The sequence below is a fragment of the Pseudomonas sp. St316 genome (assembly GCF_018325905.1).
Lineage (GTDB): Bacteria > Pseudomonadota > Gammaproteobacteria > Pseudomonadales > Pseudomonadaceae > Aquipseudomonas.
On the sequence record NZ_AP021901.1, the window covers coordinates 1089885 to 1202139 of the forward strand.

At 60.6% G+C, this 112255-nt stretch carries 109 protein-coding genes, 1 other RNA gene and 2 pseudogenes (2 of these 112 only partly in view); 63 read left to right on the top strand and 49 right to left on the bottom strand.

The window, feature by feature from the left end; translation table 11 throughout:
- Both KI237_RS04790 and KI237_RS04795 read left to right on the top strand, forming a co-directional pair.
- Positions 1-450, top strand: partial view of a hypothetical protein gene (locus KI237_RS04790; protein WP_212799012.1) — the 3' portion only. The gene continues 36 nt to the left of window position 1, outside the view; 450 of the gene's 486 nt are visible here — the last part of the coding sequence; the start codon falls outside the window, past its left edge; its stop codon occupies positions 448-450.
- A 61-nt stretch (positions 451-511) separates the two neighbouring features.
- Positions 512-799, top strand: coding sequence for a PA4642 family protein (locus tag KI237_RS04795; protein ID WP_212799013.1), 288 nt, complete (start codon positions 512-514; stop codon positions 797-799).
- Positions 800-915: 116 nt separating this feature from the next.
- On the opposite strand, the gene mqo is transcribed toward KI237_RS04795, so the two are convergent.
- Positions 916-2424, bottom strand: coding sequence for a malate dehydrogenase (quinone) (mqo, locus tag KI237_RS04800; protein WP_212799014.1), 1509 nt, complete (start codon positions 2422-2424; stop codon positions 916-918).
- A 737-nt stretch (positions 2425-3161) separates the two neighbouring features.
- The gene (locus KI237_RS04805) at positions 3162-3395 is read right to left on the bottom strand and encodes a hypothetical protein (RefSeq protein WP_212799015.1); all 234 of its coding nucleotides are present in this window, start codon (positions 3393-3395) and stop codon (positions 3162-3164) included.
- Positions 3396-3600: 205 nt separating this feature from the next.
- Between KI237_RS04805 and KI237_RS04810 the strand changes: the two genes are divergently transcribed.
- Positions 3601-4185, top strand: a complete 585-nt coding sequence (locus KI237_RS04810) for a YajG family lipoprotein (protein ID WP_003205489.1) — start codon at positions 3601-3603, stop codon at positions 4183-4185.
- 131 nt (positions 4186-4316) lie between these two features.
- On the opposite strand, the gene KI237_RS04815 is transcribed toward KI237_RS04810, so the two are convergent.
- Positions 4317-4523, bottom strand: coding sequence for a hypothetical protein (locus KI237_RS04815; protein ID WP_003185312.1), 207 nt, complete (start codon positions 4521-4523; stop codon positions 4317-4319).
- A gap of 201 nt (positions 4524-4724) precedes the next feature.
- On the opposite strand from KI237_RS04815, the gene KI237_RS04820 reads away from it, so the two are divergent.
- On the top strand, positions 4725-5006 hold the full coding sequence (locus tag KI237_RS04820) for a hypothetical protein (protein ID WP_212799016.1): 282 nt from the start codon (positions 4725-4727) through the stop codon (positions 5004-5006).
- A gap of 177 nt (positions 5007-5183) precedes the next feature.
- On the opposite strand, the gene KI237_RS04825 is transcribed toward KI237_RS04820, so the two are convergent.
- Positions 5184-6350: a 1-acyl-sn-glycerol-3-phosphate acyltransferase gene (locus tag KI237_RS04825; RefSeq protein ID WP_212799017.1), complete on the bottom strand. Its 1167-nt coding sequence runs from the start codon at positions 6348-6350 to the stop codon at positions 5184-5186.
- A gap of 138 nt (positions 6351-6488) precedes the next feature.
- Here KI237_RS04825 and KI237_RS04830 point away from each other — a divergent pair, with 138 nt between their 5' ends.
- From KI237_RS04830 to KI237_RS04840, 3 genes are read left to right on the top strand one after another with little or no spacing between them, the layout of a single operon-like run.
- The gene (locus KI237_RS04830; protein ID WP_212799018.1) at positions 6489-6671 is read left to right on the top strand and encodes a CPXCG motif-containing cysteine-rich protein; all 183 of its coding nucleotides are present in this window, start codon (positions 6489-6491) and stop codon (positions 6669-6671) included.
- A gap of 14 nt (positions 6672-6685) precedes the next feature.
- Entirely contained in the window at positions 6686-6946 is a 261-nt protein-coding gene (locus KI237_RS04835; RefSeq protein WP_072344436.1) for a putative signal transducing protein, read from the top strand.
- 39 nt (positions 6947-6985) lie between these two features.
- The gene (locus tag KI237_RS04840) at positions 6986-7609 is read left to right on the top strand and encodes an SOS response-associated peptidase (RefSeq protein ID WP_212799019.1); all 624 of its coding nucleotides are present in this window, start codon (positions 6986-6988) and stop codon (positions 7607-7609) included.
- Between the two features lie 117 nt (positions 7610-7726).
- On the opposite strand, the pseudogene KI237_RS30310 reads toward KI237_RS04840, so the two are convergent.
- From KI237_RS30310 to algW, 4 genes and pseudogenes are all read right to left on the bottom strand, one after another.
- Positions 7727-7894, bottom strand: a pseudogene (locus KI237_RS30310) (IS110 family transposase); the annotation flags it as partial.
- Positions 7895-7980: 86 nt separating this feature from the next.
- Complete coding sequence (locus tag KI237_RS04845) at positions 7981-8700, bottom strand: DUF4198 domain-containing protein (RefSeq protein ID WP_212799020.1); 720 nt, start codon at positions 8698-8700, stop codon at positions 7981-7983.
- Positions 8701-8713: 13 nt separating this feature from the next.
- Positions 8714-10818, bottom strand: a pseudogene (locus KI237_RS04850) (TonB-dependent siderophore receptor).
- A gap of 279 nt (positions 10819-11097) precedes the next feature.
- Entirely contained in the window at positions 11098-12258 is a 1161-nt protein-coding gene (gene algW / locus KI237_RS04855) for a Do family serine endopeptidase AlgW (RefSeq protein ID WP_072344423.1), read from the bottom strand.
- Positions 12259-12362: 104 nt separating this feature from the next.
- Here algW and KI237_RS04860 point away from each other — a divergent pair, with 104 nt between their 5' ends.
- The 3 genes from KI237_RS04860 to cysN all read left to right on the top strand — a co-directional run bounded on the left by KI237_RS04860 (position 12363) and on the right by cysN (position 16198).
- Positions 12363-13121 carry a Nif3-like dinuclear metal center hexameric protein gene (locus KI237_RS04860; RefSeq protein WP_212799021.1) on the top strand — a complete coding sequence of 253 codons (759 nt, stop codon included), beginning with the start codon at positions 12363-12365 and terminating at the stop codon, positions 13119-13121.
- Between the two features lie 251 nt (positions 13122-13372).
- Positions 13373-14290 carry a sulfate adenylyltransferase subunit CysD gene (gene cysD, locus KI237_RS04865; RefSeq protein WP_003178041.1) on the top strand — a complete coding sequence of 306 codons (918 nt, stop codon included), beginning with the start codon at positions 13373-13375 and terminating at the stop codon, positions 14288-14290.
- Positions 14291-14299: 9 nt separating this feature from the next.
- Positions 14300-16198 (top strand): sulfate adenylyltransferase subunit CysN, encoded by a 1899-nt coding sequence (gene cysN, locus KI237_RS04870; RefSeq protein ID WP_212799022.1) that lies wholly within the window; start codon positions 14300-14302, stop codon positions 16196-16198.
- Positions 16199-16384: 186 nt separating this feature from the next.
- Here the strand turns inward: cysN and yihG are convergent, their stop codons facing one another.
- The 3 genes from yihG to KI237_RS04885 are packed head-to-tail and all read right to left on the bottom strand — an operon-like array spanning position 16385 to position 19790.
- The gene (gene yihG / locus KI237_RS04875; protein WP_212799023.1) at positions 16385-17293 is read right to left on the bottom strand and encodes a 1-acylglycerol-3-phosphate O-acyltransferase, YihG family; all 909 of its coding nucleotides are present in this window, start codon (positions 17291-17293) and stop codon (positions 16385-16387) included.
- Positions 17294-19393: a phosphate acetyltransferase gene (pta, locus tag KI237_RS04880; protein WP_212799024.1), complete on the bottom strand. Its 2100-nt coding sequence runs from the start codon at positions 19391-19393 to the stop codon at positions 17294-17296.
- 58 nt (positions 19394-19451) lie between these two features.
- Positions 19452-19790, bottom strand: a complete 339-nt coding sequence (locus KI237_RS04885) for a DUF3565 domain-containing protein (RefSeq protein ID WP_082534492.1) — start codon at positions 19788-19790, stop codon at positions 19452-19454.
- Between KI237_RS04885 and KI237_RS04890 the strand changes: the two genes are divergently transcribed.
- The 3 genes from KI237_RS04890 (at position 19759) to KI237_RS04900 (ending at position 22197) form a co-directional block, all read left to right on the top strand.
- Complete coding sequence (locus KI237_RS04890; RefSeq protein WP_003178049.1) at positions 19759-20244, top strand: FKBP-type peptidyl-prolyl cis-trans isomerase; 486 nt, start codon at positions 19759-19761, stop codon at positions 20242-20244. The genes KI237_RS04885 and KI237_RS04890 overlap by 32 nt on opposite strands.
- Before the next feature lie 121 nt (positions 20245-20365).
- Positions 20366-20848 carry a glutathione peroxidase gene (locus KI237_RS04895; protein WP_212799025.1) on the top strand — a complete coding sequence of 161 codons (483 nt, stop codon included), beginning with the start codon at positions 20366-20368 and terminating at the stop codon, positions 20846-20848.
- A gap of 245 nt (positions 20849-21093) precedes the next feature.
- Positions 21094-22197: an NADH:flavin oxidoreductase gene (locus KI237_RS04900; RefSeq protein WP_212799026.1), complete on the top strand. Its 1104-nt coding sequence runs from the start codon at positions 21094-21096 to the stop codon at positions 22195-22197.
- 138 nt (positions 22198-22335) lie between these two features.
- Here KI237_RS04900 and KI237_RS04905 read toward each other — a convergent pair whose 3' ends face one another.
- Positions 22336-23535: a glycosyltransferase family 4 protein gene (locus KI237_RS04905; protein WP_212799027.1), complete on the bottom strand. Its 1200-nt coding sequence runs from the start codon at positions 23533-23535 to the stop codon at positions 22336-22338.
- A 40-nt stretch (positions 23536-23575) separates the two neighbouring features.
- Complete coding sequence (gene cysZ / locus KI237_RS04910; RefSeq protein ID WP_046063556.1) at positions 23576-24331, bottom strand: sulfate transporter CysZ; 756 nt, start codon at positions 24329-24331, stop codon at positions 23576-23578.
- Between the two features lie 310 nt (positions 24332-24641).
- Between cysZ and trxB the strand changes: the two genes are divergently transcribed.
- A complete protein-coding gene (gene trxB / locus KI237_RS04915; protein WP_212799028.1) occupies positions 24642-25604 on the top strand; it encodes a thioredoxin-disulfide reductase in 963 nt (320 codons plus the stop codon).
- Between the two features lie 187 nt (positions 25605-25791).
- Here the strand turns inward: trxB and KI237_RS04920 are convergent, their stop codons facing one another.
- The 7 genes from KI237_RS04920 to KI237_RS04950 form a co-directional block, all read right to left on the bottom strand.
- Entirely contained in the window at positions 25792-27042 is a 1251-nt protein-coding gene (locus KI237_RS04920; protein WP_212799029.1) for a 2-aminoadipate transaminase, read from the bottom strand.
- A 295-nt stretch (positions 27043-27337) separates the two neighbouring features.
- Positions 27338-27676 carry a HopJ type III effector protein gene (locus KI237_RS04925; protein ID WP_207964417.1) on the bottom strand — a complete coding sequence of 113 codons (339 nt, stop codon included), beginning with the start codon at positions 27674-27676 and terminating at the stop codon, positions 27338-27340.
- Positions 27669-27965: a DUF1244 domain-containing protein gene (locus KI237_RS04930; protein WP_003205454.1), complete on the bottom strand. Its 297-nt coding sequence runs from the start codon at positions 27963-27965 to the stop codon at positions 27669-27671. The genes KI237_RS04925 and KI237_RS04930 overlap by 8 nt, the downstream gene beginning before the upstream one ends.
- A gap of 101 nt (positions 27966-28066) precedes the next feature.
- Positions 28067-28447, bottom strand: coding sequence for a dihydroneopterin triphosphate 2'-epimerase (gene folX / locus KI237_RS04935; protein WP_025211888.1), 381 nt, complete (start codon positions 28445-28447; stop codon positions 28067-28069).
- Positions 28448-29008, bottom strand: a complete 561-nt coding sequence (folE, locus tag KI237_RS04940; RefSeq protein WP_212799030.1) for a GTP cyclohydrolase I FolE — start codon at positions 29006-29008, stop codon at positions 28448-28450.
- Between the two features lie 20 nt (positions 29009-29028).
- The gene (gene folM, locus KI237_RS04945) at positions 29029-29739 is read right to left on the bottom strand and encodes a dihydromonapterin reductase (RefSeq protein ID WP_212799031.1); all 711 of its coding nucleotides are present in this window, start codon (positions 29737-29739) and stop codon (positions 29029-29031) included.
- Positions 29740-29974: 235 nt separating this feature from the next.
- Entirely contained in the window at positions 29975-30535 is a 561-nt protein-coding gene (locus KI237_RS04950) for an antibiotic biosynthesis monooxygenase (protein ID WP_212799032.1), read from the bottom strand.
- 219 nt (positions 30536-30754) lie between these two features.
- Here KI237_RS04950 and KI237_RS04955 point away from each other — a divergent pair, with 219 nt between their 5' ends.
- Complete coding sequence (locus tag KI237_RS04955) at positions 30755-31714, top strand: MerR family transcriptional regulator (RefSeq protein ID WP_212799033.1); 960 nt, start codon at positions 30755-30757, stop codon at positions 31712-31714.
- Positions 31715-31745: 31 nt separating this feature from the next.
- Here KI237_RS04955 and KI237_RS04960 read toward each other — a convergent pair whose 3' ends face one another.
- Both KI237_RS04960 and KI237_RS04965 read right to left on the bottom strand, forming a co-directional pair.
- Positions 31746-32351 carry a hypothetical protein gene (locus KI237_RS04960; RefSeq protein ID WP_212799034.1) on the bottom strand — a complete coding sequence of 202 codons (606 nt, stop codon included), beginning with the start codon at positions 32349-32351 and terminating at the stop codon, positions 31746-31748.
- A 54-nt stretch (positions 32352-32405) separates the two neighbouring features.
- On the bottom strand, positions 32406-32879 hold the full coding sequence (locus KI237_RS04965) for a PAS domain-containing protein (protein WP_212799035.1): 474 nt from the start codon (positions 32877-32879) through the stop codon (positions 32406-32408).
- A 154-nt stretch (positions 32880-33033) separates the two neighbouring features.
- Between KI237_RS04965 and KI237_RS04970 the strand changes: the two genes are divergently transcribed.
- The 10 genes from KI237_RS04970 to KI237_RS05015 all read left to right on the top strand — a co-directional run bounded on the left by KI237_RS04970 (position 33034) and on the right by KI237_RS05015 (position 45496).
- Positions 33034-33489 (top strand): flavodoxin, encoded by a 456-nt coding sequence (locus tag KI237_RS04970; RefSeq protein WP_212799036.1) that lies wholly within the window; start codon positions 33034-33036, stop codon positions 33487-33489.
- 136 nt (positions 33490-33625) lie between these two features.
- Positions 33626-34408: a class II aldolase/adducin family protein gene (locus tag KI237_RS04975; protein WP_212799037.1), complete on the top strand. Its 783-nt coding sequence runs from the start codon at positions 33626-33628 to the stop codon at positions 34406-34408.
- The gene (locus KI237_RS04980; protein WP_212799038.1) at positions 34408-35310 is read left to right on the top strand and encodes an alpha/beta fold hydrolase; all 903 of its coding nucleotides are present in this window, start codon (positions 34408-34410) and stop codon (positions 35308-35310) included. The genes KI237_RS04975 and KI237_RS04980 overlap by 1 nt, the downstream gene beginning before the upstream one ends.
- A gap of 337 nt (positions 35311-35647) precedes the next feature.
- A complete protein-coding gene (locus KI237_RS04985; RefSeq protein WP_212799039.1) occupies positions 35648-36559 on the top strand; it encodes an SDR family oxidoreductase in 912 nt (303 codons plus the stop codon).
- A 728-nt stretch (positions 36560-37287) separates the two neighbouring features.
- The gene (locus KI237_RS04990; RefSeq protein ID WP_212799040.1) at positions 37288-39081 is read left to right on the top strand and encodes a DUF1302 domain-containing protein; all 1794 of its coding nucleotides are present in this window, start codon (positions 37288-37290) and stop codon (positions 39079-39081) included.
- Positions 39082-39103: 22 nt separating this feature from the next.
- On the top strand, positions 39104-40471 hold the full coding sequence (locus KI237_RS04995) for a DUF1329 domain-containing protein (RefSeq protein WP_212799041.1): 1368 nt from the start codon (positions 39104-39106) through the stop codon (positions 40469-40471).
- 291 nt (positions 40472-40762) lie between these two features.
- Positions 40763-43318, top strand: a complete 2556-nt coding sequence (locus KI237_RS05000) for a helix-turn-helix transcriptional regulator (RefSeq protein ID WP_212799042.1) — start codon at positions 40763-40765, stop codon at positions 43316-43318.
- Positions 43319-43406: 88 nt separating this feature from the next.
- Entirely contained in the window at positions 43407-44096 is a 690-nt protein-coding gene (locus tag KI237_RS05005; RefSeq protein WP_212800554.1) for a helix-turn-helix transcriptional regulator, read from the top strand.
- A gap of 104 nt (positions 44097-44200) precedes the next feature.
- Positions 44201-44572 (top strand): VOC family protein, encoded by a 372-nt coding sequence (locus KI237_RS05010; RefSeq protein ID WP_212799043.1) that lies wholly within the window; start codon positions 44201-44203, stop codon positions 44570-44572.
- Between the two features lie 222 nt (positions 44573-44794).
- Positions 44795-45496 (top strand): hypothetical protein, encoded by a 702-nt coding sequence (locus tag KI237_RS05015; protein WP_212799044.1) that lies wholly within the window; start codon positions 44795-44797, stop codon positions 45494-45496.
- Here KI237_RS05015 and KI237_RS05020 read toward each other — a convergent pair.
- Positions 45461-46282: an IclR family transcriptional regulator gene (locus tag KI237_RS05020; RefSeq protein WP_212799045.1), complete on the bottom strand. Its 822-nt coding sequence runs from the start codon at positions 46280-46282 to the stop codon at positions 45461-45463. The two genes, KI237_RS05015 and KI237_RS05020, sit on opposite strands and share 36 nt — an antisense overlap.
- Positions 46283-46433: 151 nt before the next feature.
- Here KI237_RS05020 and hmgA point away from each other — a divergent pair, with 151 nt between their 5' ends.
- Genes hmgA through maiA form a run of 3 tightly spaced genes read left to right on the top strand, consistent with a single transcriptional unit; the run spans position 46434 to position 49695 of the window.
- A complete protein-coding gene (hmgA, locus tag KI237_RS05025) occupies positions 46434-47738 on the top strand; it encodes a homogentisate 1,2-dioxygenase (protein WP_212799046.1) in 1305 nt (434 codons plus the stop codon).
- Between the two features lie 3 nt (positions 47739-47741).
- Positions 47742-49046, top strand: coding sequence for a fumarylacetoacetase (fahA, locus tag KI237_RS05030; RefSeq protein WP_212799047.1), 1305 nt, complete (start codon positions 47742-47744; stop codon positions 49044-49046).
- 10 nt (positions 49047-49056) lie between these two features.
- Positions 49057-49695, top strand: a complete 639-nt coding sequence (maiA, locus tag KI237_RS05035) for a maleylacetoacetate isomerase (RefSeq protein ID WP_212799048.1) — start codon at positions 49057-49059, stop codon at positions 49693-49695.
- Between the two features lie 159 nt (positions 49696-49854).
- Here the strand turns inward: maiA and KI237_RS05040 are convergent, their stop codons facing one another.
- The gene (locus KI237_RS05040; protein WP_212799049.1) at positions 49855-50658 is read right to left on the bottom strand and encodes a SirB1 family protein; all 804 of its coding nucleotides are present in this window, start codon (positions 50656-50658) and stop codon (positions 49855-49857) included.
- Between the two features lie 187 nt (positions 50659-50845).
- Between KI237_RS05040 and KI237_RS05045 the strand changes: the two genes are divergently transcribed.
- Positions 50846-51865: a Glu/Leu/Phe/Val dehydrogenase family protein gene (locus tag KI237_RS05045; protein ID WP_212799050.1), complete on the top strand. Its 1020-nt coding sequence runs from the start codon at positions 50846-50848 to the stop codon at positions 51863-51865.
- A 116-nt stretch (positions 51866-51981) separates the two neighbouring features.
- On the opposite strand, the gene glyA is transcribed toward KI237_RS05045, so the two are convergent.
- From glyA to KI237_RS05070, 5 genes are all read right to left on the bottom strand, one after another.
- The gene (glyA, locus tag KI237_RS05050; RefSeq protein WP_212799051.1) at positions 51982-53220 is read right to left on the bottom strand and encodes a serine hydroxymethyltransferase; all 1239 of its coding nucleotides are present in this window, start codon (positions 53218-53220) and stop codon (positions 51982-51984) included.
- 11 nt (positions 53221-53231) lie between these two features.
- Entirely contained in the window at positions 53232-54485 is a 1254-nt protein-coding gene (gene thrC / locus KI237_RS05055; RefSeq protein ID WP_212799052.1) for a threonine synthase, read from the bottom strand.
- Positions 54486-54579: 94 nt separating this feature from the next.
- On the bottom strand, positions 54580-55011 hold the full coding sequence (locus KI237_RS05060) for a Rid family detoxifying hydrolase (RefSeq protein WP_003205417.1): 432 nt from the start codon (positions 55009-55011) through the stop codon (positions 54580-54582).
- A 29-nt stretch (positions 55012-55040) separates the two neighbouring features.
- A complete protein-coding gene (locus tag KI237_RS05065) occupies positions 55041-56213 on the bottom strand; it encodes an NAD(P)/FAD-dependent oxidoreductase (RefSeq protein ID WP_212799053.1) in 1173 nt (390 codons plus the stop codon).
- Positions 56210-57415: a benzoate/H(+) symporter BenE family transporter gene (locus KI237_RS05070; RefSeq protein ID WP_212799054.1), complete on the bottom strand. Its 1206-nt coding sequence runs from the start codon at positions 57413-57415 to the stop codon at positions 56210-56212. The genes KI237_RS05065 and KI237_RS05070 overlap by 4 nt, the downstream gene beginning before the upstream one ends.
- A gap of 342 nt (positions 57416-57757) precedes the next feature.
- On the opposite strand from KI237_RS05070, the gene KI237_RS05075 reads away from it, so the two are divergent.
- Positions 57758-59149, top strand: coding sequence for an aminotransferase-like domain-containing protein (locus KI237_RS05075; RefSeq protein ID WP_212799055.1), 1392 nt, complete (start codon positions 57758-57760; stop codon positions 59147-59149).
- A gap of 66 nt (positions 59150-59215) precedes the next feature.
- Here KI237_RS05075 and KI237_RS05080 read toward each other — a convergent pair whose 3' ends face one another.
- Entirely contained in the window at positions 59216-59476 is a 261-nt protein-coding gene (locus KI237_RS05080; RefSeq protein WP_212799056.1) for a YebG family protein, read from the bottom strand.
- Between the two features lie 321 nt (positions 59477-59797).
- Here KI237_RS05080 and KI237_RS05085 point away from each other — a divergent pair, with 321 nt between their 5' ends.
- Positions 59798-60298 (top strand): phosphate-starvation-inducible protein PsiE, encoded by a 501-nt coding sequence (locus tag KI237_RS05085; protein WP_212799057.1) that lies wholly within the window; start codon positions 59798-59800, stop codon positions 60296-60298.
- On the opposite strand, the gene KI237_RS05090 is transcribed toward KI237_RS05085, so the two are convergent.
- Entirely contained in the window at positions 60295-60612 is a 318-nt protein-coding gene (locus KI237_RS05090) for a DUF3509 domain-containing protein (RefSeq protein ID WP_212799058.1), read from the bottom strand. The two genes, KI237_RS05085 and KI237_RS05090, sit on opposite strands and share 4 nt — an antisense overlap.
- Positions 60613-61120: 508 nt before the next feature.
- Between KI237_RS05090 and KI237_RS05095 the strand changes: the two genes are divergently transcribed.
- Positions 61121-61531 carry an HPF/RaiA family ribosome-associated protein gene (locus KI237_RS05095; RefSeq protein WP_212799059.1) on the top strand — a complete coding sequence of 137 codons (411 nt, stop codon included), beginning with the start codon at positions 61121-61123 and terminating at the stop codon, positions 61529-61531.
- A 226-nt stretch (positions 61532-61757) separates the two neighbouring features.
- On the opposite strand, the gene KI237_RS05100 is transcribed toward KI237_RS05095, so the two are convergent.
- The gene (locus KI237_RS05100; RefSeq protein WP_212799060.1) at positions 61758-62633 is read right to left on the bottom strand and encodes a helix-turn-helix domain-containing protein; all 876 of its coding nucleotides are present in this window, start codon (positions 62631-62633) and stop codon (positions 61758-61760) included.
- Between the two features lie 136 nt (positions 62634-62769).
- On the opposite strand from KI237_RS05100, the gene KI237_RS05105 reads away from it, so the two are divergent.
- Positions 62770-63672: a DMT family transporter gene (locus KI237_RS05105; protein ID WP_212799061.1), complete on the top strand. Its 903-nt coding sequence runs from the start codon at positions 62770-62772 to the stop codon at positions 63670-63672.
- 56 nt (positions 63673-63728) lie between these two features.
- Here KI237_RS05105 and KI237_RS05110 read toward each other — a convergent pair whose 3' ends face one another.
- The 5 genes from KI237_RS05110 to norR form a co-directional block, all read right to left on the bottom strand.
- A complete protein-coding gene (locus KI237_RS05110; protein WP_212799062.1) occupies positions 63729-64700 on the bottom strand; it encodes a 2-hydroxyacid dehydrogenase in 972 nt (323 codons plus the stop codon).
- A 208-nt stretch (positions 64701-64908) separates the two neighbouring features.
- Complete coding sequence (locus tag KI237_RS05115; protein WP_212799063.1) at positions 64909-65658, bottom strand: YkgJ family cysteine cluster protein; 750 nt, start codon at positions 65656-65658, stop codon at positions 64909-64911.
- A 79-nt stretch (positions 65659-65737) separates the two neighbouring features.
- The gene (locus KI237_RS05120) at positions 65738-66067 is read right to left on the bottom strand and encodes a hypothetical protein (protein ID WP_212799064.1); all 330 of its coding nucleotides are present in this window, start codon (positions 66065-66067) and stop codon (positions 65738-65740) included.
- A 118-nt stretch (positions 66068-66185) separates the two neighbouring features.
- On the bottom strand, positions 66186-67088 hold the full coding sequence (locus KI237_RS05125; protein WP_212799065.1) for a chemotaxis protein CheV: 903 nt from the start codon (positions 67086-67088) through the stop codon (positions 66186-66188).
- 221 nt (positions 67089-67309) lie between these two features.
- On the bottom strand, positions 67310-68866 hold the full coding sequence (gene norR / locus KI237_RS05130) for a nitric oxide reductase transcriptional regulator NorR (RefSeq protein WP_212799066.1): 1557 nt from the start codon (positions 68864-68866) through the stop codon (positions 67310-67312).
- A 152-nt stretch (positions 68867-69018) separates the two neighbouring features.
- Between norR and hmpA the strand changes: the two genes are divergently transcribed.
- The 7 genes from hmpA (at position 69019) to cyoE (ending at position 77192) form a co-directional block, all read left to right on the top strand.
- The gene (gene hmpA, locus KI237_RS05135) at positions 69019-70200 is read left to right on the top strand and encodes an NO-inducible flavohemoprotein (RefSeq protein WP_212799067.1); all 1182 of its coding nucleotides are present in this window, start codon (positions 69019-69021) and stop codon (positions 70198-70200) included.
- An 859-nt stretch (positions 70201-71059) separates the two neighbouring features.
- The gene (locus KI237_RS05140; RefSeq protein WP_212799068.1) at positions 71060-71569 is read left to right on the top strand and encodes a disulfide bond formation protein B; all 510 of its coding nucleotides are present in this window, start codon (positions 71060-71062) and stop codon (positions 71567-71569) included.
- Between the two features lie 776 nt (positions 71570-72345).
- Positions 72346-73293 carry a ubiquinol oxidase subunit II gene (gene cyoA / locus KI237_RS05145; protein WP_212799069.1) on the top strand — a complete coding sequence of 316 codons (948 nt, stop codon included), beginning with the start codon at positions 72346-72348 and terminating at the stop codon, positions 73291-73293.
- Between the two features lie 3 nt (positions 73294-73296).
- On the top strand, positions 73297-75327 hold the full coding sequence (cyoB, locus tag KI237_RS05150) for a cytochrome o ubiquinol oxidase subunit I (protein ID WP_212799070.1): 2031 nt from the start codon (positions 73297-73299) through the stop codon (positions 75325-75327).
- Positions 75328-75330: 3 nt separating this feature from the next.
- The gene (locus KI237_RS05155) at positions 75331-75957 is read left to right on the top strand and encodes a cytochrome o ubiquinol oxidase subunit III (protein ID WP_003205395.1); all 627 of its coding nucleotides are present in this window, start codon (positions 75331-75333) and stop codon (positions 75955-75957) included.
- Positions 75958-76293, top strand: coding sequence for a cytochrome o ubiquinol oxidase subunit IV (gene cyoD, locus KI237_RS05160; RefSeq protein WP_003205394.1), 336 nt, complete (start codon positions 75958-75960; stop codon positions 76291-76293).
- An 11-nt stretch (positions 76294-76304) separates the two neighbouring features.
- The gene (gene cyoE / locus KI237_RS05165) at positions 76305-77192 is read left to right on the top strand and encodes a heme o synthase (protein ID WP_003178131.1); all 888 of its coding nucleotides are present in this window, start codon (positions 76305-76307) and stop codon (positions 77190-77192) included.
- Positions 77193-77388: 196 nt separating this feature from the next.
- Here the strand turns inward: cyoE and KI237_RS05170 are convergent, their stop codons facing one another.
- The 4 genes from KI237_RS05170 to KI237_RS05185 all read right to left on the bottom strand — a co-directional run bounded on the left by KI237_RS05170 (position 77389) and on the right by KI237_RS05185 (position 81203).
- Positions 77389-78093, bottom strand: a complete 705-nt coding sequence (locus KI237_RS05170) for a hypothetical protein (protein ID WP_212799071.1) — start codon at positions 78091-78093, stop codon at positions 77389-77391.
- 139 nt (positions 78094-78232) lie between these two features.
- Positions 78233-78976, bottom strand: coding sequence for a DUF72 domain-containing protein (locus KI237_RS05175; protein ID WP_212799072.1), 744 nt, complete (start codon positions 78974-78976; stop codon positions 78233-78235).
- A 91-nt stretch (positions 78977-79067) separates the two neighbouring features.
- Positions 79068-80081 carry a sensor domain-containing diguanylate cyclase gene (locus tag KI237_RS05180; RefSeq protein ID WP_212799073.1) on the bottom strand — a complete coding sequence of 338 codons (1014 nt, stop codon included), beginning with the start codon at positions 80079-80081 and terminating at the stop codon, positions 79068-79070.
- A gap of 204 nt (positions 80082-80285) precedes the next feature.
- Positions 80286-81203: a LysR family transcriptional regulator gene (locus tag KI237_RS05185; RefSeq protein ID WP_212799074.1), complete on the bottom strand. Its 918-nt coding sequence runs from the start codon at positions 81201-81203 to the stop codon at positions 80286-80288.
- Positions 81204-81302: 99 nt separating this feature from the next.
- On the opposite strand from KI237_RS05185, the gene KI237_RS05190 reads away from it, so the two are divergent.
- Complete coding sequence (locus KI237_RS05190; RefSeq protein WP_212799075.1) at positions 81303-82478, top strand: aspartate aminotransferase family protein; 1176 nt, start codon at positions 81303-81305, stop codon at positions 82476-82478.
- A gap of 151 nt (positions 82479-82629) precedes the next feature.
- Positions 82630-83364 carry a YiaD family glycine zipper/OmpA-like lipoprotein gene (locus KI237_RS05195; protein ID WP_003205385.1) on the top strand — a complete coding sequence of 245 codons (735 nt, stop codon included), beginning with the start codon at positions 82630-82632 and terminating at the stop codon, positions 83362-83364.
- Between the two features lie 458 nt (positions 83365-83822).
- On the opposite strand, the gene KI237_RS05200 is transcribed toward KI237_RS05195, so the two are convergent.
- Entirely contained in the window at positions 83823-84257 is a 435-nt protein-coding gene (locus KI237_RS05200; RefSeq protein ID WP_046063603.1) for a Z-ring associated ZapG family protein, read from the bottom strand.
- Between the two features lie 147 nt (positions 84258-84404).
- Here KI237_RS05200 and KI237_RS05205 point away from each other — a divergent pair, with 147 nt between their 5' ends.
- From KI237_RS05205 to zapE, 3 genes are all read left to right on the top strand, one after another.
- On the top strand, positions 84405-85034 hold the full coding sequence (locus tag KI237_RS05205; protein WP_212800555.1) for an alpha/beta hydrolase: 630 nt from the start codon (positions 84405-84407) through the stop codon (positions 85032-85034).
- Between the two features lie 24 nt (positions 85035-85058).
- On the top strand, positions 85059-86414 hold the full coding sequence (locus KI237_RS05210; RefSeq protein ID WP_212799076.1) for a tryptophan--tRNA ligase: 1356 nt from the start codon (positions 85059-85061) through the stop codon (positions 86412-86414).
- Between the two features lie 90 nt (positions 86415-86504).
- On the top strand, positions 86505-87599 hold the full coding sequence (gene zapE / locus KI237_RS05215; protein WP_212799077.1) for a cell division protein ZapE: 1095 nt from the start codon (positions 86505-86507) through the stop codon (positions 87597-87599).
- Between the two features lie 183 nt (positions 87600-87782).
- On the opposite strand, the gene KI237_RS05220 is transcribed toward zapE, so the two are convergent.
- On the bottom strand, positions 87783-88679 hold the full coding sequence (locus tag KI237_RS05220) for a GlxA family transcriptional regulator (protein WP_212800556.1): 897 nt from the start codon (positions 88677-88679) through the stop codon (positions 87783-87785).
- Between the two features lie 244 nt (positions 88680-88923).
- On the opposite strand from KI237_RS05220, the gene KI237_RS05225 reads away from it, so the two are divergent.
- Positions 88924-90060 carry an acyl-CoA dehydrogenase family protein gene (locus KI237_RS05225; RefSeq protein WP_003205367.1) on the top strand — a complete coding sequence of 379 codons (1137 nt, stop codon included), beginning with the start codon at positions 88924-88926 and terminating at the stop codon, positions 90058-90060.
- A gap of 109 nt (positions 90061-90169) precedes the next feature.
- On the opposite strand, the gene KI237_RS05230 is transcribed toward KI237_RS05225, so the two are convergent.
- Positions 90170-91210, bottom strand: a complete 1041-nt coding sequence (locus tag KI237_RS05230; protein WP_212799078.1) for an NADP(H)-dependent aldo-keto reductase — start codon at positions 91208-91210, stop codon at positions 90170-90172.
- A gap of 245 nt (positions 91211-91455) precedes the next feature.
- Here KI237_RS05230 and rplM point away from each other — a divergent pair, with 245 nt between their 5' ends.
- The 7 genes from rplM (at position 91456) to KI237_RS05265 (ending at position 96333) form a co-directional block, all read left to right on the top strand.
- Positions 91456-91884, top strand: coding sequence for a 50S ribosomal protein L13 (gene rplM / locus KI237_RS05235; RefSeq protein ID WP_003205365.1), 429 nt, complete (start codon positions 91456-91458; stop codon positions 91882-91884).
- Between the two features lie 14 nt (positions 91885-91898).
- Complete coding sequence (gene rpsI / locus KI237_RS05240) at positions 91899-92291, top strand: 30S ribosomal protein S9 (protein ID WP_003205364.1); 393 nt, start codon at positions 91899-91901, stop codon at positions 92289-92291.
- A gap of 256 nt (positions 92292-92547) precedes the next feature.
- The gene (petA, locus tag KI237_RS05245) at positions 92548-93141 is read left to right on the top strand and encodes a ubiquinol-cytochrome c reductase iron-sulfur subunit (RefSeq protein ID WP_212799079.1); all 594 of its coding nucleotides are present in this window, start codon (positions 92548-92550) and stop codon (positions 93139-93141) included.
- Positions 93141-94352 (top strand): cytochrome b, encoded by a 1212-nt coding sequence (locus tag KI237_RS05250; RefSeq protein WP_212799080.1) that lies wholly within the window; start codon positions 93141-93143, stop codon positions 94350-94352. The genes petA and KI237_RS05250 overlap by 1 nt, the downstream gene beginning before the upstream one ends.
- Positions 94352-95134: a cytochrome c1 gene (locus KI237_RS05255; protein ID WP_212799081.1), complete on the top strand. Its 783-nt coding sequence runs from the start codon at positions 94352-94354 to the stop codon at positions 95132-95134. Before KI237_RS05250 ends, KI237_RS05255 begins: the two co-directional genes overlap by 1 nt.
- 151 nt (positions 95135-95285) lie before the next feature.
- Positions 95286-95903: a glutathione S-transferase N-terminal domain-containing protein gene (locus KI237_RS05260; protein ID WP_003178195.1), complete on the top strand. Its 618-nt coding sequence runs from the start codon at positions 95286-95288 to the stop codon at positions 95901-95903.
- Between the two features lie 16 nt (positions 95904-95919).
- Complete coding sequence (locus tag KI237_RS05265; protein ID WP_212799082.1) at positions 95920-96333, top strand: ClpXP protease specificity-enhancing factor; 414 nt, start codon at positions 95920-95922, stop codon at positions 96331-96333.
- A 1001-nt stretch (positions 96334-97334) separates the two neighbouring features.
- Here KI237_RS05265 and KI237_RS05270 read toward each other — a convergent pair.
- From KI237_RS05270 to KI237_RS05290, 5 genes are all read right to left on the bottom strand, one after another.
- Entirely contained in the window at positions 97335-98282 is a 948-nt protein-coding gene (locus tag KI237_RS05270) for an IS110 family transposase (RefSeq protein ID WP_212799083.1), read from the bottom strand.
- 723 nt (positions 98283-99005) lie between these two features.
- The gene (locus KI237_RS05275; RefSeq protein ID WP_030139689.1) at positions 99006-99584 is read right to left on the bottom strand and encodes a BON domain-containing protein; all 579 of its coding nucleotides are present in this window, start codon (positions 99582-99584) and stop codon (positions 99006-99008) included.
- On the bottom strand, positions 99581-100174 hold the full coding sequence (locus KI237_RS05280; RefSeq protein WP_007928463.1) for a phosphoheptose isomerase: 594 nt from the start codon (positions 100172-100174) through the stop codon (positions 99581-99583). The genes KI237_RS05275 and KI237_RS05280 overlap by 4 nt, the downstream gene beginning before the upstream one ends.
- 102 nt (positions 100175-100276) lie before the next feature.
- Positions 100277-100639 (bottom strand): YraN family protein, encoded by a 363-nt coding sequence (locus tag KI237_RS05285; RefSeq protein WP_058545587.1) that lies wholly within the window; start codon positions 100637-100639, stop codon positions 100277-100279.
- Positions 100639-102450 (bottom strand): penicillin-binding protein activator, encoded by a 1812-nt coding sequence (locus KI237_RS05290; RefSeq protein WP_212799084.1) that lies wholly within the window; start codon positions 102448-102450, stop codon positions 100639-100641. The genes KI237_RS05285 and KI237_RS05290 overlap by 1 nt, the downstream gene beginning before the upstream one ends.
- Before the next feature lie 300 nt (positions 102451-102750).
- Between KI237_RS05290 and rsmI the strand changes: the two genes are divergently transcribed.
- The 10 genes from rsmI to murD all read left to right on the top strand — a co-directional run.
- On the top strand, positions 102751-103656 hold the full coding sequence (rsmI, locus tag KI237_RS05295; RefSeq protein WP_212799085.1) for a 16S rRNA (cytidine(1402)-2'-O)-methyltransferase: 906 nt from the start codon (positions 102751-102753) through the stop codon (positions 103654-103656).
- Positions 103657-103730: 74 nt separating this feature from the next.
- Positions 103731-104083: RNase P RNA component class A (gene rnpB, locus KI237_RS05300), an RNA gene on the top strand.
- 308 nt (positions 104084-104391) lie between these two features.
- Complete coding sequence (mraZ, locus tag KI237_RS05305; RefSeq protein ID WP_003205355.1) at positions 104392-104847, top strand: division/cell wall cluster transcriptional repressor MraZ; 456 nt, start codon at positions 104392-104394, stop codon at positions 104845-104847.
- A complete protein-coding gene (rsmH, locus tag KI237_RS05310) occupies positions 104844-105791 on the top strand; it encodes a 16S rRNA (cytosine(1402)-N(4))-methyltransferase RsmH (protein ID WP_003205354.1) in 948 nt (315 codons plus the stop codon). Before mraZ ends, rsmH begins: the two co-directional genes overlap by 4 nt.
- The gene (gene ftsL / locus KI237_RS05315; protein ID WP_003178214.1) at positions 105788-106081 is read left to right on the top strand and encodes a cell division protein FtsL; all 294 of its coding nucleotides are present in this window, start codon (positions 105788-105790) and stop codon (positions 106079-106081) included. Before rsmH ends, ftsL begins: the two co-directional genes overlap by 4 nt.
- Complete coding sequence (locus KI237_RS05320) at positions 106081-107820, top strand: peptidoglycan D,D-transpeptidase FtsI family protein (protein WP_212800557.1); 1740 nt, start codon at positions 106081-106083, stop codon at positions 107818-107820. Before ftsL ends, KI237_RS05320 begins: the two co-directional genes overlap by 1 nt.
- Entirely contained in the window at positions 107820-109283 is a 1464-nt protein-coding gene (locus KI237_RS05325; protein WP_212799086.1) for a UDP-N-acetylmuramoyl-L-alanyl-D-glutamate--2,6-diaminopimelate ligase, read from the top strand. The genes KI237_RS05320 and KI237_RS05325 overlap by 1 nt, the downstream gene beginning before the upstream one ends.
- Entirely contained in the window at positions 109276-110643 is a 1368-nt protein-coding gene (locus tag KI237_RS05330; RefSeq protein ID WP_212799087.1) for a UDP-N-acetylmuramoyl-tripeptide--D-alanyl-D-alanine ligase, read from the top strand. The genes KI237_RS05325 and KI237_RS05330 overlap by 8 nt, the downstream gene beginning before the upstream one ends.
- A complete protein-coding gene (gene mraY / locus KI237_RS05335) occupies positions 110643-111725 on the top strand; it encodes a phospho-N-acetylmuramoyl-pentapeptide-transferase (RefSeq protein WP_212799088.1) in 1083 nt (360 codons plus the stop codon). Before KI237_RS05330 ends, mraY begins: the two co-directional genes overlap by 1 nt.
- Before the next feature lie 5 nt (positions 111726-111730).
- A protein-coding gene (gene murD, locus KI237_RS05340; protein WP_212799089.1) for a UDP-N-acetylmuramoyl-L-alanine--D-glutamate ligase crosses the window boundary here: on the top strand, positions 111731-112255 show its start. The gene runs 822 nt beyond the window's last position; 525 of the gene's 1347 nt are visible here — the first part of the coding sequence; it begins with the start codon at positions 111731-111733; its stop codon lies beyond the right edge, outside the window.

The window sequence follows — 112255 nt, forward strand, 5'->3', positions numbered from 1 at the left end:
TTGATCTCCAGCCTGTCCTTGGCGGCCGAGGCGGCGCCGATGCACAGTCAGTTTCTGCCGCCTGATGACCTGGTAGTGCGCCAGGAGCAGCCTGAACAACAGCAGTTGTTGCAAGTGACCGAGTATTCGGTGGTGCTGGGTAACCAGCGTCAGTCCAATCAGCAGCCGATCCCCGTCACTTCTACGCTGCTGGTCCGTCTCAAAGGCAAGCCGATGAACAAGGGCGCGACCATCAGCCAGGTGATCCTCAACTTCGACGGCGAAAGCAAAAGCCTGAAGAAACCGGTTTTCGACGAGGCGAGCAAGACCCTGACGCTGTCTTATCCACAGGCCCAGTACCGGGTGGTCATCGATCTGCTGCGCAACAACACGGTCTATGTGCAGTTCCTTACCTACGCCAACGGCCATGTCTGGGCCGACCTGCACACCGGTGCCGAACGCTCGCGTTGAGCCCTGGGGGCCGCCGGGGGTACACTGCCTGCCCCGTGAACTGTGCGAGCTGGAGCCGGCAATGCGTAAAGACAAGAAACAGGTGATTGGCGACGAGATTGGCGATGAACAGATCAAGCTGTTTCTCAATTTCGAACCGGTCGATGCCACCTCGCCGTCGCTGCACAAATTGATCAAGGCCTACCGTGGCCTGCGGGTCGACGATTTCGAGCGTTTCCTGACGTTTTTCATCGCGGCCGGTCATGACCTCAATGGCAAGGATGAGCACGGCAACGATTTCGTCGCGCTGGTTCGCGACCAGCGTAATGCCGAGGATTACATCGAATTGATCGAGAAGGCGCGTGGCTGATTGATCCTGGGCCTGCTTCGCAGGCCCGCGGGAGCAAGCGCCCTCGTCACGAAAGCGTCACCCATGAAAAACGCCCCGCTCTCATGGAGAGCGGGGCGTTTTTTCATGCGGTGCAATCAAGCGTAGCTTTGGGTCTCGCTGCTTTCTTCAACCAGTTCCAACGCGATGTTGTTCTGCGCATTGATCTTGCGATACAGCGCCGCGTCGGTTTCCAGCACTTTTTCCCGGGCCGGGAAGATCTCCGCGAGCTTGGTAGCCCACTCGCCCTTGGCTTTGTCCGGGAAGCAGCGCTCGATCAGTTCCAGCATGATCGACACGGTCACCGAAGCACCCGGCGATGCGCCGAGCAGGGCGGCGAGAGTGCCGTCCTTGGCCGCCACCAGTTCGGTGCCGAACTGCAGGACGCCACCTTTCTTCGGGTCTTTCTTGATGATCTGCACCCGCTGGCCGGCCACTTCCAGGCGCCAGTCCTCGGCTTTCGCCTCGGGGTAGAAGCGGCGCAGCGATTCCAGGCGCTGTTCCATGGACTGCATCACTTCGCTGATCAGGTACTTGGTCAGGTCCATGTTGTCCCGGGCCACGGCCAGCATCGGGCCGATGTTGCCGGCACGTACCGACAGCGGCAGGTCCATGATCGAGCCGTGCTTGAGGAACTTGGTGGTGAAACCGGCGTACGGCCCGAACAGCAGGGATTTCTTGCCATCGACCACACGGGTGTCCAGGTGCGGCACCGACATCGGCGGCGAGCCCACGGCGGCCTGGCTGTAGACCTTGGCCTGGTGGTGCTTGACCACTTCCGGGTTGTCGCAACGCAGCCACTGGCCGCTGACCGGGAAGCCGCCGAAGCCCTTGCTTTCCTCGATGCCCGAGGCTTGCAGCAGCGGCAACGCCGCACCGCCGGCACCCAGGAATACGAACTTGGCGTCGACATCGCGGCTGCTGCCGGAATTGACGTCCTTGATGCTCACGGTCCAGCCACTGCCGTTGCGCTTGAGGCCAGTGACGCGCTTGCAGTACTTGACCTGTGTGTCCGGGGCGCTGGTCAGGTGCTTGAGCAACTGGTTGGTCAGGGCGCCGAAGTTGACGTCGGTACCGTTCATGACGCGGGTGGCGGCGATGACCTCATCGGCCGGCCGGCCAGGCATCATCAATGGCATCCACTCGGTCATCTTGGCTTTGTCTTCGGTGTATTCCATGTCGGCGAAGGCGTGATGCTGATGCATCAGCTCGAAGCGCTTCTTCAGGAACGACACGCCTTTCTCGCCTTGCACGAAGCTCAGGTGTGGCACTGGGGCAATGAAAGACTTGGAGGAGCCGAACGTGCCTTTTTTGGTCAGGTACGTCCAGAACTGCTTCGACACCTCGAACTGGGTGTTGATGTGTACGGCTTTCTTGATGTCGACATTGCCGTCGGCCGCCTGGGGCGTGTAGTTGAGCTCACACAGCCCGGCGTGGCCGGTGCCGGCGTTGTTCCACGGGTTGGAACTCTCCGCGGCACCGGAATCCATCAGCTCGACGACTTCCAGCGAGATCGCGGGGTCGAGCTCCTTGAGCAGTACGGCCAGGGTGGCACTCATGATGCCGGCCCCTACCAGAACTACATCGACTGCTTCGTTATGCGCCATTTAACGCGTCTCCAAAATCTGCAGCACCAAATTGTCGGCATAGCGGCCAGGAGTGGCGGGGCAGGTCAGTTGCGCCCCAGTTATCCATGGCCAGGATCGCCATGTCCGAATCTTCGCAATTTTTCGCACCTACTGCGGATGCATGCAGCCTGGCCTCAAGAGTCACATGAACTCATTTAAGCGCCGGGCAGGCAATTCGACTTATGGCCGAGACATCCGTTCGTGCAACCAAATCCGTAGCGGACAGGCTTCAGGCGCCGGTTCTTGAGCGATATCCGGTCCTGTGTCGTTGGGCTGTTTCAGACGCCAATGGTGCTTGTTCAGACGCAAAACTCTTCATTTGCTCGCCACACTCTCGTGAAGTTGTGAAAACCCGTTTTTTCACGCTCTTTTGAAGACGTGAACCTCAAAAAAGGGCTGTCCCAGCCTGGCACTGCGCCCGGTTTGGTTGCCCTCATGTAGTACATGACAGGCAAAACGGGCAGACAGCTCAGTGACCGAGCGTAATGACAGCTCTGCAGATTCGCGAAAAGTGGGGTTTTGCCTGAAGAACAGCAAGCACGCCAGCTTCACTCGATCTGTGTGGGCGGCTCTCTGTGGGCGTTGCGGGGTGCCAATACCAGCGCATCAGCGGTGTTGCGAGGCCCGATCAGGAGACGTCCTTATAATCGGGGGGAGATTGTATCGAAGAAACGCAGGGAAATGGTCGTGTTTAATGACTTTTATTAGCCGTCCGGTCAGATGGTCAACAGCTGCCGGTTACGTGCGCGGGCCGCAAGTGGTTGCACGCGGGCGCTGGCGGGCAATGGCTGGTGCAGCCAGTTGAGACGGATCTCTTCGATTTCCACCCAGCCTTCGCCCATGGGCTGCAGGCTGCACTGCTTGAACGCCTGGCAACGGCCGTTGCGATCGAGCAAGGCGAAGCTGCGGTGATGAGGGCGCGGGGTGAACAAGGAAATAAGGAAGCGCATGATCGGATACCGGGTCAGGGAGCTTGGAATAAGCCTGACAGCGGGCCATGACATGCCGGTGTAAGGACCGTGACAATGGGGTGACAGGAACCGGCAACCATGGCCCGTGTCAGACATTTCAGTATTCATCGCAAGTCTCTAGTTCACCTCGATAGCGCACCGCTATACTGCCGGCCTGTTTGTGCCCGATTCTGGAGAGAAGAGCATGTTGCAACGCCTGTTGTTCGGTTTGATCGCTGTGACCAGTCTGACCCTCGTCGGCTGCGCCCACAGCCCGCAACAACTTAACCCGGAGCCCAAGCTCAATGCCCAGCTGGCGCCTGTGGGTCGTGGCCAGCCGGTGGTGGTGCGGGTGGTGGACGGTCGCCCGTCGCCGACGCTCGGCACCCGTGGCGGGCTGTATCCGGAAACCAGCGTGATCACGGTGCAGGGTGCGCAGATCCTGCCCAAGCTGCAGGCCCAGGCTGAAGCCGCGGTGCGTTTGCTGGGCTTCACCCCGACTGCGAACGCGTTGAATGCACCGCAACTGACCGTAACCCTGGCCGAGCTCAAGTACCAGTCGCCCAAGGAAGGCATGTACGTGACCGAAGCCACCATCGGCGCGACCTTCCGCTCCGACGTGCAGAACGCCAACCGCCGCTACAGCGGTCGTTACGGTGCTTCCCTGGACCAGCGCTTCGGCATGGCGCCTAACCAGGACACCAACACCAAGCTGGTCAGCGACGTCTTGAGCGATGCCCTGACCCGGCTGTTCAAGGACCCGACCATTGGCCAGGTCCTGGCTGAGTAAGTCACAAACCCCGTATCCCCTGTGGGAGCGAGCTTGCTCGCGATAGCGCAATGTCAGCCACTTTGATGTTGGCTGATATACCGCCATCGCGAGCAAGCTCGCTCCCACAGGGGTTTTTCATGGGCGAGATCTCAGGCAGCCTGTGAATAAAACTCCAGCACACTGATCCCGGTCAGCAGGTCTGTCTCCGGAAGGTCGGCATGTTGATGGCCGCCCAGGGCGCAATACACCAGCCAATGTCGGTCCTGCACGTTGAAGGACAGGCTGTCGACGAGGTTCTGCTGTTCGTCGCTGGGGCTGATGAGATAGAGGCGGTCCTGGTTTTCGGCGTGGAGCATGATGGGGTCCGTGCAGGTTTGAAGGGCGACAGGGTGGCCTATCCAGATGACGAAACCGTGACGGAGGAAATTAATCGGTCGCCCAGGCCTTGTCCCCACAGGTCGGAAAAAGCGGCGCAGGGCGTCAGGCTTTCGGTAGAATCCGCGCCCTGTTTGTAGGTCACGGACGTGCACTGTCCGTTTTTTCGCTTGAGGTTCGTGATGTCGTCGCATCTGCTTTCGTTGTTCGCCGCCCACCCCGCCAAACTGATCAACCTGTTCGCGTTGCTGTTTGCCTGTCCGGGCGGCTGGGTGCTGCATGCGACGCGCCGCCGTGAACAACGGGCGCGGGCCTGCCTGCAAACACGCAGCGGCGATGGCGAGGAGCGCTTCGAAGCGTTGCTGGACCTGGCGACCCAGCGCATGAACCGGTTTTTCTACCGGTTCGGTTTTGGCTGCCTGGCGCTGGCGTTGCTGGTGTCGTGGATCAGCACGCAGTTCTGATGAAGTAGCCGTGGCAAGGGCGTTTGCTCCCGCTGGGCTGCGCCCGTAGAAGCTGTCGAGTGCAACGAGGCTGCGATCTTTCCCCAGGCACTTGAGTCTCAAGCGAAAGATCAAAAGATCGCAGCCTTCGGCAGCTCCTACACAAACCCAGTGGGAGCAAGCCTCCTCGTCGTGGCTTTACAGCGCCAACCCTGCCTTGACCCGATACTGATTACGCACCGGCGTTGCGTATTGCAGCACCAGGAACGGCCGGTGTTCCGCCGGGCAAGCGTCCAGCCTGCGCTGCCATTCCTGCTCGGCCTTGACCAGCTCTTCGGCACCAAATATCTCGGCCGCCGTGGGCACCTGCAACTGCGGGTCGGCGTCGGCCCATTGGGCGTAAGCCAGGTAGTGCACCGGGAACAACCGATAGCCGCCGAGAATTTGCCGGTCCATTTCCACGGCCAATTGCTTGGTGTCTTCGAAGTATTCGGTAATCGGCGTGGCGAAGTTCACATGGACCCGGCCCTTGTAGCCGGTGATGCCCTTGGCGATGCTCACGTCGTCCTCGCCAGGCGCCTTGGTGTAGGTGCCGGTGGTGGCGCGGATGTACAACTCGCGGGCCTTGGCCTGGTCGCATGGGTCGTATTCGTAGCTGATCGACACCGGCGTGAGGTTCAGCGACTGGATCACCTCGCCAAACGGCTCGTCCTTGCGGCTCATGTGGAACATCTTGAGGATCGCCGATTCGGTGCGGTCGTCACCGTCCTTGGCCCGCCCTTCGGCCTGGGCGATCCAGATCGAGGCGCAGTCGTTGCGGATCGAGTGGTTGATGTACGCCGACAACAACTGGTACGCCGCCAGTTTTTCCCGCCGCCCGGTGAGGGAGCGGTGCACGATGAAGCTCTTGTTCAGGCGCATCAGGTCGCTGACAAAGGGCTTTTGCAACAGGTTGTCGCCAATGGCGATACGTGGCGTCGGCAGGCCGGCGTGGTACACGGCATAGTTGACGAAGGCCGGGTCCATCACGATATCGCGGTGGTTGGCGATGAACAGGTACGCACTGCCGGACTTGAATTGCTCCACCCCGGTATAGGTCACGCCATCGGTGGCGCGCTCGATGGTGTGGTCGACGTAGAACTCCACTTTGTCCTGCAAAGTGGCAACCGACGTCACACCGGCGAACTCACGGCGCAATCTTTGCGCTATAAGGGGTTTGAGCATCCAGCCGAAGGCGCCGGCCAGGCGTGGGAAGCGGAAGTGGGTGAGGATATCTAGAAACGCCTTGTCGCCGAGCAGCCGTGCCAGCACCGCTGGGACTTCGCTGTCGTCGTAAGGTCGGATGGCATCGAATTCGCCCATCATGCTCTCTTGTTGGAAACGGCTAGGGTAAGTAAAGGTTCGAACGAAAAACGACAGGGCACGGGCTGGAAGATAAGCCAGACAAAAGAAGCCCCGCAAATAGACCGGCGATTATACGCACAAGTCACCTGGGAGACCGCGATGCTGGAAAGCGCTCGTTATGATTGTCCCTATTGCGGGGAGGAAGTTGAGACATCCGTGGACTTGTCCGGCGGCGACCAGACCTACATCGAGGACTGTCAGGTGTGCTGCCGGCCAATCACCTTCGTACTGCAGGTCCATGGTGAGGAATGGCATCTCGAGGTCTTCAGCGAAAACGACTGATGGGGGCAACACCGATGCGGCGAATCTACGAGCTGGAAAACCTGATGGAGGGCGAGTTGCTGCAAGGCATGCTTGCCAGCGAAGGCATCACGGCACATCTGGTGGGGCGCGATTTGCTGGGCGGTGCGGGGGAGTTGCCCATGCAAGGCCTGCTGGGGCTGGCGGTGGAGGACGACCAGGCGCAATACGCCCGGGAGTTGATCGCCGCGTACAATGCCGCGCTGCCGTTGCCCGGCGATGAACCGGACAGCTATCCCGGCACGCTGGTCTGTTAGGCTGGCGGCCGTTTGTTCGATCAAGAGTCATGTTGCCCCATGTGTGGACGTTATGCCCTGTTTCGCTGGAACCCCACCTTCGCGGCCCTGCCCGGTTTTCCCGCCGATCAGAAGGCCCAATGGAATATTTCGCCCAACGATTCGGTGCTGATGCTGCGGGCCGGTGCCGACGGCCAGCGTGAACTGGCCAGGGCGCGCTGGGGCCTGACGCCGCCGTGGTTGACCGACCTTTCCCGCACCCCGGCTCATGCCCGGGCCGAAACCGTGGCCGAGCAGCCGATGTTCCGCGAGGCCTTGCGCCTGCGCCGTTGCCTGCTGCCGGCCAATGGCTTCTATGAGTGGCGCGGCGGTACGCGCAAACGTCCGTACTGGTTGACGCCGGGAGAGGGTTCATCGTTGTTTTTCGCCGCGATCTGGGAGGCGTATCCGGTTCAGGAACAGGTGTGGCTGAGCACGGCGGTCATCACCCAACCGGCAGCGGGTCAACGCCGGCCGTTGATCCTGGACGAAGAAGGCCAGCGCCTGTGGCTCGACCCCGAGACACCGCTGCATGCCTTGCAAGGGCTGCTGGCAAGCGAGCCGGCGCCATTGCGCGAGCGGGTGTTGGCCAACATGGTCAATGATCCGAAACTCAATGGGCCGGAGTGCTTGACCCCGGCTTGAGTCTTTCGGCGCGTGTAGTGGCCTCATCGTCGGATTGCCGCCCGGAGCAAGCTCGCTCTCACATAGGCTGCGGATGTTCACGAAAATGTGTCCACCGCCTATCCCCTGTGGGAGATTCTATGTTGCAGGGCAACCCTGCAACATAGGCTTCGTCTGGTATTCGCTCTGATTTTTCATCAAGGCAAATGCCACCCGGCAGAGCTTGCGAGCAAGCACCACCAATGCCTGGGTTTTTGAGAAGCCTCTGACCAGGTATGACTCATAAAACGGTTTCCATCTAGGCGAGCTTGCTCGCGATGGGGTCGTGTCAGGCAACTGCTGGCTGATCTGCCGTCATCGCGAGCAGGCGCGCTCCCACATCAAGTTCCGGGTTACTCGTGATGTGGCTCACCCAGGAAGGTCAACGAGGTAAACACGCCACGGGTGTCCACGTCCTTGTTGTCCTTGAGTGCAATTTCCATCTGCGCCGCGATCACATTCAAGCCTTCGTTGCGCACCAGCACTTTGGCCCGGCCTTCTGCGTCGGTTTCAGTCGATACGGTGTTCGGCGCGCTGCGGTAGTCGCCCACCAGTTTCACCCCCGCCGCCGGTTTGCCGTCCAGCAGCACCCTTACCGGCAATGACTGGCCCGGGCCAACGGTCAGTGGGTCGACTTCCGGCATTATCACGAACTTGATCGGTGCAAGCGTCGGCAGTTTCGCCCCCGGCTCATAGATCGCCAGGCTGTACTTGAACGTGTGGGTCGATTCGATCGCCCCGGGCACTTTGCTGCGGCCTTCGTTGATCCACTTCTTGTCGGCCGTCTGGGACCACATGCCGTTGTCCAGCGCCACGGCCAGCACAGCCGGTGGCTTGAGCGGTTGCAAACGGGCGTGGTCCGGCAGGCGCTCTACGGTGACGGGGATCATCTTGCCGCTCAGGTCATAGGCCCAGGCACCGCTGATTTTCCGCGCTTTGAAGGCATTGTCTTCGGCTCCATGGCCGTAGATCACTTCGATGTTGCCGCGCCGTTGCTCGGTCCACAGGCCGTGGGCCGAAGCCTGTGTGGCCAGGAAAAGACCGAGCAGGGCAAAGGTCTTGGGGTATTTCATGCTGATTTTCCTTTTACAGAGCGAGGGTAAGACTGACGGTGAAGTTGCGTGGCTCGCCGGGGGTGACCCAGTAGTTGCTGTAGGCGCGCTCGTAGTATTTTTCGTCGAAGACGTTGTTCAGGTTCAGCCCCACGGTGACGTCATCGCTGGCCTTGTAATGGGCCAGCAGATCCACGGTGTGGTAGGCCGGCAGTTCGAAACTCTTGCCCGCTTCGCCCGAGCGATCGCCGACATACGTGAACGCCGCACCAACATCCGAACCGCGCAGGTGCCCGTCCTGGAATTCGTAGACGCCCAACAGGCTGCCACTGCGTTTGGCGACGCCGAGGATCCGGCTGCCCGTGGGGATTTGCTCATCACCCTTGGTGACTTCGGCATCGATGTAGGCGAAGGCGCCAATCACTCGCACGGCGTCGGTCAACTGCCCGGTGACTTGCAAGTCGATGCCTTGGCTGCGGGCCTTGCCCATGGCGCGGCTGAAATCGGTCCCGGCGACCGGGCTCAGGACGTTTTCCTTCTCTATATGGAACGCCGCCAGGGTGGTGCTCAGGCGGTCGTCGAACAACTCGCTCTTGATCCCCACTTCATAGCCGACGCCTTCCTCGGGGCGAAGGATTTGCCGCCGGCATCCAGGCCGTTGTTGGGTTTGAACGAGGTGGAGGCGTTGGCGAACAGGCCAACTTCGGGCGTCAGCTGATACAGCAGGCCGGCCCGTTGCGTGAAAGCATCGTGGCGTTGGCGGCTGGTGCGATCGCGGGTGTGGTCGTCGATGCTCTGCTCGAAATGCTCGTAGCGCACACCGAGCATGCCCCGCAGTTTGTCGGTGAAGACGATCTGGTCCTGCAGGTTCAGTGCGCGGCTTTGCACATGTTCGAAGAAGTCTGTGCCGGTCCGAACGCCATTGGGTTTCGGCTGGCCGTAGATCGGCTGATAGATGTCGATGGGGTAGGTGCTGCCGCCCAGGGTGGTCACGCGCTCGTTCTTGCGGTAATCCTCGTATTCGCTGCCGATCAGCAGTTCGTGCTGCCAGGGGCCGAGGTCGAACAGGCCGCGCAGTTCCAGTTGGGTGATGCTGTCGTGCCAGTTGTTGTCGCGCTCGCGATAGCGGCGGTTCACCGTGTGGCCGTCGGCGTTCAGCGGGCGCGCTTCGGAGGCGAAGCCCCAGAGTTCACCTTGCTTGTAATGGCTGGCCAGGCGCAGTTGCCAGGTGTCATTGAGCTGATGTTCGAGGGCGGCCTGGAGCATGTTGTTGTGATTGTCGATGTCGCCGTCGTTGGGTTCGCCCAAAAAGGTCGAGCGGGAAACGCCGCTCCAGCGGTTGTTCGGGGCGACGATGCCCCGGTCGAACGTCGAGCTGTGGCGCACGATTTCGCTTTCCACCAGCAACCGGGTGTCGGGGTTCAATTGCCAACTGACGGACGGCGCGACGAAGACGCGCTGGCTGTCGACGTGATCGCGAAAGCTGTGATTGTCCTCGACCGCCAGGTTGACTCGCGACAACAGGTTGCCTTCGGTGTCCAGTGGCGTGTTGATGTCCAGCGCGGTGCGGTAGCGATCCCAACTGCCGGCGCTGGTTTGCAAGGTGGTGAAGGCTTCGGGCTGGGGTTTCTTGGTGACAATGTTCACCGTACCGCCGGGATCGCCCCGTCCATACAGGCTGGCGGCTGGGCCCTTGAGCACTTCGATGCGTTCGATGTTCGCCGCGTCGGGCGTGCTCGGATAACCGCGGTTGGCGCTGAAACCGTCCTTATAGAATTCCGACGTCGTGAAGCCGCGCACGCTGTATTCGTAGAGCGTCAGGCCACCGAAGTTGTTCTGTTTCGAGACACCGCCGGCGTATTCCAATGCCCGTTCGACGTTGGTGCTGCCCAGGTCCTTGAGCACGCTGGCAGGAATCACGCTGATCGATTGCGGGATGTCGCGCAGGGCGGTGTCGGTTTTGGTGGCGCTGGCAGAGCGGGTGGCGCGATAGCCCGTGACGGGGCCCGTGGGGGATTCGTAGTCGGACGTCACGTTAATGGCGTCCAGTTCCAGAGGCTGGACTTCTTCGGCGTAGGCCGGATCGCCCAGCAGGCCCAAAGCCAGGCCGGCAAGGGAAAACCGTTTTAAAGGCAGCATGTTATATTGTTCCAATTTTTTGAATTGAAACAATATAACACTACTAATGAGAATTTATGCTATTCCTGACTTATCAAATTCGGGCGATGTTTTTTGTGGCGAGGGAGCTTGCTCCCGTTGGGCTGCGAAGCAGACCCAACAGGATTGAATACGATCAGTCTGGTGTTTTGACTCGGCAGTTTTAGGGCTGCTGCGCAGCCCAGCGGGAGCAAGCTCCCTCGCCACAGGGGATTTGAGGAGGGCTTGCCGAATTGCAAGGCCCTCGATGGCATGGCGCGCTTACTGCTCTTCCTTGAGCACCACTGGCGCCGGCGGTGGGCGCAGGCCGATTTCAGCGGTGAGCTTGAGCTCCTTGCCGTTGCGCATGACCTGGATCGTCACCTTGTCGGTGGGCTTGATCCGTGCCACCTGGTTCATCGAGCGGCGGCCATCGCCGGCCGGCTCGCCATCGATGCTCAGGATCACATCGCCCAGTTGCAGGCCAGCCTTCTGCGCCGGGCCGTCGCGGAAGATCCCCGCCACCACGATGCCGGGCCGCCCGGACAAGCCGAAGGACTCCGCCAGTTCCTGGGTCAGCGGCTGGACTTCAATGCCCAACCAGCCGCGAATCACCTGGCCGTGCTCGATGATGGACTTCATCACCTCCATCGCCAGTTTCACCGGAATGGCGAAACCGATGCCTTGGCTGCCGCCGGATTTTGAGAAGATCGCCGTGTTGATCCCAGTCAGGTTGCCGTTGGCATCCACCAGTGCGCCGCCGGAGTTGCCGGGGTTGATCGCGGCGTCGGTCTGGATGAAATCCTCATAGTTGTTCAGGCCCAACTGATTGCGCCCGGTGGCGCTGATGATGCCCATGGTCACGGTCTGGCCGACGCCGAACGGGTTGCCGATGGCCAGGGCGACGTCGCCGATGCGGATGCTGTCGGAACGGCCGATGGTGATGGCGGGGAGGTTCTTGAGGTCGATCTTCAGCACCGCGAGGTCGGTTTCCGGGTCGCTGCCGATCACCCGGGCCAGGGTTTCGCGGCCATCCTTGAGGGCGACCACGATCTGGTCGGCACCGCTGGTGACGTGGTTGTTGGTCAAAATATAACCTTCCGGGCTCATGATCACGCCCGATCCCAGGCTCGACTCCATACGCTTCTGCTTGGGCGAGTTGTCGCCGAAGAAGCGCCGGAATTGCGGGTCTTCGAACAGCGGATGGCTAGGCTTGTTGATGACCTTGGTGGTGTACAGGTTGACCACGGCCGGCGCGGCGGTGGTCACGGCGTCGGCATAGGACACCGGCCCCTGTTGCACCGCCTTGGTTTGCGGTGCCTGCTGCAAGTTGACGTCGAGGCTCGGCAGGCCAACCCATTCCGGGTAGCGCTGGATAATCAATAGTGCGACAAGCACGCCGGCCAACAGCGGCCAGCCGGAAAAACGCAGCGCCTTGAGCATTAAGCACGTCCTACAAAGGTTGCAGGCGGGATGGGACCGCCCATAATGTTGCGCATTATACGAGGCCGCGAGCGCCTCTGAACGGGATATTTAGGAGTCTTTTCATGGCCGTAGCCCTGAACACCCTGGTCGAAGAAGCGGACCGTTACCTGGCCAGCAACCGGATTGCCGATTATTGCCCCAACGGCCTGCAGGTCGAAGGCGCGCCCCAGGTGATGCGCATTGTCAGCGGTGTCACCGCCAGCCAGGCGTTGCTTGACGCTGCCGTCGAGGCCGAGGCCGACCTGGTGCTGGTGCATCACGGTTATTTCTGGAAGGGCGAAAACCCTTGCATTACCGGCATGAAACAGCGTCGCCTCAAGACGTTGCTCAAGCATGACATCAGCCTGTTGGCCTATCACTTGCCCTTGGACTTGCACCCGGAGGTGGGCAATAACGTGCAGTTGGCCCGCCAGTTGGACATCACCGTAGAGGGGCCGCTGGATCCGGACAACCCCAAGATCGTCGGCCTGGTCGGCTCCCTGTCCGAACCGATGACGGCGCGGGATTTCGCGCGCAAGGTTCAGGAAACCATGGGGCGCGAGCCCTTGCTGATCGAAGGCGAACAGATGATCCGCCGGGTTGGCTGGTGCACCGGTGGCGGCCAGGGCTATATCGACCAGGCCGTACTGGCCGGGGTTGACCTGTACCTCAGCGGCGAAGCGTCGGAGCAGACCTTCCACAGCGCCCGGGAAAACGGCATCAGCTTCATCGCCGCCGGCCACCACGCGACCGAACGCTACGGCGTCCAGGCGCTGGGTGACTACCTGGCGCGACGCTTCGCCCTGGAGCATATCTTCATCGATTGCCCGAATCCCATCTGACTTACGCTGAACTGAATGTGGAAGCCAGCCTGTGGGAGCAAAGCTTGCTCGCGATAGCGGTATTGCCTGTACCGACGTCATCGCGAGCAAGCTTTGCTCCCACAGAGGCCACCGCAATGCCCGAACCACCAGGCATATCCATATGCTGTTTCGATCTAGTTGGCGCCCTGATTAGAAGAGGTCGCTGTGCTAGGATTCCCCGCTCGAACACGGCCCGCTGGCCGTTCATAAGAAAGTTTTCGTGAGTAGCCATGGTCGACAAACTGACGCATCTGAAACAGCTGGAGGCGGAAAGCATCCACATCATCCGCGAGGTGGCCGCCGAGTTCGATAACCCGGTGATGCTGTACTCCATCGGTAAAGACTCCGCCGTGATGCTGCACCTGGCACGCAAGGCGTTCTTCCCCGGCAAGCTGCCGTTTCCGGTGATGCACGTCGACACCCGCTGGAAATTCCAGGAAATGTACAAGTTCCGCGACCGCATGGTCGAGGAGCTGGGCCTGGACCTGATCACCCACGTGAACCCGGATGGCGTGGCCCAGGGCATCAACCCGTTCACCCACGGCAGTGCCAAGCACACCGACATCATGAAGACCGAAGGCCTCAAGCAGGCCTTGGACAAGTATGGTTTCGACGCCGCGTTCGGCGGTGCCCGTCGCGATGAAGAGAAATCCCGCGCCAAAGAGCGCGTGTACTCGTTCCGCGACAGCAAGCACCGCTGGGACCCGAAGAACCAGCGTCCGGAGCTGTGGAACGTCTACAACGGCAAGGTCAACAAAGGCGAGTCGATCCGGGTATTCCCGCTGTCGAACTGGACCGAGCTGGACATCTGGCAGTACATCTACCTCGAAGGCATCCCGATCGTGCCGCTGTACTTCGCCGCCGAGCGTGAAGTGATCGAGAAGAACGGCACGCTGATCATGATTGACGACGAGCGCATCCTCGAGCACCTGTCCGACGAAGACAAGGCGCGTATCGTCAAGAAGAAAGTGCGTTTCCGTACCCTTGGCTGCTACCCGTTGACGGGCGCGGTGGAGTCCGAGGCCGAAAGCCTGACGGACATCATCCAGGAAATGCTCCTGACGCGAACTTCCGAGCGCCAGGGCCGGGTCATCGACCACGATGGCGCAGGCTCGATGGAAGATAAAAAACGTCAAGGTTATTTCTAAGGGGTTGTCATGTCGCATCAATCTGATTTGATCAGCGAGGACATCCTCGCCTACCTGGGCCAGCACGAGCGTAAAGAGCTGCTGCGCTTTTTGACCTGCGGTAACGTCGACGACGGCAAGAGCACCCTGATCGGGCGCCTGCTGCACGACTCCAAGATGATCTACGAAGATCACCTGGAAGCCATCACCCGCGATTCGAAGAAAGTCGGCACCACCGGTGACGATATCGACCTGGCGTTGCTGGTCGACGGCCTGCAGGCCGAGCGCGAGCAAGGCATCACCATCGATGTCGCCTACCGCTATTTCTCCACCGCCAAGCGCAAGTTCATCATCGCCGATACCCCGGGCCATGAGCAGTACACCCGCAACATGGCCACCGGTGCTTCTACCTGTGACCTGGCGATCATCCTGGTTGACGCGCGCTACGGCGTGCAGACCCAGACCCGCCGCCACAGCTTCATTGCCTCGTTGCTGGGCATCAAGCACATCGTCGTGGCCATCAACAAGATGGACCTCAAGGACTTCGACCAGGGCGTATTCGAGTCGATTAAGGCCGATTACCTGAAGTTCGCCGAAGGCTTGAAATTGAAGCCCACCAGCATGCACTTCGTGCCGATGTCGGCCCTCAAGGGCGACAACGTGGTGAACAAGTCCGAGCGTTCGCCGTGGTACACCGGTCAGTCGCTGATGGAAATCCTCGAAACCGTGGAAGTGGCGGGCGACCGCAACTTCACCGACCTGCGTTTCCCGGTGCAGTACGTCAACCGTCCGAACCTGAACTTCCGCGGCTTCGCTGGCACCCTCGCCAGCGGCATCGTGCACAAGGGCGACGAAGTGGTGGTGCTGCCGTCGGGCAAGAGCAGCCGGGTGAAATCCATCGTCACCTTCGAAGGCGAGCTGGAGCATGCAGGTCCTGGCCAGGCGGTCACGCTGACCATGGAAGACGAGATCGACATCTCCCGTGGCGACCTGTTGGTGCATGCCGACAACGTGCCGCCGGTCACCGACAGCTTCGAAGCGATGCTGGTGTGGATGGCCGAAGAGCCGATGCTGCCGGGCAAGAAATACGACATCAAGCGCGCCACCAGTTATGTGCCGGGCTCGATTGCCAGCATCGTCAACAAGGTGGATGTGAACACCCTGGAAGAAGGTCCGGCCAGCGCGTTGCAGCTCAACGAAATCGGCAAGGTGAAGATCGCCCTGGATGCGCCGATCGCCTTGGACGGTTACGAGAGCAACCGCACCACCGGCGCGTTCATCGTCATCGATCGCCTGACCAACGGTACGGTCGGTGCCGGCATGATCGTCGCCCAGCCGTTGCTTCACGGCAGCAGCACGCACCACGGCAAGCTGGCCCATGTGTCGGTGGAAGAACGCGCCCAGCGCTTCGGCCAGCAGCCGGCCACCGTCTTGTTCAGTGGCCTGTCGGGCGCCGGCAAAAGCACGCTGGCCTATGCGGTCGAGCGCAAGTTGTTCGACTCGGGCCGTGCGGTCTTTGTTCTCGATGGCCAGAACCTGCGTCATGACCTGAACAAGGGCTTGCCACAGGATCGTGCCGGGCGTACCGAGAACTGGCGTCGTGCGGCGCATGTCGCCCGTCAGTTCAACGAGGCCGGCCTGCTGACCCTCGCCGCGTTTGTCGCCCCGGATGCCGAAGGCCGCGAACAGGCCAAGGCGCTGATCGGCAAGGAGCGTCTGCTGACGGTCTACGTCCAGGCCTCGCCAACGGTGTGTGCCCAGCGTGATCCGCAAGGGTTGTATGCCGCCGCTGGCGACAACATCCCAGGCGAATCCTTCCCGTATGACGTACCGCTGGATGCCGACCTGGTGATCGACACCCAGTCGCTGACGTTGGAAGAGAGCGTCAAGCAGGTGCTGGATCTGCTGCGCAAGCGTGGGGCGATCTAAGGACCGCTGCTTCTAGCTTCTAGCTTCAAGCGGCAAGTAAAAGCCCGCGGATGAGTGATCATCTGCGGGCTTTTTTGTTGTCTGTAGGACGCTATCGCGAGCAAGCTCGCTCCCACAGTAGATTTGTGGTGTTCGCACATACCTTGTGGGAGCGAGCTTGCTCGCGATTGGGCCAGTGCAGCCACCTCAAGACTTGGGGGGATACTCGCGATGCATCTGTTCAAGCAGCGCATCCTTGTCCTGCCACAACTGGTTGATCCAACCCTGGAATTCCAGGCGATACGCGCCGTCCTGATCGTAGTTCTTGCCGATGAACTGCGGTGGGATCTTCAGTTCCTGGAAATGCACCACCACCTCGCCCACCTTGCCGCAGAGCAAATCCCAATACCCCGGACGACCGCCCGGATAATGAATGGTCACGTTGATGATCGACTCCAGTTGTTCACCCATGGCATCCAGTACAAACGCGATGCCGCCGGCCTTGGGCTTGAGCAGGTAGCGAAACGGTGACTGCTGCTGGGCATGCTTGCCGTCGGTGAAGCGCGTGCCTTCGACAAAATTGAAAATGCCCACGGGGTTGTCGCGAAACTTCGCGCAGGTCTTGCGGGTGGTTTCCAGGTCCTTGCCTTTCTTTTCCGGGTGCTTTTCCAGGTAAGCCTTGGAGTAGCGCTTCATGAACGGGAAGCCCAGCGCCCACCAGGCCAGGCCGATCACCGGCACCCAGATCAGTTCCTGCTTGAGAAAGAACTTCAACGGCCGGATGCGTCGGTTCAGCACGTACTGCAACACCATGATGTCGACCCAGCTCTGGTGGTTGCTGGTGATCAGGTACGAATGCTGGTAATCCAGACCCTCCAGGCCGTCGAGGTGCCAGCGGGTACGACGCAGCAGGTTCATCCAGGCCTTGTTGTTGCTGATCCAGGCTTCGTGGATGTGGCCCATCAGCCAGTTGGTGAAGCGCTGGCCGGTGGGGAAGGGCAGCAACAGCTTGAAAATCGCCACGATGAACAGCGGCGTGCAGCAGGCGATGGTGTTCAGCGCCAACAGCAGCGAGGCAATGACGCCGCGCAAGGGGGCAGGCAGGAAGTCCAGCATTTAAATGTCCAAAGGTCGGTTGGCGGCTTGGATCGCGGTCAGGGCGATGGTGTACACGATGTCGTCGACCTGGGCGCCGCGTGGCAAGTCGTTCACCGGTTTGCGCAAGCCTTGCAGCATCGGCCCGAGGCTGACGCAATCGGCGCTGCGCTGCACGGCCTTGTGGGTGGTGTTGCCGGTGTTGAGGTCCGGGAAGATGAACACCGTTGCCCGGCCGGCCACCTGGCTGTTGGGCGCCAATTGCCGTGCCACGGTTTCGTTGGCGGCGGCGTCGTATTGCAACGGACCATCGATCAACAGGCCGTGCTGGGCTTCGTGGGCCAGCAGGGTGGCTTCGCGAACTTTTTCCACTTCTTCGCCACTGGCTGACTCACCGCTGGAGTAGCTGAGCATCGCCACCCGTGGCGTGATGCCGAACGCGGCGGCCGAGTCGGCACTTTGCAGGGCGATTTCCGCCAGTTCCGCGGCGCTGGGGTGCGGGTTCATCACGCAGTCGCCGTAGACCAGCACTTCTTCGGGGAACAGCATGAAAAACACCGAGGACACCAGCGAGCATCCTGGCGCGGTCTTGATCAGTTGCAGGGCCGGACGGATGGTATTGGCGGTGGAGTGGATGACGCCAGATACCAGCCCGTCCACTTCATCCAGGGCCAGCATCATGGTGCCGATGACCACGGTGTCTTCCAGTTGCTGCTCGGCCATCGGTGCGTTCAGGCTTTTGCTCTTGCGCAACCTCACCATGGGTTCGACATAACGCTCGCGAATCGAATCCGGATCGAGAATCTCCAGCCCCGGCGGCAGTTCGATGCCTTGGGCGCGGGCCACTGCCTCGACGTCGGCCGGTTTTGCCAGCAACACGCAGCGCGCGATGCCCCGGGCCTGGCAAATGGCGGCGGCCTGGACGGTCAACGGTTCGCTGCCCTCGGGCAGTACGATACGTTTGTTGGCGGCCTGGGCGCGCTGGATCAACTGATAGCGGAACACCGCTGGCGACAGGCGCATCTCCCGAGGCGTGCCGCAGCGCTGGTGCAGCCACTTGGCGTCCAGGTGGCTGGCGACAAAATCGGTGATGATCTCCGCACGTTCGCGGTCATCAATGGGGATTTCCTTGTTCAGGCCGTTGAGCAGGTTGGCGGTGTCATAGGAACCGGTGCTCACCGACAGCACCGGCAACCCCGCCTGCAACGCGCCGCGGCACAAGTCCATGATGCGCGGGTCGGGCAGGGTGTCGCTGGTCAGCAGCAGGCCGGCCAGCGGCACGCCGTTGATCGCGGCCAGGCTCACCGCGAGGATGATGTCGTCGCGATCGCCGGGGGTGACCACCAGCACGCCGGGCTTGAGCAGTTCCACGGTGTTGCGCATGGTGCGGGCACAAATGATGATGTTGCTCATGCGCCGGGTTTCGTAGTCGCCGGCATTGAGCACCTGCGCGCCCATCAGGTCGGCCACGTCACGGGTGCGCGGGGCGTTGAGTTCGGGGCGAAACGGGATGCAACCGAGCAGGCGGAAATCGCCGCTGCGCAGCAAGGGCGAGTGCTCCTTGAGCCGTGAGGAAAACGCCTCCATGCTTTCGTCGGTGCGGACCTTGTTCAGGATCACCCCGAGGACTTTCGGGTCCTTCGGCCCGCCAAACAACTGCGCCTGCAACTCTACCCGGCCAGACAGTTCGGTCAGCACTTCGTTTTCCGGTGCCGACACCAGGATGACCTCGGCGTCCAGGCTCTTGGCCAAGTGCAGGTTGACTCGGGCGGCGTAGCTGGCGCTGCGGGTCGGGACCATGCCTTCGACCACCAGCACATCCTTGCCGATGGCCGCTTGCTGATAAAGGGTAATGATTTCTTCCAGCAGCTCATCGAGCTGGCCGTCACCGAGCATGCGTTCTACGTGAGCCAGGCCCAGGGGCTGCGGCGGCTTGAGGCCGTGGGTGCGGGCCACCAGTTCAGTGGAGCGTTCCGGCCCGGTGTCGCCAGGGTGAGGCTGGGCAATGGGTTTGAAAAAGCCGACTTTCAGCCCGGCCCGTTCAAGTGTACGCACCAGCCCGAGGCTGATGGAGGTCAGACCCACACCAAAATCGGTGGGTGCGATAAAAAAAGTTTGCATGCGGATTCTCTAAAGGTGCATGGCAAGGGCGAGGCTATAACTGCCGTCTACCGTCAATTCAGTCGCCAAGGTTATCGCTAACCGGGCCTTGAGCGCACCAGCCGCAATCAAAGGGCTGGCCTATTTTTTCAATACGTTGCCCAGGGTCCAATACCCAGGCCCGGGACTGCCACGGCGGCTGGTGGCGCAGATGCTGGGTGTGGCCACAGGACAGCTCGGCCACCCAGTGTCCGTCCTCGTCCTGATGGAAACCGGTGACCGTTGGTCTGTTCGAGCAGGCCCGTTTGTCCGGGTTCCGTTCGCTTTCGGGCAAATCCTTGTTTAGACTTGTCCGTTCTTCATTCTTATGCAAAAGGTCTCGCCCCATGCTGATCGCCGCCAATAAGGCTGTCTCCATCGACTATACCCTGACCAACGACGCTGGTGAGGTCATCGACAGCTCTGCCGGCGGCGCTCCGCTGGTCTACCTGCATGGCGCAGGCAACATCATCCAGGGCTTGGAAAAAGCCCTGGAAGGCAAAACGGTCGGTGACGACCTGGACGTTACCGTCGAGCCGGAAGACGCCTATGGCGAGTACTCCGCCGAACTGGTCAGCACCCTGAGCCGCAGCATGTTCGAAGGCGTCGATGAGCTGGAAGTGGGCATGCAGTTCCACGCCTCGGCACCCGATGGCCAGATGCAGATCGTCACCATCCGCGACCTGGAAGGCGACGACGTTACCGTTGACGGCAACCACCCGTTGGCCGGCCAGCGCTTGAACTTCAAAGTCAAGATCGTCGACATCCGTGACGCCAGCCAAGAAGAAATTGCCCATGGTCACGTCCATGGCGAAGGCGGCCATCACCACTGATTTGTGCGCTACGCTCAAATGACCAGTGAACTGGAAAGGCGCCATACGGCGCCTTTTTAGTCGGTTGCTGTTAGCATCATCCATGGCTGTTTCGAAAAGATCTGCAAACCTGGAGTTCGTCATGAGTGCTTTCCACGACCTTAAACTCAAAGCCCTGGATGGTCAGGAGCTTGCTCTGGCGCCGTTCAAGGGGCAAGTCGTGCTGGTGGTCAACGTCGCCTCCAAATGTGGCCTGACACCTCAATACGCGGCGCTGGAAAATCTTTATCAGCAATACAAGGCCAAGGGGTTCAGCGTACTGGGCTTGCCCTGCAATCAGTTCGCCGGGCAGGAACCGGGGACCGAGCAGGAAATCCAGGAATTTTGCAGCCTCAACTACGGCGTGACGTTCCCGCTGTCCAGCAAGCTGGACGTGAACGGCCATGATCGTCACCAGTTGTACCGCTTGCTGGCGGGTGAGGGAGCCGAATTTCCCGGCGACATCACCTGGAACTTCGAAAAATTCCTGCTCGGCAAGGATGGCCGGGTGCTGGCGCGTTTCTCTCCACGTACGGCGCCGGATGATCCTGCCGTGATCCAGGCGATTGAAAAGGCGCTGAGCTAAGCCATGCGCTGAACTTTTGTGGCGAGGGAGCTTGCTCCCGCTCGGTTGCGCAGCAACCGTAAAAAGGGGCCGCTACGCAGCCCAGCGGGAGCAAGCTCCCTCGCCACGGATGTTGCGTTGAGCCATCGCCTCAGCGCTTGCTTTTGATCCTTAATCATTCAAATCAATAGTGCTACCCAGCGCTCACCAGGCTCCATATTATCATCGTAATATCCGACCTGTGACTTCGTCCCATGGAGTGCCTCATGCCTGCAAAAGCCCTGTTCAAACCTTTCCGCCTCGGCGCGCTCGAGTTGCCGACCCGGGTGGTGATGGCGCCGATGACCCGTTCCTTCTCGCCGGGCGGCGTGCCCAATGCCAAGGTCATCGAGTATTACCGTCGCCGCGCGGCGGCCGGGGTTGGCCTGATCATCACCGAGGGCACGACGGTTGGGCACAAGGCTTCCAACGGCTACCCGAACGTACCGCACTTCTATGGCGATGGTGCGTTGGCCGGCTGGAAGAAAGTGGTTGATGCGGTGCATGCCGAGGGCGGCAAGATCGTTCCACAACTGTGGCATGTGGGCAGTGTGCGCCGCATCGGCACCGAGCCGGACGCCAGCGTGCCGGGCTATGGCCCGACCGAAAAGCTCAAGGACGGTCAGGTGGTGGTCCACGGCATGACCCAGGGGGACATTGACGAGGTCATCGCCGCGTTCGCCCAGGCGGCAAAAGACGCTCAAAGCATCGGCATGGACGGCGTGGAAATCCACGGCGCCCACGGCTACCTGGTGGACCAGTTCTTCTGGGAAGGCAGCAACCAGCGCACTGACGGTTACGGCGGCAGTTTGGCCAACCGTTCGCGCTTTGCGATCGAGTTGATCCGTGCTGTGCGCGCGGCGGTGGGCGAGGGGTTCCCGATCATTTTCCGGTTCTCCCAATGGAAACAGCAGGACTACACCGCACGCCTGGTGCAGACCCCTGAAGCCCTGGGCGAATTCCTCAAGCCGTTGTCTGACGCCGGCGTGGATATTTTCCACTGCTCGACACGGCGCTTCTGGGAGCCGGAGTTCGATGGCTCTGAGTTGAACCTGGCCGGCTGGACCCGCAAGCTCACCGGCAAACCCACCATCACCGTTGGCAGCGTTGGCCTGGATGGCGAGTTCCTGCAGTTCATGGTCAACACCGACAAAGTCGCGCAACCGGCCAGCCTGGAAAAACTGCTGGAGCGCCTGAACAACGACGAGTTCGACCTGGTGGCGGTGGGGCGTGCGCTGCTGGTGGATCCGGACTGGGCGCAGAAAGTCCGTGAAGGGCGGGAGCAGGAAATCTTGCCGTTCAGTCGCGAGGCGTTGATGACGTTGGTTTAAGCGGCGCCTGATCTGACGCTATCGCGAGCAAGCTCGCTCCCACAGGGGGATCTTTGTCGAACTCCAGACTGTTGTTCGCTGAAGATCAAATGTGGGAGCGAGCTTGCTCGCGATGGCGATCTCAATATCGCCGAAGGTTCAGCGCACTGTCGGCGCAGCAGGCATCACTGGCTCGTCGACACAAACCCCGCGCAACTGCGCCTCGAACTGCTCGATCACCGACGCCCAGCCCTGGCGACTGGCATGCTGGCGCGCATTGAGCCGCACGCAACGCAAAGTCTCGCGCTCCTCCAGCAGCCAGCGGGCGGCATCGCAGAACGCCTCCTCATCCCCTGGCATCGCCAGCACGCCGTTGTAGCCGTGGCGAATGTGTTGCGCCGCCGCGGCCTGATCGTAGGCCACCACGCCCAGCCCGGACGCCAGCGCCTCCAGCACCACATTGCCGAAGGTTTCGGTCAGGCTCGGAAAGACAAAGACATCCCCGGACGCATAATGACTGGCCAGCGCCTCGCCGCGTTGCGAGCCACAAAAGATCGCTTCGGGCAGTTCCTGCTCCAGCGCGCGGCGCTGCGGACCGTCGCCGATGACTACCAACTTCATCCGTCGCCCCGGGAAAGCGCGGCACAGCGTGGCAAAACTGCGTTTGAGCAGCCCGAGGTTTTTCTCCGCAGCCAAGCGTCCGACGTGGATCACGGCGATGTCATCGTCGCCCAGGCCCCACGCCTCACGTAGGCTCGCCGAGCGCTTGACCGGATGAAACAGTTGGCTGTCCACGCCGCGCGACAGCAGCGCCACGCGCTCGAAATGCCGTCTCTCCAGTTCCAGGCGCTGGCTGAGGCTGGGTACCAGGGTCAGGCTGGAGCGGTTGTGAAACCAGCGCAGGTAATGGGTGAGCCCGCGACTCAACAGCCCGAGGCCGTACTGTTGGGTGTATTGCTGGAAGTTGGTGTGGAAGCCGCTGACCACCGAGATACCCAGGCGTCGGGCCGCGCGCAGTGCCGACAGGCCCAGCGGTCCTTCCGTGGCAATGTACAGCACGTCGGGACGATGGCGTTTCCAGCGCCTGAGCAGTTTGTGCATCGAAGCCTGGCCCCACTGCAACCCCGGATAGCCCGGTAGCGGCCAGCCCCGGCACAGCAGCAACTGCTCGTCACTGGCCTGGCGTTGGTCGTCGACCTGGCGCGGCCGTATCAGCTCGACCTGATGCCCGCGGGCGCGCAACCCGTCGTACAGGCGGCCCAGGGTATTGGCCACGCCATTGATTTCCGGCGGGAAGGTTTCGGTGATCAGGGTAATGTGCAGGGGTGTGGTCATGACCCCAGTGTCGACCGGGGCCATTTCGTCATTGTGACGCCAGGATGATGGATTTATGACGGGCTCAGCCCTGGCGGGCCAACGCGGTCTCGGCGCCTTGCTCACGGACCCAGAACAACGTCGCCCCGGCCACCGCCGCCGGCATCATCAGGATGTTGACCACCGGGATCAGCAGCACCAGGTACACGCTGCCGCCAAAGCCCAGGCTTTGCCAGCGCTTTTCCCGCAGCCAGGCGAGCATTTCGTTCCAGCCCAGCTTGTGGTTGTCCGCCGGGTAGTCGATGTACTGGATCGCCATCATCCACACGCCGAACAGCAGCCACAGGGGGGCCGCCACCAGGTTGACCACGGGGATGAACGACAGCACGAACAGCCCCAGGGCGCGAGGCAGGAAATAGCCGAGCTTGCGCGCTTCCCGGCCGAGGGTCCGCGGGACCATGGCGATCAACTCGGCCCAACTGAAGGCCGGGAAATCGTCGGTGCCACGAATGACCACTTCGACTTTTTCCGCGAGAAAGCCGTTGAACGGTGCGGCGATGACGTTGGCGAGCATGGTGAAGGTGAAAAACACCATCAGCACGACGAGTACCACGAACAGCGGCCAGAGGACATAACTGAGGAAACTGAGCCAGTCCGGCAGCGACGGCATCAGCGTATCGACCCACAGACTGAACTGATGGCCGGCCAGGTAAATCAATCCGACGAACAGCACCAGGTTGATCGCCAGGGGCAAGAGTACGAACAGGCGCAGGCCCGGGCTCAAGACCAGCTTGAGGCCCTCTCGCAAATATTGCGGGCCGGACAGGACGGGGGCGGGCATAGGTGGCTCCGAGCGAAGGTGAACGCGCCGACCTTACCGGCTTTGCCACGCCCGGGAAAGCGGCGACATGGCGTGTAACAACGTTTCTTGAGGCGAAGGCGCCTATCGAAGGGGCCGCGGGGGATAGAGCTCACCTATGAGCTGGATTGTTAAACCGTATTTCCTTAATCTTCGCTCCCTCGATACGCTGCACCCATTCTTTTTCAGGACCGTCGAACCCAAGCCTTCCCCAAGTGCGTCAACGGTCCTTTTTATTCACGCCGCTCACCCGGCGTTCCGGCCCGCAAGGTCCGGTCAACAGGAGCAGGTCATGTCTGAAGTGCGTCATTCGCGAGTGATTATTCTCGGTTCCGGCCCCGCCGGTTACAGCGCTGCGGTTTATGCGGCCCGTGCCAACCTCAAGCCGCTGCTGATCACCGGCATGCAGGCCGGCGGTCAATTGACCACCACCACCGAAGTCGACAACTGGCCGGGCGACGTCCACGGCCTGACCGGCCCGGCCTTGATGGAACGCATGAAGGAGCACGCCGAGCGCTTCGAGACCGAGATCGTTTTCGATCACATCAATGCCGTGGATTTCGCCGCCAAGCCATACACCTTGACCGGCGACAGCGCGACCTACACCTGCGATGCCTTGATCATCGCGACCGGTGCCAGCGCTCGTTACCTGGGCCTGCCGTCGGAAGAAGCCTTCATGGGTAAAGGTGTTTCCGCCTGCGCCACCTGCGACGGTTTCTTCTATCGCAACAAGCCCGTGGCTGTTGTCGGTGGCGGCAACACTGCGGTCGAGGAAGCGCTGTACCTGGCCAACATCGCCAGCACGGTCACCCTGATCCACCGTCGCGAGACTTTCCGCGCCGAGAAGATCCTGATCGACAAGCTCAATGCCCGTGTCGCCGAAGGCAAGATCATCCTCAAGCTCAACGCGACCCTGGACGAAGTGCTGGGCGACAACATGGGCGTGACCGGTGCCCGCCTGAAGAACAACGACGGCAGCTTCGACGAGATCAAGGTTGACGGCGTCTTCATCGCCATCGGCCACACCCCGAACACCTCGTTGTTCGAAGGCCAGCTGGAACTCAAGGACGGCTATCTGGTGGTCAAGGGCGGCCGCGACGGCAACGCCACTGCCACCAGCGTCGAAGGTATCTTCGCGGCCGGCGACGTGGCCGACCACGTCTACCGCCAGGCGATCACCTCGGCCGGTGCCGGTTGCATGGCAGCCCTGGACACCGAGCGCTACCTGGATGGCCTGCAGAACGTTTCGTTCTGATCCGCCAGGCATGAAAAAACCGGCTTCGGCCGGTTTTTTCATGCCTGGATTCTGTCGGTGATCCCCCTGTGGGAGCGAGCTTGCTGGCGATGGCGGTGTATCAGTCAACATCGAGGTTGGCTGACCTGACGCTATCGCGAGCAAGCTCGCTCCCACAGGTTTTTTGTGTGGTCAGAAACAGTGCATTTCAGGCCAGCTTCGCCAAGCACGCCTCCAAAATATCCAAACCCTCTTCCAGCACTGCCGGCTCGGTCGTCAATGGCGCCAGCAATCGAATGATGTGTCGCGATTTTCCGCTGGGCATCAGCAGCAAGCCCGACTCCCGTGCCAGGGCCAGCAGTTGTGTCAGTTGTGCCGAGGCCGGGGTGCCGTCGGGGTGGGTCAGCTCGATGCCGCGCATCGCGCCGACGCCGGTCAGGCGACCCAGGTAGGGCGTCAGCCCACGGTTGCGCCAGGATTGGTAGCGGCTGACGATCGCCTCCTCCTGTTGCGAGCCCCAGGCGTGCAGGTTGGCATCGGTCATTTCAGCCAGGGTCGCCAGGGCGGCGGCGCAGGCGATGGGGTTGCCCGAGTAGGTGCCGCCCAGGCCGCCCTTGGGCAGGTTGTCCAGCAGCGCCTTGCGTCCCACCACCGCGCCCAAGGGCACGCCGCCGGCAATACTTTTACCGAGCAGGACCAAGTCAGGCTCGATGCCTAGCCGCGAGAAGGCAAATCGCTGGCCGGTGCGGCCGAAGCCGGACTGGATCTCATCGATGATCAGCACAATGCCCTTGTCGTCGCAGAACTGCCGCAGGGCCTGGGCGAAGGGCGCATCCATCGCCAGGAAGCCGGCTTCGCCCTGCACCGGCTCGACAATGAAACAGGCCACGTCATTCACGTCGATCTCGACGCTGAACAGCCGCTCCATGGCCTTCAAAGCTTCTTCGCCGGTGATGCCGTTGTCCTTGCTGGGGTACGGCAGGTGATACACCGGCCCGGGCAGTACGCCGACTTTCTGCTTGTAAGGCGCGACCTTGCCGTTGAGGTTGAGGGTCGCCAGGGTGCGACCGTGAAAGGCACCATCGAACGCAATCACGGCGGTACGGCCCGTGGCGCCGCGTACGATCTTCAAGGCGTTCTCCGCCGCTTCGGCGCCGCTGTTGGTGAGCATGCCGCTGACCGGGTAGTCCAGCGGGATAAACGCCGCCAGGCGCTCCATCAATTCAATGTACGGCGTATGGGGGGCGGCATTGAATGCGTAGTGCGTGAGCCGGGTGGCCTGTTCACGGATTGCCTCGACGATGCGCGGATGGCAATGGCCGAGGTTCAACACACCGATGCCGCCGACGAAATCGATGTAGCGCTTACCGTCGGTGTCCCAGACCTCGGCATTCTTGCCGTGGCTGAGGCTGACGGGATGCACGATGGAGATCGATTGGCTGATGGTTTCGCTGCTCATGGATGACGGCCCGGACAATGGAGAAATTTCCGTTATCTAAGCCGCGAGCAGAGGGGCCCGGCAAACGAAATAAAGTTGCCGGGTCAATCTTAAAAGTCGGGATGTGGAACGGCTACCCTCAATGGGAAGAACGCGGTCCTCGTGGCTAGGGTATCTATCTGTGGGGCTAAGACTTATGGGAGGGCTTGCCCGCGATGAACGATAACGCGGTTCGGCTGTTAAACCTCGGCGTGGCCATCGCGGGCAAGCCATGCTCCCACAGATAAATCCCCTCACCACAAAAGCGGGGCTCAGATCAGCGCCGTTGCAGCGGCTGTGCCTCGAACGTCACGCCGGCCAACCCGTGGGCCATTAGCGCGCGGATATTGCCGTGATCGCTGCCTTCGGGCGTTGCCAACACCGAGCGGTAATGTTCGCCGAACGCCAGCAAGGCTTCTTCGTCGCTCAAGCCTTCGAGCAGCGCCAGGCCCAGGGTCTTGCAAGAGCCTTCGTTCTGCCCGGCGGCGTTTTCTACGCCACCGTTGTTGAAGGCCTGAGGCTGGTAGTCGTAGCCGGCGGCGATAAAGGCCAGGGTGTCGGCGAAGGCATGTTCGCCACTCTTGAGGCGGGTACGCAGGGTATTGAGATCAGGCATCGGGTTTTCCTTTGGCGAAGGCCGCCTGTTGTTCGGCGCTGGCTTCTTTCTGGTATTGGGCTTTCCATTCGGCGTACGGCATGCCGTAGACCACTTCGCGGGCGTCGTCGAGGCTGACCTCGACCTGGCGTTCATCGGCGGCGGCCTTGTACCACTTGGACAGGCAGTTGCGGCAGAAGCCGGCGAGGTTCATCAGATCGATGTTCTGCACATCCTTGCGGCTGTCCAGGTGGGCAACCAGCCGACGGAAAGCGGCGGCTTCGAGCTCGAGGCGTTGTTGGTCGTTCATGGTGGTCTCTGGGGGGCAGCTTCAAGGGGCAAGCTTCAAGCTGCAAGTTGATGTGCGGTCTTCATTCAGGCTTGAAGCTTACAGCTTGAGGCTTGTAGCTGCTATGAAGTAGCCCGACTTGCCGCAAGGGTAATCGACACCGACTCGGCAAATCGCAAGGCGTGGGGCTTGTCGACTTCGACTTCGGCGTACAGCACCGATTCGTTGGCCATGACCAGGTCGAGCAATTCCTGGGTCAGGCGTTCGAGCAGGGCGAAGCGGTTGCCTTCCACGTGGGCGATGATCGCCTTGGTGATGGTGCGGTAGTTCAACGCGTGGTCGATGTCGTTGTCGCGCACCGCCTCCTGGGCTGCGTAAAGGATGGTCAGGTTGATCAACACATCCTGCTTGTTGAGGATTTCATCTTCGTTGATGCCGATGAAGGTCCGCAAGCGCAGGTCCTTGACCTTGATGCGTGCCATGGCTGGCTGAAGTTGTGGCATTTACTTGCTCCGTCGAATCAATTGCAGGAACTCCTGGCGCGTGGTGCTGGAATCGCGAAAGGCGCCGAGCATCACCGAGGTGTTCATGGTCGAGTTCTGTTTTTCGACACCGCGCATCATCATGCACATGTGCTGGGCCTCGATCACCACCGCCACGCCAGCGGCCTGGGTGACCTGCTGCACCGCGTCGGCGATTTGCCGGGTCAGGCTCTCCTGGATCTGCAGGCGACGGGCGAACATGTCCACCAGTCGGGCGATTTTCGACAGCCCCAGGACCTTGCCCGTAGGAATATAAGCCACATGGGCCTTGCCGATGAAGGGCAACAGGTGATGTTCGCAGAGTGAATAGAGTTCGATGTCGGCGACGATCACCATTTCATCGCTGTCAGAGGCGAACAGCGCGCCGTTGACGATCTGCTCGACGCTTTGTTCATAGCCATGGCAAAGGTACTGCATGGCCTTGGCGGCACGCACCGGGGTATCGAGCAGACCCTCGCGCTCAGGGTTTTCCCCCAGGCCTATAAGGATCTCGCGGTAGTTCTGGGGCAGGGATAGCGTCATGGTGCATCCTCGAAACAAGGCTATTTGACGTGCCGCCCGCCGTTGACGGTCAGGGTCGTGCCGGTGACATAAGGGTTGTCCAGCAGATAACGCAGGCTCTGGTAGATCACTTCGCTGCCGGGTTCGATGCCCAGCGCGGACTTGGCCAGGGCCTTGGCGCGGTAAGCCGCGTCGTCCTCGGGGTTGAACAGTAGCAGGGCCGGGGCGATGCCGTTGACCTTGATCGCCGGGGCGAACTTCGCCGCGAACGACAGGGTCAGGCTTTCCAGGCCGGCCTTGGTGGCGCAATAGGCGATATGCCGGGTGCTGCCCTTGCGGGTCACATCATCGCTGATGTGCACGATATCCGCCGGGGTTGAACGCTGCAGCAGCTCGGCGCAGTGCAGGTTGATCAGGTAAGGCGCAAGCATGTGCACGCCGAACATGGCGTTGAAGGCCGCGGCTTCGTTGCCCGGGTCTTCGGCCAGCCAGGCCGAGGCGTTGTGCACGATGGCCCGCAGCCGGTCGGTGTGCTGCTTGAGTTGTTCGATAAAGGCCAGAATCCCCGCTTCGCTGGAGAAGTCGGCAAACAGCATGACCGCGCCCAGGTCCCGCAGCATCTGCACGCCAGGACGTTCGGTTCGGTAGGTCGCGATCACCGGTTGCCCGCCTTCCAGCAATCGCCGGGCGCAATGCAGCCCGACGCGCTGGGCTGCGCCAGTGATCAGGATCGGGACGGTGGCGCTGGACATAGGACGGCTCGGTTCACGGCAAGAGCAAAACTATAACAGCGACGCGGGGCGCCTCCTATGTACAAAGGTGAATCCAGAGTTCCCCTGTGGGAGCGAGCTTGCTCGCGATGGCGGTGTATCAGTCAACATCAATGTTGGCCGACCTGACGCTATCGCGAGCAAGCTCGCTCCCACAGGTTTTTTGTCGTCCATGAATTCGGGGCAGCCACAGGGATCAATGCCGAGGCGGGCGACATCAATGATGCTGCGTAGCCGGCAACGTCCTCGACGGCGCGCCGTTGAGCCAGTTCGCCAGCAGATGGGTCGACATCGGGATAAACAGGTAGACCATCAGTGGTGTCAGGATCAGCGTGCTGATGAACACGCGGCTCAACAGGCCCAGTTCGCCCAGCAGCGGCCCCAGCAGGAAATTGAACAACAGCGAGACGGGAAAAAACGCCAGCCAGATGGCCACGGCCTGTTTCCAGCGTGGCGGACGCTGGCCGACCGCGCCGAACCAGCCATCGATGCCACGCACCCGGTGTTCGGAGGGATGGGCAAACAGATCGCTGCCGCGTCCCAGCCAGGCGGTGCGGGAGGCCGAGTGTTCCCAGGCGTGCAGGGTCTGCTCGTCGGCAAAACGGAAGATGATCTGGAATTCATCGTCCTGGGGCGGTGGAGCGAGCACGCCGGAACCCAGGTAGCCAGGAAAGTCGGTGGCCAGTTGTTCGCCTTCGCGCAACCAGGCGATCAGGTCCTGATAACGTCCGTTGGCGACGCGGCGGGCAACCATCAAGGTGACGGGTGAGGTAGACATTATGTATCTCCGTAAGACAGGCGCGGCACTCCGGGTAGGAGGTTCGCTGGGGACGCCCCGGGGTGGTGGGTTGCGTCTGGTCGCCAAAAAACAGGCAAGGATTATTCCTGATTGTGCGTAAAACAACAAAATCGCAAATCGAATACGTTTGTTCTTGTCATGACGTGTCTTGGAGGAGGAAACTGGGATCCAATTTGCCAGCCGGAATTGTCTGCCAAAATGAGTGTGATCACAGGGGATGGCTTTGTTTTCAAGGCATCAAGTGCCTTAAAACGGGAAGACTTGTTCCCCATTCGCGAAGTCGCGCGCATGACCGGCGTGAATCCCGTGACCCTGCGCGCATGGGAGCGACGCTACGGTTTGATCCAACCCACCCGCACCGAAAGCGGGCATCGCCTGTACTCGTTGAGCGACATCGAAAAGGTCCGCAGCATCCTGGCCTGGATCGAGCGCGGCGTGGCCGTGAGCAAAGTGGGTAAGATCCTGGCCAAGACCGAGTCGGTGCAACCGGTCTCCACGCTGATTTCATCGGATCTGGTCAAGGCCGATCACGCCCGGTGGCAGCAACAGGTGGCGGACGCGGTAGGCAACTTTGACGATGTGGAACTGGATCGCGTCTACGGACAGGTCTTTTCCACTTACAGCGTGCCGATCGTCTTCCAGGACATCCTGATGCCGCTTTGGCGAGAAATGCTGCATCGCCAGCCAGAGTTCGGGCAAATCAGTGAATGGGTGTTTTTGGATGGGTTCCTGCGTTCGCGCATCATCCAGCGACTTTTGCTCAAGCGCGAAGGTCAGTCGCCGCGTGTCCTGGTCTGTGCCATCGCCGGCCAGTGCCGTGAATTGGAGTTGCTGGTCACGGCGCTGTTCCTGTCCAAGGCGGACGTGGGCGTCAGGGCGCTGTCGATCGGCCTGCCGTTCGAGGAACTGGCCCTGGTGTGCCAGAAGATTCAGCCAATGGCATTGGTGCTGGTTTCCAATCATGCGCCGGCTCCAGACTTGCCCAAGCGCCTGGGCAAGTTGGCGATGAGCCTGGATTGTCCGTTGATGCTAGCCGGTGATGCATCCGATCTGGCACAGGAGGGCCTGGTTGGATCGTCGATCGGTTGTCTGGGGAGTGAGGGGACAGTCATGCGCCAGCGCTTGCGTCAATTCCTGGCGGGCAACCTGGATACCTGAATGGAGTGTCCTGTATTTGCGAAACAGGACACTAGAGGTGCATGGTCGGATGGGTCAGGCGATGTTGCTGCAGGATGTACTGGCGCAGGCGCTCCGTCTCGTCCTGGTCATTCTGGCTCAGGTGGTAGGCAAACAGACCGCGAGCGGTTTCCCGTTCGAAGACGCCCCGCAACGAAATCCGCTCGTAGCCTGACGGGCTGAACCACAAGGCAAACTGCTTCGGCGGCTTGGTACGGCTGCGGTTCTCCAGCAATACGCCTTTGCAGGAGACTTCGTGGACCCACAGCGGTCCTGGCTGGCCCTTGATATTTTCCAGCGCCACCGGCTCTTCGAGCGTCAGGCGCCATGGGCGTATCTTCGGTCCGTCCTCGTAGATGCTCGGCACCCCCAGGCGCAGGTGCATCGCATGGAATTCGTCTTCCACCAGATGCAGCGGAAAGGTCATTTGCTGGTTTTCGAAATTGGCTTGCAACGTAACCTGCTCATTTGCCGCCAGACGTGTCAGCAAGTCACGGATCTGCGACCCACCGTTGACCAGCAAGCTCGACGTGACATCCCGCTCGTTCAACTGCGGGTTGTGTTGCATGGTCCGGATGAAATCCAGTTCATCCTGCGTCAGAAGGGCATCGCGCTGCATGATCGGCTCGAAATGATGATTTACATTTTCACTGGTGATTGTAGTGACTGACCATTAATTCGTGGTTTTGTTTGCACCGTTCGTCGCTTCGAGCCGAGCAATCGTTTCCCGGGCTTCGGCCAGCTCCTTTTCCAGCTGGGCGACGCGTTGTTGAGCCTTGACCTGGGTCGTGACGTCTTTTTGCACACCGACGAAATAGGTATGCCCGTCAGCCTGGTTTTTTACCGTGGACAATGACAACTCGTTCCAGAACGGCGTGCCGTCCTTGCGGTAGTTGCGCAGCACCTCACGACAGGCGCCGCTCTCTCGCAAGGCCTTGCGAATCGGTTCCAGGGACGGTTGGTCCCGATCACCCGACTGCAGGAAGCGGCAATCCTGGTAAAGAATTTCATCGCGGTTATAGCCGGTCAAGCGTTCGAAGGCCGGGTTCACATAGATCAGAATATTGTCTTCGCCTTCTTTTTCAGCGATGACAATCCCGTCGTTGGAAGCATTGATGACCAGCTGCATCAGTTGAGCGTTGATCATTGGAAGAGCCCTTTTGCACATCCTTGTTGAAGCCGCATTTTAGAAGAAATCGACAAGCTGTCCACTGGCCATTGCTGCCGTTGAGAGCCATTCGCAGCCTGGCAGGTGCAACTGTTACTATCCCGGCTCTTTTTTCAGGTTCAGGATCAGATTGATGAAAGTCGCCATTCTTTCCGGCTCGGTCTATGGCACCGCCGAAGAAGTCGCCCGGCACGCCGCCAAACTGCTTCGCGAGGCAGGCTTTGAAACCTGGCACGACCCTCGTGCGACCCTGGCGGATGTGCAGGCATTCGCACCAGAGGTCGTGCTGGCAGTGACTTCCACGACCGGCATGGGTGAGTTGCCGGACAATTTGATGCCGTTGTATTCGGTCATCCGCGACCAGTTGCCCGGGTTCTTTCGTGGTTTGCCTGGCGCGGTGATCGGCCTGGGCGACGCCAGCTATGGGGATACTTTCTGCGCCGGCGGCGAGCAGATGGGCGAGCTGTTCGCCGAACTGGGTGTACGCGAGGTGCTGCCGATGCTGCGTCTGGATGCCAGCGAAAGCGTCACGCCGGAAACCGATGCCGAGCCATGGCTCGCTGAGTTGATCGACACGTTGCGCCCTTGAAGCGCAGGCGCTGACTCGTTCGGCCAGTAAGCTGGCTGCCAATGCAACTACCGCCTCTGAAAGAGCTGACTAGACTGAATTTCTTGCGTACGACGTTTCGAACGAGACATATAACAAGAAACCAGAGGTCACAGCCGTGAGCGTAGCGCCCATCCAAACGACACTCAGCATCAAGGATCAGGTCAGTGCGGCCGAATGGCAAACCCGGGTGGACCTTGCCGCCTGTTATCGGCTTGTCGCGCTGCAGGGTTGGGATGACCTGATCTTCACTCACATTTCCGCAAAGGTTCCCGGTACCGAGGATTTTCTGATCAACCCGTTCGGGATGATGTTCCATGAAATCACCGCCTCGAGCCTGGTCAAGGTCGATCAGGCCGGCAACAAGTTGATGGACAGCCCCTACGAGATCAACCCGGCCGGCTACACCATCCACAGCGCGGTGCATGAGGTGCGCCATGATGTGGCCTGTGTGCTGCACACCCACACCGCTGCTGGCGTGGCGGTATCGGCCCAGAAGCAGGGGGTGCTGCCGATCAGCCAGCAATCGCTGTTCGTGCTGTCGAGCCTGGCCTATCACGCCTACGAAGGGGTGGCCTTGAATCACGAAGAAAAGGCTCGCTTGCAGGCGGACCTGGGCGAGAGCAACTTCCTGATGCTGCACAACCATGGCTTGCTGACCTGCGGCGGGACCATCGCCGATACCTTCCTGATGATGTTCACCTTTCAGCGGGCCTGTGACATCCAGGTCCTGGCGCAGAGCGGCGGGGCCGAACTGATTGCCATCGAGCCGCAGATCCTGGCTGGCGCCCGGGCGATGATCGCCGGGGTGAGCAAAAGCGCCCAGGGCATGGGCGGCGCGTTGGCCTGGCCGGCGTTGTTGCGCAAGCTCGACCAACAAGACGGCGGGTATAGAAGCTGATGCCCCTGGCCCAGATTCCCCTGCGTATCTGGCGCCAGCGCAGCCAGATCTTCATGTTCCGTGGTCATGCCATCCGTTACTGGGTGGCCGGCCAGGGCGAGCCGCTGCTGCTGATCCACGGTTTCCCCACCGCCAGTTGGGACTGGCATTACCTTTGGCAACCGTTGGCGCAACGCTACCGGGTCATCGCTTGCGACATGCTCGGTTTCGGCGACTCCGCCAAACCAACAGATCACGTCTACAGCCTGCTGGAGCAGGCCGATCTGCAACAGGCCCTACTGGCGCACCTGAATGTGAGGGGCGCGCTGCATGTGCTGGCCCACGACTACGGTGACAGCGTGGCCCAGGAACTGCTGGCGCGGCATTACGAAGCGCGCATCCACCTCGCCAGTTGTGTCTTTCTCAATGGTGGCCTGTTCCCGGAAACCCACCGTCCGGTCTGGGCCCAGAAACTGTTGCTCAGCCCCTTGGGTTGGCTGTTGGGGCGGGCGTTCTCCCGGGAAAGCCTGGTCAGCAGTTTTAGGCAGATTTTCGGCCCCCGGACCTGCCCCACTGAAAGCGAGCTGGATGATTTCTGGAGCCTGGTAGACGCCCATCGCGGTCCGCGGATCATGCACAAACTCATCAGCTATATTCCCGAGCGCTGTGTGCAGCGCGATCGCTGGGTACAGGCGATGCAGCGCGGCGACGTGCCTTTGCGGGTGATTGACGGCGCGGTCGACCCGATTTCCGGTGAACACATGGTGGCGCGCTACGAGGCCCTGGTCCCGAACCCGGACACGGTGTTGTTGCCCGACATCGGTCATTACCCGCACACCGAGGCACCCGTGCAGGTGCTCAAGCATTACCTGGCGTTTCGTGAAGCCATCGCCGCGCCGCGCCGACAAATGGCCTGTTCCTGACGATACCTTGTGGGAGTGAGCTTGCTCGCGATGGCGCCAGCACATCCAACATCTATCCTGACTGAAAGACCGCTATCGCGAGCAAGCTCGCTCCCACAGTAGATATCGATTGTGAATACAGAGTTTGTGGGCGACAAAAATCCCCCTGTGGGAGCGAGCCTGCTCGCGATAGCGGTGCCTCTACCAGCAGGAAAATCGAATGTGCCGCCCTGGCCTGGGCCTGCATCATCCCCCCGCCTTATCGGCCAACATTCACTTGTAATCGTGTTGATTGTGACCGGCCGACTTGTGCCGGACACTCGTGCCCATTGTCCTGTCCGCCTGCTGGAGTTCTGCCATGAGTGAGTCTGTGCGCTTCGAAGATAAAGTCGTGATCGTCACGGGAGCCGGCGGAGGTCTGGGACGCGCCCATGCGCTGCTGTTCGCCAAACAAGGCGCGAAAGTGCTGGTCAACGACCTGGGGGGTTCGGCTCAAGGGGAAGGGGCCAACGCCTCGGCAGCAGACCGGGTGGTCGCCGAAATCCGCGAGGCGGGGGGCATCGCCGAGGCCAACCACGACTCGGTGACCGATGGCGACAAGCTGGTACAAAATGCGCTCGACGTGTTCGGCCGCGTCGATGTGGTGGTCAACAACGCCGGGATCCTGCGGGACAAGACATTCCACAAAATGGACGACGCCGATTGGGACCTGGTCTACCGCGTCCACGTCGAAGGTGCCTACAAGGTGACCCGCGCCGCGTGGCCGCACCTGCGTGAGCAAAACTATGGGCGGGTGATCTTCACCGCTTCCACCTCCGGCATCTATGGCAACTTCGGCCAATCCAACTACGGCATGGCCAAGCTCGGTCTTTATGGCCTGACGCGGACCCTGGCCATCGAAGGGCGCAAGAACAATATCCTGGTCAATGCCATCGCCCCCACCGGCGGCACCCGCATGACCGAAGGCCTGATCCCGCCGCAGGTATTCGAGCAACTCAAGCCCGAACTCGTCAGCCCGTTGGTGGTGTACCTGGCCAGTGAAGCCTGCCAGGAAACCTCCGGCCTGTTCGAAGTGGGCGGCGGCTGGATGGGCAAGGTGCGCTGGGAGCGCAGCCTGGGGGCCGGCTTCGACCCGCGCAAAGGTTTCTCGCCCGAAGACGTCGCCGCTCATTGGCAGCAGATCTGTGATTTCGAGGATGCGGTGCATCCGAATGACAACTTGGAAGCGTTGAGGGAAATGATGGCGAATCTGCAACGCTACGCTGTTTAAGGTTCTGCCTCGTCCATTTGAGGTTTCATGGCCGAGGTGAACCCGTGGCGAGGGAGCTTGCTCCCGCTGGGCTGCGTAGCGGCCCCTTTTTGGTGAGCGCTGCGCGCTCAAGCGGGAGCAAGCTCCCTCGCCACGAGGATCACGTCAACCGTTGCTAACGGTACGGCACGTTTCTTCGAGGTATTCCTCGCCTCGCCTGACGCATACCGCCTTCAATCTTCCCCCGATACCAACGCATCTCTTCAACGAGCGGCGCTATGCCTTCGGGAGTGCCTGCCAGGCTGCGCATAAAAAAGGCCGCTGCAAAAAAGCAGCGGCCTAAACATGACGTTGCAAAGGAGCTACAAATCAACGTCGTTACACACGGGATGATGGACCGATGCGCCAATCCATCCGAATGACGGTGCGCCAGGCATGAGGGATGCCATGACGACTTGTGCTGGCAGGCCCGTTGCTCTGCAAGCACGGCCAGCATAGGCATCGAGCCCGGTGGGAAACAGCCCGGTTCCGGACATGCACCGTTGCAGGGCGCGTAACAGTCGCGGGCCCGGTATGAATATGCGCGGCGCTGATGACCCATCATCCAGACCATCCATGCACGGCGCAAAGGCCCGCGGTGCAAGGGCTGTAATCCTTTTTAGGTACAGCGCGAATACCTCCTTGGTGCGCTTATCGCCCATGGCGTGCGGCAGTAGGGTGAAGCCTCTGTCACTCACCGGGGAAGACGCATGACAACAATAACAATGCGCGCCATCTTCAAGCCGCAGGCGCTGGCCGTCGCGGTGGCCTTGGGTTGCTGTGCCCAGGCGCAGGCCGTTTCATTCAACATTGGCGAGATCGAGGGGCAGTTCGACTCGTCGCTGTCCGTGGGCGCAAGCTGGGGCATGCGCGATGCCGACAAGGACCTGGTCGGCACGGTCAACGGCGGCCGGGGCCAGTCCTCCACCGGTGATGATGGGCGGCTGAATTTCAAGAAAGGCGAGACCTTTTCCAAAATCTTCAAAGGCCTGCACGACCTCGAACTCAAGTACGGCGATACCGGTGTGTTCGTGCGCGGCAAGTACTGGTATGACTTCGAGCTCAAGGATGAGGGTCGCGAGTTCAAGGACATCAGCGACAGCAACCGCAAGGAAGGCGCCAAGTCCTCAGGGGCGCAGATTCTCGATGCCTTCGTCTATCACAACTATTCCATCGCTGATTTGCCGGGCACCGTGCGCGCTGGCAAGCAAGTGGTCAGTTGGGGGGAAAGTACCTTCATCGGCAACTCCATCAACAGCATCAACCCGGTGGACGTGTCGGCGTTCCGTCGTCCCGGTGCGGAGATCAAGGAAGGCCTGATCCCGGTGAACATGCTGTTCGCCTCCCAGGGCCTGACCGACAAGCTCACCATCGAAGGTTTCTACCAGTTGGAATGGGACCAGACCGTCGTCGATAACTGCGGTACGTTCTTCGGCAACGATGTGGTGGCCGATGGTTGCACCCGTGGCTACACCGTGGGCAGCCCGGCGATTGCGCCGTTCGTGCCATTGACCGAGGCATTCGGCCAGGGCATCCAGGTGTCCAGCGAAGGCGTGGTCATTCCCCGTAGTGGCGACCGTGATGCCCGTGACTCCGGCCAGTGGGGTACCGCGTTGCGCTGGCTCGGCGATGATACCGAGTACGGCCTGTACTTCATGAATTACCACAGCCGTACGCCTACTGTGGGCACCATCACGGCAGGTTCCTCTACGCTGGCCGCCTTGCCGGGAATGGTCTCGATTGCCAACGTTCTGGCCCCAGGCAGCGGCAGCGGCCTGGCACAAAGCGTCATGCTGGGGCGCGGCCAGTATTACCTTGAATACCCCGAAGACATTCGCCTGTACGGTGCCAGTTTCTCCACCACGCTGCCCACCGGTACTGCATGGACCGGCGAGATCAGCTACCGCCCCAATGCGCCGGTGCAGCTCAATACCAACGACCTGACCCTGGCCTTGGTCAACCCGATTGCCGGCGGCGCCGCGTCGCCCATCGCCACCACTCCGGGGGCGGACAATACCGGTTACCGGCGCAAGGAAGTCACCCAGATCCAGAGCACCATGACGCACTTCTTCGACCAGGTGCTGGGTGCCGATCGACTGACGCTGGTGGGCGAGGCGGCGGCGGTGCACGTCGGTGGCCTGGAGTCCAAGGACAAGCTGCGTTATGGCCGTGATTCGGTCTATGGCCAGTATGGCTTCCGGGGTGACACCGATGGCTTCGTCACTTCGACATCCTGGGGTTATCGCGCCCGGGCGATCCTCGATTACTCCAACGTGATCGGCGGGGTGAACTTCAAGCCCAACGTGTCCTGGTCCCATGACGTGGCCGGATATGGCCCCAACGGTCTGTTCAACGAAGGCGCCAAGGCTGTCAGCGTTGGTGTCGATGCCGATTACCGCAACACCTACACCGCCAGCTTGAGCTACACCGACTTTTTTGGCGGCGATTACAACGTTCTCGAAGACCGCGACTTCCTCGCGCTGAGCTTCGGCGTGAACTTCTGATCTGGCTGACAAGGAAAACCCAATGCGCAAGATGATCCTGCAATGCGGTGCCCTGGCCCTGAGCCTGCTGGCCGCGAACGTGATGGCGGCGGTCTCGCCCGATGAAGCGAATAAACTGGGTACCAGCCTTACGCCGTTGGGCGCGGAAAAAGCCGGCAATGCCGATGGCTCGATTCCGGCCTGGACCGGCGGCATTCCGAAAAACGCCGGTGCCGTGGACAGCAAGGGCTTTTTGGCCGACCCGTTCGCCAATGAAAAACCGCTGTTCACCATCACCGCCGCGACCGTGGACAAGTACAAGGACAAGCTGTCCGAAGGCCAGGTCGCGATGTTCAAGCGGTACCCAGAGACCTACAAGATCCCGGTCTACCCGACCCACCGAAGCGTCGGCCTGCCGCCGGAAATCTACGAATCGGCCAAGCGCAGCGCCCTCAACGTGAACGCCATCAACGACGGTAACGGCTTGGCCAATTTCACCGGCAACCGCTACTACGCGTTTCCGATCCCCAAGAACGGTGTAGAGGTCATCTGGAATCACATCACCCGTTATCACGGTGGCAACCTGCGACGCATCATCACCCAGGCCACCCCGCAAACCAACGGCAGCTTCACGTCGATCCGTTTCGAAGAAGAGGCCGCTGTGCCGGCCCTGATCAAGGACGCCGACCCGGAAAAGGCCAGCAACGTGCTGACCTATTTCAAACAGGAGGTCACCGCACCGGCGCGCCTGGCCGGCAACGTGCTGTTGGTGCATGAAACCCTCGACCAGGTGAAGGAGCCACGCCTGGCCTGGATCTACAACGCCGGCCAACGCCGGGTGCGTCGCGCCCCGCAAGTGGCCTACGACGGCCCGGGCACCGCCGCGGACGGGTTGCGCACCTCCGACAACTTCGACCTGTTTTCCGGCGCGCCGGACCGTTACGACTGGAAGCTGATCGGCAAGAAGGAAATGTACATCCCGTACAACAGCTACAAGCTCGATTCACCAAGCCTCAAGTACGACGATGTGATCAAGGCCGGCCACATCAACCAGGACCTGACCCGCTATGAGTTGCACCGGGTCTGGGAAGTGGTCGGCACGGTCAAGCCGAGCGAGCGGCACATCTATGCCAAGCGCCACATGTACTTCGACGAGGACAGCTGGCAGGCGGCGCTGGTGGACCACTACGACGGTCGCGGTCAACTGTGGCGTGTGGCCGAAGGTCATGCCCAGTTCTACTACGACCATCAGAACCCGGGCTACACCCTCGAGGCGCTCTACGACATCATTGCCGGTCGCTACATCGCACTGGGCATGAAGAACGAAGAGAAACACAGCTACGAGTACGGCTTCGAAGCCCGAGCAGCCGACTACACGCCGGCGGCGCTGCGTTCGACCGGGGTTCGGTAACGTCTGGCCGTTAGTTGTGGCGAGGGGATTTATCTGTGGGAGCAAGGCTTGCCCGCGATGAACGATGACGCGGTTGCGCTTAGACCGCAGCGCGACCGTCGCGGGCAAGCCTTGCTCCCACAGTCAATCCTCTCCTGACACGGTTGTGCCTGGCTGGAGGAAATCATGATGACCGGCAGCGCCCCTGCCGGTCGTTTTTTTATGGGCGCTAATCAGCGTGCTGAATACTTCTCCAAAGCTCGGCGACACAGGACTAGGGTGGTGAGATAACAATAAACAGGATCTGCACACATGACCGCCATGACCCCGTGTCCGGACCGTCCAGGGTTGTTGCCTCGCCTGTCTTCGACGCACGTGCCGCGGCGATCCCTGAGCGAGCCGCTGCTGACTTCCCAAGCGCGGGTAAAACTGCTCTGCGCGCCAGCGGGCAGTGGCAAGAGTGCGTTGTTCGCCGAGTGCTTCCTGCAGGCTCCCGCCGGGTGTCGGCTGCATTGGTTGCCGCTGGGGGGCGCGGCGTTGAGCGCGATGCAAATGTGCGAGCGCCTGGCCGAGGTCCTCGGGCTGCCCATGCTCGATGAAGCGGGGCTGCTGGCCCACCTGGCGCGTTTGCAGACGCCCACGTGGTTGTTCCTGGATGATTACTGCCGGGTGTCGAATCCCGAACTGGACCAGTTGCTCGACCGTCTGTTGAACACCAGCAGTCCGGCCTTGCACCTGTGGCTCAATGGCCGCCGCCGTCCCCACTGCAACTGGCCGCGGCTGTTGCTCGATGACGAGCTGCACGAGTTCGATGCGCAGGCGTTGTTCTTCACCGCTGACGATGTCCTGCCATGGCTGCGTCATCTGCCCGGTCCCCAGGCTGCCCGCACTGCCCGCGAGGTGATCCAGCGCAGTGGCGGCTGGTGTGCCGGGGTGCGCATCACGCTGCTGGAGCGTTGCGAATGGGCGCGCAGTCATGCAACGCCGGGACGGCCAGGGACCTTGGTCGACTACCTGGAGTACGAACTGTTCAGCACGCTGACCCCGGATCTGGCGCAGGCCTGGCGTGTTCTGGCGCATCTGCCGCGCTTCAATGCCCGGCTATGCGAGCACCTGTTCGGCGACACTGTAGGGGTGCAATGCCTGCCCTTGCTGCTGGACCTGGGATGTTTCATCGAGCCATGGGAGCAGACGTCGGACTGGTTGCAGATTTTTCCGGCCCTGGCCCGGCTGGTACGTGAAGAGCCCTGGCCGCAGGGGCGTTCCTGGCATCGACGGGCCTGTCAGTGGTTTGCTGCCGAGCAGGACTGGCAAATGGCGTTCGAGCAAGCCATGTTGGCTGAGGAGTTCGAGACCGCCGTCAGTTTCTTGCAGCATCTGAGCTTCGAGCACGTCTTGCAGCGTCGCAACGTGGTGCTGTTGTTGGGCCTGCACGATCAACAAGGCGAAGTGCTGACCCTCGGTACGCCGCAATCGGTGGGGTTGGTCACCGCTGCGCTGTTGTTTGCCGGACGCTTCGACCAGGCGTCGACGTGCATTGAGCAACTGGCCAGGTTCCTGCCGCAGCCTTCGGCCTGCCGGCAGCGACAGGTGCTGGCCAGGTGGCAGGTCTTGCAAGGCTGGTTGCTGCACCTCTCGGGCGATGGAGAACAGGCGCGTGAGCACTTTCTCCAGGCCCAGGCCAGCCTTGACCCCGAAGCCTGGGCCCAACAGGTACTGTGCCTGGGTGGGCTCACGCAGCAGGCGTTGCTTGCAGGCGAACTGGCTTCTGCCCATCGGATCAACCGCCAGGCACTGTGCCTGGCGCGTGCGCAAGGTTCGCTGGTATTCGAAGGATTGCTGGAACTGGACCACGCCCAAATCCTGGAGCAACGCGGCGCGCCTCATCGGGCCGATCATCTGCTGGTCGCCGTCCAGGCGCTGCTGGATAAACCAGGCCAGGACTTTTCCCCGTTGTTGGGGCGTATTGCCCTGCGGCGCGGGCGCCTGGCATTGCGCATGGGGTTTGAAGAACGCGCTGCCGAGCAGTTTCAAGCGGGTCTGGAAACGGGCCTGCACAGCCTGGACAAACAGGTGCTCTATGGCTTTCTCGGCAAGGCCAGCCTGGCTGCCAACCAGGGCGACTATGGCGAGGCCTTCATGCAACTGCGCGATGCCGAGCGGATCATGCAGCAGCGGCACATCCCCGACACCGTTTACCGTGGTGTGTTGTTGCAAACCAGCTGTCAGTTCTGGCTGCAACAGGGGCGGGCGGAACTGGCCCATGAAGCCTTGACCCGCGTCTTGCGCCATTTTCGCGGACCGCAGGCTAAATACGCGCCGCCCGCGACCCTGGAGTTGATTGCGCGACTTGAATACCTGCTGGTGTTGGCCGAGTTCTACCTGCAGCGGGCACACGATCCGCAAACTCAACTCAGAGCAATGATCGCCCAGGCACGGGACAGTGAAATGCACAGCTTGGAAGCCGAGCTGCATCTGGTTCTGACGGAGGTTGTCTGGTTATCCGGTGATCGTGCCCAGGCCCGGACGATGCTGCAGGAGGGGCTTGCGCGAGTCGCCTGCTGGCGGGCCCAGCAAGCTTTGTGTGAGTTGCGCTTGCGCCAGCCCGAGCTCTTGCGTTGGGTACAAACGGCGGAGCAAGTCGAGGGGACGACGGTGCTGGCGATCGAAGAACCGTTACTCAGTCACCGTGAACTGCAAGTGCTGGAGTTGATTGCACAGGGCTATTCCAATCAGCAAATTGCCGAACGGTTGTTCATATCGTTGCATACCGTAAAAACCCATTCACGGCGGATACATAGCAAGTTGGGGGTGCAACGGCGTACTCAAGCGGTAGCAAAAGCTAAAGTCATGGGCATGATGACTTAGGGCATCGCTGCCTGTATCAGCGCCGGTGGTTGTAGTGCCCCCCTTGATATGGAACTCTATCGAGCATTGCCTTTTTGAACTCTCCTCAATGTCTCGCTCGCAACGTCTCTTGACCTTGATCCAGATTTTACGTCGCCACCGTTTTCCTGTTGCTGGAGCAGTGCTGGCCCGTGAACTTGGCATCACCCTCCGCACCCTCTATAGGGACATTGATACCTTAAAGGAACAAGGCGCAAGCATTGAAGGCGTCGCAGGGCTTGGTTTTGTGTTGCGTCCCGGGTTTATGCTCCCGCCACTGATGTTTTCAGAAGACGAGATAGAGGCCCTCGTGTTGGGCTCGCGCTGGGTAGCTAGGCGTGCGGATGAGCGTTTGGGTCAGGCTGCACGTAATGCCCTTGATAAAATTGCTGCTGTCCTACCATCAGGCTTGAGGGACGAGCTAGACGCTACTGCGCTACTCATCGGGCCTAGCGCCTCGCCCTTGCCAGCAGACATCGTGCAGCCGCTTATTCGAAAGGCGATCAGGGAAGAACTGAAAGCGCAAGTCACCTACAAGGATCAGCAGGGCGAGAAATCCTGCCGAACAATCTGGCCATTCGCACTGGGTTATTTTGATGATGCACGCGTGCTGGTGGCCTGGTGCGAGCTGCGTGGTGGTTTTCGTCACTTTCGCAGTGACCGGATTAGCACTTTCAATGTCGCCCAGGAGAGATATCCGCGCCGACGCCAAGCACTGTTGAAGGCTTGGCGTCTTCAGGAGGGGCTCACTCCTCAATAGGCGATGACTGCTGACAGAAATGGGTAGTGGCGTACGTAGGATAGAAGGCGCTAGCAAGCATCGTGCTGATAGCGCCACTTTCATCCATCGTTAAGAGCACCCAAATGATCAAGCCCAACTTCTTCATTTTGTATGTAGACAGCCCAGAAACCAGCGCGAGCTTCTATGCCGACTTATTGGGCAGCGCGCCTGTAGAGGCTTCGGCCACGTTTGCCATGTTCGCTTTAGACTCAGGGTTCATGTTGGGGCTTTGGTCCAAGCACACCGTCGAACCACGCGTAGCCTGCATTGGGGTGGCAGGCGAAGTGGCGTTCTCTGTCGCGGAAAAAGCCGTTGTTGACTCGACCTATCAAGCATGGATGGCCAGGGGGTTAACCGTTATACAAACACCGGTAGATATGGATTTCGGGTATACGTTTGTCGTTCTTGATCCGGATGGTCATCGGCTGCGTGTGTTCGCGGCGTCGAACACCTAGTTTACGTTTAGGGCGCCAGCGCGCCATACCAGTAAGCGGCTGGTACCCCACCAGCCGGGACGGGTTCATCACGTCCACGGCACGGCGGCTAATGTGGCCGACACGGAAAGAACACGAAAACGCTTACATTTTGCCTTTTTACAATAAGGGGGGCGGCTGGGGTATAACTGAATGGACGGACCGAACAGGAAGTTCGGGCCCCCTGACATGACAAGGACGTTTATGAATACTCAGTTATTTTCTTCTTATTCCGAAAAATTTCGCGCGCTGAAGAACACGCGTGTGGATTTCGCGGTGAAAGTGCTATTGGGCGGTTATCTGGAAGGCTTGGGTGTCAACCCATTGAATACCTACTTGAATACCTTGGCAGACTTTCCGAATCCCGAAGTGGGTTCTTCTGAAACCCTGTTCGATGAAACGCTGGCCTGCGTTGTAAAACAGCGATTGCCCAATTACACGCAAGCCGTCAGTAATGTGTTCAGCAAGCGTTATTCCTTTGCCACGGAAGATCGGGTCAAGGCCCTGGATTTAATCGCTTTTGAAAAAATTGTCGTGGATATCGTTACAAGTCTGGCAGAAAAACCTTCAATGGATTTATCCAAGCGGTCCATTATGCCCGTGGATGCCATGGACGTTCATGCTGCCTTGAAAGTTCATCTGCCCGGCGTCGACCTGGATAAAGTCCATGTCACCAGTTTTGTGCCCCATGACTCCGGAGAATGGATGGTGTCTTCTTCTGAACCACTGATTGACTATCTACTGGACCATTTCCACCATAATGATATTCCCTACCACTCCAAGGGCGACCATCAGGGCATCTACAGGGTCGCCTTCAGTGGCGAAGAGCGTCATCGCCATCCGCGACTGGCCCCCGCTCATCTCAATGAACTACTGATCAGGATTGTCCCGGATTTCCTGCGCTGATCCCGGAGCCGCTTCATACCCCATCCGCCAACTCACGGCCCGGGTCGCCGCCAACAGGCGTTGCGCCGCCGGGCCGTTTTCGTCGGCGTGGAACAGTGAGGTCGGACCGACGATGGTCATCACCGCCTTCACCTCGCCGACCGCATTGAACACTGGGGCGGACAAGGCGTCCACGCCCGGCATCAGCAAGCCATGCACATGGTGCAGGCCGCGGCTGCGAATTTGCTCGCACAACGCGGCATAAGCGCGGTCGTCGGCGAGGGCGTGGTGCTCGCTGCCTTGTACTTCCTGCTCGCGCAAGCCGATGGTCTCGCGCTCCGGCAGATAGGCGCTGAACACCAGCCCCGTGGACGAACTGAGCAGCGGCAATACCGAGCCCAGTTGCGTCACCACCGTCACGGCTCGCACGGCGGGTTCGATACGCACCACGGTCGCGCCATGGTTGCCCCATACCGCCAGGAAGCAGGTTTCGTTCAAATCGTCGCGCAACTCGGACAAGGGCAGGGCAGCCACTTGCAGCACGTCCATGCCGTTGAGCGCTGCCAGGCCTACGCGCAGGGCCTCGCGGCCCAGGCCATAGTGGTTGGTGGCGGCGTTCTGCTCGGCAAACCCGCTGGCGATCAAGGCCTGCAGATACCGATGAACCTTGCTCGCTGGCATTTGCACGTGTTCGGCCAGCCGCGACAGCGACGTGGAGGGCGACAGTTCGGCCAAGGCCTTGAGGATGTCGGTGCCGACTTCGGCCGAGCGGACTTTCTGTTTACCGTTGCTGAGCGGGGTTTCCATGGAGGCGCAGGGTCCAGAGGCGAATGGGCGTCTTTATAGCTTGACGGTCGCTGTCGAGCAAATTACGTTATGCGTAATTGAATTACGATAAAAATAACCCGGTGCGCCTCAATCACTCCACTGAGTGACGGGCCGCATTCCAGGAGGCTCCATGAACCTCGATTCCCCAGTGTCGGACCTGGTCTACCAGGCAGGCTTCGGTAACGAATTCGCCAGCGAAGCATTGCCCGGCGCATTACCGGTCGGCCAGAACTCGCCACAGAAAGCCCCGTACGGTCTCTATGCCGAGTTGTTCTCCGGCACCGCATTCACCATGGCCCGCAACGAAGCGCGGCGTACCTGGATGTACCGCATCCGGCCCTCGGCCAATCACCCGGCCTTCACCAAGCTGGAACGGCAATTGGCGGGCGGCCCATTGGGCGAAGTCACGCCCAATCGCCTGCGTTGGAGCCCGCTGGAGATTCCCGCCGAACCCACCGATTTCATCGACGGGCTGGTGTGCATGGCGGCCAATGCCGGTGCGGACAAACCGGCCGGCATCAGCCTTTATCAGTACCGGGCCAACCGCTCCATGGAGCGGGTATTTTTCAATGCCGACGGTGAATGGCTGATCGTGCCGCAACTGGGGCGGCTGCGGATCGCCACCGAGTTGGGCGTGCTGGAACTGGCACCGCTGGAAATCGCCGTGCTGCCTCGGGGCCTGAAGTTTCGCGTTGAGCTGCTCGACCCGCAGGCCCGTGGTTACCTCGCCGAAAACCATGGCGCGCCGCTGCGCCTGCCGGATCTGGGGCCCATCGGCAGCAATGGCCTGGCGAACCCGCGGGACTTCCTGACGCCGGTCGCCCATTACGAGAACCTCGCGCAACCGACCCCGCTGGTGCAGAAATTCCTCGGTGAGTTGTGGGGTTGCGAGCTGGATCATTCGCCCCTCGACGTGGTGGCCTGGCACGGCAACAACGTGCCGTATAAATATGATCTGCGCCGCTTCAACACCATCGGCACGGTCAGCTTCGACCACCCGGATCCGTCGATTTTTACCGTGTTGACCTCACCCACCAGCGTCCACGGCCTGGCCAACCTCGACTTCGTGATTTTTCCGCCACGCTGGATGGTGGCGGAAAACACCTTCCGGCCGCCGTGGTTCCACCGCAACTTGATGAACGAATTCATGGGCCTGATCCAGGGCGCCTACGATGCCAAGGCCGAAGGTTTCCTGCCGGGCGGCGCCTCCTTGCACAGTTGCATGAGTGCCCATGGCCCGGACGGCGAAACCTGCACCAAGGCGATCAACGCTGAGCTTCAGCCGGCGAAAATCGACAACACCATGGCCTTCATGTTCGAGACCAGCCAAGTGTTGCGTCCAAGCCGTTTCGCCCTGGACTGCCCGCAACTGCAAACCGACTACGATGCATGTTGGGCCTCGCTGCCTGTCACGTTCGACCCGACCCGGAGATAACCCATGACTCAACTTTCCCCTGCCCGTAGCTGGGTCGCCAGCGCCAACGGCCACGCCGATTTCCCGTTGCAGAACCTGCCATTGGGTATTTTCAGCGTCGATGGCGGTGCCTTGCGCAGCGGCGTGGCGATTGGCGAGCGGATTTTCGATCTGCAGGCGGCGCTGCAGGCGGGCTTGTTCGAGGGCGCGGTGCAACAAGCCGTCGAAGCCATGGCTGACGGCCAGTTGAATGGGTTTTTCGACCTGGGTCGCAGCGCCCGGGTTGCCCTGCGTGAACGACTGCTGGAACTGTTGCGCGAAGATAGCCCGCTGCGCGACAAGGTCGAAGCCTTGGAGGCGAAGCTGCTGCTCCTTGCCGCCGACTGCCAGATGCACCTGCCGGCCAGAATCAACGACTACACCGACTTCTACGTCGGTATCGAACACGCGCAGAATGTCGGCAAGTTGTTCCGCCCCGACAATCCGTTGCTGCCCAACTACAAATACGTCCCCATCGGTTACCACGGCCGCGCCTCGACCATTCGCCCGTCCGGCACCGACGTGCGCCGTCCCAAGGGCCAGACCCTGCCGGCCGGCCAGACCGAGCCGACCTTCGGCCCGTGTGCGCGGCTGGACTATGAACTGGAACTGGGCATCTGGATTGGCAAGGGCAATGCCCTGGGCGAGCCGATCCTCATCGGTGATGCCGCTGAACACATTGGCGGGTTCTGCCTGCTCAACGACTGGTCGGCCCGGGATATCCAGGCGTGGGAATACCAGCCCTTGGGGCCCTTTCTGTCGAAGAGTTTCCTGACCAGTATTTCGCCATGGGTGGTGACCGCCGAGGCCCTGGAACCGTTCCGTCGCCCGCAACCGGCACGCCCGGAAGGCGATCCGCAACCGCTGCCGTATCTGCTGGACACGCGTGACCAGGCCGGCGGTGCCTTCGACATCGAATTGGAGGTGCTGTTGCTGACCGAGGCGATGGGCGAGCAAAACCTGTCAGCCCAGCGCCTGACCCTGAGCAACACCCAGTACATGTACTGGACCGTGGCGCAAATGGTTGCGCACCACAGCGTCAACGGTTGCCAGTTGCAGGCCGGCGACCTGTTTGGCTCGGGCACCCTGTCGGGACCTGAAAACCATCAGTTCGGCAGCCTGCTGGAAATCACCGAGGGCGGCAAAAAACCGATCGAGCTGGCGTCTGGCGAAGTGCGCCGCTTCCTTGAGGACGGTGACGAAATCATCTTGCGGGCCCGTTGCCGCCGCGAGGGTTTCGCGTCTATCGGCTTCGGCGAGTGCCGGGGCAAGATCCTGTCGGCGCGCTGAGGGGCAGGGCATGGAACTCTATACCTACTACCGCTCCACCTCGTCCTATCGGGTGCGCATTGCGTTGGCGCTCAAGGGGCTGCAATACCAGGCCCTGCCGGTCAACCTGATCGCACCGGCGGGGGGCGCGCATCGCCAACCCACCTACCTGGCGATCAATCCCCAGGGCCGGGTGCCGGCGCTGCGCACCGATGAGGGCGCGCTGCTGGTGCAATCGCCTGCCATCATCGAATACTTGGAGGAACGTTATCCACAGGTGCCGCTGCTCAGCGCCGACCTGACGGTGCGCGCCCATGAGCGTGGCGTCGCCGCGCTGATCGGTTGCGATATTCACCCCCTGCACAACGTCAGCGTGCTCAACAAACTGCGGGAGTGGGGGCACGATGAAACGCAGGTGACGGAGTGGATCGGGCACTGGATCAGCCAGGGCTTGGCGGCGGTGGAGCAGTTGATTGGCGATGATGGCTATTGCTTCGGTGCAGAGCCGGGCCTGGCGGATGTGTACCTGATCCCGCAGTTGTACGCGGCTGAGCGGTTCAATATCTCGTTGCTGGCGTATCCGCGGATCCGTCGTGTTGCGGCGTTGGCGGCTGGGCATGCGGCGTTCCAGCAGGCGCATCCGGCGAAGCAGCCCGATACACCTAACTGATCTTGATGTTGGCTGTTCCATCGCCATCGCGAGCAAGCTCGCTCCCACACTGGATCTGCGGTGAACACAAAACCTGAGTTCACTACGATTAACTGTGGGAGCGAGCTTGCTCGCGATGGCGATTTAACAGTCGACCAAGATGTACAGCCCCACGACAGCTCAATGCACAACCGAATTCGGTGGCAAATGCCCCAGCCGCTCGGTCAGCCGGATGCGTTGGATCGGATCGTCGCTGAGCATCAGGGCATGCTCCAGGTCGAAGCGTTCGGCGTTGGGGCAATCGAGTCGCTGATACAGGCTGGCGCGGGCCAGGTAGTCGGCGGCGCTGGCGTTGCCCAGTTCCAGCACCCGTTCGGCGTCGATCAAGGCCGCGATGTAATCGTCGTTCGCCAGATGCAGTTGACGCAGGTTGCGCGACAGGCGCTGCAGCATCTGCATCGGCTCGGCGTTGACCAGATGTTCAGCCTTGAGCTGCATGTTCGCGCCGTATTGGCGCTGTAGCAGTTCCCGGCAGTCATTGGGGTACAACCGGCGGCCACCGCACGGATCGAGCAGGTGATCGGCGCCGGGCACCTTCAACAGGAAATGCCCGGGGAAATTGACACCGACCATCGGAATTTCCAGGCCTCGGGCCAGTTCCAGGGCAATCAGGCCGAGGGCCAGGGGTTGCCCGCGTTTGCGCGCCAGGACTTTGTCCAGCAACGCCGCTTGTGGTCGCAGAGGCGTGAAGTCGTCCTGGGCGAAGCCCAAGTCATTGAGCCGTCGCAGCAAGGGCTGGCCCAGTTCACTGACAGGCAGCATCGGCAGGCCATGGCTGACTCGCTGTTGCAGCGCCTTGAAATCCTTCAGCAAGGCCGGTACGTCGACCTCGCGATCATGTTCGGCAGCGATCCACAGCGCCGCTTCGAACAGCGCCGGCGGCGAGCGGTGCAGACAATCAAAAAAGGCTTGGCGCGGTTTCATCGAACTCTCCGGGCTATGCTCCCGTTTTAGCCCCGTCGTGGATTTTCGTCCAGTCTCGGACAGAGGCTGAAACAGGTTATGCCGAAAAAGACTGATCACCCTGGCGACTTATTCCTGCGTGCTCCAGCAAATTTCGACTGCACGCCTATACTGGCCAAACAAACAAAAGTGATTCGGGAGCCTTACGATGTTTGCTCTCATGCAAAGCTCCCGCCTTGAATCGCTGCATCTAAGCGTAGACCCGACGACCGGGTTGAAGGCGGTGATTGCCATTCATTGCAGCCGTCCCGGGCCCGCCCTGGGAGGCTGTCGTTATCTTGCCTACCCCGACGACGAAAGTGCCGTGGCAGATGCCGTGCGCCTGGCCCAAGGCATGAGCTACAAGGCAGCGCTGGCCGGCCTGCCCGTGGGCGGCGGGGTGGCGGTGATCATGCGCCCGGCCCATGTCGAGAGTCGGGCTGCGTTGTTCGAAGCTTTTGGTCGCTGTATCGAGCAGTTGGACGGGCGCTATATCACGGCCATCGACAGCGGCACGTCGGTGGCCGACATGGATTGCATCGCCCAGCAGACTCGCCATGTCACCAGCACCACCGCCTCGGGGGACCCCGCGCCCCACGCGGCAATGGGGGTTTTTGCCGGCATCCGTGCCACCGCCATGGCGCGCCTGGGCAGCGATAACCTCGAAAGCCTGCGGGTGGCGATCCAGGGCCTGGGCAATGTCGGTTATGCCCTGGCCGAACAACTGCACGCCGCGGGTGCTGAACTGCTTGTCAGCGACATCGACCCTGGCAAGGTGCAATTGGCGATGGAGCAGTTGGGGGCTCATCCGATCGCCAACGAAGCATTGCTCAGTACGCCCTGCGACATCCTTGCGCCTTGCGGCCTGGGTGGGGTGCTCAACAGCCAAAGCGTGGCGCAACTGCGCTGCTCGGCCGTTGCCGGTTCGGCCCATAATCAGTTGAGCAACCTGCAAGTGGCCGACCAGTTGGAAAGACGTGGAATTCTCTATGCGCCGGACTATGTGATCAACTCCGGTGGCCTGATCTACGTCGCGCTGAAGCATCGTGGCGAAGAGCTGTCGACGATCACCGCGCATTTGTCGAAGATCGGTGCCCGGCTCACGGAAGTCTTCGCCCACGCCCAGGCGGAGAAGCGCTCACCGGCCCGGGTGGCCGATGAGCTGGCGGAGCGTTTGTTGTACCGCTGAAAATACAATTGTGGGAGCGAGCTTGCTCGCGATTGGGGCCGTACATTCGATGTCTTCATCGACTGTTACAGCGCTATCGCGAGCAAGCTCGCTCCCACAGTTGTGCTCGCCTCTAATTACCTCAACAGATACACCGGAAAGCATTCGCACAGATGCATCACCCGGCGCCGGGTGTTATCCAGGCGCGCTGCGTTGTCCGGTTGCTCCAGCAGGTCGGCGATCAGGTTCGCCACTTCGGCACATTCCGCTTCGCCAAATCCGCGTGTGGTCAGCGCTGGGGTGCCGATGCGAATGCCGCTGGTGATGGCCGGTTTCTGCGGATCGTTGGGGATCGCGTTTTTGTTCAGTGTGATGTGGGCACTTTCCAGCAGCGCCTCGGCGTCTTTGCCGGTGATGTTCATCGAGCGCAGATCGAGCAGGAACATGTGGCAATCGGTACCGCCGGACACCACCCGCAAGCCGCGTCGGGTCAGGACGTCGGCCATGACGCGGGCGTTGTCGATCACCCGTTGCTGGTAATGCTTGAACCCGTCGCCCAAGGCTTCGTTGAATGCCACGGCCTTGGCAGCGATGACGTGCATCAGCGGGCCGCCCTGGTACACCGGGAAAATCGTCTTGTCGAGCAGGGCGGCATATTGCGCCTTGGCCAGGATCAGACCGCCGCGCGGGCCGCGCAGGGTCTTGTGGGTAGTGGAGGTGATGAAGTCGGCGATGCCAACCGGCGACGGGTACACACCGGCAGCGATCAACCCGGCGTAGTGCGCCATGTCCACCATCAGGTAGGCGCCGATTTCATCGCAGATCTTGCGAAAGCGCTGGAAGTCGATGGTCCGCGAATAGGCCGAGGCCCCGGCGATGATCATCTTCGGCCGGTGTTCCCTGGCCAGGGCTTCCATTTCTTCGTAGTCGAGGGTTTCGGTTTCCGTGTCCAGGCCATAGGAAAATGCCCGGTAGATCTTGCCGGAAAAATTCACCGAGGCACCGTGGGTCAGGTGGCCGCCATGGGCCAGGGACATGCCCAGAATGGTGTCGCCGGGTTCAAGTACCGCCAGGAAAACCGCCTGGTTGGCCTGGGAACCGGAGTGCGGCTGCACGTTGACGTATTCGCAGTTGAACAACTTGCGAGCGCGTTCGATGGCCAGGTTCTCGATTTCATCGACGACCTTGCAGCCGCCGTAGTACCGCTTGCCCGGATAGCCTTCGGCGTATTTGTTGGTGAGCACGGAACCCTGGGCCTGGAGCACTTCCTCGCTGACATAGTTTTCCGAAGCGATCAGCTCCAGGTGGGTTTCCTGGCGGTTGCGCTCGCGGTCGATCAGGCGGGCAATGGCGGGGTCGAAATTTTGCAGGCTCATGGTGCGATTCCTTAGATAAGCGCTTCGGCCAGCGGCGCAGTTACGTGGTGCGGCAACACCCGTGGCTGGTTTTTGGTCGAGTCGGATAGAAAAATGGAGGTGTCTTTCAAACCGCTGCCGGTGATCAGGATTACGGCGGTCTGCGGTGTGTCGGGGTGTGTTTCGGCGTACTTGAGCAGACCGGCGAAGGCACTGGCAGCGCCGGCTTCTGGAAACACGCCAGTGCTGGCGGCCAATCTCGACGCGGCGGCGACAATGCTCGGGTCGCTGACACAGATGAACTCACCGCCGCTGGCGGTGACCGCACGCATGGCCTTGAGGCGATCTCGCGGCAGCGCCACATTGATGCTGCTGGCCAGGCTGGTGGGGGGCCGGCGTTCGGTTTTCTGCATCGAACGGTCGTTGCACCAGGCGCGGTACATGAAGTTGCTGTGCTCGGCCTGCACGCCGATCAGACGTGGGATGCGTTCGATCCAGCCCAATTGCAGCAAGTCGAAAAAGCCTTTGTAGACCGAGCCCAGGATGCAGCCGTTGCCGACGGGCACGAACACCAGGTCCGGCACCTGCCAGTTGAGTTGTTCGCACATCTCGAAGGCGACGGTTTTCTTGCCTTCGCTCATGTAGGAGTTGATCCCGGTGGTGCGGTTGTACCAGCCGTGCTCTTCGCAGGCGTTGAGGCATTGTTCGAAGGCTTCGTCATATTGCCCATCGACCAGTACGATCTCGGCGCCGTAGCCCTGCATCTGCGCGAGCTTTTCGCGGGGCGCGCTCTTGGGCAGGTAGATGACGTTGTGCAAGCCCAGGCTGGCGCTCATCCCGGCCAATGCCGAAGCGGCATTGCCGGTGCTGGCAACCGCCACAGTCCGCGCGCCGGATTGCATCGCGTGGGCCACCGCCAGGGCGCTGGCGCGATCCTTCAACGACCCGGTCGGTTGCCGCGATTCGTCTTTTACGAAGACTTTGATCCGGGCGCCTTTGCCGAGCAATTCCGGGCGCGAGTACAGCGGCGTGTTGCCCACCAGTAACGGTGGAATGAACTGCGTCGAGTTCAACGGCATCAAGCGGTCGTAGCGCCACATGCCACGGGCGTGGTCAGGGGCCAGGCTGTCCCGGGACCATTCGCGCTTGAGTGTCGGGTAATCGTAAAGCGCGTCCAGGGCACCATCGACTTTGCAATGAGGGCAGTAATAACTGACCTCATGGGGCTGGTAGCTTCGATCGCAAACCAGGCACTGCAATACATACTCTCTGTACGAATTTTTCATGGTCACCCTCTGAAAGTGCGCTGTGCTGGTGCTTTCCTTGCCAACGTCGGTCCGGCTCACCGGACCGACGGGCACTCCGCTGACAGAAGGTGTTTCAGATCACCATGATGGCGTCGATGGCAACCAGGGTGTTGCGTGCCAGAGCACTGGCGCCGGCGGTGGTGCGGGCCGGGTAGGGTTTGGTGAAATACTCTTCCATGACGCGGTTGAGGGTCGGGAACTCACTCAGGTCAGTGATGAACGCCGTGACCTTGACCACGTTCGCCAGGGTGCCACCTGCCGCTTCGGCCATTTGCACCAGGTTGTCGAGGGTCTGGCGCAATTGGCCTTCGAAATCCTTGGCCAGCACTTCGTTGTTCAGCGCCGAGACCGGGGTCTGTGCCGACAGGTAGATGGTCTGCCCGTGACTGACCTTGATGCCCTGGGAATAGGTACCCAGTGGCAGTGGCGCCTTGTCGGTGAAAATGACGTTCTCTTCGCCCAGGAAAGGTTTGGCGGCGGGCTGGATTTGAGCGGTGGTTTGCATAGTGACGTTCCTTGTTAAGTGGATGGGGGTTAGTGCAAATCGGCAACCTGCTTGACGGCCAGGCTGGAAAACTCCTCGTCGCGGCAACGGGCTGGAGAAAAATGCTGGTAGTTGAGTTGCAGCGCCGCCAGGTCGTCCGGCATGGCGATGCCCAGCGCCGCATGGCTGCACAAACGTGCAATGGCGGGCGCGGCCTGGATGCCGTAGCCACCGAGGGCGGCGAGCCAGATAAAACTCTCTTGCTGCGGGTCCTGGCCGAGCACCGGCGAGCGGTCGGCGACGAAGGTTCGCAGCCCCGCCCATTTGTTGATGATCGAGCGCGGGCGCAGGCGCGTGGTGTTTTGCAGGCGATCCATGGTGATGGCCAGATCAAGTTCTTCCGGCAGCGCGTCGCAGGGTAACGAAGGGCTTTCATCGCAGGGAGAGACGATCAGCCGCCCGGCTTCAGGCTTGATGAAAATATCCTCGTCGACCGTGCCCAGGTAGGGCGTGTGATGTACGTCGCACTGTGGATCGACCGCCAGCACGGTGCGCCGTAACGGTCGGACACCGACCTTGGGCACGCCGCAGCGCTCGGCGAACTCATCGGCCCAGGCACCGGCGGCGTTGACCACGATGGCGGCCTGCAATTGCTGGCCGTCCTGGGTGTGCAAGCGCCAGTGCCCGTCGCGATATTCGCCACGCAGCACTTCGGTCTCGCGCTTGACCACACCACCGCGGGCACGCAGCCCACCGAGGTAGGCGCCGTGAATACCGTGCACATCCAGATCGAAGGCGCTGGGCTCGTAGATCCCGGCGCTCCAGGCGCCTTCGGCGAGGTAGGGGACTAGCTCTTGCACCTGCTTGTCGTCGAGCAGCTCGGCCGTGGGCACTTGCCCCAAGACAGCACTGAAACGCGCTTTGAGTTTGTCCACCCGTGCTGCCTGGGCCACGATCAGCGCGCCCCGGGGCGACCATAGCGGATGCTCGGCCAGGCCCTCGGGCGGGTTCTCGAAAAAGCGTCGGGACGCGCAGGTCAGTGAACGGATCTGTTGGTTGCCGTAGCTTTCCATCGAGATCGCGGCTGAACGCCCCGTGGTGTGATAGGCCAGTTGCTGTTCCTGTTCGAGCAGGCAGACGCTGCCATGGGCTGCCAATTCATAAGCGACAGACACGCCGGCGATGCCGCCACCCACCACAATGAAGTCGTAACGAGCGGTCATGGTCGGCTGCCCTCGGCGATAACGGCGGCTTTGCGTTCGCGGGTATAGGTCAGCACGAAGTGCGCCACGAGGCCGAAGATCAAGCCCCAGAACGCGGCGGCCAGGCCGAGGAAACTCATGCCCGAAGCCGTCACCAGGAAGGTGATCAGTGCAGCTTCGCGTTGTTTCTCGTCAGCCATGGCGCCGGTCAGCCCGGCACTGATCGCGCCAAACAAGGCAAGGCCGGCGAGGGAGGCGATCAATTCTTTCGGCAATGCGGAGAACACCGAGGCCAGGGTGGCGCCGAAGGTCCCCATCAGAATGTAGAACACCCCGCAGGCGATCCCGGCCATGTAGCGTTTGTCGCGGTCTTCGTGGGCTTCGCGGCCGGTGCAGATCGCTGCGGTAATGGCCGCCAGGTTCAAACCGTGTGAACCGAACGGGGCCATCAGGATCGAGCCAATCGCGGTGACCGAAATGATCGAGCGTGCTGGCGTGTTGTAGCCCGAGGTGCGCAACACCGCCATGCCTGGCACGTACTGGCCGGTCAAGGTCACCAGCGCCAATGGCAGGCCGATGTTGATGATTGCGTGCCAGCTCCATTCAGGGGCGATGAAGACCGGCTGGGCCACGGCGATGGTGATCGAGGTGCTGTTGAGTTCACCGAACGCGGCGGCCACCGCGCAACCGACGATCAGCACCGACAGGATCGCGTAGCGTGGCGAAAAGCGCTTGAAGATCAGATACGCCGCGATCATCGCCAACACCAGCGCCGGCTGCAGCTTGATCGACGTGAACAGCTCGGCGCCGAAGCGGAACAGGATGCCGGCGAGCATGGCAGCGGCAATGGCCTTGGGCAGGCGGCTCATCAGTTTGTCGAACGCACCGGACAGGCCGACCAGCGCGATGATCACCGACGCCACCACATAGGCACCGATGGCCTGGGGCAGGGTCACGGTGGGCAGCATCGACACCAGCAACGCTGCACCCGGTGTCGACCACGCGGTGATGACCGGAACACGCAGGCGCCAGCTCAGGATCAGGCCGGTAATCCCACTGCCAATGGAAATGGCCCAGATCCATGAAGACACCACGTCGTTGGGCAGGTGCGCTTCCTTGGCTGCCTGGAACACGATGATGAGCGGGCCGGCGTAGGAAATGATCACGGCGATGAAGCCTGCGATGATCGCCGACAGAGATAGATCCTTTCTGAATGTGTCCATGATGTCTCGACTTGGCGCGACAGGAGCGCGCAGTGAATGATTGAGTCGATTGCTTCGATTCGAGATCAGTGTATTTGAATGAATTGAGTTGATTCAATAGGAGGCAGGAGTGTTACGAAATATTTTTCTGTCGCGGCGGGCTGTTTTTGCGATTTTTATGCATTAACTATTTGATTTTAAATACTATTATTTATTGTAAAAATTTCTTCAGGTCGCATTGAGAAACGATTCAATAATCGTATCAATCGATTCAATGTGTCATTTGTGTCGAATTATTAGTTGCCTAACCTCCATGTGATATGCTCGGATATTCATCATTTCTACGATGGGCAGTGATCATTCATGTGGGTTCCCCAGCTAAGCGAGTTCAGCCAACCGATGTATTTGTCGATTGCCGATGCATTGGCGCGCGATATCAACAACGGTGTGCTGAACGAGGGCGATCGCCTGCCGACCTTGCGGGAGCTGGCCACCACCTTGAATGTCACGCCGGGCACCATCAGCCGGGCCTATAGCGAAGCTCATCGGCGTCGGTTGGTGCAGGGGGAAGTGGGGCGTGGCACCTACGTGCTCAACCAGAAGCAGCTGGAGCTGCCGGCCAGCAACAGTGCCGCCGCGCCCCTGAACCTGGGTCAATCCGAACTGCTCGATCTTTCGATCATCAAGCCCTACAGCGAAACCCTGGAGTACTGGTTGCGCGGCGCACTGGTGGGCATGGCCAAGAGCACCGATTTCGCGCGCGCACTGGATTACGCGCCGGATGGCGGTCACCCGGCGCATCGCGAGGCAGGGGCACAATGGTTGCGTCATTCATTGCCCGACGCGCAATGGCAGCAAGTGGTGATTACGGCAGGGGCCCAGCATGGCTTGATGGTTGCGATGAGCGCCCTGACCAACGCCGGTGACCTGGTGCTCTGCGAAGCGCTTTGCTACCCGGGCATCATTTCCCTGGCCCACGGCCTTGAGCGTCGCCTGCGTGGCGTGCCGATGGATGACGAAGGCATCATTCCCGAAGCGTTGCGCGAACTGTGTTTGCGAGAGAAGCCAGCAATGCTGGTCTGCGTGGCGACCTGCCAGAACCCGACGGCGGCGATCATGTCGCAGAAACGTCGGGCTCAGATCGCCGCGCTTGCCGAAGAATTCGACTTCATCATCCTGGACGATGATATCTATGGCTTCCTGGCCACCGATCCGGCGATCAAGCCACTGTCGGCCTTTGCGCCGGACCGTTCGGTGTACCTGACCAGCCTGTCGAAATCGGTCATGCCGGCGCTTCGCGTCGGTTATATCTACAGCCCGCCGAAACTGCTGTCGCGCCTGACCTCGATGGTGCGCAGCAGTGTCTGGATGCCGTCGCCATTGACCGCGCAGTTGGCCAGCAATGTGATTACCGAAGGCCTGGACAAGAAACTGATTCGCATCCAGCGCAACGAGGCGGCGGGGCGACAAGCGATCGCGCGGGAAATCTTTGCCAATTTCGAGCTCAAGACCCAGCCATATTCCTATCACGTCTGGTTGACGTTGCCGGAGCCGTGGACCAGCGACGAGTTCACCATGCTCGCCCGGGCCAACGGCGTATTGGTGCTCAGCGGCACCCAGTTCCAGGCTGAGCGCTCGGGGACCACCCGGTGTGTACGGCTGGTGTTGATGTCCCCCACCAGCCAGGATGAACTGCGTTTCGCCCTGACCAAGCTGGCCAGCCTGATCGATTCAGACCCACGTCGTTATTACTGAAAAAGATCGCAGCCTTGGGCAGTGCCTACGCGGTGTAGGCGCTGCCCAAGGCTGCGATCTTTTTGGTCATTCGTCCGACGGATTGAGCAGTTCGGACAAGGCGTCCGGCTGGCTCTTGAATGCCTTGGCGAACACATCACGATTCTTCGCCATGTAGATCCCGGCTTCCTCGACCTGTTGCTCGCTCAGCGATGGAACGGCTTTTTGCAACACATCTGCCAGCAATTCGGCGAGTTCCAGCATTTTGTCATGACGGTCAGCTTCGGCTTTATCCATGAACAAGCGCTCCAGATCTCGGCTGCTGCGGTATACCACTTCGACGGCCATTCACCACCTCACATGCCTTCACATTGGTTGTCTTTGTGACTACTGTATTTATATACAGGCAAAAGAATAAGCGAATCCTGTTGCTTTGGATAGTGGCTTTTTAATGTAGACCGGTTTCTGCATGTGAGAGCAAGGCGTGTGGGAGTAAAAGCTTGTGTGGGAGCAAAGCTTGCTCGCGATAAGCCGCATGAAGCTCACAAAAGTGCCAGATACCAGCCTATCGCCATCTCACCCTCAGTCGCTGGCCTTTTTTCTGCATGCAGAACAACCGTCACGTCCAACCCGCATCATCCGGTCGAGTCGACCTAAGGAAACTACATCGTGAAAATCAACTGGGCCGAGAACCTGCGCCAGAACGTCCATCAACTGGCCGAATCCCTGGGAAACCTGTTCGTCGAGACCTTCCACTACCTGGCGCTGTTCGCCATCGGTGCGGTGACCGCATGGGCGGCGGTGATGGAATTCTTGCAGATGATCGAAGCAGGACACATCAAGATCGATGACATTCTGCTGCTGTTCATCTATCTGGAATTGGGGGCGATGGTCGGGATCTACTTCAAGACCAACCACATGCCGGTGCGGTTTCTGATCTACGTGGCGATCACGGCGCTGACACGGCTGCTGATCTCCAATGTTTCCCATCACAACCCGCCAGACCTGGGGATCATCTACCTGTGTGGTGGCATCCTGCTGCTGGCGTTTTCGATCCTGGTGGTGCGCTACGCTTCGTCGCAGTTCCCTTCGGTGAAAATCGAGCACCCGCACCGTAAGGTAGGCGCGGGCTCCAGCGAACATGCCGAAGTGGAGAAAGGAGAAATCTAAAGCCCGGCGGCAGAGGGTGCCGGTCCCTGTGCATGCGGTGGTGGCAGCTTGATGTTGTTGCCGCCGGTCATGGCTTCGAGAATAGCCACGGCGCTGTGGCCCTGCTCGATGGCGATACCGAACTGAATGCTTTGCACCAGGCGCTTGAGCCGCTCCGGGTCGTTGCGCTGCTGGGCGCTGATCATGCGTTTGGCGACGACGCGTCCGCTCTTGGACAAGGTCAGCATGATGCTGCCGTCCAGGCCCTGGATACTCAGGTTGATTTGATACTGCGGCGCAAAGGCGTCGGTAATGATCTGAAAAGGGTTGTCCATGATGCGTCACCGCCTGATTGAACGTGCACTTGTTGACCGGCCGTGATCGGGATTAGTTCGCAACACCGGACCATCGGCCATTCCATGATCGTATTCATCTCAAGATTCCGGGGCCAGGCAGGCCTCAAGATCAAAAGATCTCGGCCCGCGGCAGCTCCTACAGGGAGTTAGCAAGTGGCATGCCGGAAAAACTGTCGGACAATGATTCCGGAGTCTAAGCGTCAAACGCTCTGGAATGCGGCTGTGGCCACTGCCCGTTTCGGGGCAATAACGCGCGGATGTTCGTTGACGGTGCGGGAGGGGGAGGCGATTTGCGGTGGGTAGGCAGGGCAGGGGTAACTCCCGACATTAACAGCGCTTTTGCCTGTTGTCTGGCTTTATTTGCGTATGAATATTTATCTTTTTCTAGGGGTTGAATTGTTCTTCCACCAGCCCGACTCTGTATTCAAGGGGCCGTTGCATCAACGTCGACGGCCTCCGGCGAGCTAGCTGAAATAAGGGATGAACTATGCAAATCCAAGTCAACAGCGATAACCATATTCAAAGCAGCATCCGACTGGAGGAGTGGGTACGTACTACCATCGAAAGCACGCTCGAACGTTACGAAGAGGACCTGACACGGGTCGAGGTTCATTTGCGCGATGAGAACGGCGACAAGCCGGGTCCCCATGACCTGCGTTGCCAGCTTGAAGCACGGCCGAAGGGCCATCAGCCGATTTCCGTGACGCACAAGGCCGAATCGCTGGAACTGGCGATCGAAGGTGCGGCCACCAAACTTGAAAATGCCCTTGAGCATTTGTTCGGCAAACTGCGCGGCAAGCGCGCCGCCATTGAGAAGCCGAGTGAATCCGTAGCCTTGGCCGATGCGATGCTGGAAGAGGAATTCCTGGAAAACGAACGGGCCACGCTTCACGGCTGAAATCTTGTTCATTTCACTTGCGACTGAAAAACGGGCCTGCGATCGCAGGCCCGTTTTGTTTTTATGAGTGGCCAGTTATCGGGGTTGGCTGAGCCGGTGATGCTGAGTTTGCTGCCGTCATCGCGAGCAAGCTCGCTCCCACACTGGAGCCAGGGTGGTCAAAAACTCCCGAATTCGACGCGCCCTCCTGTGGGAGCGAGCTTGCTCGCGATGGCGATAGCCGACGCTAGCGCAAAAACGCCTGCCGATACTCCCCAGGCGTCGCGCCCAAGGCTTGGCGGAAACGATGGGTGAAGTGGCTGGCGCTGGCAAATCCGCAGGCCAGCGCCACGTCGCCCAGCGGTTGTGAGGTGGTGCGCAGCAAATGCCGCGCGCAGGTCAAGCGCCTAGCCAGCACATATTGATGAGGCGGCAGCCCGAAGCTTTCGCGGAACATTCGCGCGAAGTGGTATTCGGACAACGCACACAACGCCGCCAATTGGCCGAGACTGATGGCGTCGGCCAAGTGGCTGTCGACGTAATCCACCAGCAACCGTCGTTGATGCGCGGCCAGGCCGCCTTTGAGGCGAAGTCCCTGGCGCTGGCCCACCTGGCTGAGCAGCAGGTGATTGAGCAGGTCGTGGGCCAGGCTAGTGGTTAGCAGGCGTTCACCGGGTTCGTCCCAGTTCAGCGCGATCAACTGGCGAAAACGCTGTGCCTGTCGCGGGTCGTCGAGGAAGGTTTCCTCGTGCAGTTGCACCTGTCGGGGCTCGCGGTCCAGCAGCGTGACGCAACCCAGGGCAAATTGTTCAGCACTGAAATACAGGTGGGCGAGGCGAATGTCGCCGTTGATGACCCAGGCTGATTCATGCCCGGCCGGCAGGATGCAGAGTTTGTCCGGTGCCCCCGTGGTGTCGGGACGCTCGCGGCGAAACGTACCGGTGCCGCCAGCGATGTAGCACGACAGCGTATGGTGCGTTGGCGCCTCGTAGTCCTGGGCGTCGTGGTGATTGCTCCACAAAGCGGCCGCCAAGCCGTCCCCGAGCTCGGCGCTGTGCTCCAGGCGAGCATTGGGCGAGCTGTTGAGGGCTTGAAAGACTTGCAGGGTTTGCAGGGTGGACATGAGCGGTTCTCCAACGCTTGCATCCTACTCCGTCGGCCGATCCTTGCCAGCCTGTCAGCCGACAAAACCGCAAGTTTACGCAAGCGCCGGGTCAATGGCAGCGGGACACTGAGCGTCATTGTCAGGAGCCGTCACCATGAACCTCTCGTTGTACCTGCTTACCGTGCTTATCTGGGGCACCACCTGGATTGCCCTTAAACTGCAGTTGGGCGTCGTCGCCATCCCCGTGTCGATTGTCTATCGCTTCGGCCTTGCGGCCCTGATCCTGTTTGCGATGCTCTTGCTCAGCCGGCGCTTGCAGGTGATGAACCGGCGCGGCCATTTGATTTGCGTTGCCCAGGGCCTGTGTCTGTTCTGCATCAACTTCATGTGCTTTCTGACCGCCAGCCAGTGGATTCCCAGTGGGCTGGTCGCCGTGGTGTTTTCCACCGCCACGCTCTGGAATGCCCTCAATGCCCGTGTATTCTTCGGTCAGCGGATCGCGCGCAACGTGCTGATGGGTGGCGCCCTGGGGCTGCTGGGCTTGGCGCTGCTGTTCTGGCCGGAGCTGGTCGGCCATAGCGCAAGCCCGCAAACCTTGCTTGGCTTGGCGCTGGCGTTGCTGGGGACCTTGTGTTTCTCGGCAGGCAACATGCTGTCGAGCCTGCAACAGAAGGCCGGCCTCAAGCCGTTGACCACCAATGCCTGGGGCATGGCCTATGGCGCGGCGATGCTGGCGGTGTGGTGCGCATTCAAAGGCATCCCGTTCGATATGGAATGGAACACGCGCTACATCGGCTCACTGTTGTACCTAGTGATCCCGGGGTCGGTGATCGGCTTTACTGCCTATCTGACGCTGGTGGGGCGCATGGGACCGGAGCGGGCGGCGTATTGCACCGTGTTGTTCCCAGTGGTGGCGTTGAACGTATCGGCGTTTGTCGAGGGCTACCTGTGGACGGCGCCGGCATTGGTGGGGCTGGTGTTGGTGATGCTGGGTAACGTGCTGGTGTTTCGCAAGCCTCGGCCAGCGCCTGTCAACGGAGCACTGGGCACGCGCTGAGCCAGCCATAACCGTGGCGAGGGAGCTTGCTCCCTCGCCACGGTATGTATTGCGGATTACTTCCAGACTTGCGGGTTGACCAGGTGCTTCGGTTGCTCGCCCAGCAAGGCACTGCGCAGGTTATCCACAGCCAGATCGGCCATGGCGGCGCGGGTTTCGTGGGTGGCCGAGCCGATGTGGGGCAGGGTGACGGCGTTTTTCAACTTGAACAGCGGCGATTCGGCCAGCGGTTCTTTCTCGTAGACATCCAGCCCGGCACCGCGGATGCGATTGTTCTGCAGGGCTTCGATCAGCGCCGGTTCATCCACCACCGGGCCACGGGAAATGTTGATCAGGATGGCGCTCGGTTTCATCAGGCCCAGTTCACGCTGGCCGATCAGATGGCGGGTCTTCTCGCTCAAGGGCACGACGAGGCAGACGAAGTCCGCTTCGGCCAGCAACTGATCCAGCTCGCGAAATTGTGCGCCCAACTGGTTTTCCAGTTCGCTCTTGCGGCTGTTGCCGCTGTAGAGGATCGGCATGTTGAAGCCCAGCCGGCCACGCCGGGCAATGGCTGCGCCGATGTTGCCCATGCCGACGATACCCAGGGTCTTGCCATGCACATCGCTGCCGAACAGTTGCGGGCCAACTGTCGCCTGCCATTGGCCAGCCTTGGTCCAGGCGTCCAGTTCGGCTACGCGCCGGGCGCTGCTCATCAGCAGGGCGAAGGCCAGGTCGGCGGTGCTTTCGGTGAGCACGTCGGGGGTGTTGGTGAGCATGATCCCGCGCTCATTGAAGTAGGCCAGGTCATAGTTGTCGTAGCCCACCGATATGCTCGATACCACTTGCAGGTTCGCGGCGCCTTGCAGTTGCTCGCGCCCGAGTTTGCGACCGACCCCGATCAGCCCGTGGGCGTGGGGCAGGGCTTCGTTAAACTGTGCGTTGATATCGCCCTTGGACGGGCTCGGCACGATAACGTCGAAGTCCTGTTGCAGGCGCTCGACTACCTGGGGCGTGATACGGCTGAAGGCAAGTACGGTTTTTTTCATCGTGCAAGGCTCGTCGGGGAGAAGATACCAAGCACGCTAACATTCCTGGCGCGGGTTAGGCGAGAGGGGAAAGCGATTGAATGTAGCGAATCCCTTGTGGGAGCGAGCCTGCTCGCGATGGCGTTGCATCAGTCACATAGAGGAGGCTGACAGACCGCTATCGCGAGCAGGCTCGCTCCCACGGGGCTCTACTTCATTCTTTGGATATCTACGCCGCCCGCAGAGAAATAAAGGCGTAATTGGCCGGCGCTTCGGTGACGACGCGCGCACCGCTGTCGGTGACTTGGCGAGCAATGTCATCTCCGGACAAGTGGAACTGCCACTCGACAGTCTCTTGCTGCAAAGGCTGCGCGCGGACCTGGTCGATGGCGTTGGCGAATGCGCTCATGTCTGGCAGGTACGCGGTGAACCCGTCGCCCTTGAGCGCGGTGGTGTGGATGCCCAGGGACGCGCAGATGCGTTCCTTGGTGCCGATCTCGTCACGATCGGCCTGGCGTGAACGCTCGATCAATCCGGCCAGTTCCTGGTCCACCAATTGACCTCCAAGGATCAATTGCGGCCCTGTTTCCCATGACTCCGGTGGACAATCCTTGGCGGCGGTATTGAGCGGGATGTGCGGGTTGATTTCCATGGGGTAGATGCGGCAAACCAAAGGCCTGCGTTCGTAGATACCGCACAGGTTGTCGGCGTTCAGATTATGGCAGGGGCCGGCGTTATAAGCGGCGAAGGTGATCGCCACGAGGGCTTTGCTCTTGCCGCTACGGACCACCGCCGAGCGTCGTTCGGCGTGCTCTCGTTGCGCTGCTGGCAGGCCGAGGCCATTGGGCAGGAAGGCCTCGATCAGGACAATCACCTGGCCGCCGTCATTCGCCCACATCCTGGCTTCGTCGAGCGTCAGGGGAACGTGATGGCCTGTGCAGCATTTACCGCACCCTACGCAGGAAAACGTTGTGTTCATTGATCGACCGAAGGCAATAGGCTGGAAGTGGCGACAGAAAAACGCCGCGATGAGCCTGGCGAAGCAAGTTATGCGCCATTCATTGAGGGGCATCGGTCGAGCGGATCGAGTCCCATTCGGTCACGAAGGCGGTCCTGGTTTTTTTGCGGTAGAGGCACAGCTCGGTGCCCGTCGCGCCCTTCATGTGTTTTTGCGCGTACTGGCCTTGCAGTAATAGTGCGGTGTAGCCCACCCGGTCGTCGAATTGTGCGGCGGTGCCGACGGGTTTGGGGTCTTTAAGGTTGCTGGCCTTCAGGCAACTGGCGAGCACTTTCTTGTCGTAGGCGGCCCAGGCGTCGGGGCTGGAGGCCTGGGCCTGAAAGGCCACTGCGGCAGTGAGGCCGAGGAGAATCAGCGCAGGGTTTTTCATCAACAATGTCCTTGTTCAGGGGAACCTGAGCGCAAGTATGCCTGAGGTCGGGACAGTGTTCAGAGCCCGCGCGGATCGCAGCCTCCAGGGGCTCGGCCCGCATTGACGTGGGTGGGTTTCAACGACCCTGTGCGGTGACGGCCTTGGCTGCTGTGATCAGGCACTTAGTCAATTCGGGCGACGAGAACTTGGTGAGTACCCCGTTTGCGCCGGCCAGTCGCGCTTTCTCACTGTTCATGGCGCTGTCGAGCGAAGTGTGCAACAGCACGTAGAGGTGAGCGAAGTCCGGCGTTTCCCGCAGAGTCCGGGTGAGGGCGTAGCCGTCCATTTCCGACATTTCGATATCGGAAACGATCAGGTTGATCTCTTGCGCGGTGCCCTGCAGCTCCAGCAGGCAATCGATGGCTTCCTTGGCACTGCGGGCGGTATGGCATTGCAGGCCCAGGTTGCGCAGGGTGTGCACCGATTGTTGCAGTGCGACCTGGCTGTCATCGACCACCAGGATCCGGGCGTTGCCCAGGACCTCGGCGTCTTCCATGCTCAGTTCGGTCGGCGCGGTTTCGATCTGCGCCGGTGCGATGCCATGGATGACCTTTTCGATGTCCAGTACCTGCACCAGCGTGCCGTCCACCGAGGTCACGCCGGTGATGAACGAACGCACGCCGCCGGAGCCGTAGGGCGGTGGTTTGATGTCGGTGGTCAGGCAATGCACGATCTTGCTCACCGCCTGCACATGCAAACCCTGCTTGGAGCGGCTGACGTCAGTGACGATCAGGCAGCCACCATCCGGGTCTTCCAGCGGCCGCTCGCCAATGGCGCGGCTCAGGTCGATCACCGACAACGATGTCCCGCGCAGGGTGGCGATGCCTTTGACGTGCGGATGCGCCTCCGGCAGCTTGGTCAATGGTGGGCAGGGAATGATTTCGCTGACCTTGAGCAGGTTGATTGCCATCAGCTTGCCGCTGCGCAAGGTAAACAGCAGAAGCGAAAGTGAATCTGCGCGGGCTTTGTTGGAAGACATAAAAACCTTCTGTGGAAAAAGGTGGGGCGAGCATACCGATCGCCAGAACAGCTTGTGATATTGGGTTATCGACTTGTTGGGGACAGGCTTTAGGGCGAAAGCTGTCGACAGTCAATTTCGAGTAGGCGGCCTGCGGATACTCACCTTGTGGCGAGGGGATTTATCTGTGGCGAGGGGATGAATCTCCTCGCCACAAGAGCGGCCCGTGACAGAGAAATAGGTTACTTGAGCCCCAGCCGCCGGGCCATCCGTCCCAGGTTCGCCCGGTCCAGGCCCAGCTCCCGGGCGGCGCTGGCCCAGTTGTGCTGGTGACGCTCCAGGCAGGCGGCGATCAGCTGGCGCTGGAACTCGTCCACCGCTTCGCGCAAGTCCCCCGTCACCTGCGCCATGGTCGGTGCCGGGCTGGTGGACGAAGGTGTGGGGTTATCCACAGGGGCCTGGGGCAAATCCAGGTCCTGGGCACTGAGGCTGAGAATTTTCGGGCGCGTCGCGCACCGGCCCAAGGCCTTCAGGGCGCTACGCCCGATCAGGTGTTCCAGTTCGCGCACATTGCCCGGCCAGTCGTAGGCCAGCAGTGCAGCCTGGGCGTCGCTGGTCAGGCGCAGGCTGCCCAGGCCCATGCGCGAACGGTTTTGCTCCAGGAAAAACCCGCTGAGCAGCAGTACGTCCCGTCCGCGATCACGCAGCGCCGGCACTTGCAACGGGTACACACTCAAGCGGTGGTAGAAGTCGGCCCGATAACGGCCGTTGCGCACTTCTTCGGCAAGGTCGCGATTGGTGGCCGCGATCAGGCGCACATCGACCCGGTGTTCCTTGTCCGAGCCCAGGCGTTGCAGTTGACCGCTTTGCAGCACGCGCAGCAATTTGGCCTGGACGGTCAGGGACAACTCACCCACTTCGTCGAGGAACAAGGTGCCGCCGTCGGCCAGTTCGAACTTGCCGCGCCGGTCGTTCGTGGCCCCGGTGAAGGCACCGCGTACATGGCCGAAGAGTTCACTTTCCACCAGCGTATCGGGCAGGGCGGCGCAATTGAGGCTGATGAGTGGCTGCTCGGCGCGTTTCGACGCGGCATGGATGGCCTGGGCGACCAATTCCTTGCCCACGCCGGTTTCGCCGGTGATCAATACCGTCAGGTCGCTGCTGCCCACCAGCGTGATCTCTTCCACCAGGCGCTTATGGACCTTGCTCTGGCCGACCATGTCGCGAGGTTGCTGGCCGCTGGCCTGGCGATAGACCTCGGCGCGGCGGTGCTCGTCTTCGGCCTTCAGGGCCAGGCGCTCGATGCGCTCGGCGGCGCTGACCGTGGCGGCGGCGAGGCTGGCGAAGGCTTGCAGGGCACTCAGGTCAATGGGCTCGAAGCGCTCCGGGTCCAGTGAATCCAGGGTCAGCAGGCCCCAGGGCCGTTCGTCGACGAACAGCGGGCAGCCCATGCAGTCATGAACCTCCAGATGTTCGGCGAGCCCCTCGACCAGTCCGTCGTACGGATCGGGTAGGCCGCTGTCGGCGGCGAAGCGGGTGGGCTGCGAGTTGGCCAGCAGTGTTTCGAAGCGCGGGTGTTCGCTGACCCGGAATCTGCGGCCCAGTGTATCGGTGCTCAAGCCATCCACGGCGAGCGGCACCAGGCAGTCGCCGTCCAGGCGCAACAACGCCGCCGCATCGCAGGGCAGCAGCGTTCGCAAGGTGCCGAGCAGGCGACGATAACGTTCGCCTTCAGGCAGTTCGCGGGACAGGTCGGCCACCAGTGGCAGCAGGGAGGTCAGCAGGGCGGTTGCGGTCATAATGACTCCATGTAGTCGTAACGACTATAAGGTGCGCCGTGTCGATATGACTACATTGTTTTTAACTGTCTGATATTTAAGTAAAAAATTTATGGCATGGAAACTGATAAGGCTTGCCTAACTGTTATCGGTCATACGCCAGGAGTCACCCTATGCTCAGTCGAGAAGAACGCGCCATTATTCGCTCCACCGTTCCGTTGCTTGAAAGTGGTGGTGAGGCGCTGATCACTCACTTCTATCGCATGATGCTGTCCGAATACCCGCAGGTGCGCCCATTGTTCAACCAGGCTCACCAGGCCAGTGGCGATCAACCGCGGGCCTTGGCCAACGGAGTGTTGATGTATGCGCGGCACATTGACCAGCTCGATCAATTGGGCGACCTGGTGGCGAAGATCGTCAACAAGCACGTTGCCCTGCAGATCCTGCCGGAACATTACCCGATTGTCGGTTCGTGCCTGCTGCGAGCAATCGCCGAAGTGCTGGGCGCAGAGATCGCCACGCCCGAAGTGATTGCGGCGTGGGGCGCCGCCTACAACCAGTTGGCCGATATCCTGATCGGCGCCGAAGCCGGCATGTACGAGAAGAAGGCCGAGGCGCCGGGCGGCTGGCGCGGCGAGCGTGAATTCATCTTGACGGCCAAGGTCCAGGAAAGCTCGGAGATCACCTCGTTCTACTTTGAACCTGCCGACAAGGGCCCGATCCTGTTGGCCGAGCCGGGCCAGTACATCGGCATGAAGCTCATGCTCGATGGCGAGGAAGTGCGCCGCAACTATTCACTGTCAGCCCTGGCGGACAATGGTCAATACCGTATCAGCGTCAAGCGCGAGCCGGGCGGACGGGTGTCCAATCACCTGCATCATCATTTCGACGTCGGCAGCCGCATCCAGTTGTTCCCGCCGTCCGGGGATTTCTACCTGACTGCCAGCGACAAACCGCTGGTGCTGATCAGTGGCGGCGTCGGCATCACCCCGACCCTGGCCATGTTGCAGGCGGCGCTGCAAACCGAGCGGCCGGTGCATTTCATTCATTGCGCGCGCAACGGCCGTGCCCATGCCTTCCGCGACTGGATCGACGACCTGGCCAAGCGGCATCCGCAGCTCAAGCGCTTCTACTGCTACGACGAAGACGACGGCTTGAGCCCGGCGGCCGACAAGGTTGGGCTGTTGAGCCAGGAGCAACTGGCGCAATGGTTGCCGCAGCAACGTGACGTGGACGCCTATTTCCTCGGGCCGAAGGGCTTCATGGGCGCCGTCAAGAGCCACCTCAAGGCCTTGGGCGTGCCGGAGCAGCAGAGCCGTTACGAGTTCTTCGGCCCGGCGGCGGCGCTGGAATAAGGTCGCGGTAAACCGGGAGACCGTCATCGCGAGCAAGCTCGCTCCCACAAGGGGATTTGCGCTGGACACGACTCCTGTGAACATCGCAAAAAACTGTGGGAGCGAGCTTGCTCGCGATGGCATCGGTACGTGCAACATCGATGCAAGCTGACCCACCGCTTTCGCGAGCAAGCCCGCTCCTCCCACAAGGGGATTTGCGCTGGACACGACTCCTGTGAACATCGCAAAAAAACTGTGGGGCGAGCTTGCTCGCGATGGCATCGGTACATGCAACATCGATGCAAGCTGACCCACCGCTTTCGCGAGCAAGCCCGCTCCTCCCACAAGGGGATTTGCGCTGGACACGACTCCTGTGAACATCGCAAAAACTGTGGGAGCGAGCTTGCTCGCGATGGCATCGGTACATGCAACATCGATGCAAGCTGACCCACCGCTTTCGCGAGCAAGCCCGCTCCTCCCACAAGGGGATTTGCGCTGGACACGACTCCTGTGAACATCGCAAAAAAACTGGGGCGAGCTTGCTCGCGATGGCATCGGTACATTCAACATCGATGCAAGCTGACCCACCGCTTTCGTGAGCAAGCCCGTTCCTACCCTGGATCTGTGTGGGTGACAAAATCCGCGTCCGCCACAAATCCCCTGTGGGAGCGAGCCTGCTCGCGATGGCGGCGGCAGGTCCATCCTGGGTCCAACTGGCCAGAATTAATCCGCACTTAACCTTCTTGCTGTCTATTCCCTTCCAATGTCGACGCCCGCTGCTCGTTCACTGTCATGGTCTGCGTGTAGACTTCGGGCATCCGACCGCGCGCCCGAGTGTTGCCGTGTTGCGCGTCGATCCATGCAGACAAAGGGAAACGCAATGAGTGAGGAAATGATGCGCTTAGGCCGTGAGCGGCGCTATCTGGCGCTGCTGGGGCTGATCTGCCTGGCGCTGATCGGCGGTGCGCTGTATATGCAGGTGGCGCTCGGTGAGGCGCCGTGCCCGCTGTGTATCTTGCAACGCTATGCGCTGTTGCTGATCGCGATCTTCGCCTTCATCGGTGCTGCCATGCGCACCCGCCGCAGCCTGACAATCTTCGAAGGCCTGGTGGTGCTCAGCGCCCTGGCCGGTGCCGGTGTGGCAGGGCATCACGTGTACACCCAGTTCTTCCCCGCGGTCAGTTGTGGCATCGACGTGTTGCAACCGATTGTCGATGACCTGCCGCTGGCGAAGATTTTCCCACTGGGCTTTCAGGTCGATGGCTTTTGCTCCACCCCCTACCCACCGATCCTGGGTCTGTCCCTGGCCCAGTGGGCACTGGTGGCCTTCGTGTTGACCGTGGTGCTGGTGCCGTTGCTGGTGTCGCGTAACCGTAAACAGAATCGCTGAAACACCCCAATGAAACGCCCCGGTTTCTCTCCTGGAGAGCCGGGGCGTTTTGCGTTTCACTCTCGAGCGGGGTCGTCCTTGATTCGGGGCAAGAATGGCCTGCGACAATGTGCGACATGTTGTCACATATCTTGAGGCGCTCGGCCTTTGCGAGGGCGATTAAGCGTTTCTTCCTGTAATAAAAAAACGCCTGCTTTGGCACGGGACGCATCAATGGCAGCAGGCATTTTTAACAGCGAAGCGTCAGTTGCTCAAAGCCCCGAAAACTGGGCGCTTGCCAGGCAAAAAACCTCTTGGCGATTCTCCCGAGCTGTCTAAATCGGGCGTAGTAGACCTACGTTTTTTGGGGTTCTTGTTGAGAATTAATTTCGATAACATGCTTGCCCGTTGCAGTATCGGCAAGAGATTGTTGCTGGATCGGATAAAAATTATTTCGGGATGAGACATGGTCTACAGCGCGTCAGCTCACTACAATCGCCCGCACCGATTTTCCGACCCGGCTCAAGCTTGAGCATGAGAGTGGTCGAAGGGCGCCAGCGCCCCATGCGACCCCAGGTGTCGGTGCCTCCAACTATCCGCACCAAATGGAATTGGGCTTGAACTAGGCCTTTGACCAACGAATAAGAACTCACTGCTGGCCCAGGATGTGTCGAACAGCCGCTGACGTTCGACGGGCAGCCCTTATTCAATCCAAGAAAAATGCCAACCCTTGGCAGGGTGAAGTGTTGGCGATCAAAACCCAACTGCATTGCGCAAGCTGCTTTAGAGGTCGTGAGATGAGTAAAAACAGGTACCCCCGATTACTAGGCTTGCTGCCGCTGCTCGGCACGTTGCTGCTGGGAGGCTGCAACATGACCCTGCTCGATCCCAAGGGCCAGGTCGGCCTGGATGAACGAAACCTGATCATCACCGCTACGCTGCTGATGTTGCTGGTCGTTGTGCCGGTCATCGTCATGACCTTCCTGTTCGCCTGGAAGTACCGCGCAACCAATACCAAGGCCACCTACACGCCGAAATGGTCGCACTCGACCAAGATCGAAGTGGCGGTGTGGACCATTCCGGTGTTGATCATCATTGCCCTGGGTTATGTCACCTACAAGTCGACCCACGCCCTGGACCCGTATCGTCCGCTGGAATCCGACGTCAAGCCGATCACCATTGAAGTCGTCGCGCTGGACTGGAAGTGGATGTTCATCTATCCGGAGCAAGGCATCGCCACCGTCAACAAAATCGTGTTCCCGGCCCACACGCCGATCAACTTCAAGGTCACTTCCGACTCCGTGATGAACTCGTTCTTCATCCCGGGCCTGGGCGGCCAGATCTACGCGATGGCGGGCATGCAGACCAAGCTGCACCTGATCGCCAACCAGAACGCCGAACTCGACGGTATCTCCGCCAACTACAGCGGCGCGGGTTTTACCGGCATGAAGTTCAAAGCAATCGCCACGACCCAGGAAGATTTCGACGCCTGGGTCAACGATGTGAAGAAGGCACCTAAACAGCTTGAAAAAGCTGAATACGAAGCCCTTTCCAAACCGAGCCAGAACAACCCAGTCGAACTCTACTCGTCGGTTACGCCGAACCTGTTCCAGACCATCATCGACAAGTATGAAGGGATGAATCCGGGCAAGCCGATGCATCACGAGAAGAACGAGAAGGAACTGGCCCACAACATGGAAGGGATGGACATGAGTTCGCATTCAGCTGCCGGGGCAGAGGAGTAAACGATGTTTGGTAAATTAAGTTGGGAAGCGATCCCGTTCCACGAGCCGATTGTCATGGTGACCCTCGCCATCATCGCACTCGGTGGCCTGGCGCTGTTCGCGGGGATCACCTACTTCAAGAAGTGGACCTACCTGTGGACCGAGTGGCTGACGTCGGTCGACCACAAGAAAATCGGCGTGATGTACATCGTCGTCGCCATGGTCATGCTGCTGCGTGGTTTTGCCGACGCCATCATGATGCGTACCCAGCTGGCCATGGCCACCGAGGGTTCGCCGGGCTACCTGCCGCCTGAACACTATGACCAGATCTTCACCGCCCACGGTGTGATCATGATCATCTTCATGGCGATGCCGTTCTTCACCGGCCTGATGAACCTTGCAGTGCCGCTGCAGATCGGCGCCCGCGACGTGGCCTTCCCGTTCCTGAACTCCTTGAGCTTCTGGCTGCTGGTATCGGGCGTTGTGTTGATCAACCTGTCCCTGGGCGTTGGCGAATTCGCCAAGACCGGTTGGGTTGCCTATCCGCCACTGTCGGGCCTGCAATACAGCCCGGGCGTGGGGATGGATTACTACATCTGGGCGCTACAGCTATCCGGGCTGGGTACGACGCTGACGGGGGTCAACTTCCTCGCCACCGTGGTCAAGATGCGTACCCCGGGCATGAAGCTGATGGACATGCCGATCTTCACCTGGACCTGCACCTGGGCCAACGTCCTGATCGTCGCTTCCTTCCCGATCCTGACCGCTACCTTGGCCCTGCTGACGCTTGACCGCTACATGGATTTCCACATTTTCACCAATGAACTGGGTGGAAATCCGATGATGTACGTGAACCTGTTCTGGGCCTGGGGTCACCCTGAGGTGTACATCCTGATCCTGCCGGCGTTCGGGATTTTCTCCGAAGTCATCTCGACCTTCTCCGGCAAGAAACTGTTCGGCCATCACTCGATGATCTACGCCTCGGGCGCGATTTCGGTGCTGGGCTTCATGGTTTGGCTGCACCACTTCTTCACCATGGGGTCGGGCGCTAGCGTCAACGCCTTCTTCGGCCTGGCGACGATGCTGATTTCGATCCCGACGGGGGTGAAGCTGTTCAACTGGCTGTTCACCATCTATCAGGGCCGCCTGCGTTTCACCAGCCACGTCATGTGGACCCTGGGCTTCATGGTGACCTTCGCCATCGGCGGCATGACCGGCGTATTGCTGGCCATCCCGGGTGCTGACTTCGTGTTGCACAACAGCCTGTTCGTGATTGCGCACTTCCATAACGTGATCATCGGCGGCGCCGTATTCGGCTACATCGCAGGTTTTGCCTTCTACTTCCCGAAAGCGTTCGGCTTCAAGCTGCACGAAGGCTGGGGCAAGGCTGCGTTCTGGTTCTGGATCACCGGCTTCTTCGTCGCGTTCATGCCGCTCTATGTACTGGGCTTCATGGGCATGACCCGCCGTCTGAACACCACCACCAACCCTGAGTGGGTGCCGTACCTGTACGTCGCCATGTTCGGTGCGGTGATGATCGCTGTGGGTATCGCCTGCCAGCTGATCCAGTTGTACGTCAGCGTGCGTGATCGCAACAAGCCAGAGAACATGTGCGAACACGGTGACCCGTGGAATGCCCATACCCTGGAATGGTCGACCTCTTCGCCACCGCCGTTCTACAACTTTGCCGTGCTGCCAAAAGCAGACGTCATCGACCCGTTCACCGAAGCCAAGGAAAACGGCACCGCGTACCCGGCCCCGGCCAAGTACGAGCCGATCCACATGCCCAACAACACCGCTACCGGTGTGGTCATGGGCGCGCTGCTGACCGTGTTCGGTTTCGCGATGATCTGGCACATCTGGTGGTTGGCCATCGCCAGCCTGGTCGGCACCGTGGTGTATTTCGCTATCCATGCTGCCCGTGACGATCAGGGCTACATGGTGCCGGTGGATGTCATCGAGCGCATCGAAGCCGAGCAGCACAAACGTCTGGTAGCGGCCGGGAAAGTCCCTGCCACCGCCACCCGTGTTGAAACCTCGTTGGAACAGGCTTAAACCATGTCGAACTTAGTGACCACTGTTGGACACGCCCATGGTCATGACCATGGGCACGATGACCATCACCACGACTCGGGCGAGATGACCGTATTCGGTTTCTGGCTCTACCTGATGACCGACTGCATTCTGTTTGCGTCGATCTTCGCAGCGTACGCGGTGCTGGTTAACAACGTCGCCGGTGGCCCATCGGGCCACGACATCTTCGAACTGCCGTACGTACTGGGCGAAACCGCGCTGCTGCTGTTCAGCTCGATTACCTACGGCTTCGCCATGCTGGCGTTGTTCAAGGGCAAGAAAACCCAGGTCCTGGGCTGGCTGGCCATGACCTTCCTGTTCGGTGCCGGCTTCATCGGCATGGAGATCAACGAGTTCCACATGTTGATCTCCGAGGGTTACGGCCCTAACCGTAGCGGCTTCCTGTCCGGGTTCTTCACCCTGGTCGGCACCCACGGTCTGCACGTGACCAGCGGCCTGATCTGGATGGCGATCATGATGTACCAGGTCCAGAAAAACGGCCTGACCGCCACCAACAAGACGCGCCTGAGCTGCCTGAGCCTGTTCTGGCACTTCCTGGACGTGGTGTGGATCTGCGTATTCACCGTTGTTTATCTGATGGGGACCCTGTAAATGGCTAACGCACATTCCCATGATGGCCACGACGCCGGCCACGGCAGCGTCAAGTCCTACGCCATCGGTTTCATCCTGTCGGTGATCCTGACCGTCATCCCGTTCGGCCTGGTGATGTACCCATCGCTGCCCAAGAGCCTGACCCTGTGGATCGTCCTGATCTTCGCCGTGGTCCAGGTACTGGTGCACCTGGTGTACTTCCTGCACCTGGACCGCTCCGCCGCCCAACGTAACAACGTGGTCGCGTTTGTCTTTGCTGCGATCGTGATTGTCCTGCTGGTTGGCCTGTCGTTGTGGATCATGTTCAGCATCCACACCAACATGATGGCGCACTGAGGAAAGTCCGGATGTCCCTGAAGCACTTTATCCAAATCACCAAGCCGGGGATCATTTTCGGTAACGTGCTTTCTGTGGCAGGCGGTTTTTTCCTGGCCTCCAAAGGGCATGTCGATCTGGCCATCTTCCTGGCGGCAATGATCGGCACGTCCCTGGTGGTCGCGTCCGGTTGTGTGTTCAACAACTGCATCGACCGCGACATCGACATCAAGATGGAGCGCACCAAGAACCGCGCGCTGGTCCAGGGCCTGATTCCGGTGCAACTGGCCCTGGCGTTCGCCACGGTGCTGGGCGTGGCCGGTGTCGCGCTGTTGTACTGGGTCGCCAACCCGTTGGCGGCGTTGTTCGCGGTGATCGGTTTTGTCATCTACGTTGGCCTCTACAGCCTGTACCTCAAGCGCAAGTCGGTCCACGGCACGCTGGTGGGCAGCCTGTCGGGGGCGATGCCGCCGGTGATCGGTTATGTGGCGGTGAGCAACAGCTTCGACATGGCTGCGCTGACGCTGCTGGTGATGTTCAGCCTGTGGCAGATGCCGCATTCCTACGCCATCGCGATCTTCCGCTTCAACGACTACCTGGCGGCCTCGATTCCGGTGCTGCCGGTCAAGCGCGGCATCCGGGTGGCCAAGAAGCACATCCTGCTCTACATCCTGGCCTTCCTCGTGGCGACCTTGATGCTGACCTTCAGCGGCTACGCCGGCATGAGTTACCTCGCCGTCGCTGCCGCCATGGGCATGTACTGGCTGTACATGGCCTGGACCGGCTACAAGGCGGTGGATGACACGGTGTGGGCACGCAAGCTGTTCGTGTTCTCGATCTTCACCATCACCGCGCTGAGCGTGATGATGTCCCTGGACTTCAAGGTGCCGAGTGAGCTGCTGCTCACCTACGCGCCTTAAGCTTCAGACGCTGTAAAAAAAGCCCCGCCTTCGAGAGAAGCGCGGGGCTTTTTCATGCTCGCCATGTCGGACATTGACGACATCCCTGTGGGAGCGAGCTTGCTCGCGATAGCGGTGTGTCCGCTTGCAAGGATATTGAGCCTGCTGGCGCCATCGCGAGTGAGCTCGCTCCCACAGGGGTAGATCGACTTTGGTGTTATTGCTGGGCGATGCTGTAGCCGTCGAAGGCCTTTTGCTGTTGCAGGGCGGTGACGATGCTTTTGCGGGTGGCCTGTTGTTCGGTGCCGTCATTGTCCAGGAAGGTTTCGCTCTCCAGCTCGGCTTCGTCGCCTTCGCCTACGAAATTGAAGCCCAGGAACTCGAAGGCTTCGCGGTCGACGTTCGGCTTGGAGCGTGGTGTGCGCAGGGGCAGGGTGACGCTGATGCCGTCCTTGCTGATGACAAACACGTCGGCTTCCTTCTTGGCCCGCGAGGCCTTGCCCTTGCTGCCGCTTGGGTTGCTGATGGCCTGGTGGGTCTGGTTCAGTACTTTCAGGGCCAGGCCGTAGACCAGTTCCTGGAACGACGGGTCGTCCTTGTAGCTGGAGAGAATACGGCTGATCGGAAAGCGGCTGCTCAGGTCTTCCAGGGCCGCGAAATCGGCGGCTTCGGCGTCCTTGAGTTGTTTGAGCTGGCCCATCAGTTCGTAGGCCTTGTCGTCGTCGAACGCATCGTGAGCCTGACGGATGGCATTGCGCAGTTCGCGGATCTGGTCGCTTTCGCGGTTCGACTGGAACGCATCGAGAACCATCTCACTGATGCTTTTGGCCTGGGGCAGATGCTGTGAAAGATTGATGGAGTTTTCGTATTCCGCTTTGGACGACAGGGTGATTACGGATTCAGCGGTGTTGGAATCGGACATTGAAATTTCACTACTTCTGTTAGCGGGATGAGGCGAGAAAGGCATTGAGCTTTTTTCCGGTCGCCTAATCTATTGGACGCGGGCGGTGTTGTCACGGTCGGACCGGTAGCAGCTGACCATTTGTTGTCGGTGGCGGGTTTCAGTGGTGCATCAGGTCCAGCAATCGCAAGGCATCGCTCGTCGCGGCGCCGCTGGCGGTGTTGTCGAAGATGCACCAGGTCGGTGTGTCGGGGTCGGCTTGCAACGTTCGGGCGAGGCGTTCCAGCCAGGCGTCTTCGTAAGCTGAGTAGTAAATTCGTGGTGAACCGTGCAAGCGGTAGTAGCGAATGCCGGACCAGCCTGCGGGTTGATCGCCGCCGGGCAAGGGTGACGGATCGGCGGCGACACGGCCGATGCATTCGTCTTGCAGCATCGCTGCGGCCTGGGGTACGAGCCAGCTCGGGTGTCGCGGCTCAAGCACTGCGTAACCCTGATAACGGTCCCGCAAGGCCTTGAAGAACGCCCCGGCCACTGCGGCATCGAAGGCCAGCGACGGTGGCAACTGAATCAACAGGCAACCCAGCTGTTCTCCCAGTTGCGAGCATTGCCCGAGGAATTCATCCACAAGTCCTTCGCAGTCGATCAGTCGCCGTTCATGGGTGATCTGCTTGGGGACTTTGACCGAGAAACGAAAATCCCGGGCCACGCTGGCTGCCCACTTTGCATAGGTGGCGGGACGGTGAGGGCGGTAGAACGAGCTGTTGATTTCCACGGCCGGGAATCGGCTGCTATAGCGTTGCAAATGAGTCCCGTCGACCGCAAAGGCCGGCCAGTGCTCTCGGGGCAGCGACCAGCCGGCGCAGCCCAGGTAAAGGCGGGGGAAGGAGGGAGGTCGAGTCGGCAAGGGTGAAAGCCTGATTGCTAGGGATACAGCCTATGACCGCTGCCCGCGCCTCATGTCTGCATTCTTTTTTGCCTGCGGGCCTGGGCTCGGTTCATTCACAAATCACATTCTTGCCCGACATCTTGGAGCGATACAGCGCCTGGTCCGCCCGGTGCAGTAACGCCGCTTGCTGTTCATTCTCGAGTCGCTGCACGACACCAAAACTCATGGTGATCTGGAAGTCGCCCACCGGCAGCAGGTCGGACAGGCCCCGGTGAATGCTCTCTGCCAGCAGGCGGGCATCGGCCAGGGTGGTGTTGGGCAAGATCATGATGAATTCGTCACCGCCCCAGCGCACCAGCAAGTCTGCGTCGCGCTCGCAGCGCTTGACGCTCTGCACCACTTGTATCAACGCGGCGTCGCCAAAAGCGTGGCCGTAGCGATCGTTGATTTCCTTGAAGTCATCCACGTCCATGGCGATCAGCGACAACGACTCGCGAAAACGCTGCGCGCGTTCACAGGCCAGCGGCAGCGCCTGGTCCAGGCGATAACGGTTGGCGACCCGGGTCAGGGCGTCGGTTTCGGCAAGCCTGCGGTTTTCGTCGAGCTGGACCTGCAACTGATGGTTGACCCGGGACAGTTCGCGGGTGCGTTCTTCGATCACGGCTTCCAGGGATTTGTTGCGCCGTTCCAGTTGTTCGAACAGGCGTTTCTTGTCATCGATACTGCGGTGGGCGCCGATCATGCGCGCCACCGTGCCGTCCGGGTTACGGGCGATCACATAGCCGCGATCCTCGATCCAGATGTAGGTCCCGTCGCGGGTGCGGCAGCGGTATTCGGCCTGGTAGCCGTGGGATCGTTGTTCCAGGTAGTTGTCGAACAACGCCATGACCCGTGGATAGTCATCCGGGTGGATCACGCTCTCCCAAGTCAGCACGGTGTTGTCCAGTGAATGAGGCAGGTAGCCAAGCATCGTGTACCAGCCGGGGTTGCGGTAGACGAAGCCGGTGTTGGCATTCCAATCCCAGATGCCATCGCTGACCAGTTCCAGGATGGTGTGCAGTACGCCTTCGTCCAGATCGGACAGGTCGAACCGCAGCATATCGATGTTCGAGGCGTCTCCCATCGTCGTTCCCTCAATCAGCCTTGATATCAAAATGCTCGTCCAAGGAGCAAGAGTAGCTGATGGGAGGCGGGGTCACTAGCGGGGGACGCCTTGAGCGTAGGAGCTGTCGAGCGCAGCGAGGCTGCGATCTTTGGATCTTTCGCTTGGGGCTCAAGTGCCTGGGAAAAGATCGCAGCCTCGCTGCGCTCGTCAGCTCCTACGTCATCATTCGGCTGGGGTGGAGGGTTTGCCCCATTTCTCCAGTGCGAACTCGACAAAACTGCGCAGTTTCGGCAAACGGTAGCGATCCTGCGCGTACATCAGGCTCATTGGGCGATGGGGCAACTGGTAGTCCTGCAACAACGCCACCAGGTGACCATCCTTCAGGTCCTGGGCCACCAACGCATCGGGCAGCATCACCACGCCCATCCCGGCCAAGGCGGCGCGATGCAGGCCCGATGAGCTGTTGATCAGCATCGGTCCGCTCACCGGGACCTTGATCTCACCTTCCGGGCCGTTGATCGGCCAGTGATCCTGGGCAAAGCGCCATTCGTCTGCCGCCGAATAGGCGAACGACAGGCAGTCGTGCTGTTGCAGGTCTGCGGGTTTCTCCGGCGTGCCTCGCCGGGCCAGGTAAGCAGGGGAGCCGCAGATGGTCAGGGTGTAGTCCACCAACGGACGGGCAATCAGTTTCGGGTCGGGATGGCCGAGGCGGATGGCGACGTCGAATCCATGTTCGAGCAGGTCCAGCCGCTGATTGGTCAGCATCACGTCGAGCTTGACCTGGGCGAAGCGCTGGCTGAATTCGGCCAGCGCCGGGGCGAGGCGTTCGGAGCCGAAGGTCAGCGGCGCGGTGATGCGCAGGGTGCCGGTGGGCTCGCCCTGGGCTTGTTCGGCCAGGCGTTCGGAATCGGCCACCAACCCCAGCACTTCGAGACAACGCTGGTAGTAGGCCGAGCCGAACTCAGTCAGGCGCTGGCGCCGCGTTGTGCGGTTGATCAGCCGCACGCCGAGACGTTGCTCCAGTGCCCGAAGATGATTGCCCACCATGGTGGTGGACATTTCGCACGCCTGGGCTGCCGCCGTCAGGCTGCCGGTTTCTACCACCTTCACGTAAACGGTCATTGCCTGGAACAGGTCCATTATCAAGCTCGGCTTTTAAATGATTGAAGTAAAGCAGCGTTTATCCAGCCTTGGTGGCTAACCATACTGGAAAAAACCAACCAAATGGAGCTTGATGCCATGACCGCTGCCTGCCTGATGACCACTTACCAACCCCTGGCGCTGAGTTTCACCCATGGCTTGGGTACGCGCCTGTGGGACCAGGACGGCCGCGAGTACCTCGATGCGGTGGCGGGCGTGGCGGTGACCAATGTCGGCCACTCGCACCCGCGGTTGGTGGCCGCCATCAGCGAGCAGGCCGGCCTGCTGTTGCACACGTCCAACCTGTACGGCATCGATTGGCAGCAACGCCTGGCGCAAAAGCTCACTCAGCTGTCGGGGCTGGAGCGGGCGTTTTTCAACAACTCAGGCGCCGAGGCCAACGAAACCGCACTGAAACTGGCGCGCCTCTATGGTTGGCATAAAGGCATTGAGCAGCCGTTGGTGGTGGTCATGGACAATGCGTTCCACGGGCGCACCTTGGGCACGATGTCCGCCAGTGACGGCCCGTCCGTGCGGCTGGGTTTCAATCGGTTGCCGGGGGATTTCATCAAGGTGCCGTTCGGTGATCTGGCAGCGTTGGAAGCGATCCAGCAGGCTCATGCCCAGCGCATCGTCGCCGTACTGGTGGAACCGATCCAGGGCGAAAGCGGTGTGCAACTCGCACCGCCGGGCTATCTCAAGGCCCTGCGTGAACTGTGCAGCCGGCGCGCCTGGTTGTTGATGCTCGACGAGATCCAGACCGGCATCGGTCGCACTGGCCAATGGTTCGCGTTCCAGCACGAGGGCATCGTGCCGGACGTCATGACCCTTGCCAAAGGCCTGGGCAACGGCGTCCCCATTGGCGCTTGCCTGGCGCGGGGCAAGGCGGCCGAGCTGTTTACCCCTGGCAGTCATGGCAGCACCTTTGGCGGTAATCCGCTGGCCTGTCGGGTCGGCTGCACGGTGCTGGACATCATTGAGCAACAGGCGCTGGTGGACAACGCCAGGCTCCAGGGCGAACAGTTGCTGAGCCGGCTGCGCATCGAGTTGGCGGACAACCCGAATGTCTTGGCGATTCGCGGCCAGGGGTTGATGATCGGCATCGAACTCAAGCAACCGGTCCGCGACCTGGCTCTTCGCGCCGCCCGGGATCACGGTCTGCTGATCAATATCACCCGGGGCCAGACCATCCGCCTGCTGCCGCCGTTGACGATCGATGGGCGGGAAGTGGAGATGATTGTCAGGGGCGTGAGCCGCTGTCTGGCGCAGGGGTGAGGGGCGTTCGTCCGGATGCCGGTTTTTTATCGGTCAGCCGGGCGAAGCGCGACGCAGCGCGACGGAATTTTTAACGATTGCCGTGTTCCAACGCCTGCCAGAGTCGATTGCCTACGCCCTGGCACTCAGACTGAAAAACCAGGAGCATTCCATGTTCACCTCGCGTCGCTTGATCGTTGTCGCTACTGCTGTGGCCCTGTTGTCCGGCTGTGCGTCGCCTAACCCCTATGACAACCAGGGCCAGGCCTCTACCGAATCTTCGGGCATGAGCAAAACCGCCAAGTATGGTGGCCTCGGTGCATTGGCGGGGGCATTGGCCGGTGCGGCCATCGGTCACGATAACCGTGGCAAGGGTGCGTTGATCGGTGCTGCGGTGGTGGGGGCTTCCGCGGCCGGTTACGGCTACTACGCCGACCAGCAGGAAAAGAAGCTGCGCGCCAGCATGGCCAATACCGGCGTTGAAGTGCAGCGCCAGGGCGATCAGATCAAGCTGATCATGCCGGGCAACATCACCTTCGCCACCGACTCGGCGAACATCGCGTCCAGTTTCTACCAGCCGCTGAACAACCTGGCCAACTCCCTCAAGGAGTTCAACCAGAACCAGATCGAAATCGTCGGCTACACCGACAGCACCGGCAGCCGCCAGCACAACATGGACCTGTCCCAGCGTCGTGCGCAGAGCGTGGCGACCTACCTGACGTCCCAGGGCGTGAGCGGGGCCAACCTGTCGGCCCGTGGCGCCGGCCCGGACAACCCGGTGGCCAGCAACGCCGACGTCAATGGCCGTGCGCAAAACCGTCGTGTCGAGGTCAACCTCAAGGCCATTCCCGGCCAGCAGTACCAGGCACCGGCGCAACAGGGCCAGACTTACCAGCAATACCCATAACCGCTGGGTGGTAAATGAAACGGGGGCCATGCTTGCATGGCCCCCCGTTTTTTGTTGCCAGTTTCATCCGGCTTGGCGCTGAATCTTTGTGGCGAGGAGATTTATCCCCGCTGGGGCGCGAAGCGGCCCTCTAATCAAGTTACTCGGTGTGTCAGGCTGACTGAGTTGACTGAGTTGACTGTTTTGGGGCTGCTGCGCAGCCCAGCGGGGATAAATCCCCTCGCCACAACAGTGTTCACCTCAGTGGGTAGGTTTAGTTCGACCCGGCACTCAAAGTCGGCCAGAAGGTCTCGGCCGCCTGCCTGGAACGCGGCATGATCGCCCGCGCCATGCCCTACGGCGACATCCTGAGCTTCGCCCCGCCCCTGATCCCACAGGAGGATTTGAGGTGTTTTAGCACCATGAAAAAAGCCCGCCCGATCAAGTGATCGGGCGGGCTTTTGGTTGTTGCTTGGCGATTACTTCTTCAAACCGTAATGCTCATCGAGCATGCCGGGCGAATTCGGGGCCTTGGGGGCGTAGTCCCGGGGCGGTTCCTGATCCTTTGGCGGGGTCAGGCGTTCCCGTGGAGCCTGCGCCGAGTCGGCGTGCAGGGCAGCCAGCAGGCGTTGGCGAGTCTGCTCGTCCAGGGCCAGGCGATTGGCACCCTCGGACAAATGATCCTGGACTTCCTGGTAGCTCTGGGTGAGTTTTTTCACCAGGGACGCGGTGCTGTTGAAGTGAGTGACCACTTCATTCTGATAACTGTCGAAACGTTCCTGGATGTCGTCCAGCTGACGTTGCGTGCTGTTGGGCACCGCATTGGGCAGCAGTCGGGCAAGCAGGAATCCAATGGCGACACCGGCAACCAGGGCAAGAGTCGGCAACAACCAAACTAAGAGCGAGTGTTCCACGAGTCCTTCCTCTATAAACGGCTTTGCTTTACGTTAACGGCTCGGACCTGCGCTGTATACCGCGAAGAACATCGCAATCATGCCAGGCACAGACTTTAGCTAGACGAGTCGACCCTATTCGAGGTCACGGAGTTCTTTCCCTTGCTTATGCGCGAAACCCCTGTAGTCATCGATGGCCCGGTGGGCCAACTGGAAGCCTTGTACCTGGACAACGAGGCCCCCCGCGGCCTGGCGCTGATCTGCCATCCGAACCCGGTGCAGGGCGGGACCATGCTCAACAAAGTGGTCTCGACCCTGCAACGCACTGCCCGCGATGCTGGCCTGGTTACGTTGCGTTTCAATTATCGTGGCGTGGGTGCCAGTGCCGGCAATCATGACATGGGCACCGGCGAAGTGGACGACGCCCAGGCTGTCGCCCAATGGCTGCGGGAAAAATACCCGCACTTGCCCCTGACCCTGTTCGGTTTTTCCTTCGGTGGCTTTGTCGCCGCCAGCCTGGGCGGGCGCCTGGAAGTCCAGGGTCAGCCGGTCAAGCACCTGTTCATGGTGGCCCCTGCGGTGATGCGCCTGGACGAGCAGTCGCCCTTGCCGGTGAGCGGCGAGTTGACCGTGATCCAGCCGGAAACCGACGAAGTGGTCGATCCGCAACTGGTTTACGAATGGTCCGACACGCTCCAACGTCCCCATGAGCTGCTGAAAGTGGCAGAATGCGGACACTTTTTTCATGGCAAGCTGACCGATCTCAAGGATCTGATCCTGCCGCGCCTCTCGAATTGACAGCAGTCTGACAAGCGATAACCCATGACGACGCGTACCCGTATCCTGACCGGCATCACCACCACCGGCACCCCGCACCTGGGCAACTATGCCGGCGCCATCCGTCCGGCGATCCTCGCCAGCCGCGACAGCAACGCCGATTCGTTCTACTTCCTGGCCGACTACCACGCCCTGATCAAGTGCGATGACCCGCAGCGTATCCAGCGCTCGCGCCTGGAAATCGCCGCCACGTGGCTGGCCGGCGGCCTGGATGTGGACCGCGTGACGTTCTATCGCCAGTCCGATATTCCCGAGATCCCGGAGCTGACCTGGCTGCTGACCTGCGTCGCCGCCAAGGGCCTGCTCAACCGTGCCCACGCCTACAAGGCCTCGGTGGACAAGAACGTCGAGGTCGGTGAAGACCCGGACGCCGGCATCACCATGGGGCTGTACAGCTACCCGGTGTTGATGGCCGCCGATATCCTGATGTTCAACGCCCACAAGGTGCCGGTCGGTCGCGACCAGATCCAGCACGTGGAAATGGCCCGCGACATCGGCCAGCGCTTCAACCACCTGTTCGGCCAGGGCAAAGAGTTCTTCACCATGCCCGAGGCGCTGATCGAGGAAAGCGTCGCCACCCTGCCGGGCCTCGATGGCCGCAAGATGTCCAAGAGCTACGACAACACCATCCCGTTGTTCAGCAGCGCCAAGGACATGAAGGACGCGATCTCTCGGATCGTCACCGATTCGCGAGCCCCGGGCGAAGCCAAGGATCCGGATAATTCGCATCTGTTCACTTTGTTCCAGGCATTCGCCACTGCCCAACAGTCCGCCGAGTTCCGCAGTGAACTGCTGCAAGGCCTGGGTTGGGGCGAAGCCAAGAATCGCCTGTTCCAGTTGCTCGACAGCGAGCTGGGTGAAGCGCGTGAGCGTTATCACCACTTCATCGAGCGGCCATCGGACCTTGAAGACATCCTGCAGCTGGGCGCGAAAAAAGCCCGGGCCGTGGCAACGCCGTTCCTCAACGAATTGCGCGAGGCCGTTGGCCTGCGTTCCTTCGTGGCCCAGACGCAAGTGGCCGCGGCCACCAAGAAGAAAGCAGCGAAAGCCGCGCGGTTTGTCAGCTTCCGTGAAGATGACGGCAGTTTCCGCTTCCGGCTGTTGTCGGCGGATGGAGAAGAACTGCTGCTGTCGAGTCGCTTTTCAGATGGCAAATCGGCAGGTCGCGTGACCAAGGTCCTGCAACTTGGCGAAGTTTACGAAGTACATAGCGAAGCGCTTAGCTTTCGCGTCTGGATGCTTGGCGAATATATCGGCGAAAGCCCGGTATTCGCCGACAGTGCGGCAAGGGATGCTGCTATTGAGGCGCTGCACATCGCGCTGAAACCAGCCCAGGAATAAACCAGCGGCGCGGCCCGAATACGGGCCGATTGCCATTCCTGCGGGCCGTCGCTACAGTGACGGCCCGTTTTTGTTGCCTTGCTAACGAATATGACGCCCCTAGAACGATATCAAGCTGATCTGAAACGCCCGGAGTTCTTCCACGACGCAGCCCAGGAAACGGCGGTGCGGCATTTGCAGCGCCTGTACGACGACCTGGTCGCGGCGGCGAACAACAAGCCCGGCCTGTTGGGAAAATTGTTCGGCAAAAAAGACCAGGCACCGGTCAAGGGCCTGTATTTCTGGGGCGGGGTAGGCCGTGGCAAGACCTACCTGGTGGACACCTTCTTCGAAGCGTTGCCGTTCAAGGAGAAGACACGGACGCACTTCCACCGTTTCATGAAGCGCGTGCACGAGGAAATGAAGACCCTGGGGGGCGAGAAGAACCCGCTGACCATTATCGCCAAGCGTTTTTCCGACGAGACCCGGGTGATCTGCTTCGATGAGTTCTTTGTTTCCGACATCACCGACGCCATGATCCTCGGCACCTTGATGGAAGAGCTGTTCAAGAACGGCGTGACCCTGGTCGCCACCTCGAACATCGTGCCGGACGGCCTGTACAAGGACGGCCTGCAGCGGGCGCGTTTCCTGCCGGCCATTGCGCTGATCAAGGAACACACCGAAATCGTCAACGTCGACAGCGGTGTCGACTACCGCCTGCGTCACCTCGAACAAGCGGAGCTGTTCCACTTTCCCCTGGATGTCGCTGCCGAGGAAAGCCTGCGCAAGAGCTTCCGCGCCCTGACACCGGAATGCACCCAGGCCGTGGAAAACGATGTACTGATCATCGAAAACCGCGAGATCCGTGCCATCCGCACCTGTGACGACGTGGCCTGGTTCGACTTCCGCGAACTGTGCGACGGTCCCCGCAGCCAGAACGACTACATCGAGCTGGGCAAGATCTTTCACGCCGTGTTGCTCAGTGGCGTCGAGCAGATGAGCGTCACCACCGACGACATCGCCCGTCGCTTCATCAACATGGTTGACGAGTTCTACGACCGTAACGTGAAGCTGATCATTTCGGCCGAAGTCGAACTCAAGGATCTCTACACCGGCGGTCGTTTGACCTTCGAATTCCAGCGGACCTTGAGTCGCTTGCTGGAGATGCAATCCCACGAGTTCCTGGCTCGGGCGCATAAGCCGTAGGGATTTGGAACACAAAAAAAGGCCTGCGATTGCAGGCCTTTTTTGTATTTGCTGGTTTCCCACCTGACCCTGTGGGAGCGAGCTTGCTCGCGATGGCGCCGCGTCAGTCAACATGAGTGCTGCTGAACCTCCGCTTTCGCGAGCAAGCTCGCTCCCACAGTGGGGCGTTGCCAAGCCCTCGGTCTACGCCGCCTGCTGAAACTGCTGCCGATACTGGTTCGGCGACAGCTCGGTATGTTGTCGGAACAGCCGTGCGAAAAAACTCGCATCGTCGTAGCCGACTTCATAGCTGATGGTCTTGATGCTCTTGCGGCTGCCGGAGAGCAGGCCCTTGGCGGTTTCGATTCGCAGCCGTTGCAGGTAATGCAGCGGTTTGTCACCCGTGGCGGTCTGGAAGCGGCGCATGAAGTTGCGGATGCTCATGCCGTGTTCCCGGGCAACGTCCTCGAAGCGGAATTTATCGGCGTAGTGCTCTTCGAGCCATTGCTGGATCTGCAGGATGATCACGTCCTGGTGCAGTTTCTGCCCGCCGAAGCCGATCCGCCCTGGCGAATAGCTGCGTTGCACCTCATACAGAATATCCCGCGCCACGGCCTGGGCGACGTTGGCGCCGCAGAAGCGTTCAATGAGGTAAATGTAGAGGTCGCAGGCCGACGTCGTGCCGCCGGCGCAGAACAGGTTGTCGGCGTCGGTCAGGTGCTTGTCCTGGTTCAGGTATACCTGGGGGAAGCGTTCCTTGAAGGCATTGAAGAAACGCCAGTAGGTGGTGGCTTCCTTGCCGTCGAGCAGCCCGGCCTCGGCCAGCCAGAACACCCCGGTGGCTTCGCCGCAGAGTACCGCGCCGCGCGCGTGTTGTTCGCGCAGCCAAGGCAGGACCTGGGGATAACGTTGGCAGAGGGTGGCGAAATCATCCCAGAAGGCCGGCAGGATGATGACATCGGTGTTTTCCAGGCCACCGTCCACCGGCATGATCACATCGCTGAAGCTGTTCACCGGTTTGCCATCGGGGCTGACCAGCCGGGTTTCAAACGCTGGCGTCAGGCCGTGGCCCAGTTGTTTGCCATAGCGCAGGCTGGCCAGGTGGAAAAAATCCTTGGCTTGCATGAGGGTGGAGGCGAAGACCCGGTCGATTGCCAGGATGCTGACGCGCCGCAAGGGCGTGGAGGCGTGCATAGACATAATTCATCTTTATTTTTATAGGGGAAAGTGGTCAACAGACGGCTGGATCGTCTTATTTTTTGTCGGATGTGTCCAGTGTCCTGTCGTACCCCGCAGGCTTAGGCTCTGTCGGATAACCACGCCCAACAATAACCAAAGGTGCGCCATGATCCCAAGAACACTGTTCAGTCCCGAGCACGAATTGTTTCGCGACAGCGTACGAACCTTCCTTGAAAAAGAAGCCGTGCCGTACCACAGCCAGTGGGAAAAACAGGGACATGTCGATCGCCAGCTCTGGAACAAGGCGGGGGAGGCGGGCATGTTGTGTTCGCACCTCCCGGAAGCCTATGGGGGGCTGGACGCAGATTTTCTCTACAGCACGGTGGTGATCGAGGAGATCGGCCGCCTGGGGCTGACGGGGATCGGCTTCTCGCTGCATTCCGACATCGTCGCACCGTACATCCTGCATTACGGCAGCGAGGCGTTGAAACACAAGTACCTGCCGAAGCTGGTGTCGGGCGAAATGGTTACAGCCATCGCCATGACCGAGCCGGGCGCCGGATCCGACTTGCAAGGCGTGAAAACCACGGCGGTGCTGGACGGTGATGAATACGTCATCAATGGCTCGAAGACCTTCATCACCAATGGCTTCCTGGCGGACTTGGTGATTGTCGTCGCCAAGACCGACCCGAAGGCCGGCGCCAAGGGCACCAGCCTGTTCCTGGTGGAGGCGGGTACACCGGGCTTCGAAAAGGGCAAGCGCCTGGAAAAAGTCGGCATGAAGGCCCAGGACACCTCGGAATTGTTCTTCCAGGATGTCCGTGTGCCGAAGGAAAACCTGCTGGGGCAGGCCGGCATGGGCTTCGCCTACTTGATGCAGGAGTTACCCCAGGAGCGCCTGACCGTCGCCATCGGCGGCCTGGCCTCGGCCGAAGCGGCGCTGCAATGGACCCTGGACTACACGCGCGAGCGCAAGGCGTTCGGCAAATCCATCGCCGACTTCCAGAACACCCGTTTCAAGCTCGCGGAAATGGCCACCGAAATCCAGATCGGCCGGGTCTTCGTCGACCGCTGCCTGGAATTGCACCTGCAAGGCAAGCTGGACGTGCCGACGGCGGCAATGGCCAAGTACTGGGGCACTGACCTGCAATGCAAGGTGCTCGACGAATGCGTGCAGTTGCATGGCGGCTACGGCTTCATGTGGGAATACCCGATTGCCCGGGCTTGGGCGGATGCGCGGGTGCAGCGCATCTATGCTGGGACCAATGAGATCATGAAGGAGATCATTGCGCGGTCGCTTTGACGTGCTGGTGCGTTTGAGACCGCCATCGCGAGCAAGCTCGCTCCACAGGGGGGTGTGGTCAGCGTCGAACCCATGTGGGAGCGAGCTTGCTCGCGATGAGGCCTATGTATCAAGGCGCCGGGTTCGGCTGGTCCTTGTGAATTGCCTCGATCCCCGCCAGCACTTCATCCGACAGCTTCAGGTCGAAGCTGGCGATGTTGCTGTCCAGTTGCTCCAGCGTGGTGGCGCCAATGATGTTGCTGGTCACGAACGGCTGCCGGGTGACGAACGCCAGGGCCATCTGTGCCGGGTCCAGGCCGTGTTCGCGGGCCAGGGCCACATAGCGGCTGCACGCCGCTTCCGATTGCGGGTTGAAGTACCGCATGAAGCGGCTGTAGAGCGTCAAGCGGCCCTTGGCGGGCCGTGCGCCGTTTTCGTATTTGCCCGACAGGAAGCCGAACGCCAATGGCGAATAAGCCAGCAGGCCGCATTGTTCGCGAATGGCGATTTCCGACAGGCCGATCTCGAAGCTGCGGTTGAGCAGGTTGTACGGGTTCTGGATCGACACCGCCCGCGGCCAGCCACGGGCCTCGGCCAGGGCGAGGAATTTCATGGTGCCCCACGGCGTTTCGTTGGACAGGCCGATGTGGCGGATCTTGCCGGCGCGAACCTGTTCGTCCAGGGCTTCGAGGGTTTCCTCCAGCGGGGTGAAGTCCTCGTCGGCCTTGTGCTGGTAACCCAGTTGACCAAAGAAGTTGGTGCTGCGCTCCGGCCAATGCAGTTGGTAAAGATCGATCCAGTCGGTCTGCAGGCGCTTGAGGCTGGCATCCACGGCTTCGACGATGTGGCGGCGGTTGTGCTTGAGGTGCTTGTCGCGGATGTAGTCGATGGTGTTGCCGGGACCGGCGATCTTGCTCGCCAGGATCCAGTCGGCACGATCGCCGCGACTCTTGAAGTAATTGCCGATGTAGCGCTCGGTGGTGGCGTAGGTTTCGGCCTTGGGTGGCACCGGGTACATCTCGGCGGTGTCGATGAAATTGATGCCGGCAGCCTTGGCGCGTTCGATCTGGGCGAAGGCCTCGGCCTCGCTGTTCTGCTCACCCCAGGTCATGGTTCCGAGACACAGGGCACTCACGTTCAGATCGGTACGGCCTAGCGGGCGATAGTCCATCGGGAACTCCTTGGGCAAAACAATCATAAAAGCAGGTTGAAATATTTTTCGCAATCTGCATAATTGCGCACCTCTTTCTGCAGTGGAAGTGATGCGCCGCCGCCGAAGAATCTTGCCGTTGAACGGACGCGCCGACCCGAGCCCCCGAAAGCGTCTGTATCCGGCTGCCTTTGACTTGTCAAAGTACGCACTATTCAGTAAGATCCGCCGTCTAATTTACAGGGCGGCCCCTGAGGCTATAAAGAATGAAAACTTTTACTGCTAAACCGGAAACAGTAAAGCGCGACTGGTTTGTCGTCGACGCTGCTGGTCAGACCCTGGGTCGTCTGGCCACCGAAATCGCGAGCCGTCTGCGTGGCAAGCACAAGCCTGAGTACACCCCTCACGTTGACACCGGTGACTACATCGTTGTGATCAACGCTGAGCAAGTACGTGTTACTGGCGCTAAAACCACTGACAAAATGTACTACTCCCACTCCGGTTTTCCTGGCGGCATCAAGTCGATCAACTTCGAAAAGCTGATCGCCAAAGCCCCTGAGCGCGTGATCGAGACCGCGGTTAAAGGCATGCTGCCTAAAAACCCACTGGGTCGCGACATGTATCGTAAGCTGAAGGTTTATGCGGGCGCTGCTCACCCTCATACTGCTCAGCAGCCCCAAGAACTGAAGTTTTAACGGAATAGTTCATTATGTCGGCGACTCAAAATTACGGCACTGGCCGTCGCAAGACTGCAACCGCACGCGTTTTCCTGCGTCCGGGCACTGGTAACATCTCCATCAACAACCGCTCCCTGGATAACTTCTTCGGCCGCGAAACTGCCCGCATGGTAGTTCGTCAGCCGCTGGAACTGACCGAGACCGTCGAAAAATTCGACATCTACGTCACTGTTATCGGTGGTGGTGTAAGTGGTCAGGCTGGCGCAATCCGCCACGGCATCACTCGCGCCCTGATGGATTACGACGAGACTCTGCGTGGTGCTCTGCGCAAAGCCGGCTTCGTAACTCGCGATGCTCGCGAAGTTGAACGTAAGAAAGTCGGTCTGCGTAAAGCGCGTAAGCGTCCGCAGTACTCGAAGCGTTAATTTCGCTTCCGCTTTCAAAAGGCGCCCAGTTCCTCACGGAGCTGGGCGTTTTTTTATGGGCAAAATAATTGCTCTGTGACAACTTGCCACATTCGTAGAGCCCCTATACTACAAGGCTTGGCGGTTTGGCCGCATGGTAATTACCTTGTCAGAATTGGGGCTTTTCATTACCATTCGGCAAAATTTTTATAAGTTCAGATTTTTACTTAGTAGACGCCTGATCTAACAGGCCACAAAGCTGATGGGAGAGGACTGAATGAGCAATGACGGCGTGAATGCAGGCCGGCGTCGCTTCCTGGTAGCAGCCACATCCGTGGTGGGTGCTGCAGGAGCGGTGGGGGCTGCGGTCCCGTTCGTGGGGTCATGGTTTCCCAGTGCCAAGGCGAAAGCCGCAGGTGCACCGGTGAAAGTGAATGTCAGCAAGATCGAGCCAGGCCAGCAGATGATTGCTGAGTGGCGCGGCCAGCCGGTGTTCATCGTCCGCCGTACAGAGGAAATCCTGGGGAATCTGAAAAAGATCGAGGGTCAGCTGTCCGACCCTTCCTCCAAGAACTCGGTCCAACCGGAGTATGTCAATCCTGAAACGCGTTCGATCAAGCCAGAGATTTTGCTGCTGATCGGGATCTGTACGCACCTGGGTTGCTCGCCAACGTTCCGTCCTGAAGTGGCTCCTGCCGATCTGGGCAAGGACTGGGTGGGTGGTTATTTCTGCCCTTGCCACGGTTCCCACTACGACCTGGCTGGTCGCGTCTACAAGTCGCAGCCTGCACCTCTGAACCTGCCAGTTCCCCCGCATTCCTATGAGACCGACGACATCATTGTCATCGGCATCGATACGGAGAAAGCGTGATGAGCAAATTCATGGATTGGGTTGATGCGCGCTTTCCCGCGACCAAGATGTGGGAAGACCATCTCAGCAAGTATTACGCTCCGAAAAACTTCAACTTCTTCTACTTTTTTGGCTCTCTGGCGCTGCTCGTTCTGGTCAACCAGATCGTTACCGGTGTCTGGCTGACCATGAGCTACACGCCGTCGGCGGAAGAAGCGTTTGCCTCCGTCGAATACATCATGCGCGACGTCGAGTACGGCTCGATCCTGCGCCTGCTGCACTCCACCGGCGCTTCGGCGTTCTTCATCGTGGTCTATCTGCACATGTTCCGTGGCCTGCTCTACGGTTCGTACCAGAAGCCTCGTGAGCTGGTGTGGGTCTTCGGCATGCTGATCTACCTGGCGCTGATGGCCGAGGCCTTCATGGGCTACCTGCTGCCGTGGGGCCAGATGTCCTACTGGGGTGCCCAGGTGATCATCTCGCTGTTCGGTGCGATCCCGGTCATCGGTGACGACCTGACCCAGTGGATCCGTGGTGACTACCTGATCTCGGGCATTACCCTGAACCGCTTCTTCGCCTTGCACGTCGTGGCGCTGCCAATCGTGATCCTCGGTCTGGTGGTGCTGCACATCCTGGCGCTGCACGAAGTCGGCTCGAACAACCCCGATGGCGTGGACATCAAGAAGCACAAGGACGAGAACGGCATACCGCTGGATGGCATCGCCTTCCACCCGTACTACACCGTGAAAGATATCGTCGGCGTGGTGGTCTTCCTGTTCATCTTCTGCTCCATCGTGTTCTTCTTCCCGGAAATGGGTGGTTACTTCCTCGAGAAGCCGAACTTCGAGCAGGCGAACGCGTTCAAGACCCCTGAGCATATTGCCCCGGTCTGGTACTTCACCCCGTTCTACGCGATCCTGCGGGCGATCCCGGACAAGCTGATGGGCGTTATCGCCATGGGCGCTGCCATCGCCGTGCTGTTCGTCCTGCCGTGGCTGGATCGTAGCCCCGTCAAGTCGATGCGCTACAAAGGCTGGCTGAGCAAGATCTGGCTCGTGGTGTTCTGCATCTCGTTCGTGATCCTGGGCGTGCTGGGCGTACTGGCCCCGACACCGGAGCGTACGTTGCTGTCGCAGGTTTGCACCTTCCTGTACTTCGCCTACTTCATTCTGATGCCGTTCTATACCAGGCTCGAGAAGACCAAACCGGTTCCGGAAAGGGTGACTGGCTGATGAAAAAGCTATTTGCTGTACTGATTCTTGCTGCTATGCCTGTACTGTCCTTCGCGGCTGAACACGGTGGTCCAGAGCTGGAAAAAGTCGACATCGACGTTTCCGACAAAGCTGCCATGCAGGACGGCGCACGTACGTTCGCCAACTACTGCATGGGTTGCCACAGTGCCAAGTTCCAGCGCTACGAGCGTGTTGCCGATGACCTGGGCATTCCTCATGAGACGATGCTCGAGAAACTGGTGTTCACCGGTGCCAAGCTGGGTGATCACATGACCATCGGCATGCAGCCTGCGGATGCCAAGACCTGGTTCGGCGCCGCGCCACCGGACCTGACCCTGGTCGCCCGTGTGCGTGGGACTGACTGGCTTTATGGTTACCTGCGTTCGTTCTACGAAGATCCTGCACGTCCATGGGGCGTGAACAACAAGGTCTTCCCGAACGTCGGCATGCCTAACGTTCTGGTCAGCCTCCAGGGGCGCCAGGTGGTAGGCTGCAAGCAGGTTCAGATCGTTGAGGGTGGTAAAAAGCAATTCGATCCGCTGACCGGCACCGCTTTGACTCATGAAGCCTGCGATCAGCTGACTGTATTGCCGAACACCGGCAGCCTGACGCCGGAGCAGTTCGACGAGAAGGTCAAGAACCTGGTGACCTTCCTGGCCTACTCGGCCAACCCGGTGAAGCTGCAGCATCAGCGCATCGGTACCTATGTGTTGCTGTACCTGGCGTTCTTCTTCGTATTCGCTTACCTGCTCAAGCGTGAATACTGGAAAGACGTGCATTGATAAAGCTGTAAGCCGTTGCTGTTAATCGTGCGCGCCCAAGGGCGTCTCTAGAAATGTAACGAACCTGGCCAGCCGGGTGTTACAGGAGACGCCCTCTGGGCGCGCTCGTTTTTCCGTTTTTCGATAATTTCAACAAGCGAGGAGGATCGCCATGGGCGTGACCAATCGGTTGGCCTGTTACTCCGACCCCGCCGACCACTATTCCCACCGGGTACGCATCGTACTGGCAGAGAAGGGTGTCAGCGCCGAGATCATTTACGTCGAAGCGGGCCGTCAGCCGCCGAAGCTGATCGAGGTGAACCCTTACGGCAGCCTGCCCACGTTGGTCGATCGTGACCTGGCGTTGTGGGAGTCGACCGTGGTGATGGAATATCTGGATGAGCGTTATCCGCATCCACCTTTACTGCCGGTGTACCCTGTCGCGCGTGCCAACAGCCGTTTGCTGATCCATCGCATCCAGCGTGACTGGTGCGGGTTGGTGGATCTGATCCTGGATTCTCGGACCAAGGAGCCGGCGCGGGTCGTGGCACGCAAGGAGCTGCGTGAAAGCCTGACTGGCGTATCGCCGCTGTTCGTCGATAAGCCGTTTTTCCTCAGTGAGGAACAAAGTCTGGTGGATTGCTGCCTATTGCCCATACTCTGGCGTTTGCCGATTCTGGGTATCGAACTGCCGCGGCCTGCCAAGCCGCTGCTTGATTATATGGAGCGCCAATTCGCGCGTGAGGCTTTCCAGGCGAGTCTGTCTGGTGTCGAACGTGACATGCGCTAAGGCTTAGGGAGCCGCTATGAACTCCAGTCGACCTTATCTGGTCCGCGCGCTCTACGAGTGGATTGTGGACAACGATTGCACCCCGCACATGCTGGTCAACGCCGAGTTTCCGTCGGTGCAGGTGCCGCAGGGGTTTGCCAATGATGGGCAAATTGTCTTGAACGTGTCGCCAGCCGCTGTGCGTCATCTGCACATGGATAACGACGCCGTCAGTTTTGAAGGGCGCTTCGGTGGTGTGCCTCACACCCTGTATGTGCCTATTGCTGCGATCCTGGGGATTTATGCCCGGGAGAATGGCCAGGGCATGGTCTTCGAACTGGAAGCACCGCTGGAAGGTGAAGAAGAGTTTGAGCCGGAGGATGACCTGCCACCACCGGATGACGAGCCGCCGCGTCCTAGCGGTCGGCCGAGTCTGAAAGTGGTGAAATAACGGGCTGTGCGAAAAGGCCATCCAGTCATGGGCTGGGTGACAGCCTGGCAGCTTGGTTAGGAAAATGCCTGTGTCGTGAGATGCGGGCATTTTTTTGTGTTTAGTCGGTGTGTATATCCGTTGCTGCGGTAACGGCTGCTTAGGGTTCCGCCCTTACGGCGGGTCACTTTTGGAAGAGCGCCAAAAGTAACCAAAAACGCTTTGCCCCACCACTCGGTGCCTCGCTTAGGCTCGGCATGCCCGAACGAAGGCACTGCTCCGTGGGCCCGCCGCGAAGGGCCCTCCATGGCCCAGCGCGGCTATCCCGGCATCCATGCCGGGATGCCCACTCCACAATGCCTGCGTTCGGCCAGCGTGGTTAACGGGGCGCCGAGATCAACGTCCACCGCGAGGCGGCCTGATAGCCGACCTGGTTCTTGATGGGGACCGCGTTTCTCCTGTGCGAGCCTGCTCGCGAAGAGACCAGCCAGTTCAATATTCATGTGACTGAACCACCGCCATCGCGAGCAAGCTCGCTCCCACATTCAACTTTCAGTGAGCACTGAATTCATGCCCAGCACAGCCCTCCTGTGGGAGCGAGCTTGCTCGCGATGAGGCCCACAAGCCCAGCATCCATGTGACTGAACCACCGCCATCGCGAGCAGGCTCGCTCCCACGTTCAACTTTCAGTGAGCACAATATCCATGTCCAACACAGCCCTCCTGTGGGAGCGAGCTTGCTCGCGATGAGGCCGGCAAGCCCAGCATTTATGTGACTGAACCACCGCCTTAGCGAGCAAGCTCGCTCCCACATTCAACTTTCAGTGAGCACAATATCCATGTCCAACACAGCCCTCCTGTGAGAGCGAGCCTGCTCGCGAAGAGGCCGGCAAGCCCAGCATCCATGTGACTGAGCCACCGCCATCGCGAGCAGGCTCGCTCCCACATTCAACTTTCAGTGAGCACAATATCCATGCCCAACACAGCCCTCCTGTGGGAGATTCTATGGTGCAGGGCTACCCCCTACATGCCTTTCGGTAAGTATTCGCTCTGGTTCTTCAGCAGGGCGAATACCACTCGGGCAAGCTTGCGGGCCAGTGCCACTAATGCTTCGGTTGTGCTGAGTCCCCGGGCCCTCAGTGCCTCATAAAAACCCTTCCATGCCGCTGTGCGCCTCGCCGACATCGCGGCGTTGTGCATCAGTCGACGCGCTTCCGGGTCGCCTCGCTTAGACAGGCAGCGGCGCCCCTTCTTTTTTCCCGAGTCTGCTATGCGCAGGTCCAAACCCAGAAAAGCGATGAAGGCATTGGCATTTCTGAAGTCCCCCCGCTGCAATGCCGTAAGTAAACGAGCGCCACTCAACAAGCCGATTCCTTCGACTTTCATGCAACGCTTGAGCTGATCGCCCAAACCGGCATCTTGCAACTGCGTCTGGATTGTTTTCTCAAGCAAGACTTCCAGCCTTTGCATGGCACTTATTTGGTTCTCGAAGGCTGTTTTTAGCAACGGCTCGTTCGCCCAGCTTTGCTTGAGGCTGACACGCGCCTGCACCAAGGCTGCTCGGCGCCGGAAAAGGCTTATAAGCCGGCAATACAGGGGCGATGGCGGAGTCCAGGGGTGCAACTGGTGGCCTTCATTGTTCAAATAGCGAGCCAGCAACCGAGCATCTAGCGCATCGGTTTTAGCGCGAACTTTCACACCTTTTCGGTAATGGCTGAGTTCGTAGCCGCCGATCATGTAGATCACACAGCCTTGCGCATAAGCCAGATCGGCGAATTCCTGGTGATAGATATTGGTGGCTTCAATGGCGACACTCACCGGTGCGGGCAGTGCCTTGAGCCACTTCTTGATCGCAGCTTTGGTGTTTAGGATCGTTTCGAGTCGATCGGATTCAGCGTGATAAATCACCAACTCGTCTTTGGCGACGTCCACGCCCACGATCGGCTTAGTGACAGAAACCGGCATTGCCATTGGAAATCCTCCGGGCTAAGGTTTGAACACTTGAAGGGTTCACCCAGAGGCGCAGGCTTGTTCCTATCGTCGGTCTAGGCCAGATGCATTCTTTATCGGCGCTTGGGTGAAAGGAGGAGGGGTGAAATCTCCCACGGTCTGTACTGCGCTAACAGTCAGAATCGAGCCTTGTCCCTCCTCCTCCCTTCAAGTCCTACCATACAAGCGAGCTTGCTCGCGATGAGGCCCACAAGCCCAGCATCCATGTGACTGAACCATCGCCATCGCGAGCAGGCTCGCTCCCACCTTCATTCCCACAGGAGAAACGCGGCCACCCAGAACCAGGCCGGCTATCAGCCGCCTCGCGGTGGACGTTGATCTCGGGCGCCCCGTTAACCACGCTGGCTGAACGGAGGTGTTGTGGAGTGGGTAACCCGGCATGGATGCCGGGTTAGCCGCGCTGGGCCATGGAGGGCCCTTCGCGGCGGCCCGCGGAGCAATGCCTTCGTTCAGGCATGCCGAGCCTAGGCGAGGCACCGAGTGGTGGGGCAGGAGCGCTTTGGTTACTTTCGCCTGGGCCGGCATTCCGGCTTTTCGAAAGTGACCCGCCGTAAGGGCGGAACCACCAGTGGCCGTTACCGCAGCAACGGATATACACACCGAAGATAGAAAACGAAGCCAAAAAAAACGGCGCTTTCCGTCTCGGAAGAAGCGCCGTTTCTCTTGAGTGACAGAAGCTCAGTATCAGTCAATGTACTCGAACAACTTGACGATCTTCTGCACCCCGGAAACCCCCTGCACCAGGTTGGTCGCCTGCGCGGCTTCCTGCTTGGTCAGCAGCCCCAGCAAATAGACGATGCCATTCTCAGTCACAACCTTGATGCGCGAGCCGGGAATGCTGGCGTCGGTGAGCATCTGGGTCTTGATCTTGGTGGTCAGCCAGGCGTCGTTCTGGCGTGCCAGCAGCGAGGAAGGTTGCAGGACCTGCAGTTCATTATGCACGGTCTTGACCCGTTGCACGGCGCTGGCTTCCTGTTCGGCCTTGGCCTTGAGGTCGGCGCGTGGGGTCTGGCCGGCCAGCAGTACGACGCCGTTGAAGCTGGTGACGACGATGTGCGAGTTGTTGTCCAGGTCTGGGTCGGCCTTGGCGATGTTCACGCCTACCTTGGTTTCAATCAGGGAGTCGTCGATCTTGCTGCCGAAGGTGCGGGTGCCGCGGTCATCTTCAATCGGCTTTTCCCGGCTGGCGTTAACCACCGATGTGCAGCCGCTGATGCCGAGGCACAGGGTCAGGGCCAGAAGGCCTAGGCGATTAGGGGTCATTCTTCACTCCCGAACAGTTGGCTGTCGATCAAGTCGCAAAGGCAGTGGATCGCCAGCAGGTGGACTTCCTGGATACGTGCGGTGACATTGGCCGGTACGCGGATCTCGACATCTTCTGGCAATAGCAGGGACGCCATGCCGCCGCCGTCACGACCGGTCAATGCTACGACAATCATTTCGCGATCATGTGCGGCCTGGATCGCTTGAATAATATTGGCCGAGTTGCCGCTGGTGGAAATCGCCAGCAGTACATCGCCGGGTTGGCCCAGGGCGCGGATCTGTTTGGAGAATACTTCGTTGTAGCTGTAGTCGTTGGCGATCGAGGTGATCGTCGAACTGTCGGTGGTCAGGGCGATCGCCGGCAGGCTCGGGCGTTCGCGCTCGAAGCGGTTGAGCAGTTCCGAGGAGAAGTGCTGGGCGTCGCCGGCTGAGCCACCATTGCCGCACGAAAGCATCTTGCCCTCGTTGAGCAGGGCGTTGACCATCACTTGGCTGGCTTGCTCGATGTGCGGTGCAAGTACGTCCATCGCCTGTTGCTTGGTGTCGATACTGGCCTGAAAAAGCTGGCGAATTCGCGATTGCATGTCCATCTGTGTGACCTTAAGTAGCGCGGCTTATCGGCACAAACATGTGCGGCGCGCAAAGCAAAGAGCAAAAAAGTTAGGTGAAGGTGTCCGGCTCGGCATGGGCGCTCAACTGTCGAAGGCGTTCTGCAGCCAGTTCAACTGGGCGGCGTTGCTGTCGATGGCAACCACGTCGAAGCGGCAGGGATGATCGGCCCAGCGAGGCTCGCTTTGCAGAAAATACTGCGCGGCGAAAACCAGCTTCTGGCGCTTGCGCTCGTCAATGCTGTCGAGCGCACCACCCCATTGAGTGTTTTTTCTGTAGCGGACTTCGACGAATACTACTGTATCGCCGTCAAGCATGACCAGATCAAGCTCGCCGCGTTTACACAACCAGTTCTGCGCCACCAGGCGCAGGCCTTGTTGCTGGAGATGCGCGAGGGCCTGGCCCTCGGCATCCCGTCCGCTTTGCTGGCGTGATCGGTCAGGCATCAGCGCTGGGTATCCGGCAGGCGCTGCACCTGGCCGTTGACGAACTCGGCCCATGGCAGTTGACGCTGTACGCGCTGGGTTGGAGACACTGCCAGGCTGCCCGACAGGCCTTCGATTCGGCTGTCCGGCAGCGTCTTGAGCTGGCCCAGGCGCGGCGCCAGGCGATAGGCGTCTACCCCCATCGCGTACAACCGGCCCAGGCTGCCACCCGCCTGGGGCCACTGGGCGGTGACCTGCTTGCGCAGCGGGTCATTGGCGTCGAGCAGCCACGGGGTTTCGCAGAAGCGGATACCGCTCATGTCGTTGTACTGGTTCTGGTCGCCGCTGGCGCTGAACACTGAAGACGTCGCGTAGACCGGCACATCACCCGCGTACTGGAAGTTCAGGGTTGGCTTGATCTGCTGGGCCTGTTGCGGCGTCGAGGCCAGGAAGATGAACTCGATGTCCTGGCGACGGGACGGCTGGGCCGCGACCGTGGTGCCGACGGTGTTTTGCAGGCTCTTGGCGCGCCCTTCGCTCTGGCGTAGCTGGAACATGTCGGCGATCTGCTGGGCCAGTTGCACCGGCTGGTCGACCCGCTCGATTGCGATGATAGTGCCGCCATTGGCCTGCCAGTCCTGGCTGAAGGCTTTGAGGACACGATCGCCCCATTCACCCTTGGGTACCATGGCGGCAGCGCGATGCAGGCCATCGGCGCGGGCGCGGCGGGAGACTTCGCGGGCTTCATCCTCGGGTGCCAGGCCGAACTGGAACAGTTGCGGTGGCCCCTGTTCGCCTTCGCTGTAGTTCAGCGCCAGGGTGGTGATCGGCAATTGCGGGCGGGTGCTGATCTGCTTGACCAGTGGTTTTTCCAGCGGTCCGACTACCAGTTGCACGCCGTCGGCCTGGGCCTTGCGATAGAACTCGTCCATGGAGGTCAGGCTGGAACTGTCGTAGAACTGGATGCTTGGCGGCTTCTGACCGGCCTGCTGGGCCTGGTAGTGCGCGGCCATGAAACCCTCGCGCAAGGCCTTGGCAACCGCAGCCAGTTGGCCATTCTGTGGCAGCAGCAGGGCGATCTTGCTCAGCGGCTGGCTCGCCAGTTCCTTGAGCTTGACCAGGGGGGTCGGCAGTTGAAGGGCGGCGGGGTGCTTCGGATTCTGTTCGCGCCAGTGGTCGATGGCTGCCTGCTGTTGTTCCAGGGTGCCGGCGGTCTTGACGGCTTGGGCCAGGCTCAGCCAGCCGCCAAGGTCGTCGTTGGAGCTTGGCTGCAACTGGTCGGTGGGCAACGAGGCGATCAGCGACCAGATGGCTTCGTGGTTTTTTGCCGCGGCGTCGTTCTCCAGCAGGGGCGCGATGAAAATGCGCTCCTTGGCGGCGGCCAGGGTCTGGCCATCGGCCTCCAGGGCGCGGGCGCGGACGGTACCGGTACGGACCTGTTGCTCCACCGGCATTTCGCTCAGGTGTTGCAGGCTTGGGTGGCTCAGGGCGGTCAGTGCCGCCTTGGGCTGGTTGCGGGTCATCGCCAGTTCAGCCGACAGCGTGCTGGCGAAAATCTGCTGGCCGGGCTTGAGTTGTTCCATCGGCACTTGTTGCAGGATTTGTGCGGACTGGCCGGCATTGCCCTGGCGGTAGGCCAGGTCGGCAGCGCTCAGGCGCAGCAGGGCGGCTTTTTCCGGATTTTTGCTTTGAGTGGCCTGTTCGAGCAACTGCTCGATACTGGCATCCGGGGTGCGTGGAAGTTCGCCAAGGCTGGACGAAGGCGAGCTGGCGCAGGCCGCCAGGAGGGCAGCGAGGCAGAGGGCGGAGAGCAGCCGTAGGCAAGCGATCATGTAAGTGTTCCTGATACGAGATCAAATTAGCGTCGAATTGTACCCAAGCACTGGCCGGGGCGCGATGTTAGTGGTGTGAATCGATCAATTTAGGTATTTCAAAGAGTGCGGTGCACCACAAAAGACAGGTATTAACCCTTTGTGGCGAGGGAGCTTGTTCCCGCCGGGCTCTGTAGGCGCTGGCGCAGCCCGCGATTTTTTGATCTTTCGCTTGGGATTCAAGTGTCTGGGGAAAGATCGCAGCCTCGCCTCGCTCGTCAGTGCCTACCTGCGCAGCCGAGACGGCCGCTACACGCTACAATGGCGGTTTTTACCGATCATGAGGTATGTGTCTTGACTGCTCCAGGTGCTTTGAACTCCGCTGCCGGCTCGCTTTATGTGGTGGCGACGCCCATCGGCAACCTGGACGATATCAGTGCCCGGGCGCTGAAAATCCTGCAGGAAGTTGCGTTGATCGCAGCCGAAGACACGCGCCACTCCCAGCGCCTGCTGCAACATTTCGGCATTTCGACGCCGTTGGCGGCCTGTCATGAACACAATGAGCGCGATGAAGGCAGTCGTTTCATTACCCGGCTGTTGGCAGGCGATAACGTCGCGCTGATTTCCGATGCGGGTACGCCGCTGATTTCCGACCCTGGCTATCATCTGGTGCGTCAGGCTCGGGCGGCGGGCATCAGCGTGGTGCCGGTGCCGGGCGCTTGTGCGTTGATCGCAGCGCTGTCGGCGGCAGGCTTGCCGTCGGACCGTTTCATCTTCGAAGGTTTCCTGCCGGCCAAGGCGGTGGGGCGACGGGCGCGTCTGGAGGCTATAAAGGAAGAACCGCGCACGCTGATCTTTTATGAGGCGCCGCACCGCATTCTGGAATGCCTGCAAGACATGGAGTCGGTGTTCGGTCCCGAGCGTCCGGCGCTGTTGGCTCGTGAGTTGACCAAGACCTTCGAAACGCTCAAGGGGTTGCCGTTGGCGCAGTTGCGGGCGTTTGTCGAAAGCGATAGCAACCAGCAGCGTGGCGAGTGTGTTGTGCTGGTGGCGGGGTGGACGGCGCCGGAAAGTGAAGAGGCTGTCAGCAGCGAAGCGATGCGCATCCTGAACCTGCTGCTCGAGGAAATGCCCCTCAAACGTGCCGCGGCCCTTGCGGCGCAGATCACTGGCGAGCGCAAGAATGTGCTGTACCAGGTCGCACTGGAAAAACAGAAGGATCAGTGAAAGCGGGGCGCAGGGCTGGCCCAAGGCTTTTAGCGCTTGTTCTTCAAGCGCTCTACCGTTAACCTTCGCGGCGGAGAGTCGATCGGACAGTCGCTGCCCTCTATGAGAATTAGGGGGGGAGGAAAGTCCGGGCTCCATAGGGCGAAGTGCCAGGTAATGCCTGGGAGGCGTGAGCCTACGGAAAGTGCCACAGAAAATAACCGCCTAAGCGCTTCGGCGCCGGTAAGGGTGAAAAGGTGCGGTAAGAGCGCACCGCACGGCTGGCAACAGTTCGTGGCTAGGTAAACCCCACTTGGAGCAAGACCAAATAGGGTCCCAAGGCGTGGCCCGCGCTGGGACCGGGTAGGTTGCTAAAGATGTCCAGTGATGGCCATCGTAGACGAATGACTGTTCAAGACAGAACCCGGCTTACAGATCGACTCTCCACCTTTTCCCCTCCTGCCTGAATCACTGGCAGACGCAGTTCCTAAGACCAAAAAAATCTTACTCTTAACAAATTACTTTAACTTGTGCGCGCAGCCTCCTGTGCTTCCTCGGGTTGAGGTGAAATTTCCTACGTCAGATTCTTGTTACCCCTCCTGAAACGCTCCTAAATCTCCGATCTATAAGGCTTTTCCTTCAATCCGCGCCTTGACGGTGCGGTGGGCGCATTCCTATAGTGTGCGCAAGTGGCGGAAAGTGGCATGAAGTGGGTTTTTTTGAAGGTAAAACGCCAAAAAGTGGAGAAACGCAGACGTGTTTCGCGGAGCTAACGCTATCAGTCTCGATGCAAAAGGCCGTCTCGCCATGCCGAGCCGGTATCGTGACGAGCTCGTTTCGCGAAGTTCGGGGCAGTTAATAGTCACGATCGACGCTGTTGACCCATGTTTGTGTGTTTACCCTCTCGATGAGTGGGAAATCATCGAAACCAAACTGCGCGCACTGCCTTCGCTACGGGAAGAAAACCGCCGCCTGCAACGCTTGCTGATCGGTAATGCCGTCGACCTCGAACTCGATGGCAGCGGTCGTTTCCTGGTTCCACCGCGCCTGCGCGAGTACGCCAAGCTGGACAAGCGCGCGATGCTGGTGGGCCAACTGAACAAGTTCCAGCTGTGGGACGAAGATGCCTGGAATGCGGTTTCTGCCGCCGACCTCGCTGCTATTCAACAACCGGGCGCCATGCCTGATGAACTGCGTGATTTGATCCTGTGACTATTGATAGCGGCTTTAACCACATCACCGTACTGCTTGACGAAGCCGTCGAGGCTCTCGCCGTACGTCCTGATGGCTGCTATCTGGACGGTACGTTCGGGCGTGGCGGACACAGCCGGTTGATTCTCAGCAAGCTCGGTCCGGGTGGCCGGTTGCTGGGATTCGACAAGGATCCTCAAGCGATTGCCACCGGGCAAGCGCTGGCGGCCGAAGACGGCCGCTTTGTCATTGTGCAACGCAGCTTTGCCGAGCTGGCTTCGGAAGTCGCCGAGCGTGGCTTGGCCGGCAAGGTCAGTGGCGTGCTGCTCGACCTGGGCGTGTCTTCGCCACAACTGGACGACCCGGAGCGCGGCTTCAGCTTCCTCAATGACGGCCCGCTGGACATGCGCATGGATCCGTCCCGTGGTATCAGTGCCGCTGAATTCGTCAACACTGCCCCGGTGGAAGAAATCGCCCGTGTCTTCAAGGAATACGGTGAAGAGCGTTTCTCCGGCCGCATGGCCCGCGCCGTGGTCGAGCGACGCGACATCAAGCCCTTCGAGCGCACCGGCGACCTGGCCGAGGTGCTGAAGGTTGCCAACCCAGCTTGGGAAAAGGGCAAGAACCCGGCGACCCGTGCTTTCCAGGGCTTGCGCATCCACGTCAATAACGAGCTGGGCGATCTGGAAGTCGGTCTCGAAGCGGCGCTTGAAGCGCTGGAGATCGGCGGTCGGCTGGTGGTGATCAGCTTCCATTCCCTGGAAGACCGCATCGTCAAGCTGTTCATGCGCAAGCTCACCAAGGGCGAAGCCGATAACCTGCCGCGCAACCTGCCGGTGCGTTTCGAAGCCTTCGTGCCAAAAATCAAGATCCATGGCAAAGCGCAGTTCGCCTCCGAGGCTGAACTCAAGGCCAACCCACGGGCCCGTAGCGCCGTCATGCGTGTCGCGGAGAAGTTGCGGTGAGCAAGCTCTTCGCCAAGCCACTGCCCGGCGGCAGCTTTTTCATGCTGCTGCTGTTTATCGGCGTGCTCGTGTCGGCCATCGCCGTGTCCTATAGCGCGCACTGGAACCGGCAGTTGCTCAATACCCTCTACAACGAACTGAGCGTGCGCGACAAGGCGCAGGCCGAGTGGGGCCGGTTGATCCTGGAGCAGAGCACCTGGACCGCCCATAGCCGTATCGAAGTGTTGGCCACCGAGCAGCTGAAAATGCGCATTCCCGGCGCCGCCGAAGTGCAGATGGTGGCGCCATGATGAAACTCGAGGGGGCGCTGTTCCCGTGGCGGTTTCGTCTGGTCCTGGGCTTGCTCGGGATCATGGTCGCGGCCATTTCGTGGCGCATCATCGACCTGCAGGTCGTCGACCGTGATTTCCTCAAGGGGCAGGGCGATGCTCGCAGCGTGCGTCATATTCCGATCCCGGCTCACCGTGGCTTGATCACCGACCGCAATGGCGAACCCTTGGCCGTGAGTACCCCGGTGACCACCTTGTGGGCCAACGCCAAGGAAATGCAACTGGCCAAGGAAAAATGGCCGGCACTGGCCGCTGCCCTCGGGCAGGATCCCAAGGCCCTGACCGAGCGCCTCGAAGCCCAGGCCAACAAGGAATTCATTTATCTGGTGCGCGGGTTGACCCCCGAACAGGGCCAGAGCGTGCTCGACCTGAAAGTACCGGGCGTCTACGGCATCGAAGAGTTCCGGCGTTTCTACCCGGCCGGTGAAGTCACGGCCCATATGGTCGGGTTTACCGACATTGATGACCGAGGGCGCGAAGGTGTCGAACTGGCCTATGACGAATGGCTGGCCGGGGTCGCCGGCAAGCGCCAGGTCATCAAGGACCGGCGCGGCCGGCTGATCAAGGATGTCCAAGTCACCAAAAACGCCAAGGCCGGCAAGCCCTTGGCGTTGTCCATTGACCTGCGCCTGCAATACCTGGCCAACCGTGAACTGCGCAATGCCATCGTCGAGAACGGTGCCAAGGCCGGCAGCCTGGTGATCATGGATGTGAAGACCGGCGAGATCCTGGCGATGGTCAACCAGCCGACCTACAACCCGAACAACCGTCGCAACCTGCAACCGGCGATGATGCGCAACCGCGCGATGATCGACGTGTTCGAGCCAGGTTCGACCATGAAGGCCGTGTCCATGGCCGCCGCCCTGGAAACCGGGCGCTGGAAACCGAGCGACACCGTCGAGGTTTACCCGGGCACCTTGCAGATCGGCAAGTACACCATTCGTGACGTGTCCAAGACCGAAGGCCCGGTGCTCGACCTGACCGGCATCCTGATCAACTCCAGTAACGTGGGCATGAGCAAGATCGCCTTCGATATCGGCGGCGAGACGATTTATCGCCTGGCCCAGAAAATCGGCCTCGGCCAGGACACCGGCCTGGGCTTCCCGGGCGAGCGTGTCGGCAATCTGCCGAACTACCGTGACTGGCGCAAGGCTGAAACCGCTACGTTGTCCTACGGCTACGGTGTTTCCGTGACGGCGATCCAACTGGTCCACGCGTTCTCCGCATTGGCGAACAACGGGCGTATCGCCCCGCTGACCCTGATCAAGACCGACAAGGCACCGCAGACCACCCAGGTGATCCCGGAGAACGTCGCCAAGACCATGCAGGGCATGCTGCAACAGGTGATCGAGGCGCCGCGGGGCGTTTTCCGCGCTCAGGTACCGGCCTATCACGTAGCTGGCAAGTCGGGTACGGCCCGCAAGACCTCCGTGGGCACCAAGGGCTACGCCGAGAACTCCTACCGTTCGCTGTTTGCCGGTTTCGGCCCGATGAGCGATCCGCGCTACGCCATCGTCGTGGTCATCGATGAACCGAGCAAGGCCGGCTACTTCGGTGGCCTGGTCTCGGCGCCGGTGTTCAGCAAAGTGATGTCCGGCACCCTGCGCCTGATGAACATTACCCCGGACAACCTGCCGCCGACCCAGCAGGCCAATACCGCACCGGTCGTTCCCTTGAAAGCCGAAGGAGGGCGTGGCTGATGTCCCTGAGCCTGAACAAGATTTTTGCCCACGCCGGTCACGATCTGCTGATTCGTGAACTGGCCCTGGACAGCCGCAATGTACGCGCCGGGGACTTGTTCCTGGCGGTGCCAGGTGCTCGTGTCGATGGTCGCGACCATATTGCCGACGCCCTGAAGCGTGGCGCGGCTGCCGTGGCTTATGAAGTGCAAGGCGCGACCGTGCTGCCGATCACCGACATGCCGCTGATTCCGGTCAAGGGCCTGGCGGCGCAGCTGTCGGACATCGCCGGGCGTTTCTATGGCGACCCGAGTCGTCACCTGAACCTGGTGGGCGTGACCGGCACCAACGGCAAGACCAGCGTCACCCAACTGGTGGCCCAGGCCCTCGACCTGCTCGGCCAGCATTGCGGCATTGTCGGCACGTTGGGTAACGGTTTTCATGGCGCCCTGGAAAGTGGCCTGCACACCACGCCGAACCCGATTGCCGTGCAAGCGACCCTGGCGGACCTGAAGAAGGCCGGTGCCAAGGCCGTTGCCATGGAGGTCTCTTCCCACGGTTTGGACCAGGGCCGTGTGACCGCCCTGGCGTTCGATGTCGCGGTGTTGACCAACTTGTCCCGGGATCACCTGGATTACCACGGCACCATGCAGGCCTACGGTGAAGCCAAGGCCAAGCTGTTCGCCTGGAATGATCTGAAGTGCCGGGTCATCAACCTCGATGACGAATTCGGTCGGCAACTGGCTGCCGAAAAGCGCGAGTCGCGGTTGATCACCTACAGCCTGGAAGATGCCAGCGCCTACCTTTATGTACGCCAGGCGCAATTCAATGACGAAGGCGTGCGCGCCACGCTGGTCACGCCCCAGGGCGAACACCATTTGCGCAGCACCTTGCTCGGCCGTTTCAACCTGAGCAACGTATTGGCGGCCATCGGCGCCTTGCTCGGCCTGGACTACGCGCTGGACGAAATTCTCAAGGTCTTGCCGAAGCTCGAGGGCCCGGCCGGTCGCATGCAGCGTTTGGGCGGTGGGACTCAACCACTGGTCGTGGTCGATTACGCCCATACCCCCGACGCGTTGGAAAAAGTTCTCACGGCCCTGCGTCCTCACGCCAAGGGCAAGTTGCTGTGCCTGTTCGGCTGCGGTGGCGATCGTGATCGCGGCAAACGCCCATTGATGGCCGAAGTGGTGGAGCGGCTGGCAGACGGCGTGCTGGTCACCGACGACAACCCTCGGACCGAAGACCCGCAGCGGATTTTCGACGACATCCGCGCCGGCTTTACGGCTGTGGATGACGTCACCTTCGTCGCCGGTCGCGGCCAGGCCATCGCCCAGCTGATCGCCAGTGCCTCGGTGGACGATGTCATCGTCCTGGCCGGCAAGGGGCACGAGGACTATCAGGAAATCAACGGCGAACGCCATGCTTTCTCCGATCTGGTGGAAGCCGATCACGCCCTGACCGCGTGGGAGGTGGCCCATGCTTAAGGCCCTGAAGCTCAGCGAACTGACCAATGCCCTGAACGCGCGCCTCATCGCCGCGGACGCCACCTTCAACGGCGTCAGCATCGATAGTCGGGCGATCGCGCCGGGGCAATTGTTCGTCGCCCTGGCTGGGCCGCGTTTCGATGGTCACGATTACTTGAACGACGTTGCGGGCAAAGGTGCGGTCGCGGCCCTGGTCGAGCGTGAAGTGACCAACAGCACGCTGCCCCAATTGCTGGTCAATGACACCCGCCAGGCCCTGGGCCAGCTCGGTGCGCTGAACCGCGCGGCGTATGGCAACCCGGTTGCGGCCATCACCGGCTCCAGCGGCAAGACCACGGTCAAGGAAATGCTTGCCAGCATCCTGCGTACCCGCGGTCCGGTGCTGGCGACCCGTGGCAACCTGAACAACGACCTCGGCGTGCCACTGACCCTGCTGGAGCTGGCGCCGGAACACAGCGCCGCCGTCATCGAGCTGGGCGCTTCGCGGCTCGGCGAGATTGCCTATACCGTGGGCATGACCAAACCGCATGTGGCGGTGCTCAACAACGCCGGGACTGCCCATGTCGGCGAATTCGGCGGCCCGGAAAAAATCGTCGAGGCCAAGGGCGAGATCATCGAGGGGTTGGATGCCGATGGCGTCGCCGTGCTGAATCTCGACGACAAGGCCTTCGAAATCTGGAAGACCCGGGCGGGCGAGCGCAAGGTGCTGACCTTTGCCCTGAGCAACCTCGCCGCGAATTTCTATGCCAGCGACCTGGACCGCGACGCTCGCGGTTGCCCGGCCTTTAACCTGCACAGCCCGGATGGCGCCGAGCGGGTGCAATTGAACCTGCTCGGCACCCATAACGTTGCCAACGCCCTGGCCGCGGCGGCTGCCGCCCATGCACTGGGCGTGTCCCTGCCGGGCATCGTCGCCGGGTTGAACGCGGTGCAGCCAGTCAAGGGGCGCTCCGTCGCGCAACTGGCCAGCAACGGCATGCGCGTGATCGACGACACCTATAACGCCAACCCGTCGTCCATGTGCGCGGCCGTGGATATCCTCGCCGGTTTCTCCGGCCGTACCGTATTGGTGCTGGGCGATATCGGCGAACTGGGCGAGTGGGCGCAACAGGGGCATCACGACGTCGGTGCCTATGCGCGCGGCAAGGTCGACGCGCTGTATGCGGTCGGCCCGATGATGGCCCATGCGGTCGCTGCGTTTGGCGAGCACGCACGGCATTTCGCCACTCAGGCCGAACTGATCCAGGCCCTGGGCGCCGAGCAGGATCCGAACACCACCTTATTGATCAAGGGCTCACGCAGCGCAGCGATGGAAAACATCGTCGCGGCGCTGTGCGGCGCCTCCACGGAGAAACATTAATGCTGCTGCTGCTAGCGGAGTACCTGCAACAGTTTTACAAAGGCTTCGCGGTCTTCCAGTACCTGACCCTGCGCGGGATCCTGGGTGTGCTGACCGCGCTGTCGTTGTCGCTGTTCCTGGGCCCGTGGATGATCCGCACCCTGCAGAACCTGCAAATCGGCCAGTCGGTCCGTAACGACGGTCCGCAATCGCACCTGTCCAAGTCCGGTACGCCGACCATGGGCGGCGCGCTGATTCTCTCCTCCATTGGCATCAGCACCGTGCTCTGGGCCGACCTGGCGAACCGATATGTCTGGGTCGTGCTGCTGGTGACCTTGCTGTTCGGCGCCATCGGCTGGGTCGACGACTACCGCAAGGTCATCGAGAAGAACTCCCGTGGGCTGCCAAGCCGCTGGAAGTATTTCTGGCAGTCGGTATTCGGCCTCGGCGCGGCGATCTTCCTTTATATGACCGCCGCGTCGCCGGTGGAGACCACCCTGATCCTGCCGATGCTCAAGGACTACAGCATCCCGCTGGGCGCAGGTTTCATCGTGCTGACCTACCTGGTCATCGTCGGTTCGAGCAACGCGGTCAACCTCACCGACGGCCTTGACGGCCTGGCGATCATGCCAACGGTGATGGTGGGCGGTGCGCTGGGGATCTTCTGCTACCTGTCGGGTAACGTGAAGTTCGCCGAATACCTGTTGATTCCCTATGTGCCTGGAGCGGGCGAGCTGATCGTGTTCTGCGGAGCGCTGATTGGTGCCGGCCTGGGTTTCCTGTGGTTCAACACCTACCCGGCGCAAGTCTTCATGGGTGACGTCGGCGCGCTGGCGCTGGGCGCGGCCCTGGGCACCATCGCGGTCATCGTTCGCCAGGAAATCGTCCTGTTCATCATGGGCGGTGTGTTCGTGATGGAAACCCTGTCAGTCGTCATTCAGGTTGCGTCCTTTAAATTGACCGGCCGCCGGGTATTTCGCATGGCGCCGATCCACCACCACTTTGAACTCAAGGGCTGGCCCGAGCCGCGCGTGATCGTCCGTTTCTGGATCATCACCGTGATTTTGGTACTGGTCGGCCTTGCCACCCTGAAGCTGAGGTAGAACGAGTGTCTCTGATCGCTTCTGACCACTTCCGCATCGTTGTCGGCCTCGGCAAGAGCGGCATGTCCCTGGTTCGCTTCCTGGCGAACCGGGGCGTGTCGTTTGCCGTCGCCGATACGCGGGAAAATCCACCTGAGCTGGCCACGCTGCGCCGTGACTATCCGCAGGTGGACGTGCGTTGTGGCGAGCTGGACGTCGAATTCCTGTGCCGCGCCGACGAGCTCTACGTGAGCCCCGGCCTGGCCCTGGCGACTCCGGCCCTGCAGGCGGCCGCTGCCCGTGGCGTCAAATTGTCCGGCGACATCGAGCTGTTCGCGCGCAACGCCAAGGCGCCGATCATCGCCATCAGCGGTTCCAACGCGAAAAGCACCGTCACCACCCTGGTGGGCGAGATGGCGGCAGCAGCCGGCAAGCGCGTCGCCGTGGGCGGCAACCTCGGTACCCCGGCGCTGGACCTGCTCAGTGACGACGTCGAGCTGTACGTGATGGAACTGTCGAGCTTCCAGCTGGAAACCACCGACCACCTGGGC

Excerpts from the sequence above, each read along its gene's own strand:
- KI237_RS04795 (WP_212799013.1), top strand. The coding sequence starts at position 512 with ATGCGTAAAGACAAGAAACAGGTGATTGGCGACGAGATTGGCGATGAA.
- mqo (WP_212799014.1), bottom strand. The coding sequence starts at position 2,424 with ATGGCGCATAACGAAGCAGTCGATGTAGTTCTGGTAGGGGCCGGCATC.
- KI237_RS04805 (WP_212799015.1), bottom strand. The coding sequence starts at position 3,395 with ATGCGCTTCCTTATTTCCTTGTTCACCCCGCGCCCTCATCACCGCAGC.
- KI237_RS04810 (WP_003205489.1), top strand. The coding sequence starts at position 3,601 with ATGTTGCAACGCCTGTTGTTCGGTTTGATCGCTGTGACCAGTCTGACC.
- KI237_RS04815 (WP_003185312.1), bottom strand. The coding sequence starts at position 4,523 with ATGCTCCACGCCGAAAACCAGGACCGCCTCTATCTCATCAGCCCCAGC.
- KI237_RS04820 (WP_212799016.1), top strand. The coding sequence starts at position 4,725 with ATGTCGTCGCATCTGCTTTCGTTGTTCGCCGCCCACCCCGCCAAACTG.
- KI237_RS04825 (WP_212799017.1), bottom strand. The coding sequence starts at position 6,350 with ATGATGGGCGAATTCGATGCCATCCGACCTTACGACGACAGCGAAGTC.
- KI237_RS04830 (WP_212799018.1), top strand. The coding sequence starts at position 6,489 with ATGCTGGAAAGCGCTCGTTATGATTGTCCCTATTGCGGGGAGGAAGTT.
- KI237_RS04835 (WP_072344436.1), top strand. The coding sequence starts at position 6,686 with ATGCGGCGAATCTACGAGCTGGAAAACCTGATGGAGGGCGAGTTGCTG.
- KI237_RS04840 (WP_212799019.1), top strand. The coding sequence starts at position 6,986 with ATGTGTGGACGTTATGCCCTGTTTCGCTGGAACCCCACCTTCGCGGCC.
- KI237_RS04845 (WP_212799020.1), bottom strand. The coding sequence starts at position 8,700 with ATGAAATACCCCAAGACCTTTGCCCTGCTCGGTCTTTTCCTGGCCACA.
- algW (WP_072344423.1), bottom strand. The coding sequence starts at position 12,258 with ATGCTCAAGGCGCTGCGTTTTTCCGGCTGGCCGCTGTTGGCCGGCGTG.
- KI237_RS04860 (WP_212799021.1), top strand. The coding sequence starts at position 12,363 with ATGGCCGTAGCCCTGAACACCCTGGTCGAAGAAGCGGACCGTTACCTG.
- cysD (WP_003178041.1), top strand. The coding sequence starts at position 13,373 with ATGGTCGACAAACTGACGCATCTGAAACAGCTGGAGGCGGAAAGCATC.
- cysN (WP_212799022.1), top strand. The coding sequence starts at position 14,300 with ATGTCGCATCAATCTGATTTGATCAGCGAGGACATCCTCGCCTACCTG.
- yihG (WP_212799023.1), bottom strand. The coding sequence starts at position 17,293 with ATGCTGGACTTCCTGCCTGCCCCCTTGCGCGGCGTCATTGCCTCGCTG.
- pta (WP_212799024.1), bottom strand. The coding sequence starts at position 19,393 with ATGCAAACTTTTTTTATCGCACCCACCGATTTTGGTGTGGGTCTGACC.
- KI237_RS04890 (WP_003178049.1), top strand. The coding sequence starts at position 19,759 with ATGCTGATCGCCGCCAATAAGGCTGTCTCCATCGACTATACCCTGACC.
- KI237_RS04885 (WP_082534492.1), bottom strand. The coding sequence starts at position 19,790 with ATGGAGACAGCCTTATTGGCGGCGATCAGCATGGGGCGAGACCTTTTG.
- KI237_RS04895 (WP_212799025.1), top strand. The coding sequence starts at position 20,366 with ATGAGTGCTTTCCACGACCTTAAACTCAAAGCCCTGGATGGTCAGGAG.
- KI237_RS04900 (WP_212799026.1), top strand. The coding sequence starts at position 21,094 with ATGCCTGCAAAAGCCCTGTTCAAACCTTTCCGCCTCGGCGCGCTCGAG.
- KI237_RS04905 (WP_212799027.1), bottom strand. The coding sequence starts at position 23,535 with ATGGCCCCGGTCGACACTGGGGTCATGACCACACCCCTGCACATTACC.
- cysZ (WP_046063556.1), bottom strand. The coding sequence starts at position 24,331 with ATGCCCGCCCCCGTCCTGTCCGGCCCGCAATATTTGCGAGAGGGCCTC.
- trxB (WP_212799028.1), top strand. The coding sequence starts at position 24,642 with ATGTCTGAAGTGCGTCATTCGCGAGTGATTATTCTCGGTTCCGGCCCC.
- KI237_RS04920 (WP_212799029.1), bottom strand. The coding sequence starts at position 27,042 with ATGAGCAGCGAAACCATCAGCCAATCGATCTCCATCGTGCATCCCGTC.
- KI237_RS04925 (WP_207964417.1), bottom strand. The coding sequence starts at position 27,676 with ATGCCTGATCTCAATACCCTGCGTACCCGCCTCAAGAGTGGCGAACAT.
- KI237_RS04930 (WP_003205454.1), bottom strand. The coding sequence starts at position 27,965 with ATGAACGACCAACAACGCCTCGAGCTCGAAGCCGCCGCTTTCCGTCGG.
- folX (WP_025211888.1), bottom strand. The coding sequence starts at position 28,447 with ATGCCACAACTTCAGCCAGCCATGGCACGCATCAAGGTCAAGGACCTG.
- folE (WP_212799030.1), bottom strand. The coding sequence starts at position 29,008 with ATGACGCTATCCCTGCCCCAGAACTACCGCGAGATCCTTATAGGCCTG.
- folM (WP_212799031.1), bottom strand. The coding sequence starts at position 29,739 with ATGTCCAGCGCCACCGTCCCGATCCTGATCACTGGCGCAGCCCAGCGC.
- KI237_RS04950 (WP_212799032.1), bottom strand. The coding sequence starts at position 30,535 with ATGTCTACCTCACCCGTCACCTTGATGGTTGCCCGCCGCGTCGCCAAC.
- KI237_RS04955 (WP_212799033.1), top strand. The coding sequence starts at position 30,755 with ATGAGTGTGATCACAGGGGATGGCTTTGTTTTCAAGGCATCAAGTGCC.
- KI237_RS04960 (WP_212799034.1), bottom strand. The coding sequence starts at position 32,351 with ATGCAGCGCGATGCCCTTCTGACGCAGGATGAACTGGATTTCATCCGG.
- KI237_RS04965 (WP_212799035.1), bottom strand. The coding sequence starts at position 32,879 with ATGATCAACGCTCAACTGATGCAGCTGGTCATCAATGCTTCCAACGAC.
- KI237_RS04970 (WP_212799036.1), top strand. The coding sequence starts at position 33,034 with ATGAAAGTCGCCATTCTTTCCGGCTCGGTCTATGGCACCGCCGAAGAA.
- KI237_RS04980 (WP_212799038.1), top strand. The coding sequence starts at position 34,408 with ATGCCCCTGGCCCAGATTCCCCTGCGTATCTGGCGCCAGCGCAGCCAG.
- KI237_RS04985 (WP_212799039.1), top strand. The coding sequence starts at position 35,648 with ATGAGTGAGTCTGTGCGCTTCGAAGATAAAGTCGTGATCGTCACGGGA.
- KI237_RS04990 (WP_212799040.1), top strand. The coding sequence starts at position 37,288 with ATGACAACAATAACAATGCGCGCCATCTTCAAGCCGCAGGCGCTGGCC.
- KI237_RS04995 (WP_212799041.1), top strand. The coding sequence starts at position 39,104 with ATGCGCAAGATGATCCTGCAATGCGGTGCCCTGGCCCTGAGCCTGCTG.
- KI237_RS05000 (WP_212799042.1), top strand. The coding sequence starts at position 40,763 with ATGACCGCCATGACCCCGTGTCCGGACCGTCCAGGGTTGTTGCCTCGC.
- KI237_RS05005 (WP_212800554.1), top strand. The coding sequence starts at position 43,407 with ATGTCTCGCTCGCAACGTCTCTTGACCTTGATCCAGATTTTACGTCGC.
- KI237_RS05010 (WP_212799043.1), top strand. The coding sequence starts at position 44,201 with ATGATCAAGCCCAACTTCTTCATTTTGTATGTAGACAGCCCAGAAACC.
- KI237_RS05015 (WP_212799044.1), top strand. The coding sequence starts at position 44,795 with ATGAATACTCAGTTATTTTCTTCTTATTCCGAAAAATTTCGCGCGCTG.
- KI237_RS05020 (WP_212799045.1), bottom strand. The coding sequence starts at position 46,282 with ATGGAAACCCCGCTCAGCAACGGTAAACAGAAAGTCCGCTCGGCCGAA.
- hmgA (WP_212799046.1), top strand. The coding sequence starts at position 46,434 with ATGAACCTCGATTCCCCAGTGTCGGACCTGGTCTACCAGGCAGGCTTC.
- fahA (WP_212799047.1), top strand. The coding sequence starts at position 47,742 with ATGACTCAACTTTCCCCTGCCCGTAGCTGGGTCGCCAGCGCCAACGGC.
- maiA (WP_212799048.1), top strand. The coding sequence starts at position 49,057 with ATGGAACTCTATACCTACTACCGCTCCACCTCGTCCTATCGGGTGCGC.
- KI237_RS05040 (WP_212799049.1), bottom strand. The coding sequence starts at position 50,658 with ATGAAACCGCGCCAAGCCTTTTTTGATTGTCTGCACCGCTCGCCGCCG.
- KI237_RS05045 (WP_212799050.1), top strand. The coding sequence starts at position 50,846 with ATGTTTGCTCTCATGCAAAGCTCCCGCCTTGAATCGCTGCATCTAAGC.
- glyA (WP_212799051.1), bottom strand. The coding sequence starts at position 53,220 with ATGAGCCTGCAAAATTTCGACCCCGCCATTGCCCGCCTGATCGACCGC.
- thrC (WP_212799052.1), bottom strand. The coding sequence starts at position 54,485 with ATGAAAAATTCGTACAGAGAGTATGTATTGCAGTGCCTGGTTTGCGAT.
- KI237_RS05060 (WP_003205417.1), bottom strand. The coding sequence starts at position 55,011 with ATGCAAACCACCGCTCAAATCCAGCCCGCCGCCAAACCTTTCCTGGGC.
- KI237_RS05065 (WP_212799053.1), bottom strand. The coding sequence starts at position 56,213 with ATGACCGCTCGTTACGACTTCATTGTGGTGGGTGGCGGCATCGCCGGC.
- KI237_RS05070 (WP_212799054.1), bottom strand. The coding sequence starts at position 57,415 with ATGGACACATTCAGAAAGGATCTATCTCTGTCGGCGATCATCGCAGGC.
- KI237_RS05075 (WP_212799055.1), top strand. The coding sequence starts at position 57,758 with ATGTGGGTTCCCCAGCTAAGCGAGTTCAGCCAACCGATGTATTTGTCG.
- KI237_RS05080 (WP_212799056.1), bottom strand. The coding sequence starts at position 59,476 with ATGGCCGTCGAAGTGGTATACCGCAGCAGCCGAGATCTGGAGCGCTTG.
- KI237_RS05090 (WP_212799058.1), bottom strand. The coding sequence starts at position 60,612 with ATGGACAACCCTTTTCAGATCATTACCGACGCCTTTGCGCCGCAGTAT.
- KI237_RS05095 (WP_212799059.1), top strand. The coding sequence starts at position 61,121 with ATGCAAATCCAAGTCAACAGCGATAACCATATTCAAAGCAGCATCCGA.
- KI237_RS05100 (WP_212799060.1), bottom strand. The coding sequence starts at position 62,633 with ATGTCCACCCTGCAAACCCTGCAAGTCTTTCAAGCCCTCAACAGCTCG.
- KI237_RS05105 (WP_212799061.1), top strand. The coding sequence starts at position 62,770 with ATGAACCTCTCGTTGTACCTGCTTACCGTGCTTATCTGGGGCACCACC.
- KI237_RS05110 (WP_212799062.1), bottom strand. The coding sequence starts at position 64,700 with ATGAAAAAAACCGTACTTGCCTTCAGCCGTATCACGCCCCAGGTAGTC.
- KI237_RS05115 (WP_212799063.1), bottom strand. The coding sequence starts at position 65,658 with ATGAACACAACGTTTTCCTGCGTAGGGTGCGGTAAATGCTGCACAGGC.
- KI237_RS05120 (WP_212799064.1), bottom strand. The coding sequence starts at position 66,067 with ATGAAAAACCCTGCGCTGATTCTCCTCGGCCTCACTGCCGCAGTGGCC.
- KI237_RS05125 (WP_212799065.1), bottom strand. The coding sequence starts at position 67,088 with ATGTCTTCCAACAAAGCCCGCGCAGATTCACTTTCGCTTCTGCTGTTT.
- norR (WP_212799066.1), bottom strand. The coding sequence starts at position 68,866 with ATGACCGCAACCGCCCTGCTGACCTCCCTGCTGCCACTGGTGGCCGAC.
- hmpA (WP_212799067.1), top strand. The coding sequence starts at position 69,019 with ATGCTCAGTCGAGAAGAACGCGCCATTATTCGCTCCACCGTTCCGTTG.
- KI237_RS05140 (WP_212799068.1), top strand. The coding sequence starts at position 71,060 with ATGAGTGAGGAAATGATGCGCTTAGGCCGTGAGCGGCGCTATCTGGCG.
- cyoA (WP_212799069.1), top strand. The coding sequence starts at position 72,346 with ATGAGTAAAAACAGGTACCCCCGATTACTAGGCTTGCTGCCGCTGCTC.
- cyoB (WP_212799070.1), top strand. The coding sequence starts at position 73,297 with ATGTTTGGTAAATTAAGTTGGGAAGCGATCCCGTTCCACGAGCCGATT.
- KI237_RS05155 (WP_003205395.1), top strand. The coding sequence starts at position 75,331 with ATGTCGAACTTAGTGACCACTGTTGGACACGCCCATGGTCATGACCAT.
- cyoD (WP_003205394.1), top strand. The coding sequence starts at position 75,958 with ATGGCTAACGCACATTCCCATGATGGCCACGACGCCGGCCACGGCAGC.
- cyoE (WP_003178131.1), top strand. The coding sequence starts at position 76,305 with ATGTCCCTGAAGCACTTTATCCAAATCACCAAGCCGGGGATCATTTTC.
- KI237_RS05170 (WP_212799071.1), bottom strand. The coding sequence starts at position 78,093 with ATGTCCGATTCCAACACCGCTGAATCCGTAATCACCCTGTCGTCCAAA.
- KI237_RS05180 (WP_212799073.1), bottom strand. The coding sequence starts at position 80,081 with ATGGGAGACGCCTCGAACATCGATATGCTGCGGTTCGACCTGTCCGAT.
- KI237_RS05185 (WP_212799074.1), bottom strand. The coding sequence starts at position 81,203 with ATGGACCTGTTCCAGGCAATGACCGTTTACGTGAAGGTGGTAGAAACC.
- KI237_RS05190 (WP_212799075.1), top strand. The coding sequence starts at position 81,303 with ATGACCGCTGCCTGCCTGATGACCACTTACCAACCCCTGGCGCTGAGT.
- KI237_RS05195 (WP_003205385.1), top strand. The coding sequence starts at position 82,630 with ATGTTCACCTCGCGTCGCTTGATCGTTGTCGCTACTGCTGTGGCCCTG.
- KI237_RS05205 (WP_212800555.1), top strand. The coding sequence starts at position 84,405 with ATGCGCGAAACCCCTGTAGTCATCGATGGCCCGGTGGGCCAACTGGAA.
- KI237_RS05210 (WP_212799076.1), top strand. The coding sequence starts at position 85,059 with ATGACGACGCGTACCCGTATCCTGACCGGCATCACCACCACCGGCACC.
- zapE (WP_212799077.1), top strand. The coding sequence starts at position 86,505 with ATGACGCCCCTAGAACGATATCAAGCTGATCTGAAACGCCCGGAGTTC.
- KI237_RS05225 (WP_003205367.1), top strand. The coding sequence starts at position 88,924 with ATGATCCCAAGAACACTGTTCAGTCCCGAGCACGAATTGTTTCGCGAC.
- KI237_RS05230 (WP_212799078.1), bottom strand. The coding sequence starts at position 91,210 with ATGGACTATCGCCCGCTAGGCCGTACCGATCTGAACGTGAGTGCCCTG.
- rplM (WP_003205365.1), top strand. The coding sequence starts at position 91,456 with ATGAAAACTTTTACTGCTAAACCGGAAACAGTAAAGCGCGACTGGTTT.
- rpsI (WP_003205364.1), top strand. The coding sequence starts at position 91,899 with ATGTCGGCGACTCAAAATTACGGCACTGGCCGTCGCAAGACTGCAACC.
- petA (WP_212799079.1), top strand. The coding sequence starts at position 92,548 with ATGAGCAATGACGGCGTGAATGCAGGCCGGCGTCGCTTCCTGGTAGCA.
- KI237_RS05250 (WP_212799080.1), top strand. The coding sequence starts at position 93,141 with ATGAGCAAATTCATGGATTGGGTTGATGCGCGCTTTCCCGCGACCAAG.
- KI237_RS05255 (WP_212799081.1), top strand. The coding sequence starts at position 94,352 with ATGAAAAAGCTATTTGCTGTACTGATTCTTGCTGCTATGCCTGTACTG.
- KI237_RS05260 (WP_003178195.1), top strand. The coding sequence starts at position 95,286 with ATGGGCGTGACCAATCGGTTGGCCTGTTACTCCGACCCCGCCGACCAC.
- KI237_RS05265 (WP_212799082.1), top strand. The coding sequence starts at position 95,920 with ATGAACTCCAGTCGACCTTATCTGGTCCGCGCGCTCTACGAGTGGATT.
- KI237_RS05270 (WP_212799083.1), bottom strand. The coding sequence starts at position 98,282 with ATGGCAATGCCGGTTTCTGTCACTAAGCCGATCGTGGGCGTGGACGTC.
- KI237_RS05275 (WP_030139689.1), bottom strand. The coding sequence starts at position 99,584 with ATGACCCCTAATCGCCTAGGCCTTCTGGCCCTGACCCTGTGCCTCGGC.
- KI237_RS05280 (WP_007928463.1), bottom strand. The coding sequence starts at position 100,174 with ATGGACATGCAATCGCGAATTCGCCAGCTTTTTCAGGCCAGTATCGAC.
- KI237_RS05285 (WP_058545587.1), bottom strand. The coding sequence starts at position 100,639 with ATGCCTGACCGATCACGCCAGCAAAGCGGACGGGATGCCGAGGGCCAG.
- KI237_RS05290 (WP_212799084.1), bottom strand. The coding sequence starts at position 102,450 with ATGATCGCTTGCCTACGGCTGCTCTCCGCCCTCTGCCTCGCTGCCCTC.
- rsmI (WP_212799085.1), top strand. The coding sequence starts at position 102,751 with ATGGCGGTTTTTACCGATCATGAGGTATGTGTCTTGACTGCTCCAGGT.
- KI237_RS05320 (WP_212800557.1), top strand. The coding sequence starts at position 106,081 with ATGAAACTCGAGGGGGCGCTGTTCCCGTGGCGGTTTCGTCTGGTCCTG.
- KI237_RS05325 (WP_212799086.1), top strand. The coding sequence starts at position 107,820 with ATGTCCCTGAGCCTGAACAAGATTTTTGCCCACGCCGGTCACGATCTG.
- KI237_RS05330 (WP_212799087.1), top strand. The coding sequence starts at position 109,276 with ATGCTTAAGGCCCTGAAGCTCAGCGAACTGACCAATGCCCTGAACGCG.
- mraY (WP_212799088.1), top strand. The coding sequence starts at position 110,643 with ATGCTGCTGCTGCTAGCGGAGTACCTGCAACAGTTTTACAAAGGCTTC.